Source organism: Candidatus Delongbacteria bacterium (assembly GCA_041675285.1).
Lineage (GTDB): Bacteria > CAIWAD01 > CAIWAD01 > CAIWAD01 > CAIWAD01 > CAIWAD01.
In genome coordinates this window covers 57,672-171,435 of the sequence record JBAYTZ010000005.1, presented here as the reverse complement: position 1 = coordinate 171,435, position 113,764 = coordinate 57,672, and the positions used below count along the sequence as shown (strand labels likewise).

The window sequence follows — 113,764 nt, the reverse complement described above, 5'->3', positions numbered from 1 at the left end:
GGCATTCCAGACCTTCGCGGCGCAGGAGGATCCCCTCCTCCACGAAGCCCACGGCCAGGCCGCCCGCCCCCGCCGCCAGGAAGGCCCGGGCCGCGGCCAGCATGCCGTGGCCGTAGCCGTTGGCCTTGACCACGGCCAGCACGCCAACCGGCCCCAGCCCGCAGCGAGCGCCCAGGGCGCGCAGGTTGTGCTCCAGCGCGGCGGGATCGGTCCAGACCTGGGTGGGCCGCAGGGGCAGGCAGGGTTGGGCGTGGTCGATGTGGTACTCGCTCAAGAAACTCATCGCGTCGTCTCCCCGCTCGCCAGCCCGTTTTCCGCCCCGCCTCCGTCCGCTGTGGCGGCCTGCCACCCGCGCAGCAGCTGCTCGCGCAGCTCGGCCTCCGGGCGCGTGGCGTCCAGCCGCAGGACGGGCTCGCGCTCGCCCAGGCCGCGCAGCCACGTGCGCTGCCGGCGGGCCAGCTGCCGGGTGCGCAAGGTCAGGCGCGCGGCGCAGCCCGCCAGATCCAGTTCGCCCGCCAGCAGCGCTTCCACCTCCTCCACGCCCACGCTGCGCAGGGCGTGGCCCGTGCGGGGCACGCCGGCGGCCAGGGCCGCGCGCAGCTCGTCCACCATGCCCGTCTCCAGCAGCTGGCGCGAACGGACGCGGATCCGCTCGTCCAGCCAGTCCACCGGCGCCTCCAGCACGGCGCAGAAGGCCTGCACGGGCCGCGGCAGGCGGCGCTCGCGCAGGACGCGGCTGGCCGGCTCGCCGGTGGCCAGGCAGAGTTCCAGATAGCGCAGTTGGCGCTGGCTGTCGGTCGGGGGGATCCACTCCGCTTCGGGGTCCCGGGCCAGCAGCTCGCGCCGCACGCCCTCCAGCCCGTGGGCCACGTGCAGGGCCAGCACGTGGGCGCGCAGCCCGTCGTCGGCCTGCAGGGAGGGATCCACCGGCTGCAGCAGCGCGTGCAGATAGAAACCGCTGCCGCCACAGAGCAGGAAGGGCAGGGGTCCCGTCCGCCCGCCCGCACCCGCGCGAACGTCCGCGGGCAGCCCGAGCACGGCCCGCGCCTCGCGCACAAAGCGCCCCGCGCTGGCGGCCTCGTCCAGCCGCATGTGGCCCACCAGGTGATGGGGCACGCGCGCCCGCTGGGCCGCGTCCGGCGCGGCAGTGGCCACTTCCAGCCCGGCATAGACCTGGCGACTGTCGGCGCCGATGATCTCCATCCCCAGCTCTTCGGCCACACCCAGGGCCAGGCTGGTCTTGCCCGCCGCTGTCGGTCCGGTCAGGATCAGCAGGCTGGGCAAAGCGCTCATCTGCCCGCTCCCTTTGAGGGAACTACCACAGAGGCACAGAGACACAGTTGAAACTTGTAGAACAGATCAAGCCAAGGTTGGTTGTCGGGCAGCATCAGCATGTTGAAATCCAAGTCACGCTCTGTGCCTCTGTGACTCTGTGGTATTGTGTCACGCCTTGAATTCCACCTTTCTGCTGGCGCCAGAAAGGTGGAGCCAAAGAGGCGCTCTTCTCAGCGGCCGTAACGAACCCGCCTCACGGCGGGCGTCGAACAGACGGCCGAGCCGTGTGATTCCTGGTCCGCTGGTAGGTAGTTCGCGCTTCGCGCTTCACCCATTTTCTGGTTCAGCCCTGCGGGCTTCACCTCACAACGCTCAAATCGCCGACTCGCCTTCGAGCCTTCGTGCTCAAACAGACACTCGAACGCACCATGCCCGACCCAGGCCAAGACGACTCAACACTCTGTGCCTCTGTGCCTCTGTGGTGATGGTTCACGTGCCTCTCAGGTCCGCGCGAAGCGCCGATTGAGCTCGCTCAAGCCCAGGGTCACCACCACCGGGCGGCCGTGGGGGCAGGTGTAGGGCTGCTCGCAAGCGAACAACTCGTCCAACAGGGAGCGCATCTCCACCTGGCTGAGCGGCTGCCCGGCCTTGACCGCGGCCTTGCAGGCCACCGAGGCCGCCAGGGCCTGGCCGGGCTCGGGCAACAGCGAGGCCTCCAGCCGGAACTGGTCCAGCACGTCCTGGATCAGGCCCTCGGGGTGCACCGAGCGCAGCTCCGCCGGCATGCCCGTCAGCAGCACGTCGCCGCCCTGCATCTCCATCGAGAAGCCCATCTGCAGGAACGGCTCGAGCAGCTCCTCGAAGACCAGCCGGTCCTCGTCGTCCAACTTCAGCGGCACGGGAAAGAGCAGGCGCTGGGAGCTGCCGCGCTGCTCGCGCAGGGAGGCCAGCCCGCGCTCGTAGAGGATGCGCTCGTGGGCCACGTGCTGGTCGACGATGATCAGGCCCTGGGGCACCTGGGCCAGGATGTAGGTGCGGTGCAGCTGGAACAGCCCGGGCTCGCCGTCGCGCCGGCGCTCGTCCTCCTCCTGGCGGGCGGAATCGTCCCCGGTCTCCAGCCCGAAGCGCTCGCGCGCCAGGGCCGCGGAATCCAGGTACTCGCGCACGCCGCTCCAGGCCAGGGCCTCGCCCGGCGCCCGCCGTTCGCCGGGAAAGAGCGGGGCCTGTCCCATGGCGAAGGCCGGGCCGGACTCCGCCGCCGGCAGCGGCGCGCCGCCACCCAGCGCGAAGACCTGCGCCGCCCCCGGCCCAAATTCCGCCGGACCCAGCGGCAGCCGGTCGCGCTCCCGCGGTCCCGGATCGTCCGGCCCCAGCTGGGCCACCGGCGCGCCGGCCAGGGCGCGGGCGACCGCCTCGTGCACCACGCCGTGCACCTGGCGCTCGTCCTCGAAGCGCACCTCGCGCTTGGCCGGGTGCACGTTCACGTCCACGCGCTTAGGATCCGTCTCCAGGAAGAGCAGGAAAAAAGGCAACTGGTCGCGCTGCAGGGTGTGGCCGTAGGCCGAGTAGACCGCGTGGGCCAGCACGCGGCTGACGATGGGCCGGCCGTTGATGAACAGGTACTGGTCGCCCTGGCTGCGCCGGAAGGTGTTCACCTGGCCGGCGTGGCCGCGCACGCGCAGGCCGGCGGCCTGGTGGTCCACGGGCAGCAGCAGGCCCGCCAGCTCCGGCCCGAAGACCTGCTCCAGCCGGTCCGCCTCGGCCCCCGCGGGCCAGTCGGCCAGGGTCTGGCCGTCGGCCACCAGCTTGAAGCCCGTCGCCGGGTGGGCCAGGGCGATGCGCCGCAGCACCTGGAGGATCTGGCGCAATTCGGCGCGGTGGCTGCTCAGGAATTTGCGCCGCGCGGGCGTCGAGAAGAACAGGTTGCGCACCAGGATCCGCGTGCCCGGCGCGCCGCGCCAAGGCGCCTCGTCCAGCAGCGTGCCGTCGGCGATCCAGAGCTGCAGGCCCTCGCCCTCCGCCGGGCAGGTGCGCAGCTCGAAGCGCGAGACCGCGGCGATGGTGGCCAGGGCCTCGCCCCGGAAGCCCAGGGTGCCGACGGATTCCAGCTCTTCCAGGCTGGCCAATTTGCTGGTGGCGTGGGCCTCCACGGCCAGGCGGGCGTCCTCGGGCCCCATCCCGGCGCCGTCGTCCTCCACCTGGATGAAGTTCTTGCCGCCGGCCTCCACCACGATGGCCACCCGGCGCGCGCCGGCGTCCAGGCTGTTCTCCACCAGTTCCTTGACCACGGAGGCCGGGCGCTCCACCACCTCGCCGGCGGCGATCTTGTGCACCAGGGCCTCGGGCAGGCGGCGCACCGGCCGGCGGAGGGGCGGAAGGGAGGAGTTCACGGCCGCACCCGGGCGGAGTCCGCCGGTGCGTTCAACTCGTCCTCAAGGCCCACCACGGTACGCGGCTGAAGCCAACGGGCCAGGGGATCCCCGTGCAGGTATTCGTAAATGGCCAGGGCCAGGGCCAACAGCAGGCCCCACTTGACCACGGCCGTGCCCCGGGAACGCGGGGTGACGAGCGGGCGGATCTGCAGCCGCTGACGCAGATCGCTCCCGCCCTCCGGGGAACTCAGGGGCGTGTAGCGGAACTCGCGCCGCGGCAGCTTGGGAAACAGGGGCATGGCCTCTCCGCCGGACTCAGGACACCATCAAGCCGCCCACCGTGCTCAGGAACCAGCTCAGGTAGCCGGTGAGCGGGCCGCGGAAGAAGAAGAGCACGATCAGCAGCAGCACCATGCCGTAGCGGTCCAGTTCCCGGTAGCGGTCGCCCAGCTCGCGGGGCAGGAAGTGCGCCACCACCCGGCTGCCGTCCAGCGGCGGAATGGGCAGCAGGTTGAAGGCGGCCAGCACCAGGTTGACCTGGAACAGGGCCCCCAGCACGTCGCTCAGCCCGCCGGCCAGGAAGCCGCGCGTGGCCAGGGCCTGGAAGATCAGGGCCGCGGCGAAGGCCAGCAGCAGGTTGGAGAGCGGGCCAGCAGCGGCCACCAAGGCCATGTCCCGGCTGGGCCGGCGGAAGTTCCAGGGATTCACCGGCACGGGCTTGGCCCCGCCGAAGACCGGCGCGCCGCTCAGCAGGCAGAGGGCCGGCACCAGGATCGACATGAAGGGATCGATGTGCGGACGCGGATCCAGGGTCAGGCGGCCTTCGCGCCAGGCCGTCCGGTCGCCCAATTTGAGGGCCGACCAGCCGTGGGCCACCTCGTGGACGATCACCGAGAAGATCAGCACCGGCAGGAAGATCAACAGGTCATGCATGGGGCCTCACTGCAGGGGGAAGGGCAGCACGCCCAGTTCCAGGGCCCGCCGGTAGAGGCTGAGGGCCACGAAGACCACGGGGAACCAGAGGGCGTCGCGCCAGGCGGAATCGTAGCCCTTCAGGCGCACGTCCCAGCTCTCCGGCCGTTGGAAGCCCTGAAAGCGCGGCCAGATCCGCGGCACGCGGCGGCAGTAGTCCTCGTAGGCGGAGCCCAGCCGCGCCCGCAGCCCCGCCTCCTCGGAGAGGATCACGAAGGGGTAGTAGGCCAGGAAACCGCCCAACAGGAGCAGGGTGAACCAGAAGTGGTTGGTGACCAGGGCGCCTCCCGCGGCCCCCAGGAAGGAGAAGCCGTAGAGCGGATTGCGCACCACGCTGAAGGGACCGGCGTCCACCACTTGGCGGGTCTTGTAGCCCGAGAGGTAGAGCAGGCTCCAAAGTCGGCCCAGCATGCCGGCCATCAGCAGCAGGAAACCGGCCCAGTAGGCCGGTCCTCCCGTCTGCGCCCCGGGTAGCAGCGGCCGGCCGCTCAGCAGCAGCAGAGCCAGCAGCCCGAGCGCGAAGAGCCGCGTGAAGGCGATGCGGTGCCGTGGGAAGCGCCCCAGCCAGGCCATGGGCCTACTTGCCCTTCGTCGAGGCTTCCACCTTCACCGTGGCGTTTTCCAGCAGCACGGGGAAGAAGTAGCCCGACCCCAGGTCGCGGTCGGTGCCCAGCTTGCCCTTGGCCGTGATGCGGTCGCCGACCTTGACCTTCTGGGAGGTGGTCACCACCAGATCGTCCTTGCCGGACTGGCCCGAGCCGTCCATCAGGTGGATCCAGTTGGAACCCATGATGCCTTCGTTGTACTTGGTCACCACGCCGCGCACCTCGACGGTCTTCCCGGCCAGCAGCTTGGGCTGGAAGAAGCAGTCGGCCACGGTGTGGGTGGCCTTCTTGATGCTGCCCGCCTTGGGCTTGGCCACGCTGGCGCCCGGCGCCTTCTGGCCGGCCAGCGGCATGCCCGCGTGGGGGTTGGCCGCCATGCCCTTGCCCGCCGGCGCCTTGCCCATGGCCGCACCGCCGCCCGCCGCCGCGCCCAGCGAATTGACGAAATAGATCTGGTCGAAGGTGCGGTTCAGCGCCTTGCTCTGGAAGCCGGACATCAGCATGCCGTCCCCCGTGCTCAGCTTCTGGCCCTTCTTCACCGCCGTCTGGGGCCCGGCCAGCCAGATGTCGCCCTTGCCCGTGGTCAGCAGCACGTAGGTGTAGCCGCCGCCGTCCATGGTCTGCTTGACGGTTCCGGAGAACCCCGCCGCGCCGGCCTGGAGCACCAGGAGCAGCAGGGCCATCGTGGTCAGAATCTTCATGCCATCCCTTCTTTCTGTAGAATTCAGCGCCGCGGGCTGTCTCACGCGACGGCCGCACATGATAGCAAAGCCCTTTTCCTCTCCCACCCCCGTCCGGCCGCCGCGGTTGGCGGCCGCCCGGGCCGGCTACAGGTTCAGGGCCTGTAGCACGCGGACCACCAGCGGGGCGTCCTGGGTGACGAAGAAGTGCAGGCCCGGCGCGCCCGCCTCCAGCAGGGCCCGGCCCAGGCGGGTGGCGTGCCGGACCCCGGCCTCCTCGCGCTCCGCCGGCCCGCGGGCCTGCAGCAGGTCGTGGACCAGCTCCTCGGGCAGATCCACGTGGAAGTGCCGGGGCAGGCTGTTCACCTGGTGCAGGCGGCTGACCACCTTCAGCCCGGGCAGGATGGGCGCGTGGATCCCGGCGGCCCGGCAGCGCGCCACGTAGTCGGCCCAGCGGCCGGCGTCGAAGCCCATCTGGCTGACCACCCACTCGGCGCCCGCGTCCTGCTTCTCCTTCAACTTCTCCAGGTCGAAGCTCAGGTTGGGGGACTCCACGTGTTTCTCGGGATAGCCCGCCACGCCCACGGCGAAGCGGCCCGGCTGGCGCTCGGCCAACTCGTGCAGGTAGCGGCCGGCGTTGACCTCCCGCACCTGGCGCACCAGATCCACGGCGTAGGCGTTGCGCGGCCCGGGCCGCACCTGGTGCCAGTCCGGCACGTCGCCGCGGATGGCCAGCACGTTGTGGATGTCCAGGTAGGAGAGCTCGATCAGCGCGTCCTCGGTCTCCTCCCGCGTGAAGCCCACGCAGAGCAGGTGCGGCACGGTCTCCACGCCGTAGCGGTAGCGCAGCGCCGCGCAGAGGCCCAGCGTGCCCGGCCGCTTGCGGTAGATGTGCCGGCGCCAGGCGCCGTCCTCGCCCTCCTCGAACCAGGAGTCCGCGGCGTGGTTGGTGACGTCCACCCAGGCCGGGTGGAAGGGCATCAGCGCCTCCAGCACCTCGTGCACCTGGGCCATCCCGCCGCCACGGATGGGCGGGATCAATTCAAAGCTGAAGAAGGGCTGGCGCCGCAGGGCCAGAAACTCGGGGATGCGCATGGCCTCGCTTTCCATTAGGTTGCACACGCGGGCCAATATGGTTCACGGCGCCCGACAGAAAGGACCCCCCAATGCCTCATGCCGACCTGGAATCCCGCCTGGGGCGGGAGCTGCTGCTGTTCGACGGTGCCATGGGCACGAGCATCCAGTTCGCCGCGCCGCCCCTCGAGGCCTTCGAGGGCCACGAGGGCCTGAACGAGTGGCTCGTGCTCAGCCGCCCGGCCCTGATCGAGGAGATCCACGCCGGCTTCCTGGAGGCGGGCAGCGACATCGTGGAGACCGACAGTTTCGGCTCCTTCTCCGTGGTGCTGGACGAATACGGCCTGGGCGGCGCCGCCCGGGAACTGGGCCAGGCCGCGGCGGCCCTGGCGCGACGCACGGCGGACCGCTTCGCCACGCCCGCGCGTCCACGCTGGGTGGCCGGCTCCATCGGGCCGGGCACGCGCCTGCCCAGCCTGGGGCAGATCCGCTGGGCCGCGCTGGTGGACTCCTATTCGCCCCTGGTGGAAGGGCTGCTGGACGGCGGCGTGGACCTGCTGTTGGTGGAGACCGTCCAGGACCCCCTCCAGGCCAAGGCCGCCCTCGAGGCCTGCGAGCGCGCCTTCCGGCGCCGCGGCCGGCGCTGGCCCGTGGGCGTGCAGATCACGGTGGAAACCACGGGCACGCTGCTCCTGGGCACCGAGCCCGGCGCGGCCCTCTGCGCCCTGGGACCCTGGCGGCCGGCCTTCTTCGGCCTGAACTGCGCCACCGGGCCGGCCTCCATGCGGCCCCAGGTGCTGCAGTTGGCTGCCGCCTCGCCCTTTCCGCTTAGCGTCCAGCCCAACGCCGGCCTGCCCCGGGCCGAGGGTGGGCGGATGATCTACGACTTGGCCCCGGAGGACTTCGCCCGGCAGATGCGCGACTTCGTCCTCCAGCAGGGCGTGTTGCTGGCGGGCGGCTGCTGCGGCACCACCTCCGCGCACCTGGCCGCGCTGGCCCGCGAGCTGCGCGGCGCACAACCCGGTCGGCGCTCGCCCCAGCCCGTGGAGGCGCTGGCCAGCCTCTACTCCACGATGGCCCTCACCCAGCAGCCCGGTCCGCTGCTCATCGGCGAGCGCACCAACGCCAACGGCTCGCGCCTCTTCCGCAAGCGCCTGGAGGCCGACGACTGGGAGGGACTGGTGGAGATGGCGCGCGAGCAGGCCGCCGAGGGCGCCCACGTGCTCGACCTCTGCACGGCCTGCGTGGGCCGCGACGAGCGCGCCGACATGGACGAGCTCTGCCGCCGGCTGGCCACGGCGCTCTCCATCCCGCTGATGATCGACTCCACCGAGCCCCCGGTGATCGAGGCCGCGCTGGAGCGGCTGGGCGGCCGGGCCATCGTCAACTCCATCAACCTGGAGGACGGCGAGACCCGCGCCCGGCAGATCCTGCAGCTCTGCCGCCGGCACGGGGCGGCCGTGGTGGCGCTCTGCATCGACGAAGAGGGAATGGCCCGCACGCCGGAGCGCAAGCTCCAGGTGGCCCGACGCCTGCTCCACGTGGCCCTGGACGAGGGGCTCAGCCCCGGCGACCTGCTGGTGGATCCCCTGACCTTCACCCTGGCCTCCGGCGATCCCGACTACCGGCTAAGCGCGCGCGAGACCCTGGAGGCCCTGCGGCTGATCAAGGCCGAGCTGCCCGGCGTGCGCACCAGCCTGGGCCTGAGCAACGTCAGCTTCGGCCTGAAGCCCGCCCTGCGCCAGGCGCTCAACAGCGTGTTCCTGGAGCTGGCCCTGGCGGCCGGGCTGGACGCGGCCATCCTGCACGCCGGGCGGATCACGCCCACGCACCAGCTGCCCGCCGAGCTGCGCGAACAGTGCCGGCGCCTGCTGGAAGGCGATCACAGCGCGGGTGATCCCCTGGCCGCCCTGCTGGCCCTGGGAGAGGAAGCAGGCCTGTCCTCGTCCGGCGCCGCCGTGGACGAGCTGGCCGCCCTGCCCGTGGAGGAGCGGCTCAAGGCGCGGATCGTCAACGGGCGCGGCGAAGGTCTGGAGGCGGACCTGGAGCTGGCCCTCTTGGAGCGCGATCCCTGGAGCCTGGTGAACGACGTGCTGCTGGCGGGCATGCAGACCGTGGGCGAGCTGTTCGGCGCCGGCCGCCTGCAGCTGCCTTTCGTGCTGCAGAGCGCCGAGACCATGAAGCGCGCCGTGCGCCACCTGGAGCCCCGGATGGGCGTGGCGGGCGCCGCCGGCCAGCCCCGCGGCCGCCTGCTCCTGGCCACCGTGCGCGGCGACGTCCACGACATCGGCAAGAACCTGGTGGACATCATCGTGCGCAACAATGGCTGGGAGGTGGAGAACCTGGGCATCAAGGTGCCCGTGGAGCAGCTGCTGGAGGCCATCCGGCGCCACCCGCCCGACGCCGTGGGCCTGAGCGGCCTGTTGGTGCGCTCGGTCTTCGTGATGCGCGAGAACCTGGAGGTCTTCGCCCGGGAGGGGCTGACGCTGCCCGTGATCCTGGGCGGCGCGGCGCTCAACCGGCGCCACGTGGACGAGGAGCTGCGCCCGCTCTACCCGGGTCCGCTCTACTACGCGCGCGACGCCTTCGAAGGATTGGCCATCCTGGAGGCCCTGCGGGCGGGTCGCGACCCGGCGGCGGCGAAGGCGACGGCGGAGACCGCGCCAGCGGAGCCCGGGGGCGAGGAGGCCCCGGCGGCCACCTTCCAGGAAGCCGCCCCGGCCCTGGATCCCTGCCTGGACGTGGCGCCGGCGGCACGGCCCGCGCGGCTGGAGGCACTACCCGAGCCGCCCTTCTGGGGCGCCCGGGTGGAGACGGAGCTGGACCTGGACGAGGTCTGGCCCTGGCTGAACCTGAACACGCTGACCAAGGGCGAGTGGGGCTTCAAGCGCGGCCGACTGGACGAGGAGGCCTGGCAGCGCCTGGAGCGCGAGACCATCCAGCCGCTGCTGGAGCGCCTCAAACTCGACGCCCGCCAGCGCGGCTGGCTGCGCCCGGCCGTAGCCTGGGGCTGGTTCCCGGTCCAGGCGGAGGGCCGGCGGCTCTGGATCTGGCGCCACCCGGACGATCCCAATCCGCTGCACCTGGACTTTCCGCGCCAAACCGAGGCGCCCTGGCACTGCATCAGTGACTACTTCTCCTCCGCCCAGGACGGGCGCCGGGACGTGCTGGGCCTGCAGTGGGTGACCGTGGGTGCCGAGGCCACGGCCGAGGCCCTGCGCCACCTGGAGGCGGACCGTTACAGCGAGTATCTCTACGTGCACGGCCTGTCGGTGGAGGCCGCCGAGGCGCTGGCTGAGGGCTGGCACGCCCGGATGCGCCGGGAGCTGGGCATCGCCGGCGACGACGCGCCACACGTGAAGCAGATCTTCCGCCAGGGCTACCGCGGCAGCCGCTACAGCTTCGGCTATCCGGCCTGCCCGCGGCTGGAGGACCAGCAGCTGCTGGCCGAGCTGCTGGGCGTGGAGCGCATCGGCTGCCGCCTCACCGAGGAATGGCAGATCGTGCCCGAGCAGAGCACGTCGGCGCTGATCGTGCACCACCCGGAGGCCAAGTATTTCAGCGTGTAGCGGGGCCGTGATCCCAGCGCCGGGTCACACCGGCTTTCTTCTGCCCACTCGCGTGTGGGGGGTCGTGCGCTGACGCGCCGTGTTTCCCGCTTTCTTTTCGCGGAAAAGAAAGCGGGACCAAAGAAAAGGCTCCGGCAAAGCAGGCGCGAGGGCGCGCCTATCACCTCTCCGATCAGTTCCACCTCTTCGGCCTCAGCGCGCGCGTACTGACCATCGGCGCATGGGAATGCGCCGACGGTCAGTGGCGACGCGCTATTGAGGCCGAAAACAGGAACTCGATTCATCGATGGTTCGCGTCGCCTGTGCTGGGTCCTGCTGGCACTGAGCGAAGTCGAGTGCCGTCCTTTGAACTCCAAAAAAAACGGCTCTGTGGATCTGTGGTGTGCGCAATGAAGAAAGGCGCGTCGACAAATCGCCGTCTTTGGAAATCCAAAAACGACTCTGTGCCTCTGTGCCTCTGTGGTGAAAACTGCGGCCGACCAGCTCAGCTCAGGAAATTCAGCAGGCTCGTGCTCATCACCTGGGAGATGGACTTCAGCGCGGCCTGGTAGCCCGTCTGCTCCAGCGTGTAGCGCATCATCGTGTCGGCCAGGTTGGCGTCCTCGTCGTCGGAGATGTTGTCGGTCAGCAGTTCCTGCCGGCTGAAGAGCTGGTTCTCGGTGGCGTCCAGGCGCTGCACGCGCGTGCCCAGCGAGGCCCGGGTGCCGTTGATGGTGGAGATCACCGCGTCGATGCGCTCCAGGGCGGGCCCCGAGGCGTCCTCGTCCCCGGCCAGCAGGCCGTCGCGCAGCTCGATCAGCGTGTCAAAGATGTCCGCCTGCCCGCCCGGCGTGCCGCCCATGAACACGTCCACGCCGCGAAAATTGACCTGCAGCTGTTCGTTCTCGGAGAGCTGGACCATCACCCGGCCCTCCTGGCCGCTGGGCGTGGCCGTCACCAGCTGGATGCGCCCGGCCGCGTCGCGCACGGCCTCGAAAACCGGCTGATCCACCTGGCTGCCCGCGTAGAGGCTGTGCCCCAGGAAGCGCCGGTTGCCCTCGGCCAGCAGGCTCTCCAGCAGCTGGTCCACCTCCTGGCCCAGCACGGTGCGATCCTCGTCGCTCCAGGTGCCCGTGGAGGCCTGCACGGCGAAGCTGCGCACCTCGTCCAGCTGGTCGGTGGCACGCTGCAGGCTGAGCTCGGCGTGTCCGAGCCGCATGCGGGCCGTGTCCAGGTTGCGTTGGAATTGCAGGTTGCGGGCCAGGCCGCTGCGCAGTTTGAGGATCCGCGCGCTGGCGGCGGGATCGTCCCCGGCCTTGTCCACGCGCTTGCCGCTGGTGGCTTCGCGCTGCACGGCCTCGAAGCGCGCGCCGCGCTGTTCGATGGTCAGCAGGCTGTCCTGCACGCGCATTCGATTGGTGACTCGCATCCGCGTTCCCCCTCGTTGCCCCACCCCACGACCCTCGTGTCCCGTCGCCTGATCACACCAGCTGCAGCAGTTCCTGAATCATCGAATCCGCCGTGCTGATCACGCGCGCCGCGGCGGAGTAGGCCTGCTCCTGCTGGAGCATCAGCGTCAACTCCTCGTCCAGGTTCACGCCGGAGATGGATTGCCGGCGGTTGTCCAGCTCGCTGACGAAGGCCTGCTGGGCCGTGTAGTCGGCCTCCGCGCGCTGGGCCTCGGCGCCCACCCGGCTGACCAGCGTGCCCCAGGCTTCGCCCAGGGAGAGGCCGGCCAGCGCGGCGAGGCGCGTCTCCGCCAGCTGGGCGATGGCCGTGGCCTGCTCGCCGTTGCCCTGGCCGCCGTCGGCGCTGGCCACCACGCGGCCGGGCTCGTCGCGCACCCAGTTGCTGAGAGCCAGGCCGGAGGCCCCCTGGCCCGCCGGATCGAAGAACTCGCGTCCGGCGCGGCCGCCCAGGTCCGTCCCCGCCCGATGCAGGCGGTTGACCTCCGCCACCAGCGTGTCCGCCAACTGGTCCAGCTCCAAGAGGCGCGCGGGCAGCACGCGGTCGCGCACGTCCAGCAGGCCGCCCAGCTCGCCCGAGGCCACCTCGAACTCGTGGCCCGAATCGCTCCAGTGCAGGCGCGTAAGCACGGTGCCGTCCTCCGCCGCCTGCTGGCTGGTGGTCAGCTGGGAAGCCACGGTGCCGTCCACCAGGGCCCGGCCGCCCACCCAGACGCGGAACACGCCCTGCTCGTCCTCGGCGGCGCGCATGTCCACCAGCCCGGCCAGGTCGTCCAGCAACAGGTCGCGCCGGTCGCGCAGGTCCGAGGCCACCTGGCCGTTCAATTCGGCCGCGCGAATGGAGCCGTTCAGCTCGGCCAGATCCACGGCCAGGTTGTTCAACTCGCCGCCCACTCGGGCCACCTCGGTGTTCAAATCCTCGCGCTGGGCCTTGAACTGGCCGGCCAGCTGGTTGAAGCGTGCGGACACCCGGTGGCCGGCCTCCAGCACGGTGCGCCGGTAGCTCTCCTCCGCCGGCTCGTTGCCCAGGTCGGACCAGGCGCTCCAGAACTTGTCCAGCGCGTCGGAGATGCCCGGATCGCCGGGCTCGGCCACCAAGGACTCCACCGCCCCCAGCTGTGCCGAACGCTGCCCGCTCTCCCCCAGCCCGCCGGCCTCGCGCCGGTAGGCACGGTCGAAACTCTCCATCCGCAGGCGCTGCAGGCCGATGGGCTCCACGCCGGCGCCGATGCCCGTCGGGCGCTGCTCGGAACCCAGCCGCGCCCCCAGCTCCAGGCGCTGGCGCGTGTAGCCCGGGGTGTCCACGTTGGCCACGTTGTGGCCCGTGACGTTTAGCGCCAGCTGGTGCGTGATCAGCGCGCTGCGGGCCGTGTCCAGCAGTCCGAAGAGCGAGGCCATCAGACCCTCCGGTCGATGAGGCGGCTGGCCGCCCCGTCCGTGCGGGGGCGGGCGTCGGGCCCGTAGGTGGCGGATTCGCGCGTGGCGTCCAGCAGCCATTCCAGCCGCCGGCGGTTGAAACGCCGCTCCTTCTCCACCACGCGGCCCGTCAGGGATTTCAGCTCGTGGACCCGGTGCAGGTGCGTGCGCAGCCGGCGCCCCAGCAGGTGCAGGCGCGACGAGAGGGCGGGCGGGCAGCACTCGGCCACCTGGCGCAGGGTCAGCGGCGCCCGGGCGCTGGGGAACTCGCGCTGCAGGGCCTCCAGCAGCAGGCGCCGTCGCCGCTCCTGGCCGCGCAACAGGTGGTGGCAGCGCTCGACAGACTCGGAGAGCTCCAGCACGCGCTCTGGCTGACCGCTCTGCAGGGCCTCCAGCTGCTGGTTCAGCTCCTGCTCCAGCTCGTGGTAGAGCCCCAGCTCCTCATCCAGGCGCGCGGCCAGCCGTTCGGCCAGTTCGTGCAGGGCGCCGTTCATCGATCCTCCTGCAGCAGCTTCTCGATGCGGGCCACGTAGGCCCGGGTCTCGCGGTAGGGCGGCACGCCGTCGTGGCGGTCCACGGCTCCGGGCCCGGCGTTGTAGGCCGCCAGGGCCAGGCGCCGGTCCTGGTAGCGCTCCAGCATGTTCTTCAGGTAGGTCAGCCCGCCCTTGACGTTCTGGCGCGGGTCGAAGGGATCGCGCACGCCCAGGCCGCGAGCCGTGTCGGGCATCAGCTGGGTCAGACCCATGGCGCCCTTGGGGCTGCGCGCCCGGCTGTTGAAGCCGCTCTCCGTCTGCACCAGGGCCAGGGCCAGGTTCTCGTCCACGCCCACCTCAGCCGCCACGTCCCTGACCAGGGCGCGCAGCTCGGCGGACCCGACCTGCCGCACGCGAGTGGATTCCGCCGGCGCCGCGCCTTGCAGAGCCCGATAGACCTCGGCCTGCCGAGCCAGCGGGTTGAGGGGATCCGCCGCCGCGGCCTCGCGCTCCCGACGCCGAAGTTCGAAGGCGCGGTCCAGGCTGGCCAGACCCACGCCGTTGCCCGCGCCGCGAATGGCGTCCAGACCCGCTTCCAGGTTCTCGCCCGACTCGCCGCCGGCGCGCAGCTGGCGCAAGAGCGAGCTGGCCACGCCCAGGCCCGGTCCGGCGGTCAATTCCTTCGACAGCTCCTGGTTGAACTGGGACGTGTACCAGTCGCTGCCCACGCCCTGCTGCGCGAACAGGCCCTCGTCCAGGGTCTCTTGCATGGCGGTCAACATTTGCTCCACCAGCAGGCGCTCGAATTCGCGGCCGGCGCTCTCCAGCGTGGCGGCCCGGCTGCCCGGAGTCTCAGCGCCGGCGGTGGCGCGCGTGCCGGCCAGGCTGGTGCCTTGCAGCGGGCGGCTTTCCATCAGATGATCACCAGCTCGGCCTGGAGGGCGCCGGCTTCCTTGAGCAGCTGGAAAATCGAGATCATGTCCCGCGGGCTGACGCCCAGCGTGTTGAGGGCGCGGGCCACGCTGCGCACGTCGGCCATGTCCTCCAGCACGATCAGGTGCGCCTCGTCGCTGGAGACGGTGATCTCGTTCTTCTGCTCCTGGCTGGAGAACCCCGTGTAGGGGTCGGCGCTGGAGTTCTGCTGGCTTTTGATGATCACCGACAAGTTGCCGTGGGCCACGGCCACGGGGGAGAGCCGCACCTGATGGCCCACCACCACGGTGCCCGTGCGCTCGTTGATGACCACCTTGGCCGCCAGGTCGGGCTCCACCTCGATGTTCTCGATCAGGCTGGCCATCTCCACCAGGCGCGTGCCCTGGCGGGATTCCTCGGGTACCTCCACGCGGATCTGGGTGGAACTCTGGGCCGTGGCCAGCGGCTCGCCCAGCGCCGAATTGATCGCCTTGGCCGCGCGCAGGGCCGTGGTGAAGTCGGGGTTCTGCAGGGTCAGCACCAGGCCGCCATCCACCAGCAGGCTGCCCGGCGAGTCCGTCTCCACCGTGCCGCCCTGGGGCACGCGGCCCACCAGCGTGTAGTTCTGGCGGATGCTCGAACCGCCGGAGGCGAAGTTGAACCCGCCGATGGAAATCGGGCCCTGGGCCCGCACCAGCACGTCCTCGCCGCCCTGGTTGGTCAGCGGCGTCATCAGCAGCACGCCGCCCATCAGGCTGCTGGCGTCGCCCAGCGAACTGACGGTGACGTCCAGCCGGTCGCCGGCCTGGGCGAAGGAGCCCAATTTGGCCGTCACCATCACGGCCGCCACGTTCTTGGGCTTGATGGTGCCCGGGTCGAGTTTGATCCCGAAGCGGCGCAGCATGTTCTCCACGCTGCGCAGGGTGAAGGCGCTGCGGTTGCCGTCCCCCGTGCCGTCCAGGCCCACCACCAGTCCGTAGCCGATCAGGTCGCTCTGACCCGCCCCCTGGAAGACGGCGATCTCCTTCAGCCGGGCCGCGGCCGCGCCGCGCTCCGGCAGTCCCAGCAGGCAGAGGAGCGCGAGCAGGGCCAGCCACGCGAAATCGTGACCGGCCCGGTTCCACACGGAGGGGAGGCCGCGGGAACCGGGCGGCCACCCGGCTCTCTTCCAAAGTTGGGACTGTAGGAGATGAGCGTTCGAAAATTTCATGTCACAACAACCAGCCGAAGACGAAGCCCAGCACGCCCCGGCGCTGGGCCTTGCGCACCAGGCCGTCCCCCGTGTAGCGGATCACGGCCTCCGCCACGAGGTAGCTGAACACCGTGTTGTCCGCGTTGACATCCTCGGGCCGCACCCGGCCGGAGAGTTCGGTGATCTGCTGCTCGCCGTCGATTTCCATCACCCGGCTGCCCTGCAGCACCAGCGTGCCGTCGGGGTCGATGGCCACCACTTCGGCCATCAGGCGGGTCTGCAGGCTGCCCGAGCGCGAGTTGCCGCCCTTGACCTTGTGCTCGTTCTTGGAGTCGGCGCTGCCCGTGATCTCGGGCACGAAGGCCAGCGGTCCGCCGCCGCCCTGCACGCCCACTTCCAGCCCGTCCTCGCGCTTGGTGTTGGTGGAGGCGTTGGTCGAGCCCGAGCCCGACTCGACGATCAGCACGGTGACCAGATCGCCCACCCGGAAGGCCCGCTGGTCCGTCAGCCAGGAATCCCGGCTGACCTGGGCCCGCGCCGCCGCTCCCGCCAGCAGCAGGGCGAGCAGCAGGGGGCCGAGCAGGGAAAAGCGCCTCATCCCGCCACCTCCACTTCCGCCTGGCCCTTGGCCACCAGTTTGACGGACAGGCGCCGGCCGGTCTCCGTCAGGCGCACGTCCAGCGGCTGGCCGATCCGTCCATCCTCCAGGGCCTCGGCCGCGGCGCGGACGGTCACGCCGCCGGAGCGCACGCAGAGGGTCAGATTCTCGCCGCGCAGCACGTCGGGCAGGGTCTCCAGCATGCGCCGGGGCACGGGCCGCCCGGCCAGCAGGTAGCGCGAGACCCGGCAGCCCAGGGCCTCGGCCAGCGGAATCAGATCGCCGTCGGCCAGTTGCGTGCTCTCCAGCCAGCGCTCCTCCAGATCCTCGGGGCCCAGCACGCGGCCGCGGGGCAGCTCGCGCCGTGCCACGGGCAGCAGGTCCCAGCGCCGCACGCGCACGGGCACGGTCAGCCGGCGCTGGACGCGCCCCTTCTCCAGCAGGCGCAGGGCCACCGTGCAGGTGCCGCGCGGCCGCAGTTGCAGGGCCTGGGCTTCCACAGTGGCCGAATCCGACAAGCGCGGCAGCACGGGCAGGATCCAGTCGAAGCGGACGCTGTCCCGCGCACTCCACGGGCCGGTCGCCAGCACGCCGCGCAGGGCCTCGTCGCAGGCTGATTTGAGCCGCCCGTTCTCCTCCGGCGCACGCGCCGCGCCGGCCCGGGCCGGGTCGGGCAGCAGGGCCAGCAGGAGCAGGAGCCAGAGGGCGGCCTTCATCCCTTATCTCCTCAGACTGGAGGCGATGCCCAGCATGTCGTCCGAGGCGCGGATGGCCTTGGAGCTCACTTCATAGGCGCGCTGGGCGCTGATCATCGCCACCATCTCCTCCACCACCTTGACGTTGGAGCTCTCGAGATAGCCCTGGGCGATCTGGCCGAACTGCTCGGCGGCGGGCGTGCCCAGCTGGGGCGCCCCGGAGGCCGCCGTCTCCTCGTAGAGGTTCTGGCCCAGGGCCCGCAGGCCGGCGGGGTTGGTGAACACGGCCACCTCCAGCGTGCCGATCTGCACGGCCGCCGCGTCCCCGGCCACCAGCACGCTGAGCACGCCGTCCCGGCTCACCTGGATATCCACGGCCCCCTGGGGCACGGTGGTCTCGGGCTCCAGGGTCAGGCCGTCGGAGGTCACCAGCACGCCGTCGCTGGAGAGCTTGAAGGAGCCGTCCCGCGTGTAAGCCAGGCTGCCATCCAACTGGCGCACCTGGAAGAAGCCCTCGCCCTCGATGGCCAGGTCCAGGCGCCCGCCGGTCTGCACCACGTCGCCCTGGCCCATGTCCCGGGTGACGCTGATGGTCTTGACGCCCGTGCCCACCTGCAGGTCGGTGGGGACCACGTTGCCCAGGGAGTTCTCCACCCCGCTGGTGCGCAGGTTCTGGTAGAGCAGGTCCTGGAATTCGGCGTGGCTCTTCTTGTAGCCCGTGGTGTTCACGTTGGCCAGGTTGTTGGCGATGCTGTCGATGTGCAGCTCCTGGGCGTACATGCCCGAGGCGGAACTGTGCAGGGCACGAATCATGGTGTGGTCCTCGCTCAAGCGCGTCCGGTGGCGCGCCGCTCAGGGACTCCGCGTTGCTAGCGGAGTCGACCCAGCTCGTTGACGGTCTTGCCCAGGTTGTCGTCCTGGATCTGCAGGGCCTTGTGGGCGAAGGAATAGCTGCGCTCGTGCTCGATCAGGCGCACCATCTGCTCCACCACGCGGATGTTGGAATGCTCCAGCGCGCCCTGGACGGGCTGGCTGGCCTGGGCCGGCGCGGGCTGCTGGTCTTCGTCCCGCGGCACCCAGAGGTTGCGGCCCAGCTTGTTCAGCCGCTCGGGCTGCTCGAATTCCTCCAGCCGCAGGGAGCCCACGGCCGTGCCGTTCTGGGAGAGCTGGCCGTCGCCGTTCAGCTCCACGGGGCCCGGTCCCAGCCTTAAGGGGCCGGCCTCGCCCAGCACGGGAAAGCCATCCATGGTCACCAGCTGGCCCTCGGGCGAGAGGGCGAAGTGGCCGTCCCGCGTGTGCCGCTCGCCGTCGGGCGTCTCCACCACGAAGAAGCCGGGTCCGTTCACGGCGAAGTCCAGCGGCGCGCCCGTGCTCTCCAGCGCCCCGGCGCGCATGCGGGTCTCGAAGCCGGCGCGCAGGCGGTTCTCGGGGCTGGGCACGCCGCGTCCGCGGTCCAGCAGCAGGCGGCCGTCGATCAGCTCGCGGAAGTTGAGGCGATCCTCCTTGAAGGCCGTGGTGGTGGAGTTCGCCAGGTTGTTGCCCGTGACATCCGTCTGGATGCCCCGCGCGATCATCCCGGCTCCCGAATCCCACAAACCCTTGATCATCTCGACCCCGCTTGAGGATTGCGCCGCGACGGATGCGCTCCGCCGCCGGGCTCGGCAAGGGCAATCCCCGTGCCAGCCCGAGAACGAACTCAGGCCGGGTCGTGGTTGGGGCGAAGTGGTTGCGGGTGGTTCAGATCACGACTTCAGGACTTCGGAAGTTCGGGACTTTTCAACTCCGGTGGATCCGGCTGAAGAGCGCGCTTTTTTCCCCTCGCCGGGCCGGATGTGCCCAGCGCTCCAGGATTGTGGCGGGTGGGAAGGGTCAGGCCTCCAGCCCGGGCAGCTCAATCAGGCAGCGCGGCTCGGGACCCGTGCCCCGGCCGTTCAGCACCACGCGCAGGCCCTCCCGCGCCGCCAGGCTGCGGGGGAACTCGCGGCAGGCCAGCTCCTCGATCTCCAGCAGCTGGTCGTCGCTGTGGTCCTGGTCGTGGTGGAAGAGGATCAGCCGGTCCACGCCCGCGGCCCGTGCGTTGATCACGGCCTGCAGCCAGGTGCTGTGGCCCCAGCCCTGGCGGCCCGCCGCGTATTCCTCGGGCGTGTAATTGGTGTCGAAGATGAACAGGTCGGCCCCGCGGGCCAGCTCCACCACGGCCTCTTCGGGGCCCGGGCCGGTGTGCTCGTTGTCCGTGGCGTAGACCACCGCGGCACCGTCGGCCTCCAGGCGCCAGCCCAGGCAGCCGCCCGGATGGTTCAGGCGTCGGCAGCTGACCGTGAGCGTGCCCAGCTGGAAGCTCTCGTCGGCGACTTCGCGGAAGGACTTGGCGGCCGACATGTGGCTCATGTCCACGGGGAAGTAGGCGTAGTTCTGCTGGCCCTCCAGCTGGCTGCGCAGGGAGGTGCCCTCGGGCCTGAGGCCGATGAACTCGAAACGGTTGCCGGGATGGAAGAGCGGCTTGAAGAACGGGATGCCCTGGATGTGGTCCCAGTGCAGGTGACTGAGCAGGACCACGCCCTCGATGCCGCCGGCGGGGTGCTGGCGGACCAGCTCGTTGCCCAGGATCCGGATGCCCGTGCCGGCGTCCAAAATCACCAGGGGCGCGCCCTCGGCCCGCACCGTGATACAGCTGGTATTGCCGCCGAACCGCAGTTTGCCGGCTTCGGGAGTGGGAACCCCGCCCCGGACGCCAAAAAAGCGCACCTCCATCGCACCCTCACGCTCTGGTTGATCGCACCGGCCAAGATAGAAAGGCTCGGGCGCTTGCACGTGACGGAGTTCACGCCTCCCGCGGTCGCCGGACACGCCGCAGCCACCCCGCGACATTGCGCCTGACCCGCTCGTGCCCTACCTTGTGACACGTCAGGAAACCGGCACCCGCCGCTTCCTGGACACCCGCTCCCGTAGCTCAGTGGATAGAGCGTCGGTCTCCGGAACCGAGTGCGTAGGTTCGATTCCTACCGGGAGCATTTCCGAGCCACTTTCCCAGAAACACAGCAACTTCGCGACTTCTTCAGCACCTGGGCCCCCTTCTCAACCGTCCGAATTGGCAAGTCTGCCGCGGCTGCTCGAACTTCGGGCATGCGTGATTCCTTTCGATCATCCGGGCTGAGCTGGGGCGCCTTGCTGTTGCTGGTGGCGCTGACCGGCTGGTGGAGCTGGACGCGCCAGGCGCCCATCTCCCTTCACGGCGGATTGGGCTGGGACGGCGTGGACTACGCGGCCATGGCGGAACAGCTCGGCCGGGGCGAGGCGCCGCGGACGGCGGCGCCTTTCGTCTACCGGATCGGCGCGCCGGCCCTGGCGGACTGGCTCGCACCCGGCGACGCGCTGACGGGCTTCCGCTGGTTGAACGGCGGGCTCGCGCTGCTGCTGCCCTGTCTGCTTTTCGCTTGGCTGCGCCGGGTGGGTCTGCGGCCGGGAACCGCCCTGTTGCTCAGCGCCCTCTTCGCCACCCAGTGGCACGCGCCGCTGCGGCTGACGCCCTTCTACCCCGTGCACGTGGATCCGCTGCTCTGGGCGTTCTGGCTGCTGGCCCTGCTGGGGCTGGAGGGAAGCCGCGGAGCGCGCGAATCCCGGCGCCTACTGGGCTGGAGCGTCTTCGCGCTAGTGGCCGTGCCCGTGCGCGAGGTGCTGCTGCTCCCCGTGCTGGCCCAGTCCGTGCAGGGGTTGACTCTGCCGCAGCCCGGGGAATCCGCGGGTGCATGGTTGCGCCGGCTGGGCGCTGAGTTCCGCTGGCGGCGCCTGCTGCCGCTGGCGCTGGGGCTGGCCGTCTTCCTGCTGATCCAGCTCTGGGCTCAGCCCGTGGGCAGTTACGGCTTCCTCAAGACGGCCGTGCTCTGGCTGTGGCTGAAGAGTGTGCCGCACTACCTGCACGGGTTCTGCCAGGCGCTGGGGCCGGGCGTGCTGGTGCTGCTGGGGCTGGGGTGGCGGACCGCCAGGCTCGGCCTGGCGCGGCGGCCGGAGTTGCTGGTCTGGCTGGCGGGCGTATTGGCCCTGGGCTGGCTGGGCGGCAGCGATACGGAGCGCCTGCTCTACTGGGGCGCGCCGCTCTTCCTTTGGCTGGCGGGCTTGGCCTTCGAGGAGTTCCGGGGGGGCCTGCGCCGCCGGCCCGCTGCCGCTGCGGCCTGGCTGGGCTTCCTGGGCCTGGGCCAGTTGCTCAGCCAGCGCCTGTTCTGGCTGATCCCCGACTCTCCGGGCAGCGAGCGCCTGGTCTGGCCCCTCCTGACGCCCCTCTCCTCCACGGGCCGCTACCTGGATCTCTGGAGCCAGCACGCCGTGCCCGAAGTCGCCGTGCTCAGTCTGGCTCAGTATCTGGTGTGGATCGCAGTGGGCTGGTGGTGGGGTTTGCGTCTGCTGGGAAACTCAACACAGAGACACGGAGGCACAGAGCAGAAAACTTGATGGACTCGATCCGAAGCACAAGCCGCGGTTCGCGTCTGCTTCGTCCTTCTTTGTCACTGTGCCTCTGGGCCTCTGTGTTGAATGTTCGCCGCGCGCAAACACACCTTCGAGTCTTGGTGCCTTCGTGCTCAAATGGACACTCGAACGAGCCATGCCCAACCCAGCCCAAGACCAATCCAACCTCTGTGCCTCTGTGCCTCTGTGTTGAGATGCTCCGTGAGTGTGAACACACTCAAGCCGCTCAGCCATCCTGCCCCAGGTCCTTCATCCAGCGGTGCAGCACCTCGCGGCTGATCCCGATCTGCTCGGCGGCGTCCTTGACGCTCACACCGCCGGTCACGAAGCGCTCGACGTAAGCGCGCCGCAGTTGGTCCAGCAGCACGTCCCGCGCCTCGGCGAAGGGCCGGTCCGTCAGCAGGCTGTAGTCCGCCTCCTGGGCCGGCGTGCGCACGGCCTGCCCGCCCAGGTTGAAGTGCGCGGCGCTGAGCGGGCCCTCGCCGCAGCGCACCACGGCCAGCTGGACGGCGCTCTCGAACTCGCGCACGTTGCCCGGCCAGGCCTGGTCGGCCAGCAGATCCAGGGTCCCCGGCGCCAGTTCCAGGCCGGTGCGGCCGGGAAAATGCTTGTGCAGGAAGTAGCGCAGCAGGGCGGGCAGATCCTCCGCGCGCTCGCGCAGCGGCGGGATGCGGATGCGCTGCTGGTTGATCCGGTAGAACAGATCCTGGCGCATCAGACCCTGCCGGATGCGCTCCTCCAGCGCCTGATGCGTGGCGGCCACCAGGCGAAAGTCCACCTGGATGTCCTTCAGCGAACCCACCCGCCGGATCAGCCCGCTCTCGATGGCGGTGAGCAGCTTGATCTGGGCCTGGGGATCCATGTCGCCGATCTCGTCCAGGAAGAGCGTGCCGCGGTGGGCCAGCTCCGTCAGTCCGCGCTTGGTGCCCACGGCTCCGGTGAATGAGCCCTTTTCGTGCCCGAAGACCTCGCTGTTGAAGAGCTCGCGCTCGATAGCCGAGACGTTGACCTCCACGAAGGCCTGCTGGCGCCGCCCGCTGGCCTCGTGGATCATCCGCGCGATCATGGTCTTGCCCGTGCCCGTCTCCCCGGTGATCAGCACCGAGAGGTCCGTGGCCGCCGCCTCGCGGATCTCCTGTTTGACCCGGCGGATGGCCGGCGAGTCGCCGATCATCTGTCCCAGCGACTCCTGCAGGCGCCGACGCAGCCAGACGTTCTCCTGCTTGACCTGGCGCAGGGCCAGACCCTTGCGGATCACGTCCAGGAAGTCCTCGCGCGAGGTGTTCTTCACCACGTAGTCGAAGGCGCCCTGTTTCATGGCCCGCACGATGGTCCGCACGCCGCTTTCCTTGGTCACCATGATCACCGGCACGTCCGGGTGCTCGCTCACCAGCCGGCCCAGGATGTCCAGCCCGCTGGCGCCCTCGCCCAGGTCGTAGTCCAGCAGCACCAGGTCGGGCTCGACGGAGCCCATCCGCTCCAGCCCGGCCTCGCCGGTCTCGGCCCAGTGACACTCGTAGTGGCGGCGCAGCCCCAGCAGGGTGTCCTCGACGAATTCCTCGTTGTCGTCCACGATCAGGATGCGTTCCATCACTTCTGCCGTCCTTCGGGTTCGACCTTTTTCACTTCCAGCAGGAAGGTGCTGCCCTGGCCGGGCGCGCTGCGCTCCACCACCAGCCGGCCGCCGAAGCGTGCCAGGATCTCCCGCGAGCGGTAGAGCCCGTAGCCGCCCGTGCGATCCTGCTGCGCGCCCTCCTTGCCGCTCACCCCCGCCTCGAAGATCCGCTCGTGGCGCTCCGCCGGAATGCCCGGGCCGTTGTCCGTCACCCGCAGCTGCAGCGTGGATGGGCGCTCGCGCACCTCGATGGACAGTCGCTGGACGGGTTGGCCGCGCATCCAGTGCAGGGCGTTGTCCACCAGGTTGTCCAAGATGAACTGCAGCCGGTCCACGGGCAGACGCACCAGCACCTGGCGCAGCTCGCGCTCGCAGTGCAGCTCCAGTTCCACGCCCGCCAGGTCCGCCGAGCGGTCCTCCAGCACGCGGTCCAGCACCTTCAGCGGCGGCGAGGAGATCCGCAGGTCCACCCGGTGCTGGGTGTCCACCAGCGCGCGCTCCAGCCGGTCCAGCACAAAGGCCAGGGCCTGCAGCTCGTCCTCCGCCGGCGGATGTCCGCAGGCCTCCAGCCGTCGACAGCTCTCGGCCACCGTCTCGCCCAGGCGGGCCAGCTCCTCCTCCGCCAGCGGCCACTCCGCCGGGTTCAGGCGGCGCAGGGCCCCCAGCAGCTGCTCCAGGCTGGGCACGGTCAGGTCCAGGAAGACGCCGCGCACGCTCTGGAACAGCGCCAGCACGTCAGGATCGGGCTTGCCCTCCAGGTAGAGGTTGCGCGCCGAGCGCAGCAGGCGGTCCAGGTTGCGCGTGGCCGAGCCCGAGTGGCCGAACTCGCGCAACAGGTCCACCACGTCCAGGATGCCCGGCTCGGGCACGGCCGTCTCCTTGGCCCGCCGGCTGCGCAGCTGGTCGCTGGTGAGCTTGCTGCTCAGGCCCAGGATGATGGGCAGCGCCCACCACAGGTGGGGCTCCGTGGTGAAGAAGAACACCCAGGCGCCCACCGCCAGTCCCAGGCCCACGCTGAGCGCCAGACCCGGCCGGCCCGGATAGAACGTGGTGCTCAGGACCACCAGCCCCACCATGGCCAGCAGCAGGAAGAGGCGCTTGGCGAAGGGCAGGCGTCCCTGATCCTCGGGCACCACCAGCGGCAGCACCAGGGTGTGGCGGCTCAGGTTGCCCCAGGCGTCCATGGCCTGCAGCTGCAGGCGGAAGGTGCCGCCGCCCCGCTCGGGCAGCAGGTCGGTCAATGCGATGGCGCCCGCCGCGCGCCAGGGGCCCCAGCCCTGGTCGTCCAACCGCAGGCGCACCAGCGGCGGCGGCCCCAGGCTCAACGGGTCGGCCGTGCCCACCTGGAGGACCAGCCGGCGGTCCGCCTGCTCCAGCTCGCGCGGATCCTGCAGCAGCACGACCACGGGCGGCGTGCGGTCGGGCACCAGCCAGCCCGTGCCCTCGCGGGTGGAGAGCCAGAGTCGGCCGGCCGCGTCCACGGCCAGCGAGAGGATGCCCTCGCTGCCGCCGGCCCCCGCCAGCGGGCGCGTCCAGGGCGCGCCGTCCCGCGCCCGCAGGTAGAGGTCCTGCTCGTCCAGCAGCCAGATCCGCCCGCCGGAATCCGCCAGCATCTGCCGCACCGCGCGGCCCGGCGCGGCGCCCCGGCCCAGGCTGTCCGGATAGGCCAGGGTGTCCAGCTCGTTCAATTCGTTCAGGCGCAGCAGGTAGGTGTCGCAGGCGGCCAGGATGCCGTGGAAGCCGTCGGGCACGGCGCGATGGACGGGTTCCGAGACCCGCAGGCGCTGCAGGTCGCCCTCTTCCAGCAGGGCCAGCCCCTGGGGGCCGGCCACCAGCACGGCGCTGTCCGAGAACTGGGTCAGCCAGTGCGCGCCCAGTCCGCCGGGCACGACCTCGAAGCCCTCGTCCCGCACCCGATAGAGGCGCTCGCGCGTGCCCAGCAGCAACCCGTCCCCACCCGGTTCGGGGCAGATGGTGGCCGCCACGGCGGACTGCCCGGCCTCCCGCGGCAACCCGCCCAACTCCAGCGTGCGCGAGCCCCGCGGGCCCGTGCGCAGCAGGCGCCGCTCCTCGCCCGAGGCCAGCAGGACCCATTGCTCGCCTTGCACGTCCCAGACCTGGACCGGCCGCCAGCCGCCGCTGCCCGCCGGACTCTCCCAGGCCAGGGCCACGCCCTCGCCCCGGACACTCAGCACGCCGGACACCCGGCTCTGCAGCTCCAGCCGGCCCTCGGGCTTGAAGGCCGCCAGGTGCGGCAGCTCCCCCAGCACGAAAGCGCCGGGCAGGGGCAGACGCGGCGCGGCCAGCCGGGTCTCGCGCAGGGCCTGGCCCGTCCAGCGGAACCAGCGCGACCCGGCGCGCAGCAGCAGGCCCTCGCCATCCCGACCGAGGCGCAGAGACTCGCCGGCGGGAGGCTGGGGCAGGGTGAGGGGCAGGGCGGCCAGGGCGCCACTGGCGGCCTGCAGGCGGGCCAACTGGGGCGTGCGGGTCTCGCTGCGGCCCAGCACCAGCAGGCTGCCGTCGCCCTCCACCGCCAGTCCCAGCACTTCGGGCAGCACCTGGCGGTAGCTTTCGCGCATGGCAGCGGGATTGCCCTCCGGGTCGAAGCGGAACAGGCCGCGATCCCGCGTGCCGCAGACCAGGTGGCCGTCGGGCAGGCGCCCCAGGCAGGTGACGGAGATCCCGGAGAGCAGCACGCGCTCGCCCTGGCGCTCCTGCCAGCGCAACAGCCCGCGTTCCGTGCCCAGCCAGACCGTGTCGCCTTCCACCAGCAGGGCCTGGCCGCGTCCCAGGGCCACGGGGGAGTGCAGCTCCACGCGCCGGAAGGCGTCGTCCCGCCGCACCAGGCCGGAGTCCGCCGCGGCCCAGAGCACGCCCTGGCGGTCGACGGCCAGGGCGGAGACGCCGCCGGCCTCCCAGCCGTCGCGCGCGGCCTGGCGCAGCAGGTGGCGCCCGTCCCAGCTGTAGAGGCCGTCCCGGGCCCCGAACCAGAGCAGGCCCAAACTGTCTTGGGCCGCCGTGCGCAGGCTGGCGGGGGTGAGCAGCGCGCTGTCCGGGGGTCCGCCCCGGGCGGACCACAATCCGCCCAGCAGGAGTAGCAGAAGGAAGACGGTGCGGCGTGTCATGGGAAAAAGGTAGGGTTTGGGGCCCGTCCCGTCCGGCCGGCCGCGGGCGGCACTCATCGCAGGCCGCGCAGGTTGCGCCGGTACATCACGGGGGTCATCCGGCGCAGGGCCTTGCCGCGGGTGAGCTCGTCCCAGGCGGAGTCGTCGTCCGGCCAGGGGCCGTGGCGCAGGCGCTCCAGCAGGGCCGGGTCCGCCGCCAGCGCGGGCGAGCCCTCCCCGGCGCGGCGGTTCCAGGGACAGACCGTCTGGCAGTCGTCGCAGCCGAAGAGCCAACGGCCGGGCATGGGGCGCATGAAGTCCGGCAGCTCGGCGTGGCGGTTCTCGATGGTCTGGGCGCTGATGCAGCGCGCGGCGTCCAGTCGGCCGGGGCCGCGAAAGGCCTGCACGGGACAGGACTCCAGGCAGGCCGTGCAGCGCCCGCAGCGCTCCGGGTGGGGCTGGTCGGCGGGCAGCTCCAGCTCCAACAGCAGTCCGCCCAGGAAGAGCCACGAGCCGTGGCGCGGGTGGATCAGCAGGCAGTTCTTCCCGATCCAGCCCAGCCCGGCCTGCCAGGCCCAGTAGCGCTCCAGCAGCGGGGCCGTGTCCACGCAGGCCCGCCAGGCCACCTGCCCCAGCCGCTCCTCCACCCGCTGCATCACGCGGCGCAGCAGGCCCTTGAGCACGCGGTGGTAATCGCGGCCCAGCGCGTAGCGGCTGATCCGCACGGCGGGCGGCTCGGGCAGTTCGAGTCCGCCGTCGTAGGCCACGCCGATCATCAGCAGGCTGCGCGCGCCGGGCAGCAGGCGGCGGGGATCCAGCCGCTGCTCGTCCCCGCGCGGCCACCAGGCCATGGGGCCGTGGAGACCCTCCCGGCTCCAGCTGGCCACCTGGGCCGCCTGCAGGATGGGCGCACGCGGGTCCGCCAGGCCGGCCAGCGTGGCTCCCTCGGCCAGGGCCTGGGCCTTCAGCCAGCCGGCGAGTTCGGCGGGTGCCGCCCTGGTGGCCGGGGAACTCATGGCGCCGCCCGCGGCGGTGGGGGATCCAGGACCACGACGACGGGATGGTGGTCGCTGGGCTGCCGGCCCTCCACCCGTTCCCGGTCGATCCAGGCACGCCGCGGCCGGAACTCCGGCGAGGCCAGGATCCAGTCGATGCGCGCCGGCTGGTCCGTTGACTGGAAGCCGTGGAACGTGCCCTCGGGCAGTTCGCCCGGCGCGTGCAGGGTGCGGAAGCAGTCGTTCAGCGGCCGGGGCGCCGCCGGATCCGTCAGGATCTCCCAGGGCTCCGAGCCTGGCCCGGCGTCGGCGTTGAAATCCCCGGCCAGCAGCACGGGCGTGTCCGGAAAGCGCTGACCCAGCCACTCGCGCAGCCGCCGGGCGGCCCGCTGGCGCGCCTGGACGCCCACGTGGTCCAGGTGTGTGGAGACGAACAGCAGCCGGCGGTCCGGCTCGGCGCGCTCCGCCAGCAGCACCCAGCTGAACATCCGGACGCAGGCGGCGTCGGCGTCCAGCCGGCCCGGACGATCGCCGGGCTCGGCATGCCAGCGATGCCCCTCCTCCAGCTTGAAGAAGCGCTCACGCCGCCAAAGCAGGGCGCACATCTCGCCGGCCAAGTCGCCGTCGTCGCGGCCCGCGCCAGCCAGGCCGAACTCCGGCAGCAGGTGGCGCAGGTCGTCGGCCTGCCCGGCCAGGCACTCCTGGGTGGCCAATAGATCAGCCCCAGCGGCCCGCACCCGCTCCACCACCGCCGCGCGCCGGGCTTCCCAGGCGTGCTCGCCGCCATCGCCGCCGGCGTAGCGCAGGTTGAAGCTCATCACGGTCCACAGGCTGTCGGCCCCGCCCGCGTGGACGACCGGAGGACCCAGCACGGCCAGCAGCAGGAGGAGCGGCAGCAGGAAGCGCCCGCGCCGACTCGCATCGCCGTTCAGGGGCGGCGTCCACTGCTTGGGGGTGAGGCTAGGTTCAACCGACACGCTGGGCCTCCGCCAGGCTGTCGACATTCAGCAGGGCCACGCGGTAGGGGAAGAGTCGGGCGGCGAACACGCCGCCGGCCACGGCGGGATCGCCCTCCATCAGGGCCCGGGCCTCCGGCTCGCCCGGCGCGGAAAAGATCACGAGGCCCATTCCCTCCTCCTCGGTCGTGGTGGTCCGCCCGGCCAGGTGGACGATTCCCCGCTGGGTCAGCTCCTGCAGGTAGGCGAAATGCCGGCCGATCAGGGCCTGCTCCGCGGGCGTTGGGCCTGTGCTCAGCAAGGCCGGACGGGTGGGCCGGATGCGATAGAGCCACGTGCTCATGGGTTCCTTTCCCGCCGGCGGACGCCCTGCGCCACGGCGGAGTTCAGGCCGGGCGGCGGGCCCGGAGGGAGAACATCAACGGCAGCCCGCCCGGATGGGTGGCGTGCACCCAGCGCCCGTCGCGCTCCACCAGGAAGGCGTGGCTGCGGTAACTGCAGTAGGGGTACTCGCGCAGCTTCTCCAGCACCAGCCCGGCGTCCAGCAGGGACTGCACGGTCTCGGCCAGGGAGTGGGCCCACTCCACCGACTCACCCACGGGCCCGTTCTCGGCCGCGTAGGTCAGGCCGTCGGGCCAGCGGACAGCTCCGGCCGCGCGGAAATAGGGCGCTTCCAGCCGCAGCCAGTTCTCCTCGCGGGCCTCCGGGGCGAACATGCCCAAGGCGGGGTGGAAGTCGCGCACGAACACACTCCCGCCGGGTCGCAGCAGGCCGGCCACCGCGCGGCCCCAGCCGGCCAGATCCGGCAGCCAGCAGAGCGCGCCGCCGCCGGTGAATACGAGATCGAAGCGCCCCGCCAGCTCCGCGGGCAGCCGGCCGATCTCGGCCTCGACGAAGTCCGCCGCCAGTCCGGCCTGCGCGGCCACGCGGCGCGCCGCGGCGATCGCCCGCGGGCTGAAGTCCACGCCCGTCACCCGCGCGCCCAGCCGGGCCAGGCTCAAGGTGTCGAGTCCGAAGTGGCACTGCAGGTGGATCAGATCCAGGCCCGCCACCGGGCCCAGCTCTTCCAGCAGCTCGGGCTCCAACGTGCCGCGGCCGGCCAGGAAACCGGCCACGTCGTAGAACTCACTGGCCACGTGGGGCTCCACGGCGGCGTCCCAGAGGGCGCGATTCTGCTCGATGGCAGCCTGATCGTTCATCCCGGGTTCCGTCTCCCGCTGGTTGTCAGCTGACTCAGGGTCTCAGCGCGAAGGTCACGGTCACCACCGCCTTGACCACCTTCTCGATGGTCTCGGTGGAGTACATGCCGTAGTCCTCCACTTCCACCGAATTGGGCTGGGTGACCTGCAGGATGCCCTGGCGCGCGCTCACCAGCCCGCCCAGGCGCTTGCCGCCACCCAGCAGGACCTCGGCGCGCCGGCGCGCGTCGGTGGCGGCCCGGCCCAGCAGCTCGAGCTTGACCTTCTCCAGGTCGCCCAGATAGAATTCGGGCGGCGCGCCGCTCCAGGTGACGCCTTCGCGCAACAGGCCCTCGGTCTCCCGGGCCAGGCGCGCGATCTCCTTCACCCGGCTGGACTGCAGCTTGAGCGGCCGTTCCAGCTGGTAGGCCTCCACCTCGGAGGTGGCGTTCCCGCCGGCCGTGGTCCGGTAGATCACGTAGGACTGCAGGGGCAGCCACTCCCACTCGGCGGGCTTGACGCCCTGGCTCTCCAGCCAGGTGGCCACCCGCTGGGCCTGCTGCTCCAGTTCGCGCGTGGCGCCCGCCGGGTCCGCGGAGCGGGCGCTGACGCTGCCGCGCCAAACCGCCAGGGTGGAGGTGGCCTTGGCCTCCGCCGTGCCCTTGACCGTGAGGCCGTCGCCGGCCATGCGCGCCGCCAGGAAGGCCCGCCCGCCGATCCAGGCCGCGGCCATCAGGCAGAGACCCAGGATCAGGGCCGCCGGCAGCAGGCCGCGCCGGCTGTCGCCGTTGACGATGTTCATGTGAGGGTCCTTTGGAGGGCCACGGCCTGGCGCTCGCTCTTCTTCAGGCGGGCCGTCACCAGCTCGTGGCTGTGCAGGATGAGTTCGTCCACCAGGGCCGCCGGCAGTCCGCCGGGCAGCTCCAGGGTGTTCCAGTGTTCCTTGTTCAGGTGGTAGCCGGGCGTGATGGCGGCGAAGGCCCCGCGCAGCTCCAGGGCCCGCACGGGGTCGCACTTGAGGCTGAGCCGAACGGGGCCGTCCTGGGTGAGCAATGCGAAGACCTTGCCGCAGACCTTGTAGACCCAGACGCCCGGCCCGAAGGGCTCCTCCTCCGTGCTGGCGGGCTGAGCGGACAGCTGCTGGCGCACCTCGCCTCTGGTTTTGTCCGACTCGCTCAAGGGTTGACCTCCTTCACCACAGGGACACAGAGACGCAGCAGACAAGTGGGACCGACAAATCGCTTCGTCTGAACCAACGCGTCGATTCCGCCACCTTCATCCGATCCGACTGTGCCTCCGTGTCTCTGTGGTGAGAGCCCGGAGCCAGGAGGCCGGGGATCAGGACTTCTGCGCTTCCTTGGCCCAGGTGTCGCGCAGGGTGACCGTGCGGTTGAACACCAGACCGGTTGCGCGGCTGTCGCGCACGAAGTAGCCCAGGCGCTCGAACTGCACGGGCACGTCCGGAACAGCCTCCGCCAGCGCGGGTTCGAGCTTGCAGCAGGTCACGCTGCGCAGCGAACTCGGGTTGATGTCCAGCAGGAAGTCCCGCTCCGCGCCGGGCTTCTCCACGGCGAACAGGTGCTCGTAGAGCCGCACCTCGGCCTCCACGGCGTGGGCCGCGCTCACCCAGTGGATGGTTCCCTTGACCTTGCGACCGTCGGGTGCGTTGCCGCCCCGGCTCGCCGGGTCGATCCGTCCGATCAGGCGCTCCACGCGGCCGGCGGAATCCTTGATCACCTCGGTGCAGGTGAACAGGTAGCCCCAGCGCAGGCGCACCTCGGCCCCCGGCGAGAGGCGGAACCACTTCTTGGGCGGATCCTCCACGAAGTCCTCGCGCTCGATGAACAGCTCACCGGAGAACGGCACCTGGCGCGTGCCGGCGGATTCGTCCTCGGGGTTGTTGACGGCCTCCAGCCAGTCCACCCGGCCCGCCTCCCAGTTCTCGATGGTGACGGGCAGCGGATCCAGCACGGCCATCCGGCGCGGGGCGTTGCGGTTCAGGTCCTCGCGCAGGCAGTGCTCCAACAGTTGCACGTCCACCACGCTGTCGCGCTTGGCCACGCCGATGCGCTCGCAGAAGTCGCGGATGGCCCCGGGCGTGTAGCCCCGGCGGCGCAAACCTGAAAGGGTGGGCATGCGCGGATCGTCCCAGCCGTCCACGTGGCCCTCCTTCACCAGGAAGAGCAGCTTGCGCTTGCTCATCACCGTGTAGGTCAGGTTGAGCCGCGCGAACTCGATCTGGCGCGGCTTGCAGTCCACGCTGACGTTGTCCACGGCCCAGTCGTAGAGCGGGCGGTGGTTTTCGAACTCCAGCGTGCAGATGGAGTGCGTGATGGACTCCAGCGCGTCGCTGAGCGGGTGCGTGTAGTCGTACATGGGGTAGATCAGCCAGGCCTCGCCCGTGCGCGGGTGCGGGGCCCGGCGGATCCGCCAGAGGGCCGGGTCGCGCAGGTTGAGGTTGGGGCTGGCCATGTCGATCCGCGCGCGCAGCACGCGGCTGCCGTCGGCGAACTCGCCCGCGCGCATGCGGCGGAACAGGTCGAGGTTCTCCTCGACGGAGCGCCCGCGCCAGGGGCTGTCGACGCCGGGCTCGGTCAGCGAGCCGCGCGTGGCCCGGATCTCCTCGGCGCTCTGGTCGTCCACGTAGGCCAGGCCCTTGCCGATCAGCTCCTCCGAGAAGTCGTAGAGCTGCTGGAAGTAGTCCGAGGCGTGGTAGAGGTGTGCGCCCCAGTCGAAGCCCAGCCAGCGCACGTCGGCCTCGATGGCGTCGATGTACTCCTGCTCCTCTTTCTCCGGGTTGGTGTCGTCGAAGCGCAGGTGGCAGCGCGCCGGGACCTTAAGCCCGTACTCGGCGGCCAGGCCGAAGTTCAGGCAGATGGCCTTGGCGTGGCCGATGTGCAGGTAGCCGTTGGGTTCGGGCGGAAAGCGCGTGACGACGTTCACGTGCTTGCCCGAGGCCAGGTCGGCGTCGATGATCTGCCGGATGAAGTCGCGGCCGGAAGTCAGCGGGGTCGGTTCCATCAGCGGGTCTCCACGTAGCGGCGCCGGTAGTCCTCCTCCAGCGCCTTGAGGGTCTTGCCTTTGAGTTCGTGCCCGGCGGCGGCCAGCCGCTCCAGGCCTTCCTGCAGCCGGCGGCGCGTCAAGTCCGCGCCCAGCAGCTCGCAGCTATCGAAGAGCGGCAGGCTGACCTTGGCCCCGGTGACAGCCAGGAAGAAGGGCGCCAGCAGCTCGCGCAGGTTCGCCCCTTCGCGTTCCACCATGTCCTCGAAGAGCGCGCGGACGCTGGCGGCCGTGAAGGGGCGGAGCTGCTCCATCTGCCAAAGCGCGATGCGCAGCCAGCGCGCCGTGCGCGCGCCGTCGGCGCCGACCAGCTCGGCGCTGTCGTAGTCCAGCGCCCCGCGCAGCAGGAAGGCCGTCATGGGGACGAAATCCGCCAGCGTGGTCAGGCGCTTCTGAGTCAACGGCAGGGCCTTGAGCAGCAGCTCGTCGTTCAGGCGCCAGCCGTGCAGGCGCTCGAGGATCTGCGCCGGGGTCAGACGCTCGCGCAGGTAACGCCCGTTGAGCCAGTTGAGCTTGGCCAGGTCGAAGACCGGGCCGCCCAGCACCACGCGGTCGATCTCGAAGGATTCGATGAACTCGTCCAGCGTGAACATCTCCCGGCCGTCGGGCAGCGTGTAGCCCATCATGCCCAGGTAGTTGAGCACGGCCTCGGGCAGATAGCCGGCCTCGCGGTACCAGGTGACGCTGGTGGGATTCTTGCGCTTGCTGAGCTTGCTCTTGTCCGGGTTGCGCAAGAGCGGCATGTGGATGAACTCCGGCAGCTCCCAGCCGAAGCCCTCGTAGAGCAGGACGTGCTTGGGCAGGCTGGAGATCCACTCCTCGCCGCGGATCACGTGGGTGACGCCCATCAGGCGGTCGTCCACCACGTTGGCCAGGTGGTAGGTGGGGAAGCCGTCGGTCTTGCGCAGAATCTGGTGGTCCACCGTGCTCCAGGCGATGCGGATCTCGCCACGCAGGCGGTCGGGCACCACGCACTCGCCCTCGTCGGGCACGGCCAGGCGGATTACGTGCGCTTCGCCCGTCAGGACACGATGCATCGTGTCCCTACGATCCAGGTGCTGACAGTGGCCGTCGTAGCGCGGATCCTGCTTGCGGGCCAGCTGCTCCTCGCGCAGGGCCTTCAGCCGCGCCGCGTCGCAGAAGCAGGGATAGGCCTTGCCCGCCTCCACCAACCGCGCCACGTGTTCCTCATAGATGGGCAGGCGCTCGCTCTGCCGGTAAGGGCCGTTGGGCCCGCCCTTGTCCGGACCCTCGTCCCACGGAATCCCGGCCCAGCGCAGGGCGGCGAAGATCGCCTCCTCGCTCTCGCGCGTGGAACGGCCCTGGTCCGTGTCCTCGATGCGCAAGATGAATCTCCCGCCATGGCGGCGGGCGAAGGCCAGGTTGAACAGGGCCATGAAGACCGTCCCGATGTGGGGGTCTCCGGTGGGCGAGGGGGCGATGCGGGTGACGACGGGACCGGGCCTCATCGGGCGGGCTCTCCTGCTGGTGTTGAAAAAGGCCCGGCGGGCCTGGTCGGCCGGCGGCGTGCGGCCGGCGTTCCGGCCCGGGCCTCACACAAATCCGGCAGGGGCAAGGTAGGGCTTGGGCACTGGCCGGGAAAGCCGGAACGGGGCGCGGGGGGGCTTCAGCAGGCGAACGCCAGCACGTGGCCCCAGGGGTCCAGCACGTAGCCGGCCCGCTCGCCCCAGTCCCGCGGCCGCAGGGGATCCAGCAGGCGGGCGCCCAGGCCCAGGGCGCGCTCCAGCCAGGCCGCCGGGTCCTCCACCCGCAGGTAGAGTTCGGCACGGGCCGGGCCGGCGGGCGCGGGCGCCAGCTTGGCCAGCGCGGGGAGCAGGCGGCGGATCCCCGCCTCGGGCATCAGGCCCAGCGTCAGGCCGCCGGGCAGCGCGAACTCGCTCATGCCCGGCACGTGCAGGTCGGGCTCCCGCTCCAGCAGGGCGCCGTAGAAGCGGCGCGCCGCCTCCTGGTCGGGCACGTAGAAGATCACCAGCGCGGCGCTCACGCGACCAGCCCCCGGTAGATCTCCAGCGTCCGGCGGGCCATGGCCGCCGGGCTGAAACCCGCCTCCACCCAGGCCGGACCCGCGGCGCCCCAGGCCCGCAACCGGGCGGGATCCGCCAGCGCGTGACACAGTCCGGCGCCCAGCGCGGGCGCGCTCTCCGCCTCCACCAGCCAGCCCGTTTTGTCGTGGGCCACGCCCTCGGGCAGGCCGCCGCAGCGCGTGCCCAGCACGGGCACGCCCAGGGCCTGGGCCTGCAGGGCCACGCTGCCCAGACCCTCCTCCCGGGAGGGCAGGATGAACAGATCCAGGGCCGCCAGCCAGGGGCCGGGCTGGTCCTGGAAAGGATGGAAACTCACGCAGCTCTCCAGTCCCAGCCGCCGGACCTGCTCGCGCAGCGCCGGCTCCTCGTCGCCCGACCCCACCAGATGCAGGTGCAAATCCGGGTGAGACACGCGCACGGCGGGCAGCGCGTCCAGCAACAGATCCAGGCCCTTGTGGCGGCGGAACCAGCCCAGGTAGCCCAAGACGGGCCGCCCCGGCAGGCTGAGCCGCTCTGCCGGCAGGCTCAAGACCTCGGCGCTGCTGTGCACGGTCTCCAGCCGGGGGCGGCCGCCGACCCCCAGGCCGCTGGCGGCCAGGCGGCGGCGGATCTCCTCCGAGACGCAGAGCACGGCGTCCGCCCGGGCCAACCGTTGCCGGCCGCCGGCGGACGGGGCGTCGGGAATGCGCCGGTGGGCGACCTTGGCCACGGCCGCCGCCGGCAGCGCCTGGAAGGCCTGGGTGGCCCGGCCGGTGTGGGCGTGGAGGACGGTGCAGGAGCGCAGGCCCTGGGTGCTGAGCACCAGGGGCAGCAGGGCCCAGAGCGGTCGCGCCAGCCGGTGCAGGCGCCCGGCGGGCAGGATCCCGGCCAGCCGCGTGGCCAGTGCTCCGCCCGAGCAGACCAGCGCGTGGTTCTCGATGCCCAGCCGCTCCAGCTCGCGGATCAGCAGCCAGGTCTGGGCTTCGCCGCCTCCCCAGCGGAACTGGTCGTTGACGTGGAGGATGCGCGGCTCAGCCACGGGGCCGCCCGCCGGCCTCCCGCCAGGCCTCCCAGAGCTTGGCCTGTTTGAGGAAGACATAGAAAGCCGCCACGACGCAGAGCACGAAGCCGCGCCGACCCAGCAACAGGCCGCCTTCCAGCAGCCACATGCGCAGGAATTTCCAGGGGGGATCCAGCACCAGCTTGAGCAGCGAGGGCCGGCGGCCCAGGTCGCGCTGCTCGGCGGCGAGCTGGCTCGTGTAGCGATTGACCTTCTCCACGTGGTGGGCCAGGTCGCGGTAGGGCCAGTGCAGCAGGCGCGTGCGCAGCGGCTGGACCACGAGGCCCGCGCCAGCCACCCGGTCGTGCACCCAGGAGCCCTCGAAGCGCGCCCGGCCGCGGTGGAACAGGCGCGTGGCGCCGTCCTTGCGCCAGCCCGTCCAGTCCACCCAGCCACCCAGGTGCCAGTTGCGGCGCCGGAAGCGGCCCGCCCGGCCGGGATCCCAGTCGAAGTCGGCCAATTCGGCCTCCAGCCCCTCCGCCAGCGCCTCGTCGGCGTCCAGCGCGAGCAGCCAGTCATGGGTCGCGGCGTCCACGGCCACGTTCTTCTGCCGCACGTGGGAGGCGAACTCGTGCACCAGCACGCGCGCCCCCGCCGCCTCGGCCACGCTCCGGGTCGCCGGCGTGTGACGCGCGTCCAGCACCACCAGCAGTTCGGCGCAGAGCGGGCGCAGGCTGGCCAGGCAGGCGGCCAGGCGCTCCTCCTCGTCGCGGGCGATGACGATCCCGCTTATGGGGGGACGCTGGGCGGGGCGGCCCGGCTGGGTCATCTCAGGCCTCGCTGGCCTTCAAGCTCTGGCGCAGGGCCTTGCGGCGCTCATTCTCGTCCAACAGGGACTTGCGGATCCGCAGGCTCTCCGGCGTCACTTCCAGGAACTCGTCAGAGGCCAGGAACTCCAGGTTCTCTTCCAAGCTGAAGATGATGGGCGGCGCGATGCGCATGTTGCGGTCCGTGCCCGAGGCGCGCATGTTGGTGAGCTTCTTGCCCTTTTGCACGTTCACGACGATGTCGTCCTCGCGGCAGTGCTCGCCCACCACCTGGCCCGTGTAGATCCGGTCGCCTGGGGCGATGAAAAAGCGGCCGCGATCCTGCAAGGCGTCCAGCGAGTAAGCCACAGCCTCGCCCTCGCCCATGCTGACGATGCTGCCCGACTGGCGGCCGGGGATGCTGCCCTTGAAGAACTCGTACTGCAGGAAGCGGTGGTAGAGGACGATCTCGCCGCCCGTGGCGCGCAGCATGCGGCTGCGGAAGCCGATCAGGCCGCGGCTGGGCATGTGGAACTCGAGCTTGGTGCGCGACTCCCCCGGGTCCATCTTCAGCATTTCGCCGCGGCGCTGGGCCACGGTCTCGATCACCACGCCCACGAAGGGGTTGGCCACGTCGATGGTGAGGACCTCGACGGGCTCGGCCTTCTTGCCGCCGATCTCCTTGTAGATCACCTTGGGCTGGCCCACCATGAACTCGTAGCCTTCCCGGCGCATGTTCTCCATCAGGATGGAGAGGTGCAGGATCCCGCGCCCGCTGACCTTGAAAGCGTCGGCCGAGGCCGTGTCCTCCACGCGCAGGGCCATGTCGCGCTCGCATTCCTTGCGCAGGCGCTCGCGCACCTGGCGGCTGGTGACCAGCCGGCCCTCCTGGCCGTAGAACGGACTGGTGTTCACCATGAAGGTCATGGAGAGGGTGGGCTCGTCCATGGCGATGATCGGCAGGGGCTCGGGGTTCTGCAGGTCGCAGATCGTATCGCCGATGTCCACGCCCTCCAGGCCGATGAGCGCGCAGATCTCGCCGCAGCCCACCAGGTCCTTCTCCCGGCGGCCCAGGTTGTCGAAGACCAGCAATTGCTTGACCGTCCGCGTGACCTGGCTGCCGTCGCGCTTGACCATGGCCACGGTCTCGCCGGCTTTGAGACTGCCGCGGAACAGCCGGCCGATGCCGATGCGCCCCACGTAGTCGCTGTAGTCCAGGGCCGTGATCAGCAGCTGCAGCGGGCCCTCGACGATCTCCGGGGCCGGGATCTCGGCGCGGATGCAGTCCAGCAGGGGATCCAGATTCTCCTGGGGATCTCCCAGATGCCGCACGGCCCAGCCGGCCCGGCCCGAGGCGAAGACCACGGGGAACTCGAGCTGCTTGTCGTTGGCGCCCAGGTCCATGAAGAGTTCGAAGACCTCGTCCACCACCTCCAGCGGCCGGGCGTTGTCGCGGTCCATCTTGTTGATGACCACCACGGGCTTGAGGTGCAGCTGCAGGGCCTTCTGGAGCACGAAGCGGGTCTGGGGCATGGGGCCTTCGAAGGCGTCCACCAGCAGCAGCACGCCGTCGGCCATCTTGAGCACGCGTTCCACCTCGCCGCCGAAGTCCGAGTGGCCCGGCGTGTCGATCAGGTTGATGCGCACGTCCTGCCATTCCACGGAGAGGTTTTTGGACGTGATCGTGATGCCCCGCTCCCGCTCCAGGTCGTTGGAGTCCATCACCCGTTCGCGCACGTGCTGGTTCTCACGGAAGACGTGGCAGTGCTTGAGGATCTCGTCCACGAGAGTGGTTTTCCCGTGGTCGACGTGGGCGATGATGGCCACGTTGCGCAGCGACATGGAACTTCCTTCCAGAAAAGCGCCCGGAGGCGGACCTGCCGGGCGGACAATGACGTGAGACTGCACTCGCAGCCGTCCACAAGGTAGGAAAACGCACCGCCGGAGTCCCCGCGGCCCCGGACTTTCCTTGGCGCAGCTTCAACCCTACCTTGAATCAATGAAAAACAAGCCGTTGAGAGACCCCATGGCCCCTGCCACCCTGGTCGAGGTGCTGGCCCACAGCTGCACGTGTTTTCCGGATCGCCCCGCGCTGCGCGTCAAACGCGACGGCCAGTGGCGGACCTGGACCTACGCCCAGGTGGCGGAGAGCGTGCGAGTGCTGGCCGCGCGCTTCTGGCAACTGGGCCTGCGCGCCGGCGACCGGGTGGGGCTGTGGAGCCCCAACTGCCCCGAGTGGACCCTCTGCGACCTGGCGCTGACGCGCCTGCGCGCCCTGCCCGTGCCGCTCTATGCCTCCAGCGGGTCGGCCCCGGCGGCGGAGATCCTCCGGGACGCGGGCGTGGTCTGCCTGCTGGTGGGCGGCGCCCGGCAGGTGGAACTGGCCCGCAGCCTGCCGGGCGAGTTGGCCGGACTGCGGCGCGTGCGGCTGGACACCGGCCCCGCGGGCCCGGGGGAGACGGCGCTGGCCGAGCTGCTGACGGCTCCCCGGGACCCCGGCGAACTGGCCGCGGCCCTGGCCGCCGTGGAGGCCGGGCTGGCGGACCTGGGTCCGGATGACCTCTGCACGCTGATCTACACCTCGGGCACCTCGGGCGAACCCAAGGGCGTGATGCTTAGCCACGACAACCTGATCCATCAGTTCGAGACGGTGAACCACTTCTATTCCATCGATGAGACCGACCGCTCGCTCTGCTTCCTGCCGCTCAGCCACGTCTTCGAGCGCGCCTGGAGCGGCTACATCCTCTCCCGCGGCGCGGAGAACGTCTACGTGGAGGATCCGCTCCAGGTGGCCGAACTGCTCAAGGAGGTCCGGCCCACCACGCTCTGCAGCGTGCCCCGGCTCTATGAGAAGATCCGCCAAGCCGTCCTGGACAAGGCCGCCCACGCCCCGCGCCACAAGTGCGCCCTGTTCCAGTGGTCCATGCGGGTGGGACTGGCGGCCGGACGGCTGGAGTTGACGGGCCGGCCCCTGCCGCTGGGCCTGGCCTGGCGCCGCCGACTGGCCGACCGGCTGGTGCTGGGCAAACTGCGGGACGCCGTGGGCGGGCCGAAGAAGCTGCTGGTCTCCGGCGGCGCGGCGCTGGATTCCGAGGTCGAGGGCTTCTTCCTGGCCGCGGGCCTGCCCATCTCCCAAGGCTACGGCCTGACGGAGACCAGCCCCATCGTCACCTGCAACCGGCCGGGCGAGATGCGCCCGGGCAGCGTGGGCCGGCCGGTGCCGGGCTGCGAGATCCGCCTGGACCCGGCCAGCGGCGAGATCCTGGTGCGCGGCCGCAACGTCTGCCACGGCTATTGGAACCGGCCCGGGGCCACGGCCCTGGCCTTCGACGAGGGGTGGTTCCGCACCGGGGACGTGGGCGGCCTGGACCCGGACGGCTACCTGAGCATCACCGACCGGATCAAGGACCTGATCATCACCAGCCAGGGCAAGAACATCGCCCCCCAGCGCATCGAGGGCCTGCTGGCCCGGGACGCCTACATCGAGCAGGCCGCCGCCGTGGGCGACGGGCGCAAGTGCGTCACGGCCCTGGTGGTGCCGGTCTTCGAGCGGCTGGAGGCCTTCGCCCGGGAGCACGGCCTGCGCTGGGAGACGCGCGAGCACCTGCTCAAGCTGCCGGAGGTGCTGGACCTGCTGCGCCGGCGCATCGAGGAGCAGACCCGCGAACTCAGCCGCCACGAGATGGTCAAGCGCTTCGCCCTGCTGCCCGAGCTGTTCAGCGAGGCGGCGGGCGAGATCACGCCCACCCTGAAACTGCGCCGCCAGGTGATCCAGACCCGCTACCGCGAGCTTATCGACTCCATGTATCAGGCCCTGGACGACGCGGTGGAGAGCTGCACCGTCGGTTCCCAGCGCCAGAAGAGCTGAAAATCTCACCACAGAGACACAGAGACACAGAGTTCTACTTGTTGGAATTACGCAAGCGGGAGGCCTTAACCTCCCGTTTTTTGATTTCGATGTCGCTGAGTCTCTGTGTCTCTGTGACTCTGTGTTGACTTTCCGCTACCCACGAGCTTCTGAGTCTTCGAGCCTTAGGGTCTTCGTGCTCACGCAGACTCCGGGATGTGTCACACCCGACCCAGGCCGAGACCCATCTACCATCTGTGCCTCTGTGTCTCTGTGGTGAATCTTCCGGGATCAGGTCTTGCGGCGGGCGCGGGGCGCGGGGGACTCGGCCAGGCGCCGCTCCTCGGCGCGGACGGTCTCCAGCAGCTCCGGCAGGTCCAGGGCGGCGGGCTCGCGGCGGGCCAGCTCCTCCAGCACGCGGGCGGCCAATCCCGGATAGCCTTGTTCCAGGTAGATGCGCGCCAGGCGGCGGGTCATCATGCTGCGGGCGTCGAACAGATCCTTGGCCCGGCCGGTCACGCGCCGGTTGGCGTCCTCGGGCAGGCCGTGGGGCAGGTGCAGGGGCCGGGTGAGGCCCTCCAGCCGCTCGGCCTGTTCCAGCAGCTCCTGTTCACGCCCCGCCCGGGGCGGCGGGAGCTCGCCCGGCTCGGACCCATCGGCCTCGTCTTCCTCCTCCAGGATCGCGTCGACAATTTCCTCCGGCCGCTCAGGCTCAGGCAAACCGGACTCCGGCGGAGCGGACTCCACCGGTTCGGGCTCTGATGGAACAGGCGCCTGTGGCGCAGGCTCCAGCAGGTCGGGCGCGGGTACCTCGGCGGATCCGTCCCCGGCGGGCTTGACGTGCTGCTCCAGCAGCCGGCGGAACTGCTCCTCCCGGCGGGCGGCCTCCGCCGCCGTGGGCCGCAGGGCCTGCTCGTACTCGGAGGGACGGCGCAGGCCGGCCTGCTCCATCTCCTGGTTGCGCTGGGGGCTGAACTGGTCCAGATCCCAGACGCGCCGCAGCAGCTCCAAGTGGCGCTCGGGATCCGGACGGGCGGCCTGAAGACGCTGCAGCCAGGCGGCGTGGATTCCCGGCACCTGCCGGCAGATGCGCTCGCGGATCCCCGCCGCCTCGCGCTCCTCGCCCTCCTGGTCCAGGGCCTCGGCCAGCACGAGCCAGCCGCTCAGGTAGTCCTCGTGCTCGCGCGTGCCCTTGCGCAGCAGGGCCAGGGCCTCCCGGCGCCGGCCTCCCGCCAGCAGCAGGCCGGCCAGCCGGGCGAAGAGCCAGGGCCGGGCGGGCAGTTCGCGTTTCAGCTGGCGCATCTGGGCATCCAGCTGGCGGCGGCGCTCCATCACCAGTCCGCCACCAGTTGCTGGTTGATGGCCTCCACCAGCCGGCCCGCCGCCTCGGCGATGGCGTCGCTGCGGGTGGGCGTGCCGTTGGGATCGAAGGTCCCCCACTCGGAGAAGGTGCGGGTCCAGAGGGCCTTCTCCTCCACCTTGTCCCAGAACTCGGCCTTCAGATTGATGGTCAGCCGGACCTGGGTGGTGCGCTCGTCGCTGCCGTAGGCGAAGGGCGCCTCGCTGATCTGGGTGAAGATCAGGCTCAGGCGGCTGTCCGCCGCGGCTTCGTCGGAGACCTTGAGCAGGCCGTCGCGGAGGAAGCGCGCCAGCACCAGGTCGGTGAGTTCCTCGGCCACGCCGAACTCCGCCGTCTGGTTGACGATGGGCGGGATGGAGACGGTCTTCAGGTGGGGCGGCAGCGAACCCTTGAAGGAGTAGGAGCAGCCCGCCAGGAGCAGCAGACCGCCCAGCAGGAGCGGGACAAACGCTTGGAAACGCCGGCGCGGGCCCTGTCTCACAGCTGGTGCCTCCGGATCTTGCGGTAGAGCGTGCGCTCGCTGATGCCCAGGCTGCGCGCCGCCCGGGCCCGGTTGCCGCCGTGGTCGGCCAGCACTTCCCGGATGTGGTCGCGCTCCAACTCATCGACACTCAAGGCCGCCAGATTGATCTGTTCGCCCACCTGGCGCTGCGCCTCGATCTGCTCGCGCACCAGGCCCTTGATCTCGGCCAGTTCGCGCTGCAGGAAGAAGAACATCTGCTGGAGCATCTCCAGGCTCAGCTGGGGCCGGTCCTCCTCCGGCGGCCGCAGGGCCGGCAGGTGGCGCGAGGTGCCCTCCTCCAGCAGCCGCTCGCGCAGCAGGCCGGCGCTGACCGGACCGCCGCCAGCCAGGATCACCAGGGATTCCACCAGGTTTTTCAGCTCGCGCACGTTGCCCTGCCAGTAGTGGGCGGAGAGCAGGTCCAGCGCCTCGGGCTCGAACTCGGCCCGGCGCAGGCGGTTGGCCTCGCAGAAGCGGGCCACGAAGTGTCGCGCCAGTTCGGGGATGTCCTCCCGGCGCTCGCGCAGCGGCGGCAGTTGCACGGCCACGGCCTTGAGCCGGAAGAACAGGTCCTGGCGGAAGCGTCCCCGGGCGGATTCCTGGGCCAGGTCGCGGTTGGTGGCGGCCACCACGCGCACGTTGACCTTGACGGAGGCCTGGCCGCCCACGCGCATGAACTCGCCGGTCTCCAGCACGCGCAGGATCTTGACCTGGGTGAAGAGCGGCATCTCACCGATCTCGTCCAGGAAGATGGTGCCGCCGTCGGCCAGTTCGAACATGCCTTTGCGCTGGCGCTCGGCCCCGGTAAAGGAGCCGCGCTCGTGGCCGAAGATCTCGGATTCGAAGATGCCTTCGGGGATGGCGCCGCAGTTGACCGTGATCAGCGGCCCGGCGGCCCGGCGGCTGTTCTCGTGGATGGCCCGGGCCACCAGCTCCTTGCCCGTGCCGGACTCGCCCATGATCAGGACGGAGAGATCCGTGGGCGCCACCTGCCGGATCAGCGCCGCCACCTGCTGCATGGCCGGGCCGCTGCCCGCCATGCCCACGCTTTCCAGGCCCTCTAGCATCCTCGGGACTCCCAGGACTCAATCCAAAGACCAGGACTCACCACGAAGCACGGGAAGAGAAACGAAGATCACGAAGACCAGAACGGATGAGGATGAACTGCGATGTGCCTGCCGCAGGGCGGGTTCAACGGGTCCAACCCACTCAGATCCCGCGCTTCCCGCCCTTCATCCTCTCTTCGTGTCCTTCGTGGTGAACCGTGCATCTACGCGGCAATCCAGCCCGCGTCAGGAGCCGAAGCGCGAGCGGAACCACTCCGCCGTGCGCACGATCCCCTCCTCGAAGGGGACCCGCGGCTCCCAGCCCAGCAGCTCGCGCGTGGCCTCCCAGGCCAGGCAGCTGGTGCGCTGCTCGCCGGCCAGGGCCGGGCCGTGGGGGGCGGGCCGCGTGCTGCCCAGCGCGCCGGCCAGCAGTTCGTAGAGGCGGTTGACGTCCGTCTCCACGCCCGTGCCCACGTTGGCCGCGCCGCCGCAGTCGGCGGCCAGGGCCAGGCAATTGGCCCGGGCCACGTCCTCTACGTACACGTAGTCGCGGGACTGGGTGCCGTCGCCGTTGATCTGCAGGGGCAGGTTCTCCAGCAGGCGCCGGGCGAAGATCGCCACCACGCCGGCCTCGCCGTGGGGGTTCTGGCGCGGTCCGTAGACGTTGCCGTAGCGCACGGCGAAGGTGGAGAGACCCTGGATCTCGCGGTAGTAGTAGAGGTATTTCTCCACGGAGAACTTGGTGATCCCGTAAGGGCTGATGGGCTGGCAGTCCGCGCCCACCGGCGTGGGCCGCTGCTCGGTGTCGCCGTAGATCGCGCCCCCGGTGGAGCTGAACACGAAGCGCTTCACGCCCGTCCGCCGGCAGGCCTCGAGCAGGTTCAGCGTCCCCAGGATGTTCACGCCCGCGTCGAAGACCGGGTTTTCCACGCTTTTGCGCACGTCGATCTGCGCCGCGCAGTGCATGACCGCGTCGAAGCGCCACTCGGCGAAAAGCTGGGGGATGGTCTCGTCGGCGATGCTCAGGCGCAGCACCTCCGCCTCGGGATTGAGGTTCTCCTCGCGGCCCGTGCTGAAGTCGTCCAGCACCACCACGCGGTGGCCGTCTTTGACCAGGAGGTCCACTGTGGTGGAGCCGATGAAGCCGGCCCCGCCCGTCACAAGAACTTTCATGCGCCAATGTCCTTTCGATAGTGCACGCCCTTGAAGGCCACGCGCTCCGCGGCCGCCAGGGCCCGGGCCCGCGCCTCCGCCGCCGTCGCTCCCAGGGCCGTCAGCCCCAGCACGCGGCCGCCCGCGCTGCAGAGCCGGCCCGCCGCATCCCGGGCCACGCCGGCGGGAAAGGCCAGCAGGCCGGGTTCCGTCAGGCCGTCCAGGCCCTCCAGCCGCTCGCCGCCGCGCACGGGACCCGGATAGCCCGCCGCCGCCAGCACCACGCAGACGGCGCAGCCGGGCTTGAGCGGCGGATCCGCCGCCGCGGGCAAGTGCCCACCGCGCGCGATGCGCTCGGCCCACTCCAGCAGGTCCAGCTCCAACAGGGGCAGCAGGGCCTGGGTCTCGGGATCCCCCAGCCGGCAGTTGAATTCGATCACCCGCGGACCCGCCGACGTCAGCATCAGGCCCAGATAGAGAATGCCGCGATAGGGCCGGCCCTCGGCGGCCATCCCGGCCAGCACGGGCTCGAGGATCTCGCGCCGCACCTGCTTGAGCAGGGCGGGCGTCGCCAGTGGACTGGGAGCCAGCGCGCCCATGCCGCCCGTGTTGGGCCCCGTGTCGCCCTCGCCCACCCGCTTGTGGTCCCGCGCGCTGCCCAGGATCCAGCCGCGCGCGCCGTCGCAGAGCGCGAACACGCTCAGCTCCGGCCCGTTCATCCGCTCCTCGATCACCACGGTGGCTCCGGCCGCCCCGAAGGCGCTGCCGTCGAGCATGGACTCCAGCGCCGCCCGGGCCTCGGGCGCGCTCGCTGGCAGGACCACGCCCTTGCCGGCGGCCAGGCCGCTGGCCTTGAGCACCACGGGCCAGGGGGCCGCGGCCAGGAAGTCCAGCGCCTCGTCCAGCCGGGAAAAAGTGCGATGGGCCGCGGTGGGAATGGCGTGCCTCTCCATGAAGGCCTTGGCCCAGGCCTTGGAACCCTCGAGCTCGGCGGCCAGCCGGGAAGGCCCGAAGGCCGGGATGCCCCGCGCCGCCAGCTCGTCCACCAAGCCGGCCACCAGCGGCTGCTCGGGCCCCACGAAGACCAGATCCACCGCCTCGGCCCGGCAGAACTCCGCCACAGCCAGGCCGTCCAGCGGATCCAGCCCGGGTCGGCAGTCTCCGTCCGTCAGGCCGGGGTTGCCCGGGGCCACGAACAGCTGCCGGCAGAGCGGGCTGCGCGCGAGGGACCAGGCCAGCGCGGCCTCGCGGCCGCCCCCGCCCAGCAACAGGACCCGCATGGCTAGAGCTCCCAGCCCTGCTTCTTGAGGTACTTGGCCGGCGAGGCCAGGAAGCTCTCCCAGTCCTCGTGCAGGCGCAGTTGGGGATAGAGGTCCTTGCCCGCCAGGATCTCCACTCCCTCGTCCAGCCAGGCCTTGGCCTTGCGGTTCTTCTGCAGGGCGCGCGCCAGGCACAGGTAGGCTTCGCGGTTCTCCTCCAGGGCGGCGTGGATCATCCCGCGCTCGAAGGCCAGCACGTGCGGCTCCAGGCTGTAGCGGCGGTCCATGAAGTCGAGGATCCGCTTGGCCTCGTTGGTGGCCGTGCGCTTGAGCAGCAATTGCAGGTAGAGCACGGTGGTGTGCTTCATGGTGCGCCAGTCGCGCCGCGTGCGGGTGGAGTCGTCCACCTTGAAGGGGCGGAAGAAGGCCTCGCGGGCGGCCTCGTACATGCCCTTGCGCTCGGAAAGGATCAGCTCGATCAGGCAGACCTGCCAGTGATCCTTCAGCTCCTTGTAGGGCTCCAGGTCCTTCTGCACGGCGGACGGCTTGTCCTTGAGCGCGCGCGCCTCCAGCTCCGGTCCCGCCTGTTTCTCCCAGACCGCCAGCAGCTTCTTCATCTCGGCCACGTCAGGGTGTTCCGGCTTGCCGTGCTTGAGCGCCCAGGTCCACCAGCCCTTCTGGGCGGCATCCGTCGCGGTCAGCATCATCTGGATCTTCCTCCCGTTACAGTCGCTTCTTCAGCTTTGGCGAGTGGGGCTGCGCCGAGCCTGCAGTTTCTTCATCGCCCGGGACGCGTCGTCCTTGCCCCGGCGTTTGGCCTGCAGGCGACTCTCGGCCTGTCGACCGGTCTGGCGCAGGGGGTCGGGCGCCGGATCCGGGTCCGCCTCCCCGCCGTCCAGGGCGCGCAGGCGATCGCGCAGGCGCGCGGCCCGCTCGAAATCCAGCCGGGCTGCGGCCTCCTCCATCAGGGTGCGCAGCAGCTCGGGATCGCAGCTCTCCTCCACGCCGGCGTAGAGGGCGCCGTCTTCGGCCACCCGGCGCGCCGCGCCCTTGCCCTTGGTGTAGTCCTCGATCTTGCGGGCCTCGTCCAGCACCGTGGTGGTGGCGCGGATCTCATCCTCGCTCTTGCGCACGCTGTGCGGCGTCACGCCGTGGCGCGTGTTCCAGTCCGCCTGGAGCGCCCGGCGCCGCACGGTCTCGGCCAGCACCTGCTCCATGGCCGCGCTGACCCGGTCGGCGTAGAAAATCACCCGGCCCTGTTCGTGGCGCGCCGCCCGCCCGACGATCTGGAACAGGCTGCGCGCGCTGCGCAGGAAGCCTTCCTTGTCGGCGTCCAGCACCACCACCAGAGCCACCTCGGGCAGGTCCAGGCCCTCGCGCAGCAGGTTCACGCCCACCAGCACGTCAAAGACGCCCAGCCGCAGGTCGCGCACCAGTTCCACGCGCTTCAGGCTCTCGATGTCCGAGTGCAGGTAGCGGACGCGGATGCCGCGCCGGCCCAGGAAGGTGGCCAGGTCCTCGGCCATGCGCTTGGTGAGCGTGGTCACCAGCACGCGGTCGCCAGCCTCCGTGCAGCGGCCGATCTCCTCGGCCAGGTCCTCGATCTGGCCCTCGCTGGGCCGCACGTCGATGGCGGGGTCCAGCAGGCCCGTGGGGCGGATCAGCTGCTCGACGTAGACGCCGCCCGTCCGGGCCAGCTCGTAGTCGCCGGGCGTGGCGCTCACGTAGAGCAGGTCCGGCGCCAGCGACTCGAACTCGTCGAAGGTCAGCGGCCGGTTGTCCAGGGCGCAGGGCAGGCGGAAGCCGTAGTCCACCAGGGTCTCCTTGCGCACCCGGTCGCCGCGGTACATGGCCCGCAGCTGGGGCAGGGTGACGTGGCTTTCGTCCACCACCACCAGCAGGTCGTCGGGAAAGTAGTCCAGCAGGCAGGCGGGCCGCGAGCCGGGCTCCCGGCCGTCCAGGTGGCGGCTGTAGTTCTCGATTCCCGAGCAGTAGCCGATCTCGAGCATCATCTCCAGGTCGAAACGCGTGCGCTGCCGCAGGCGGTGGGCCTCCAGGACCTTGCCTTTGGCCTCCAGCTCCGCCAATCGCTCCTCCAGCTCCAGTTCGATCCGCTCCACGGCCCGCTCCAGCGAGGGCCGGTCGGTGACGAAGTGCTTGGCCGGGTAGATGGCCGCCGCGGGCTTCTCCCCCAGCACCTTGCCGGTCAGCGGATCGATGATCTGGATGCGCTGCAGCTCGTCGCCGAAGGTGTCCAGCCGCAGGGCGGTCTCCTCGTAAGCGGGCTGGATCTCCAGCACGTCGCCGTTCACGCGGAAGGTGCCGCGCTCCAGGGCGGCCCCGGCGCGCGTGTAGTGGACGTCCACCAGCCGGCGCAGCAGCTCGCGCCGGTCCAGCTGCTCGCCCTGGCGCACCAGCACAAGTCCCTTGCGGTACTCCTCCGGGTTGCCCAGGCCGTAGATGGCGGACACGCTGGCCACGATCAGGACGTCGCGCCGCTCCAGCAGCGAGCTGGTGGCCTTGAGGCGCAGGCGGTCAATCTCGGCGTTGATGGCCGAGTCCTTCTCGATGTAGGTGTCGCTGCTCGGGAGATAGGCCTCGGGCTGGTAGTAGTCGTAGTAGCTGATGAAGAATTCCACGGCGTTCTGGGGGAAGAAGCCCTTGAGTTCGCCGTAGAGCTGGGCGGCCAGGGTCTTGTTGTGCGAGAGCACCAGGGTGGGCCGGTTCAGGCGGGCCACCAGCTGGGCCACCGTGTAGGTCTTGCCCGAGCCGGTCACGCCCAGCAGCACCTGGGACCGGGCCCGCGCTCCCGGCGGACCGGCGAAGCCTTCCGCCAGTTGCCGGATCGCATCCCCCTGATCGCCGCAGGGCTCGAACTCGCTGATCAGGGTGAAGCCGCCGCTCATCCGCCCTTCCCGACCCGTGCCCGCGCCTGCTGATCAGGCTGGATCGGGCCGTCCGTCAACCACTTCTGTCTCACGCCCAAGATAACAGAATCCCCCCGGCCCACCAAGCGGACCGACCCGGCTCCTGCCAGCTCTGTCAGCTTTGTCAGGGCGTCTCCGGCTGGCGTGACAGGCGATCCCAGTTGTCGGGTGGACAGGGTTCCCCCTGCCCCTTGTGCAGGCAGAGCCCGGCGTTCCAGAGCCAGTCGCTCCAGCGCACCTGCAGGCCGTCGGAGAGCAGGCCGCTCCGGCTGAACAGCTCCACGCTGAACAGGTCGTCGCGCCCCTGGAGCAGCAGTTGCAGCGAACTGAAGGGCGGATCGGCGTCCGGGCAGGTCCAGAGCACCAGGCGCCGGCGCACGTCGGTCGTGTCCTGGCGCAGCAGCGTGGCGCGCACGCCCGGGCAGTCCGTGGAGAGCTGGCGGCCGAACAGGTGCTGGGTGCGGGCCAGGTCGGCGTTCCAGAGGTCGTGCAGGACGGTCACCGTGGCCAGGTCCACGGGCGGTTCGCCCAGCGGCCGGGCGGGCACGAAACTGCGGGTTTCCACGCCCGGGTCGGCCTGGGTCTCCACCAGACTCCAGGCCTCGGCGGCGGGGAACTGCAGCCGCGGCCGCTCCTCGCGGCCGGGCACCCGGCGGACGTCCCGGGCTTCCTGGGGCGTGGGCGTGAGCGGGGCGGCCAGCGCGGAGGCCGACAGGGCGGCCAGCGCTAGAAGCAGCGTCAGCCGGCGGATGGGGGAAAGACGCATGGAGTCTCCTTTCGCCCCAATGTACCAACCGGCTGCCCGTCCGGGGCGCTTCCCCGCTGGCCCGGCTTTGTTATCCTCAGCCGTCGCCCGCGAAGCAGGGATCGCTCCGCGGGCGCTTTCATCCTCAGCCAAGGGGACTCCATGTCCGGCACCCTCCGCCTCCGGCCCGTCCGCCAGCGCCTGATTCGTCTGTCCGCCCTCGTGGCGGGGTGGTCCCGCGGCTGGGCGCTGCTGCCCGCACTCCTGCTGCTCTCTCCGGCCGTCCGCGGCGAAGGGCCGCACCCTGTGTCCGGGCCGGCGCCCGCCCAGGCGGCGGTGGTGGCGGCCCATCCCCTGGCCGCGGAGGCCGGAGCGGCCGTGCTGCGCGAAGGCGGCACGGCGGCGGACGCCACCGTGGCGGCGGCCCTGGTGCTGGCCGTGGTGGAGCCCCAGGCCAGCGGACTGGGCGGCGGCGGCTTCGCGCTGGTGCTCGCCCCGGACGGCACCGCCGAGACCCTCGACTTCCGCGAGCAGGCGCCCCGGGGCCTGCAGGCCGCGGCCTTCTTCGATCCGGCCGACTCCCTCCATGCGGCGCGCTCCCACGGCGGGACGGCCGTGGCCGTGCCCGGAACCGCCGCCGGCCTGGCCCTGCTCCACGAACGCCACGGCCGTCTGCCCCTGGCGCGCTTGGTGGAACCGGCCCTGCGCCTGGCCCACGGCTACCCGGTGAGCCGCTCGCTGGCCGCACTGGTGGCCGAGCGCGCCGGGCTCTTCCTGACGGACTCCACCTTCGCCGGACTCTACCTCAAGGACGGCCTGCCGCCCATGGAGGGCGACACGCTGGCCAACCCCGGCCTGGCCCGGGTGCTGGAGGAAATCGCCCGCGAGGGCTTCTCGGCCTTTCCCGCCCGCCACGCCGAGGCCCTCAGCCGGGCCGTGAAAGAGGCTGGCGGCTGGCTGGAATCCGACGAGCTGACGGGTTACCAGGCCATCCTGCGCGGCACCATCTCCAGCGACTGGCGCGGCTACCGGCTGGTGGGGCCGCCGCCGCCGGCCACGGGCGCCCTGGCCGTGATGCAGACCCTGGAGATCCTCGAGCCGCTGGATCTGGCGGCCCTGGACGAGCCCACCCGCCTGCACGTGCTGAGCGAGGCCCTGCGCAAGGCCCTGCGTGACCGGGCCGCCCGCAGCGCCGATCCCGCCTTCCACGATACCCCGCTGGACAGCCTGCTCAGCCCCGCGCTGGCCCGGGAGGTCCTGGCCCAGATCCACCCCGACGGCATCCACGCCGTCTGGCCCGCGCTGGGCTCCCGCGCGCTCTGGAGCGAAGAACCCGTCGCGCGTCCCGGCCAGTCGCCCCGGGACAAGGGCAACACCACGCACATCTCGGTCTGGGACGCGGAGGGCCGCCTGGTCAGCCTCACCCAGAGCCTCAACTACTTCTTCGGCGCCGGCGTGGCCGCGGACGGCATCCTGCTCAACAACCAGATCGACGACTTCAGCTGGGAGCCGGACAGCCCCAACGCGCCGGAGCCGGGCAAGCGGCCGCGCAGCAGCATGGCGCCGCTCATCGTGTTGAAGGACGGGGCCCCCGTGCTCTGCCTGGGCACGCCGGGCGGCCTGCGCATCCCGTCCAGCATGAGCGAGATCCTGGTCAACCACCTGCAACTGGGCCAGCCCCTCCAGGCGGCCATCGAGGCTCCGCGCTGGTATCCGGCGGGCACCACGCTGGTCTGGGAACCGCGCTTCGCGCCGGAGACCGGCCCCGCCCTGGAGCGCATCGGCTACCGGCTCTATCCGATGGGTCCCATGGACGCCTTCTTCGGCGGCGCCCACGGCATCGCCCGGGTGGCGGACGCCCAGGGCCGGAGCGGGCTGGAGGGCGCGGCGGATCCGCGCCGGGACGGTCAGGCCGTGCTGGTGCGGCCCTGATGTCCGCCCGGGGGAGCCGCTGGATGCCCGGCAAGACGGCGAGCCTGCTGGCAGGTCTGCTACTGCTCGTGGCGCTCGGTCCGACCACGGCCCAGGCGGCCATCAGCGAGGCCCAGCTCCGGCGCGCCGAGCGCTCCTGGCTCGAGGCCAGCGGCTGGGTGCTGGCCCGGCGCCGGGCCGCGGGCTGTTGGGACGCCGGACTCGATCCGGCCCTGAGCGGCCTGATCGGCGGCGCGGACGGCATCTTCACTACCTCGCTGGGCCAGAAGGAGGCCAAGCAGACCGCCGCCCAGAGCGGCTGGTGCCGCGTGGTGGCCTGCCTGCTGGACAGCCTGCGCATCGGTCCCCGGGACACCGTCGCCGTCACCATGACCGGCTCCTTTCCCGGCCTGAACCTGGCCGTCCTGCTGACCCTGGAGGCGGGCGGAATCCCCTACCGCAGCGTGGCCAGCCTCGGTGCCTCCACCTACGGCGCCAACGACTCCACCTTCAACTGGCCCCTCGTGGAAGGCTGGCTGCGCCAGCGCGGCCTGCTGCGCCAGGGATCGTGCGTCGTCACTCCCGGCGGCAGCGGCGACCGCTTGAACGGCCTGCCCCTGGAGACCCAGCGCGCCGCCGAGGCCGTGCTGCGCGCCACGCCCGCCAGCCTGCACCCCAGCAACCTGCCCCAGGCCGTGGAGCTGCGCCGGGAGGCCCTGGGCCCGCGCGAGCACCTGGCCCTGTTGATCAACGTGGGCGGCGGGCATCCCGTGATGGGCGGCAACGACTACGGCCGCACCGTGCCCGGCGGCCTGCTGGGCGACGCGGACGGCCCGGGCGACCCGGGTGAATCGGGCAGCGAGGGCGAGGTCGGCACCAAAGGCGTGCTCCAGCTCTTCCACGAAGAGGGGCTGCCCGTGCTGCACTTCATCGACATCGTCCGGCTGGCCCGCCGCTGGGGCTTGCCCAGCCCGCCCCAGAGCGCGCAGACGCCCCCCGAGGTGGCCCGGGGCTGCCGGCCCGCGCCCGCCACCACGCGCCGGGGAGAGCGGCGATGAACCTCTGGCCGCTGGGGCTGATGGTCCTGCTCTTCATCCTGCTCTTCGCGCGTCTGCGCTGGCCGCTGGGGCTGGCCCTGGCCGCCGCCGCGCTGGCGGGCGGACTGCTGCAGGGCGTGCCGCTCACGACGGTGGAGCAGGGCGGCCTGCCCATCCCGGGCTCCTCCATCTGGCGGCACCTGGTGGAGGGCGGCTTCGTCTACATCGATCCGATCCTGATCATGGTGACGGCCTTTTTCTTCATGAAAGTGATCGAGGAGAACGGCCTGCTCTCCGCCCTGACCTGGTGGATCCTCAAGGGACTGGGGCGCCGGCCCGCCCTGCTGGCCACGGCCCTGGGCCTGTTCGTGGCCTTCCCCGGCATGCTGACGGGCCTCAGCACGGCCTCCGTGCTCACCACCGGGGCCATCGCCGCGCCGCCGCTCTTGCGGATGGGCCTGGACCGCCGCCGGGCCGGGGCCTTCGTGGCCGTGGCCTCGATCCTCGGCGTGGTGGCGCCGCCGGTCAACCTGCCCGCCATGATCATCTGCGCCGGGGTGGACATGCCCTACCTGGGTTTCATGCTGCCCCTGCTGGTACTCGCGCTGCCCCTCTTGGTGGTCTGCTCTCTCTGGCTGGCCTGGAAGCCCCTGCGGAGCGGGGATCCCGCCGCCGCCCTGGAGGCCGTGGAGCGCGGCCCGCTGGACCGCCACGGACCGCGCCTGCTGCTGCCCCTGCTGCTCATCGCCCTGCTGATGGGCGGACCGCGCCTCTTCCCGGCCTGGTGGGCCTCACCGGGCATGCCCGTCGTGCTGCTGGCCGGCTCGCTGCTGGGGCTGGTGACCGGCGATCGCGTGCGGGTGGGGGCCGCGGCCTGGGCCGCCCTGCGTCAGGCCCTGCCCGTGATGGGCATCCTGGTGGGCGTGGGCTGCTTCATCCAGATCCTGACCCTGACCGGCCAGCGCGGCGAGCTGGTCCTGACGGTGCTGCAATTGCCGGCCTGGGCCGCCTGGCTGGGCATCGCCGTCTCGCTGCCGGCCTTCGGGGCCGTCTCGGCCCTGGGCAGCGCCAGCGTGCTGGGCGTGCCCTTCCTGCTGGCCCTGCTGGGGCGGCCGGAGATCTGGGTCTGCGCCGGGCTCTCGCTGTTGGCCGCGCTGGGCGACCTGATGCCCCCGGCCTCGCTGGCCTGCAATTTCTCCGCCCAGGTCACGGGCGAACCCGACTATTTCCGCGTGCTGCGGCGCTGCCTGGCCCCGGCCCTGCTCTGCGCGCTCTGGGCCCTGGCCGTGATGGCCGCCAGCCCCTGGCTGGTCCAACTGCTGCAGGGGAGCTGAGATGCTGTTCTGGCTCTACTGGGGAATGACCGCGCTGGTGGCCGCCGGCCTGCTGCGCCTGCTCTGGCGCAGCCCCGACTGGCGTGAACAGGCGTTGGCCGCGCTGGTGCTGGTGCCGCTCTTGTTGCGCGTGTGGCTGCTCAAATGATGAAGCTCCCCGCCATCCCGCCGCGCGCCCGCGCGTGGCTCTTGCTGATCGGTGTAGCGCTGCTGGCCGCGCTTGCCGGGCGGGACTTCCTGGCCCAGCGCCAGCCGGAAGTCCTCCGGCCCTCCGGCGGCCTGGGTGAAGTGCGTCGGCTCTCCGAGTGGCACGCGCCCCTGGCGGGCAGCCGGGGCGACACGGAACTCTACCGCTTCGTGGGCGCCGAGCCCGGCGGACGCGTGCTGGTGCTGGGCGGCACGCACCCCAACGAGCCGGCGGGCTTCTTGGCCGCCGTCCTGCTGGTGGAAAACCTCCAGGTCGAGCGGGGGGAGATCTGGGTGCTGCCCCGGGCCAATGCCTCGGCCTTCACGGCCACGGATCCCCAGGAGGGCACGCCCCAGCGGCTCGTGCTGCCCGCCGCCGACGGCCGGCCGCGCTGGTTCCGGGTGGGCGGCCGGGCCACCAACCCGCTGGACCAGTGGCCGGACCCGGAGATCACCGTGCACCGGCCCAGCCTGCAGGCCCTCTCGGGCATCGAGACCCGCAACCTGAACCGCAGCTACCCGGGCCGGGCGGACGGCAGCTTCACCGAGCAGGTGGCCTTCACCATCCGCAGCCTGCTGGAGCGCGAGCACTTCGATCTGGTGGTGGACTTCCACGAGGCGGCCATCGAATATCCCGTGGTCAACGCCATCGTGGCCCACGAGCGTGCGGGCGACCTGGCGGCCATGGCCGTGCTGGGGCTGGAGATGAACGGCGTGGACATCGCCCTGGAACCCAGTCCGCTCAACCTGCACGGGCTCAGCCACCGCGAGCTGGGCGACCACGTGCCCGGCCTGCGCGCCGTGCTCTACGAGAGCGCCAACCCGGGCCAGGGCCGCCTGCGCGGCCGGACGGACGCGGCGCAGATCCTCGAGGGCCGCGATCCCTGCTACCTGGCCGCCCAGGACATTCCCGGGATGAACAAGGTCCCGGTGGACTCGACGGGCCTGCCGCTCTGGCTGCGGGTGGGCCGGCACCTGGACGCGCTGCGCGAGACCCTGCTGGCGCTGGAGCTGGTGGATCCCGAGCGCCCCGTCAGCGCCACGGGCCTGCCCAGCCTGGACGACCTGCGCACCCGCGGCCTCTCGCCCTGGCTCGCCCCGGCACCCTGATTTTTGTCAGACGGACACGAAGAGCACGAAGCTTCACGAAGAGCGGGAAGACAATTAAGAAAGAGGGAGACGCCAATCTCCCTCTTCTAAAAATGCTCCGTGCTCTTCGTGCTTCTCCGTGCCCTTCGTGTCCGTTCCCGTGTCCGTCCCCGAGGATTAGCCACGCAGAGCCGCGTAGCGGCCGTTCACCAGGCCCGCCGGGCGCACGCGGAAGGACTTGCCTTCCCAGGGGCTGTTGACGCCCAGGGTCAGGGCCTCGGCGCCGCGATAGGTCCAGGCGCAGTCCAAGTCCAGGATGGTCAGCTCCGCCGGGGCCCCCGCCTCGAAGGAGGCCGGCGGCAGGCCCAGCACGCGCCGGGGACCCGCGCTGAACAGCTCCAGCAGCCGCTCCAGCGAGCAGATCCCGCTCTCCACCAGGGCCTGGTGGGCCACGGCGAAGGCCGTCTCCAGGCTGGCGCAGCCGAAGGGGCAGAGGGGGTACTCGCGGTCCAGTTCGTCGAACTCGGCGGGCCGGTGATCGCTGCAGATGGCGTCCAGCACGCCGCCGGCCACGGCCTCCAGCAGGGCCTGGCGGTCCTCCTCCGGCCGGAGCGGGGGCACCAGCCGCGCGCTGGGATCGAAGTCCAGGCAGCGTTCGTGGGTCAGGGCCAGGTGCTGCGGGCTGCAGTCCGCACTGACCCGCACGCCGCGGGAGCGGGCCTGGCGCAGCAGCTCCACGCTCTCGCGCGTGCTGATCAACTGCAGGTGCAGGGCGGCCTGCTCGAACTCGGCCAAGCGGATGCCCAGCTGCACGCCCAGGTCCTCGGCCAGCCGCGGCTCGCCTTTCAGGCCCATTCGCAGGGCCACCGGGCCCTCGTGCACGTCACCGCCCGCCAGGCTGCGCTCGCGCGCCAGCTCGAACAGGGGCAGGCCGAACATCCGGCTGTAGCTGAGCGCGCCACGCAGCGCGGCGCCGCCTTGCAGGCCGCGGTTGCCCTCGCAGAAGCCCGCCACGCCCGCCCGGGCCAGCTCGCCCATGTCCGCCAGCCGCTCGCCCTTCAGGCCGGCCGTCACCGCGCCCAGGGGCAGCAGGGTCACCGCGTGCTCCTCGGCGCGGGCCAGCAGGGCCGTCACGGCCCCGGCGTGGTCGCAGACCGGCGTGGCCTCCGGCGTCACGCAGATGGCCACGTAGCCGCCCGCCGCCGCGGCGTCCAGGCCGCTCTCCACGGTCTCGCGATCCTCGCGGCCGGGCTCGCCCAACCGGACGCGCAGATCCACGAAGCCGGCCACCACGGTCAGGCCCTCCAGCTCCAGGACCTCGGCCTCCGCCGCCTCCAGGGCCGGGCCGCGCCGGACGATCATCCCGTCCTCGATCAGCAGGTCCGCGCGCTCGTCCAGGCCACTGGCGTGGTCCAGCAGGCGCGCGCCCTTCAGCAGCAGGCGCTCGGCCTCGAATTGATGCAGCTCAGTGCTCACGCGTCTTGCCTCCCAGCAGCAGATAGAGTACCGCCATGCGCACGGCCACGCCGTTGGTGACCTGCTCGAGAATGATGCTGCGGCCGCTGTCGGCCACCTCGCTGGAGATCTCCACCCCGCGGTTGATCGGCCCGGGGTGCAGAATCACCAGTTCGTCGGAGGCGTGGCGGTCCAGCCGGTCCATGGTCACGCCGAACTCCTCGTGGTATTCGCGCAGGCTGGGGAAGTGGTGCGCGTTGTGGCGCTCCAGCTGGATGCGCAGGACGTTGAGCACGTCGCTGTTCTCCAGCGCCTCCTCCACGTTCCAGAACACCTCCACGCCCAGCTCCTCGATGTGGCGCGGGATCAGCGGCGCCGGTCCGCAGACCTGGACGTGGGCGCCCAGCTTCTGCAGGCCGTAGATGTTGCTCAGGGCCACGCGGCTGTGCAGGATGTCCCCCACCAGCGTGACGCGCTTGCCGCGCAGGTCGCCCAGCCGGCGCCGCAGGCTCAGGAGGTCCAGCAGCGCCTGGGTGGGATGCTCGTGGGCGCCGTCGCCGGCGTTGATGATCACGCTCTCCAGGCAGCGGCTCAGGAAGAGGCAGGATCCCGGCGCGCTGTGGCGCATCACCACCGCGTCGATCTTCATGGCTTCGATGTTGGCCGCCGTGTCGCGCAGGGTCTCGCCCTTCTGCGTGCTGCTGGAGCTGGCCGAGAAGTTTACCGTGTCCGCGGACAGCCGCTTCTCGGCCATCTCGAAGGAAATCCGCGTGCGGGTGGAGTTCTCGAAGAACAGGTTGACCACCGTGATGCCGCGCAGGGTGGGCACCTTCTTGATGGGCCGCTCCAGCACTTCCAGGAAGCTCTCCGCCGTGTCGAGGATCAGCGTGATCTCGTCGGCGCCGTAGTCCTCCAGCCCCAGCAGGTGCTTGTGCCGCAGACCCACGGCGGCCGTCTCGGGCTCCAGGGCGGCCCGCCCGGTCTCGTTCCCGATACTGCTCATGCCTCCTCCTCCACGCGCTCCACCAGCCAGACGGCGTCCTCGCCGTCCACCTCGCTCATCTTCACGCGCACCTCCTCGCCGATGGAGGTGGGCACGTTCTTGCCCACGAAATCCGGCCGGATGGGCAGCTCGCGGTGCCCGCGGTCCACCAGCACGGCCAGCTGGATGCGCGCCGGCCGGCCCAGGTCCATCAAGGCATCCAGGGCCGCGCGCACGGTGCGCCCGGTGTAGAGCACGTCGTCCACCAGCACCAGGTTGACCCCGTGGATGTCGAAGTCGATGTCCGTGGCCTGCACCTCGGGCTGCTTGAGCTTGAGCCGCCAATCGTCCCGGTAGAAGGTGACGTCCAGGCTGCCCAGCGGCGGCGCGCTGCCCTCGATCTCGCGAATGCGCTCGCGCAGCCGCTTGGCCAGGTGCACGCCGCGGGTCTGCATGCCCACCAGGGCCAGGCCCTCCAGCCCGCGGTTCTTCTCGATGATCTCGTGGGCCAGCCGCGTGATGGTGCGGGCCAGGCCCGCCTCATCCACCAGCTGGGCCTTGCGACGGAAGGTCATGCCGCCTCCTTTCGCCGGATGTCCGGCCACAAAAAAGCCGGCGCCGCGCTGGGCGGTCCGGCTGGAATCGGGCGTGCTAAGGTCGTCATCTGGGCTCCCTTGCGGCCTCGCGGGACCGGCATTTAAGGGTGGGGGCGCGGTATCCTCCAGCGCCGGGACTAAGATGCCAGAGCCGGGCGGTACGTGCAAGAACGGGCGCGGCCTAATGGCTGGCGGTCACCCGGTACCAGACGCGCGGCACGGGCACGTAGCTCGAGTCCACGAAGGCCCTTTGGTTCGTGGTGCCCAGCAGCGTGGCCTGGGACAGGTCCAGGTAGGGGTTTGTCAGGCGATAGACCTTGTAGACGCAGTCGTCGCAGAGGGACTCCCATTCGACGCGCAAGGTGGAGCCGGGAATCGCCCGCAGGTGGGGAGCCCCCAGGGGGAGGATCTCATTCACCAACAGGTAGAGTTGGCTGGCCGTGCAGAAGGCCAGGTCCGAATCCCCGTCCCCTTCCAGATCCCCAAAGGCATGGGTCTCGACAATGCCCGGGTCCTCCGTCACGTGCAGGTTGTAGGTCTGGAAGGTGCCCTGTCCACTCGTGTTGCAGAGCCACTTGAAGCGGCTGCCGGTCGAGTTTTGCAGGAACAGGTCGGTATCGCCATCCACATCTACGTCCAGCGCGTCCACCAGGGCCACTGCAGCTTGTGTCTGGCTGATCAGCACCTGTGCCGGCCACCAGCTGCACGTCGCATTGTCGAAGTACACCAATTCGCGGTCGTATTCCGAAAAGGACAACAGGTCCGGGATGGCATCCGCGTTGACGCGTGCGACCTGCACCCAGTTCGCGCCGTCTCCTGCCGTGGAGATGGAGATGCGACGGCCGAAGCTCCCATCCCCATCCGTGTTGCGGAACCAGGCGACCAGATCCTCAAATTGACTGGCCATGACAATGTCGTCATCGTTGTCGCAGTCGAAGTTCCCAGCGGCAAGACAAGTGGCAAAGTTACCAGCCCGGATCAGCTCCTCGCTTCCAAAGGTCCCGGCGAGATTTCGGATGAAGCAGAGATCTCCATCATCGAAGACGATGTCCCCATCTTCGTCATTGTCGAAGTCAGCGATCGCGAGAGAGTTGATCGGCAACTCGTTGTAGTGAGAATCGCTGAGCTCGAAGGATCCATGGCCATCGAGATTGTCCAACAACAGCAGTTCGTTGTGGAAATCCGGGTTTCCACCGCCCAGGTCATTGACCCAATAATGCGACAGGACAAGATCCGGATCTCCGTCGCCATCGAAATCCACCGCCTTCAACTCGGCGATTTCATCCACGCCCGCATTCGAGTCCTCAATGGAAAAAACGAGGGCCAGCGGCGCGATGTGCGGCTGGTTGCGCCAGAGAAGGACTTCACCGTTCGAGGTCCCGATCAGCACATCGCCATCCCCGTCCTGATCGACGTCCGCCAGGGCCATGCAGTGCGCATCCTGCACGTCATCGATGGAAATGGGGCCGGAAAAGGTCAGGCACCACCCAGGCCGGCCCGGCACCAGCACCACCACTAGGGCCCCGAGGAGCCCGCCGACCCACATGGGTCTCTTCCAGGGCCCAGATCCAATTTGCCACGCTTTCATGATCCTTCCCCCAAGTTGGCCTGCCTGCAGCGGCCCGCATGGACCCGCCGCGCCTCGGGTCGACCGCTGGACCGGAGCCGCGATACCCCGAGCCGTTTTCCCTTACGAGGGAGAACGAACTAGCAACATCGATTCAGATGGTTCAGTTGCGCAGGATCATTGGGGAGCAGGTTGACCCTGCGGAGCTGTGTGGTGTCGGATTCTTAACAGATCCAGGCCGCAATGTGCCGTCGACAAAAGAAAGGTGCAAGAAAAATCCAGGGCAAGGAATTCCAAGGCGTGAGGAGCCCGCTCCGGGCACCTCACGCCTACATGGGTAAACACGGTCCGCCTGTGCGAAGGGAACCTGGCTAGCAGGAGAAGGCCAGCCGCTCCTCCACCACGGCCAGCAGCGCCGAGCGCTGCGCGTGGAGGGCCTGCTGTAGCGCCGCCGTGCGCGCGTCCATCTCTGCCGCCCAGGCCTTGTCCGTGATTCCGGCCAGGTTGATGCGCACGTTGAAGGCCGCGCCGTCGCAGGCCGTGCCCAGGCAGAGGGCCGCCACGCCGGCGTCGGACAGGCTGTTGGGATTGCCGCGCTCCACCACGGCGCGCACCAGCTCCAGCACAGGCACGCAGGCCTCCACCACCTGGAAGGGGATGAGCGTGGCCCGGCGATTGGCCTCCTCCAGCGCGGCGGCACGCGCGGCCCTTTCCTCCTCCGTGGCCTTGGGCAGCTTCAGGGCGGCCATCACCGCGGCAAAGGCGTCGGTGTCGGCGTCGATCAGGCCCAGGAAGCGGGTCTTCAGCTCCTGGCCGCGCAGGGCGACGGACTCCATCTCGGCATCGTGCTGGCTCAGCCCCTTCTTCCCGTGGGTGAGGTTGGCCACCATGGCCGCCAGGGCCGCGCCCAGCGCGCCGCAGAGGGCCGCCGTGGAGCCGCCGCCCGGTGCCGGGGCCTCAGAGGCCAGCAGGTCGGCGAAGCCCGTCAGAGTCAGATCCACCAGCCGGCCGCTGCGCCGTGTGACGCGGTAGTCGATGACCTTCTCCTCCGGCCGGAAGGGCGCGAGCTCCGAGAGGCCCATGCTCTGCACGGCGCACTCCAACAGATCCGCCTCGCTGGCGCCCGGGCAACGCCCCTGCTTGCGCAGGAAGTGCCGGCCCGCTTCCAGCAGAGCGTCCAGCGGCACCAGGCCCACCAGCTCGCCGCCGGTCACGCGCAGGCCCGCCCGCCGGGCCTCCTCCTCCACCACGTCGAAGGCCAAACCCATCGGTGTGATGGTGTGGTCGGTGAGGTTCATGCTGATTTGCGCGCGTCGGTATTCGGGAATGGTCCAACCCACGCACTTGGTGGCCTTGAGGCGGCCCGGCTGGCGTACTTTCTGGCCTGCCACATCCTTGAGCAGCCGGCCCTGCTCGTCCTTGGCCCAGCGGCCCTTCTCGCGCACGGTGATGGCCACGTCGTGGGCCCGGGCGGCGTCCTGGGTGTTCAGGTTGAAGTTCCAGGCGATCAGGAAGGGCCGGGCGCCGATCACCGTGGCGCCCGTGCGCTGCTGGCGCTCGCCGAAGGCGGCGGGGCCGAAGTCGGGCTGCCAGGCCGGATCCGCCAGTTTCTGGGCCAGGGCCTCGTACTCGCCCTGGCGCACGTCGGCCAGGTTGCGACGCTCGGGCCGGCGGGCGGCGTGCTCGTAGAGGTAGACGGGGATCTCCAGCTCGCGGCCCACCCGCTCCCCCAGCCGCTCGGCCAGCCGCGCGCACTCCTCCATCGTGATCCCCGAGACCGGCACGAAGGGACAGACGTCGGTGGCGCCCATCCGCGCGTGCTCGCCGTGGTGGCCGCGCATGTCGATCAGCTCGGCCGCCGTGCGGATGGCCTGGAAGGCGGCCTCCAGCGCGGCCTCGGGCTCGCCCGTGAAGGTGACCACCGTGCGGTTCGTCGCCGCGCCGGGGTCCACGTCCAGCAGGGTGACGCCGGGCACAGCAGCGATGGCGGCGGTGATCTGGCCCAGCTTGGCGCGGTCGCGGCCTTCGGAGAAGTTGGGGACGCATTCGACGAGGGCGGACATGGAGGGTCTCCTGGCTATTTGGATGCGCTTGGTTGCGGGGCCAAGGTACCGACTGGCGGGGCGCGCGGAAAGTCTGTGGCTTCCCGCCCGACTCACCACAGAGACACGGAGACACAGAGAAGCCTGTTTGAGCCCTACGGGACAAGAGACCACACGTCAACCTCCATCAAGAAGCCGCTGTGCCTCTGTGTCCCTGTGGTAAATCAGAGTCCGCCCCGGAGCGGGTTGCTACGTTCTGCCAAACGGAGGCTTCCATGACCGGACACCAAGTCGCGCGGATGGGCAGCTGGATCCTGCGGTTCGGGGCGCTCTCCCTGGCCTGGCGGACCTGGCAGCTGCTCAGCCAGTCCCTGCGCCTGGGACTGCGGCCCCTCCACCTGCTCTGGCTGCTGCCCGTGGCCGTGCTGGCGGGCTGGCTGAAGGCCCGGCTGGTGATGCGGCCGCGCATGCTGCAGAACGCCCGGCGTCTGCTCGACCATCCGGGGCGGCTGCGGCCCTGGCAGCTCTATCCGCCCCAGCTCTTCGCCTTCATCCTGAGCATGGTGCTGCTGATGGCCTGGCTGCGGAGCGTGGTCCTCGGCCTGCCGCTGCCCACGGCCCTGCTGGGCGGCGTGGACCTGCTGGTGGCCGCGGCGCTGCTGACCTCCTCCGGCGTCTACGCCCAGGTGGAGCGCGAGCGGCGTGACACGCCGGCTGCGAACCGATGACGCTGCCCGGGACCACGCTGATCCTGGCGGGCGGCTGGATCCTGCGCCTGGCCGGCCTGATGCTCCTGCTGGCGGCCTGGCGCCTGGCCCGGCGCGCCCACGAACTGGGGCTTGAGCCCGGGCAGCTGGCCTGGCTGCTGCCGCTGGCGCTGGGGGTGGGGTGGGTCAAGTCGCGGCGAGCCATCCGCCCGGTGCTGGCGGCCAACGCCCGCTGGCTGCGCGGCCGGGAGCGCGTCCCGGCCTGGCGCGTGTTCCAGCCGCGCCTGCTGCTCTTCATCGGGCTGATGATCACGCTCTCGGCCGGGCTCAAGCGCCTGGCGGCGGAGAGCGCCTGGGGCCTGGCAAGCCTGGGCGCCCTGGACCTGGCCGTGGCCACAGCCCTGCTGCTGGCGGCGGCCACCACCCGGCGCCGCGAGCCCCTGCCCGACTAATCCGATTCACCACAGAGATACAGAGACACAGCCAATACAATCTGTGTCTCTGTGCCTCTGTGTCTCTGTGTTGAAAGCGAATGCTCCGCTAAATGCGATAGCCCGAGGGGATCATGGTCTCGCGCGGCACGCAGATGATCCCTTCGTGGATGTGCACGTAGGCGTCCTCGTACTCCTCGAGGTTCTTCTCGTTCACCAGGTGCACGTCCGCGCCGATGCGCGCGCCCTTGTCGATGATCGCCCGGCGGATCACCACGTCCTGCCCGATGGCCTGGGGCAAGAGGCCTGGCGGCGGGTTGCGGAAGTCGTACTCGTCGGCGCCCATCACGATGGAATCCGTGATCTCCGAGCCGTTGCCGATCACGCTGCGGATGCCGATGATCGAGCGCTTGATGTGCGCGCCGTTGATGTAGCAGCCATCGCAGATCAGGCTCTCCTCCACCTGGCAGCCCGAGAGCCGCGAGGGCGGCAGGAAGCGCGCGTTGGTGTAGATCGGCCGGTCCGGACTGTAGAGCTCCACCTCGGGCACGCGCCGGGTGAGCATCAGGTTGGCCTCGTAGAAGGAGCGGATGGTCCCGATGTCCTCCCAGTAGCCCTCGTGGCGGAAGGCGCGGACGGGCTCTTCCTTCAGCGCGGCGGGGATGATCTCGCGGCCGAAGTCCGTGCAGGTGGCGTGGGTGTTGAGCAGGCGGTCCAGGGTGTCGAAGCAGAACACATAGATGCCCATGGAGGCCAGGTAGCGCTTGTCGGGCTGGGCCAGGCTGTCCAGCAGGGCCTCGTCCCGGGGCTTCTCCACGAACTCGGTGATCCGGCCGTTTTCCGTGCGCATGATCCCGAAGCCGCGCGCGCTTTCGCGCTCCACGGCCGTGGTGGCCACCGTGATGCTCTCGGAGCTGTCCATGTGCGAGAGCACGAATTCGCGCAGGTCCATGGTGTAGAGCTGGTCGCCGGAGAGGATCAGCACGTGGGTGGGATTGTAGGCCCGCAGGTGCGACATCACCTGGCGCACGGCGTCCGCCGTGCCCTGGAACCACTCCTGGTTGTCGGGGGTCTGCTCCGCCGCGAACACCTCCACGAAACTGCCGCGGAAGTCCTTCATCACGTAGCTCGAATGCACGTGGCGGTTGAGCGAATAGCTGTTGAACTGGGTCAGCACGAAGACCTTGGTCAGGCCGGCGTGCAGGCAGTTGCTGATGGGGATGTCCACCAGCCGGTACTTGCCGCCGAAGGAGACGGCGGGCTTGGAACGCTTGAGGGTCAGGGGCATCAGACGCGTGCCGCGTCCGCCGCCCAGGATGATGGTGATCACGCGATTCAATCGATCCATGTCTCGCTCCGCTTTCCCGCTCGTCACGCTGTCTCGTCTACGTCCGCTTGCTAGATCAGCTTGGCCAGCTGTTCGGCCAGTTTGTCGATGCCCGCCGCCACCTGCACCAGGGAGCGGGCGTTGTTCCAGGCCGGCGTGCTCAGCAGCCGGTTCTCCGTGTCCAGGCAGACCTGGTTGGCCGCGCAGGGTTGGTGCACGCCGCCCCAGGACTGGATGGCCAGGGCCGTCTCCCGGTGGGAGCCGATGGTCACCTTGGGCCGGTGCCCGGCCCCGCCCAGCACGCGCGCGGCGATCACCGGGGCGATGCACAGGAAGGCCATGGGCCGGCGCAGGGCGTGGCCGTTCAGCACGTGGGCCGCCAGCTCGGGCAGCACGCTCATCTCCGCGCCCTGGAAGGCGAAACTGCAGAGATTCTTGGCCGCGCCGAATCCGCCGGGCAGGATCAGCGCCCGGAAGGCCGCCAGATCCAGGTCGGACAGGGGATGGATCTCGCCGCGCACGATGCGCGCGCTCTCCACCAGCACGCTGCGGCTCTCGCCCTCCACGGGCTGGCCGCTGACGTGGTTGACCACGTGGGCCTGGGGAATCGCCGGGGCGAACCAGTGGATGGTCATGCCGCGGCGCTCGCAGGACAATTGGGTCAGCACGGCTTCCTGGATCTCGGCGCCGTCGAGATAGCCGGCTCCGGACAGCACTCCCGCGATCTTCTTCACGCCGTACCCCCCGTGCCGCATTGCGAGCCGCCTGGATCGTCATCCCCCGGCTTGACTTGCGCTCAGGCGACCCCTTCCCCCTGCAGGGGGAAGGCCGGGATGGGGGTTCTCCGCATCCCTGTCACCTGCCGGGAGCCCTTGTTTTCCACCTTTCTGCTGGCGCCAGAAAGGTGGAGCCAAAGAGGCGCTTGTTCTCAGCGGCCAGAGTCAGGCCACCTCGCGGTGGCCTTCCGCTGGCCGGCAGTTGGGCTTCCTGCAACCGCGTAGTTGGTTCCGGCTGACGCCGTCACCACCTGGTTCTGGTTCAGCCCTGCGGGCTTCACCTCACTAGATCGAGGTTGAACGGTCGTGCTGAACTCCTTCCCCCGTGCAACGGGGGAAGGTCGGGATGGGGGCGTGCCAGCACGCAGCCTGTTCAAGCGCATGGCGCTTCACCCATTTTCAAGTTCAGCCCTGACGGGCTTCACCTGGCTCATCCCTGTCAACTTCCGCGTGTGCGACCCCTTCCCCCGCGAAGTGGGGGAAGGTCGGGATGGGGGTGAGACCTCAATGGTCCAGCATAGGTCCAGTCATCTTCGAGACTTCGAGTCTTCGTGACACAAGGCCAATACTGACCGCGCCTCTCACCCGCAAGGCTCCTGCCGTTCCGCTCTGTGCCTCTGCGCCTCTGTGGTGAAAGATCTCGAAGGACAGAGAAGCCCGGTCCACCCCTAGAGGCAGACCGGGCGCGGAATCTATCTAGGCCATGGAGGCCAGCAGGGCCTCGGCCTCCGCCACGTTCTTGCGGCAGGCCACCAGGCTGGCGTTGAACAGCGCGCGCTCGGACTCGTTCAGCGGCATCTCGAGGATCCGCGCCACGCCCGTGCGGTCGATCATGGTGGGCACGCCCATGTAGACATCCTTCTCCCCGAACTCGCCGGTCAGCCACGAGGCGCAGGGCAGGATGCGATTGCGGTTGTGCATCACGCTGTCGGCCATCTCCACGGCCGCCGCGCTGGGCGCGTAGTAGGCGCTGCCGGTCTTGAGGTACTTGACGATCTCGGCGCCGCCGTCGCGCGTGCGCTGGACGATGGCCTCGATCTGGGCGGCGGGCATCAGCTCGGGCAGCGGAATCCCGCCCACCGTCGTGTAGCGGGGCAGCGGCACCATGGTGTCGCCGTGGCCGCCCAGCACCATGGCCTGCACGTCCTTGACGCTGACGTTGAGGGCCAGGGCGATGAAGCTGCGATAGCGGGCCGTGTCCAGGATGCCCGCCATGCCGAAGACGCGCTTGTGCGGGAACTGGGAGGCCTTGAGGGCCACGTAGGTCATGGCGTCCAGCGGATTGGAGACCACGATCAGCACGGCGTCGGGGCTCAGGGGCGCGGCCTGCCGGATGCAGCCCCAGACGATCTCGGTGTTCATCTTGAGCAGGTCGTCGCGGCTCATGCCCGGCTTGCGGGCCAGGCCGGCGGTCATGATGATCACGTCGCTGCCGGCGGTCTCGGCGTAGCCGTTGGTGCCGATCATCCGCGTGTCGTAACCCTCGATGGGAGCCGTCTCCCACATGTCCAGGGCCTTGCCCTGCGGGGTGCCTTCCACGATGTCCACCAGGACCACCGTCTCCGCGATCTGCTTCTCCGCCAAGCGCTGGGCGCAGGTCGCCCCCACGTTGCCGGCGCCGATCACCGTGATCTTGCTCATGCTCGTCTCCTTGACTGGCGTTGGTCCCCCGGAAGCGTCCGCCCTTCCCAAACCCGGGCCGGGCGCTGGGGTCACTTGTGGTTGATTTGACATTCCAGCCCGCGGGTCGGCGCCGCCGGGGCCCGCTGCCCGGCCGGACTAGTTCTCGATTTCCGGGTTCTGCTCCAGCTCCTCGTCGATCATCGCCTGCTGGCGCTCGCAGCGCTCCCAGCAGGTGCGGCAGAACCAGGTCTCTTCGTTGAAGGGATCCGGGAAATAGGCCAGCGCCGGACTCTCCGTCAGGCACATCCCGCAGGAAATCCCCTCACGCCAAGCCGTCGCATCCATGGCCTGCCCTCCATTCTTGGCGAACGTCATCCGCCGGCTCGACCGGCGGATCCCAGCGCACCTCGCCCACTCGCCGGGTTCCCCCGATCAAGTCGGGGGATGACGAAAACCCGCTGCTCAGACCGCGGTGGCCACGGCGCGACTCTCGCGGATCACCACGACCTTGATCTGGCCGGGGAACTGCATGTCCTGGCTGATCTTGTCGGCGATGTCGCTGGAGAGCTTCTCGCTCAGGCCGTCGTTCACTCGCGCGGACTCGGCCACCACGCGGATCTCGCGGCCGGCGTAGAGCGCGTAGACGCGGTGCACGCCCGGGAAGCTGCTGGCGATGTTCTCCAGCGTCTCCACCCGCTTGGTGTAGCTGTCCACGCTGTCCCGGCGCACGCCCGGACGCGCGCTGCTGATGATGTCCGCGGCGGTGACCAGCTCGCTGATCGGGTCGATGGGCGGCGCCTCGTTGTGGTGCGCCATCACCGAATTGATCACGATGGGGTGTTCGCGCACGCGCTTGCAGACCTCCACGCCGATGGCCACGTGGCTCTTGTCGCTGCCGTTGGAGTCGGCCTTGCCCACGTCGTGGAGCAGGCCCGCGCGCTTGGCCAGCATCACGTCCAGGCCCAGCTCGGCGGCCATGGCGCCGGCGATGCGCGCCACTTCCTTGCTGTGGTCCAGCACGTTCTGGCCGTAGCTGGTGCGGAAGCGCAGGCGGCCGAGCATGCGCTTCAGGTCCGGGTGGACGTTCAGGCGCAGTTCCTTCAGAACCTTGTTGGCCGCTTCGTTCATGGTGTTGTCCACGGCGCGGCTGGCGCGGGTGACCGCCTCCTGGATCGTGCGCGGGCTGAAGTTGCGGGTCTTGATCAGGGCGTCCAGGGCCAGCCGGGCGATCTCGCGCCGGACGGGATCGAAGCAGGAGATCACGATGGTGTCCGGGGTCTCGTCCACGATGATCTTGGTGCCCGTGATCGCCTCGAAGGACTTGATGTTGCGGCCCTCCCGCCCGATCACCATTCCCTTCAGCCGGTTGTTGGGGATCTCGACTTCCTTGATGGTGGCCTCGCTGGTGGCGTCGGCGGCCATCCGCTCGATGGTGGTGATGATCACCTCGCGAGCCTCGCGCGTGGCATTCTCCCGCGCCTGGCCTTTGATCTCGGCGGCCAGCTCGGCGGCCTCGCGCTCGTACTTCTGCTGGGCCTGGTCCAGCACCTGGCGGCGGGCCTCCTCCATGCTCAGGCCCGAGACGGACTCCAGCCGGTGCTGCACGTCTTCCAGGTGGGTCTTCAGCTCGTCCTTGAGGGTCTTCTGCTCCTCTTCCTTGTGCTCGAGCATCTTGCCCTTCAGGCCCAGTTCCATTTCCAGGTCCTGGACGGCCTTCTGGGAGCCGCGGATCTCCGCCTCGTGGCTCTTGAGCTGCTGCTCCTTCTGCTGCAGTTTCTTCTCGCGCTGCTTCAGGTCGGCCTTGCGGCGCGTCTCCTTGATCAGCCATTCCTCCCGGGCGTTGATCAGGGCCTGCTTGCGCAGGGTCTCCGCCTCCTGGCGGGCCAGATTGAGGATCTCGTCGCCGGCCTGCCGCCGTTGACGCTGCAACGTGAGAAAGACGACGACGGTGGCCCCCGCGCCGGCCAGCAGGGCCAGCAGGGCAAGCATCCAAGTGGGCATCAGGGTGGTCCTTTCGGGTATTGGAAGGGCCTTGCGGACAAGGCCGATCCGCGCCCGGGCCGGTTTCCCTTGACAATCGGGAAGCCCGCGGGCGGCGGATTCACGGCAAAAAGGTAGCAATCACAGGACTCGAATGAGGGCCGCACCGGGCCCTTTCGCCGGGTGCCGGAGGCCGGCGGGGCTTCAGTCCAGCGCATCCAGCAGGAGGCGCAGGCGTCCACCCACCTCCTCGCGCTGCCAGGCCGGACGGTGGTAACGTCCCAGGGCGGGATCGTGGAAGTCGCTGCCCGCCGAGGCGGAGAGGCCGTTGCGGCGGCAGAGTTGCTGTAGATCCTGGACCACGGCCGCGCGGTGGCTGGGATGCCGGGCCTCCAGCCCGTCCACGCCCAGGTCCACCAGCACGTGGGCCGCGCCGGCGGGCAGGACCTTGCCGGGATGCGCCGCCACGCCCACACCACCCAGCCCCTGGGCCAGCGCCAGGGCCTCGCGCAGCTCGGGCAGCCGCTTGGGCAGCCAGGCCGGCCGGCCCTCGGCCAGCCAGCTCTGGAAGGCCTCGTTCACGCTCTGGACGTGGCCGGCCTCCTGCAGCAGGCGGGCCAGGTGCGGGCGGCCCACGCTGCCGCTCTCCAGCCGGGCCGCCAGGGGCGACAGATCCAGCAGCAGGCCCAGCTCGGCCAGCCGGGCGGCCATCTGCGCCACACGCTCGCGGCGCATGGCCCGGATGCCCGCCAGGAAGTCCTCGAAAGCTGGTAGGCCGGGTTCGAGGCCGTAGACCAGCAGGTGCACCTCGACAGGATCTGTCGCGCGACGCGTGCTGCGGCGCGTGCCGCCCGCCCCGTCCTCCCGGGCCTCCTGGGCCTCCTGAGCCGCCGCGCGCAGGGGCAGCAGCTCGGCGCAGGCGCAGGTCACCTCCACGCCGGCCAGCACGCGCAGCCCGTGCAGCCGGCCCTCGCGACGGAACTCCGCCACGCCGGCCAGGGTGTCGTGATCGGTGAGGGCGGCCAGCCCCACGCCGGCGCGCACCAGGCGCCGGGCCAGCTCGGCCGGGGCCAGAGCCCCGTCGGAATGCCAGGAGTGACAATGGAGGTCCAGGCCCGTGGCCGGGGCGCTGCTGCCGCGGGTGTGCCGTTTGAGGGTGATCACACGGCCAGCATGCGTTCCAGGGCCTGCCGGGCGTCGACCACCCATTCCGGCTCCACCTCCACCACGTTCACCTCGCCCAGCCGGTCCAGCACCCAGAGCAGATCGTTCTGGCTGATCTTCCACATGTTCGGGCAGAGGCTGCGTTCCAGTGGCCGGACCTCGAGTTCCGGGTTCTCCAGCTGCAGGCGCTGCACCAAGTTGAGTTCCGTGCCCACGCGGATCCGGCTGCCCGGCGCCTGGGTTCTCACCCAATCAAGGATGTAGGCCGTCGAGCCCGACGCGTCCGCCGCGGCCACCACCTCGCGCGGACACTCCGGATGGACGATCACGCGCAGCCCGGGCGCCTGGGCGCGGGCCTGCTCGATCATCTCCACCGTGAAATGGGTGTGCACGTGGCAGAAGCCCTTCCAGAGCAGGACGCGCGCCCGGCGCAGCTCGGCGCCCGTCAGCCCGCCCAGGGGCAGGGCGGGATTCCAGAGCCGGACTTCGTCGCCGCGAAAACCCTTGTCGAAGGCCGTGTTGCGTCCCAGGTGCTCGTCGGGAAAGAAGAACAGCTTCTCCCCGCGGGCCAGGGCCCAGTCGAACACGCGCCCGGCGTTGGAGCTGGTGCAGACGGCGCCGCCCCGGGCGCCCGTGAAGGCCTTGGTCTCCACGTCGCTGTTGACATAGGTGACGGGGATGATCCCCTCCGTGGCGCCCAGCTCGGCCTGCAGTTCGTCCCAGGTGCGCCGCGTGCCGCGCTGGTCGGCCATGTCGGCCATCGGGCAGCCGGCGCTGGTGTCCGGGTGGATCACCACTTGCTCCGGCCGGGCCAGCAGGCGCGCGCTGTCGGCCATGAATTCCACGCCGCAGAAGACGATCCAGCGGGCCTCCAGCCCGGCGGCCGCCTTGGCCAGGCCGTAGCTGTCGCCGCGCAGATCGGCGTGCTGGATCACTTCCTGCTTCTGGTAGTGGTGGCCCAGGATGCAGAGCTCGGAGCCCAGCCGGGTCTTGTGCGCGCGGATGCGCTCGGCCATCTCCCCGCCGTCCAGGCCCATCCACTCGTCAGGCAGGGTCTGTCGTTGCCGCGCCATGGCGGCCTCCTCTCTCAATAGTCAACACGTTCACCACGAAGCACACAAAGGTGTCAGAAGCGCTGGAAGTTGGCAGCGGCCGGGTGCCCAATTGTCAGCCCACTGTGTTCCGGCCTTGGAAGACCGCGACCCCAGCCCACGGACAACTCGAACCCGCTCTCGCCCGTTCTTCGTGCCCTTCGACGACCTTCCCGCCCTTCGTGGTGAACGTGTTTTCCTCGCAGCACGCAATGGCAACTAGTGCGCGAAGGTCTCCAGCAGGTCCACCAGCAGGTGGACGCCCACGCCCGTGGGGCCGGGCGCGTAGCCGGCCTTCTTGGGCACCCAGGCCGTGCCGGCGATGTCCAGGTGCGCCCAGGGCGTCTCCTCGGAGACGGCCTCGTTCAGGAAGCAGGCCGCCGTGATGGTGCCCGCCTCGCGCGTGTTCGTCGAGTTGCGGATGTCCGCCACCGTGGACTTGACCATCGCCTTGTAGTCCTCGGCCAGCGGCAGGGGCCAGCAGACGTCGCCCGAGCGGCTGCCCGCGTCCACCACCGCCTCCACCATGGCCGGGTCGTTGCCCAGCACGGCGCTCATCTCGTGGCCCAGACAGATCAGCACGGCGCCGGTCAGCGTGGCCAGGTTCACCATGGCGTCGGGCTGGAAAGTGCGCTCGGCCCAGGTCAGGGCGTCACAGAGCAGCAGCCGGCCCTCGGCGTCGGTGTTGACAATTTCCACGGTCTTGCCGCAGAGCAGGCGGATGATGTCCCCCGGCTTGTAGGCCGCGCCGTCGGGCAGGTTCTCGGCGCTGGGGATCACGCCCAGCACGTCCACGTCGGGCTTCAGCCGGGCCAGCACGCGGAACAGCCCCAGCACGGCCGCGCCGCCGCACATGTCGTACTTCATTTCCTCCATGCCCGCGCCGGGCTTGAGGCTGATGCCGCCGGCGTCGAAGGTCAGGCCCTTGCCGATGAAGGCCAGCCGGCGGGCGTTCTTCTTTCCGCAGCGGTACTCCAGCGCGATCAGCCGGCTCTCCTCGCGGCTGCCCTGGCCCACCGCCAGGATGCCGCCGGCGCCCAGCTTCTGCAGCTGCGCCTCGCCCAGCACCTTGACCTTGACCAGGCCGCCGGAGGCCTTGGCGATCTCCTGCGCCTCCAGGCCCAGCCGGGTGGGCGTGACGCTGTTGCCCGGCTCCTGGGCCAGGTCCCGGGCGTAGTTGACGCCCTCGCCGATCAGCCAGCCCTTGGCCCAGGCCGCCGCCAGCTCCTTGGTGGCGGACTCGCCCGCCCGCAGGCTGACGGTCTTCAGCGCGCAGGTCTTGGGCTGGCTCTTGTAGGTCTCGAAGCTCCAGAGGCCCACGCGCAGCGCGCGGCCCAGGGTCAGGGCCAGATCCGCCGGGCCGGGGCCGTGCTCGTCCAGCAGGGGCAGTTCCACGCTCAGCTCGGTGTAGGATTTCTCCTTGAGGCCCAGCATCAGGCCGCCGTAGACCTCGGTCAGGATCTTCAGCGAGAACTTCGCCCGCTCGCCCAGGCCCAGCAGCAGCACGCGCCGCAGCGGACCCGCCGTGGCGGGCAGCAACAGCAGGGTCTCGCCCTTGCCAGCCTTGAAGTCGCCCTTCAGCGCCGCCTGCAGGGGAAAGGCCCCCTCCAGGGCGCGGGCCTCCTCGGGCAGGGCCTCGTCCTTGAACAGGCCCAGGACGTACAACTCGGTCTTCTGGGTCGCCAGCGAACCTTTACGCGTGCGGATCTCCACGGGAGCCCCCTTCGGTTATGGCCGCCAGAGCCAGGTCGGGCCGGATCCGGCCCAGGTCCTGTCCCGGCAGCGGCGACAGCGTGCCGCCCAGCGCTTCCAGGCGGGCGATCACGCCCCGGATCAATTTATCGGGGGTCGACGCACCCGCGGAGACCCCCACCACGGCCCGTCCCGCCACCCAGGCGGGCTCCAGGCCCCGTTCGTCCTCGATCAGCCAGGCCGGCCGCCCCATCTCCGCGGCGATGTCGCGCAGGCGGCGGGCGTTGGCGCTGTTCCCCGAGCCCACCACGATCACGGCCTCCGCCACGCCGGCCAGCTCGGTGATGGCCTCCTGGCGCTGCTCGGTGGCGTGGCAGATGGTATTGTGCACCTCCAGGTGCGGGAAGCGCACCTTCAGCGCGCGCTCCATCTGGTCGAACTCGGCCATGCCCTGGGTGGTCTGGGAGACCAGCGCCACCTGGCCCCACTCGGGCAACCCGGCGGCCTCCTCGGGCTGGCGGATGCGGTGGATGTGCGCGGGCGCCACGCCCAGCACGCCCTCCACCTCGTCGTGGCCCTCGTCGCCCAGTAGCAGCACCTCGTAGCCGCGCTTGACCAGCCGGTCCGCCGTGCGGTGGATCTTGGTCACCAGCGGGCAGGTCACGTCCAGGACCTCCAGGTTGCGCGCCTTGGCCTGGGCGACGATCTCCGGGCTGACGCCGTGGGCGCTGATCACGAAGATCCCGTCCCGGGCCTCGGCCACGGAGTGCACGCTCTGCACGTCCTGGCGGGCGAAGTCGTCGATCACGTGGCGATTGTGCACGATCTCGTTCAAGATGTCGATGGAGCGCCCGGGCTGTTCGTCGCGCGCCGCCTGCACCAGGTCGATGGCCCGTTCCACGCCGAAGCAGAACCCCGCCTCGCGGGCCAGATGGATGATCATGCCTCCCTGCTTTCTCCCCTGTGGGGCCTGTCCTCGATCCTTGTGTTGTTCGTTCCGTCCGCACGCCGCCTCAGCGCGTGCCCAGATCCTGTTCCACCCGCCGGGCCAGGTCCACGCCCGTCAGGCCCACGGTGTGCAGCAGGATGCGCCGCTCGCCGTGCTCGACCCAGTCGTCGGGCAGGCCCAGCAGGGTCAGCGGACCGGCGTGCCCGCGCGCGGCCAGGGCCTCGCGCAGCATCACGCCGAAGCCGTTCACGACGGTGCCCTCCTCCAGCGAGTAGATCGGCCCCGGGTGGCAGGCCAGCTCGTCCAGCAGCTCGGGATCCAGCGGCTTCAGGAAGCGCGCGTTGACCACGGCCGTGGAGATGCCCCGGGCTTCCAGGAGGTCGGCGGCCTCGAGGGCCTCCTGCACCAGCGCGCCGCAGGCCACCAGCACGGGTCCCCGCGCGCGCCGCAGCCACTCCCACGAGCCCAGCGGCAGGACGCGCGGCTCGCGCCCGGGCGTCCAGTGGAAACTGTTGTCCTTGGGGTAGCGGATGGCGAAGGGCCCCGTTTCGTGGTCCATGGCCGTGGCCACCAGGTCGGCCAGCTCGTCGCCGTCCTTGGGCGCCGCCAGCACCAGCTCGGGGATCATCGCCAGGTAGGCGATGTCCAGGGTGCCGTGGTGCGTGGGCCCGTCCGCCCCCACCAGCCCGGCGCGGTCCAGCAGGAAGAGCACGGGCAAATGCTGCAGGGCCACATCGTGGACGATGCTGTCCACCGCGCGCTGCAGGAACGTCGAGTAGATGCAGACCACGGGCCGCATGCCCGCCGCCGCCAGTCCGGCGGAGAAGGTCACGGCGTGGCCCTCGGCGATGCCCACGTCGTAGACCCGGCCGGGATGCGCGGCGGCGAAACCCGCCAGGCCCGTGCCCTCGGCCATGGCGGCCGTGACCGCCACCACGCGCGGATCCCGCTGCACGTAGGGCTCGAGGATCCCGGCCAGCAGCGAATTGTAACTGGGCGCGCTGGGGCGCTCCAGCGGCGGCGGCGGGGCGGGCAGGTCGCCCGAATCCACCAGCTTGCCGCCCACGCCGTGATACTTCACCGGGTTCTTCTCCGCCACCTCCAGGCCCTTGCCCTTGACGCTCAGCACGTGCAGCAGGCGCGGGCCGCGGATCTGCTTGATGCGCTCCAGGATGCGGATCAGCCCCGGCAGGTCGTGGCCGTCCACGGGTCCGAAGTAGCGGAAGCCCAGCTCGTCGAAGAGCAGGCCCGGCGTGACCATGCTGTGCAGGCTCTCCTCCACCCGGTGGCCCAGCTCCCGGGCCAGCTTGCTGGTGCCGCCCGGCAGGCGGCCCAGCGCCTCCCAGAGCTGGTCGCGCAGGCGGTTGAGCTTGGGGCTGGTGGTCATCTCGGTGAAAGTGCGCGAGAGGGCGCCCACGTTGGGGCTGATGGACATGGCGTTGTCGTTCAGGATGACCAGCAGGTCGCGCCCGCTGCTCCCCGCGTTGTTCAGGGCCTCCATGGCCATGCCGCCGGTCATGGCGCCGTCGCCGATGATCGCCGTCACGTGGCGCGGCTGGCGCAGATGGTGGGCGGCTTCGGCGAAGCCCAGCGCGGCGGAGATGGAGGTGGAGGCGTGGCCCGCCCCGAAGGAGTCGTGCTCGGACTCCGCGCGCTTCAGGAAACCCGAGAGCCCCTTGTACTGGCGGATGGTGGAGAAGCGCTCGCGCCGGCCCGTGAGCAGCTTGTGGATGTAGGCCTGGTGCCCCACGTCCCAGATCAGCGCGTCCCGCGGGGTCTCGAAGACCCGGTGCAGGGCCACGGTCAGTTCCACCACGCCCAAACTGGCTCCCAGATGGCCGCCCACCTGGGTGATCACGTCGATGACGTGGTCGCGCAGCTCGCGGCAGACGTCCGGCAGCTGCGGCTCCGGCAGGGCCCGCAAGTCCGCGGGGCTGTTGATGCTCTCGATCAAGCGCGCCATCGGCGATCCTTCCTTCCGTCCACGCCGCGGGTCCCGGCGGCCCGCCGCGCCCTCATCGCTCCCTCAGCTGGGCCAGGGCCAGCTCCAGCACCCGGGGCCGCAACTCCGCCAGGGGAGCCGCCACCGTGGCCCCGGCCGCCAGCCGGTGGCCGCCGCCGCCCAGTTCCCGGGCCAGGGCGCAGACGTCGTACGGTTCCACGCAGCGGAAGTTGACTTTGGTCCGCCCGTCCTCCAGCTCGCAGAAGAGCAGGCTCAGGCAGCAGCCGCGGATGGACAGCCCCAGGTTGACGAAGCCCTCGCTGTCCTCCCGGGCCGCGCCGGTCTCGCGCAGCATGGCCAGGGAGAGTTCGAATTCCGCCAGGCGCCCCTCCGCGTGGGAGCGGCGCGTGGCCAGAAAGCGGGCCAGCAGGTCGAAGCGGGCCGCCGGATAGTTCTGGTTCAGCTGGTCGTGGATGCGCGCCGGCTGCGCGCCCGCCCGCACCAGCGCGGCCGCCAGTTCCAGGGTGTCCCCTGTGGTGCAGGCGAAGGCGAAGCCGCCGGTGTCCGAGGTCAGGGCGGCGTAGAGCGAGCGGGCCACGGCGGGCGTGGGCGGCGCGCCCCAGGCGCCCAGCAGGGCCCCCAGCAGCTCGCCCGTACTGCTCAGGCCGGGAAAAACCACCTGGAAAGGATCGACGGCCTCGTTGGAGAGGTGGTGGTCCAGCACCAGGCAGGGCAGGCCGCCGGAGTCCAGCAGCCCGGCCACCGCGCCGATGCGCTCGCGGCCGGAGACGTCCAGGATCACGGCCCGGTCCAGGCCAGCCAGCTCCTCCGCCGGCACGCGGGACGGATCCTCGTGCACGGGGGCGTCCAGTTCCGCCAGCAGGAAGCGGCAGAACTCGGGCATGGGACTTGGCAGCACGACCAGCACGCGCCGGCCGCGCTCGCGCAGGCTGTGGGCCAGCGCCGCCAGCGATCCCAGCCCGTCGGCGTCGGGATTGACGTGGGTGGTCAGCAGGAAGCCGTGCCCCTCCTCCAGCCAGCGCAGCACGGCGCTCCAGTCGTGGGCGCGCGGATCCCCCGTTTCCCCGCCGGGCCGGGGGGGCGGAAACAGGGCGGGGGACGGGGCGGCGGATGCCGTGGGCATGGGTTCCCTTCTGAAGCCGTGGGCTTCCAAAATAGGGCGGTAAACGTACCAAATGGGGTCAGCGGGGACAAGCTGCGTGGGAGGGGAAGTCCCTGGCCCGACAGGCTGCTAGGCGTGGCGGAAGAGCTGGCGCATGCCTTCCATGTCCAGCCCGGATTGCACCAGCCGCTCCAAGCCGTGGTGGAAGAAGGCCGGGTCCGCCGGCCGAAGCAGGCGCAGTTGCTGGGTGACCTCCAGCACGGCGCCCCGGCTGGGTTTCTCGCGCTCGGTCAGCTTCAGCCAGCGCAGGCGGTCGAGGATCGCCTGATCCAGCGGCAGGAAGAGCTGGTCCGGCCGGGGCAGGCTCCAGAGGCCGAGGTCCGCGCCGTCGTCGGGCCGGCAGACGGCCCGCAGGAAGAGGTGCAGGCGCGCCGTGGACGAGCCCTTGGCCGGGCGGGGCAGCAGGTGGCCCAGCCGCTGTTCGCGGCACTCCTCGTCGCTCAGCCCGTAGCCCAGCTCCACCACGAAGCGATCCAGGGCCACCAGGGGCGGACGGTTGCCCGCCGGGCCCAGGCAGGTGGTGTAGAGGTCGGCCAGGCTGCGGTGCCGGCGCAGGGCGTTGCGCAGCGCGGCCAGCCAGAGGGCCAGGCCCAGCGGCCCGATGAAGCCCAGCTGCAGATCCTGGCAGAGGTCCTGCAGCATCTGGCGGTTGGCCTTCACCAGGGTCAAGGCGGGCTGGGGGCCCAGGCGGTTGAGCAGCAGGCCGCTGGTCCGCCGGCTCTCCTCCGCGTCCCCGGCCTGCAGGAGGCAGATCAGGAAGGCGGCGAATTCCTTGTCCCGGGGATGGGCCAGCAGGCGGGCCGGGTGCAGGGCCTGGCTGGACGGGGGCTGCCGAAGCTGTTCCTCGGACAGCCCCCCCAGGAATCGTCGCAGCCGCAGAAGCCGGGCAGGTTTCACGGCTGGTCCTGCAGGACCTTTTGGATGACGTCGTACTTGACGGCGGCGGCGAAGCTCTTCAGCTCGTCGACGCTCACGCCGTTGCCCTGCACGCTCACCAGGACTTTCTGTCCCACCACGATCTGGATCGTGCCGGACTTGTCTTCTTCGTCATAATCCAGCGAGGCCTTGTTCTCCCCGACCTTGATCAGCTTCTGCCCGGAGGCCGAGAGCATCATGGGCGAAGCGAAGGAGGCCAGCAGCATGCCCATCATGGGATTGTCCGTGGCGATGGAGATGCTGCAGCTGCTGTATTCGTCGCCCACCTGGCGCTCGTAGGAGGCGTTGGCCCCGGTGGCGCCGCCGAAGAAGGCCGCGCCCGCCGCGGACGAGCCGCTGTCGGTCTTCTTCCAGCCGTCCAGGGGCTGGGGCAGCGCCAGTTCCAACCGCTCGCCCTTCTGCTGGCGGATCAGCTGCGAGGCGTAGTCCAGGTTCTGCACGGCCTCGTCGGCCTTGCCGGCCAGCCAGGCCTTGCGGGCCTCGTCGATCCAGTCCGTCACGTCGTCGGCCATCAGGGGTTTCCACAACAGAATCACGAGCAGGGCAAGCGTGCGCATGGGTGTCTCCTTGTCTGGGGCCGGATCCATCCCCGGCCGTTGGGTGCGGCCCAAGATACCACGCCGACCCATGCCATGCGCGAACCGATCCTGCCGGGCGGCTGAATCCAGCCCGGCGCGCGCGGCGGCCGGCCGTCAAGTGGAACCACCCAGGGGATCATCCCGGCAGCCGTTCCTCAGCGCCGCGCCTGCACCTGGTAGAAGTGCCGCTCGCCCGGGAGCGGGGCGCTCCAACTGGCGCCGGCGAAGGAGCCGGTGCCGTCGGGCGCGAAGCCCGTGTAGCCGACGACGGACGACCGCACCTCGTAGCCGATGGCTCCCGCGACGGCGGTCCAGGTCAGCTGCAGCAGGTCCACGCCCACTGTAAGGACGAGATCCGTGGGCGCGGGCAGCCAGCCGGGGCCGCCCTGCAGGTAGCCGGGCGTGCCGCGGAAGCGCGCGCCCGCCACCCGTGGCCCGGACGGACCCTCCAGCGCCAGCTCGTCCATTCGGTAGTGGCCGGACGAAGGGGCGGCCGCGGCGTCGGCCCCCGCGCCCAGGCAGTGCCGTGGCAGGCGGTACCGCGCGCTGCCCGGCTCGGCGGCCGCCGCGCCGCCCATCCCCAGCAGCAGCGCCAGGGAGATCAGGTGTCGCATGGCCGCCTCCTAGAGCTTCATGATAAAGGCCAGCGTGTAGTAGGGCGGCAGGGTGGGGACGGCCTGGCCCGCTCCAGCCGGGTTGGTTGTCCCCGAATGCCCATGGAGTCCGCTGAATTCCGTCTGGTGGTTGGTGTTCGCCCACTCATAACTGAAGAGCAGGTAGTTCGGCGACAGGCCCCCAATCCAAAAGGTCGTGCCGCTCGGAATTGTCAGGCCGTCGAGGAACACATGCTGGTGCGAGCCTTGTTCGTCAGTCTGAAAGGCGTGGGCGTGGGCCGGCAGCTGGGAGGCGCTCAGGGAGACTTGGGCGCTGCCTCCTGTTCCTCCCGGCTGCTGGTCCGCTGCCACGCCCAGGACGAAGCGGTCGCGCAAATCCGGCGTGCCGTTGCTGCCGTCGCAGAGCTGCCAGCCGGCGGGGATCTCCGTCAGCGCGCCGCTCCACATGATGATGCCACCCTTGGGCACGCCGTCGTCGGCCTTGACGGCGTAGGGCACGCTGCCGATCCGCGTGCGCGGCGCCATCTCGCTGTCGCCGTCCACCCTCATCCCCAGCCAGACCTCGCTGTGCTTCTGGAAGAGGTCGGCGAGGTTGGCCTCCGTGCCCGGCGTGATCGTGCCGGAACCGATGAGCACGGCGAAGCGCCCGCCCGCCGTGACGACGTCCTCCTGGAAGACGCTCAGGTAGGGCGTGCCGCCGCCCTCCTCCCCATAGAAGGCGAACAAAAGGTCGACGACGGCGCCGTCGGGCAGGGGCTGGCCCAGGCTGTCGGACAGAAGGCCCTGGAAATTGATCAAGTGGGGCGCGGTCTGGGCGCGGGCCGCCCCCGCCAGCAGGGCCAGGGACAGGACCACTCCCAGGGAAACGATGCGCAACAGGTTCATGGATCCTCCTCGTCCAAGGCTCGGACCCAGGGCCACCCGGCGCGCACCGGCAATGGGCGCCGGCGCGTCCGGTGGTGAGTGCCTGCTGGGTAGGGCTTGTCTGTGGTGCTGGTGAAGATGTGTCCATTGGTAGCAAAGCGGATCTGAGGACACAATGAAAATCGCGCAGTTGCCCGCTGGCCCCGTACCCTTGCCGGCCAGCCAGGCCTTGCGGCCGCCATCGGTCAAGATGGCCTCCGTTCCAGCCGATGGACCTCGCAAACAGAGTGGGGAAAGGAGGGATCCATGTCGTTGCGCAACCAAGTCCTGGGCCTGATCGCCCTGTTGGCGGCGCTGGTCATTGTGGCCATCGGGGTGGCCATGCGGTTCACCGCTGTGATCAGCGCTCGGACGGCGGACATCTATTCCGTGCGGTTGGTGTCGGTGGACAAGCTCATCGAGGCGGACCGCGACGCCTACCAATCCCATCTCGCGCTCATGGAACTCCTCTGGGTTGACAGCCAGGACCCAGACGTCGACGCCGAGGCCTTGCGGACGGGTGTCGAGGAGAACCGGCTCCAAGTGGAGGAGCGCTACCGGGTCTTCGCCGGTTTGATGACCGGCGCCGAGAGCCAGATGAAGGACGAGATCCAAGCGTTCTTCCCCCGCCATGCCACGTGGTCCGCCAGCAGCCGCACGATCCTCGACCTGGCCGCGGCCGGATCCCGCGACCAGGCCGCGGCGGAGTACCGCGGCACCTACCTGGCTGCCTTCGAGGCCATGCGGGACGGCCTGGACAAGCTGACGGAGTACAGCCTGGACCGGGCGGACAAGGCTCATGCGGAGATTGTCTCCCTGCGGCGCATCATGACCCGCACGTACGTGATCCTGGTGGTGGTCGGCATGGCCCTCTGCCTGGCCGCCGTGTGGGTGGTGCGGCGCCGCGTCACCCAGCCCATCGCCCTGCTGGCCGCCACCGCCCGGGACGTGGGCGAGGGGCGGCGCGACACGGACTGGGACCACTTGGAACGGCAGGTCTCCGCCAGCCCCGAGACCGCTGTCCTGGGCCGCTCCCTGCGCGAGATGGTGCGGGCCCTGGGCGACGCCCTGGACGAGGCCGAGCGGCGCCGGGCCCACTTGTCCGGACAGGTGGACCAGGCCCTGGTCCAGGTGGAGCGGTTGGCCGGCGGCGACCTGGGGGCGCGCATGGCCATCCCCGAAAGCGACGAGCTGGGCCGCCTGGCCGCCGGGTTCAACCGCGCGCTCTCCTCCCTCTGTGAGCTGATGGCGGCCCTGCGCCAGGAGGCCGGCGCCGTGGAGCAGTCCAGCCAGGCCCTCACCGGTATCGCTCAACAACTGGAGCGTCAGGCGGACCAGACGGCGGAGCGCGCCGAGGCCGCCCGGACGGGCGTGCAGCAGGTGGACAACCAGGTGCAGGGCGTGGCCGGCGCCGGCGAGGAGATGGACGCCACCATCCAGGACATCGCCGGAAGGATGGCCCAGGGCGCGGCCATGGCCGCCCAGGCCAGCCGCCAGGCCGAGGGCTTCCGAGCCACCGTGGACGACCTTCTTGGAGCTTCCGGGGACATCGACCGGGTGGTGCAGGTCATCCAGACCATCGCCGGGCAAACCCACCTGCTGGCCCTCAACGCCACCATCGAGGCGGCCCGGGCCGGCGAGGCGGGGCGCGGTTTCGCCGTGGTGGCCGGCGAGGTCAAGGACCTGGCCGACGCCACCCACAAGGCGGCCTCGGAGATCGCGGTGATGATCGGCCGGGTGCAAAACGGCACGCGGGAGACGGGCGAGTCCATCCAGGGGGTGGTGAAAGCCATCCAGGCCATCACGGAGCAGGAGGCCGCCGTGGCCGCCGCCGTGGAGGAACAGGCCGCCACCACCCGGGAGATCGGCCATTCCATGCAGGAGGCCGCCCGGGCCACGGGCGACACCGTGGCCAACATGGAACAAGTGGCCGGCCTGGCCCGGGAGAGCCGTCAGGCCGGGGCGCAGACCTTGGCCGCGGCCGGCGAGCTGGGCCATTTGTCCGCCCGCATGCGGGAACGGCTGGGCACCTTCCGCCTGGACCGCTGAGACGGGCGCACCCAAGGAAAAGGCCGGATCCCGCGGGGGATCCGGCCTTTTGATTGGCTGAAAACCGGCTACTCGAAGGAGATCATTTCCACTTCGAAGATCAGCACGGCGTTGGGCGGGATCACGTTGCCCGCGCCCCGGGCGCCGTAGCCCAGCGCCGGCGGGATGAAGAAGCGGTACTTGCTGCCCGCGCTCATCAGCTGCAAGCCTTCCGTCCAGCCCGGGATCACGCCCTTGAGCGGGAAGGTGGCGGGCTGGCCGCGGTCCACGGAGCTGTCGAACTTGGTGGAGTCGATCAGCGTGCCCGTGTAGTGCACGGTGGCCGTGCTCTCGCTGGTGGGCTTGGGGCCTTCGGCGGCCTGCAACACTTCGTACTGCAGCCCGCTGGCCGTCACCGTGATGCCGGGCTTCTTGGCGTTGGTCTCCAGGAACACCTTGCTCTTCTCCTCGTTCGACTTGGCCTGCTCTTCCGCCCGCCGCTGGCCCTCGGCCATCTTGACGTTCTGGGCCTCTTCCTCGCTGAGTAGCACCTGGCCGCCCGTGCGGGCGTCCTCGAGACCCTGCTGGAAGGCCAGCATGTCCATCTCGCCGGGCTGGTTCTTCAGATAGCCGCCCACGTCCATGCCCATGGCGTAGCTGAACTTCTGCAGATCGGTGTCCAGCTTGGTCAGACGATCGGGGGCCTTCTTGCAGCCACCGGTGGCGGCCATCATCAGGGTCAGGACCGGCACCAGGAGACCCAGGCGTCCGGCGGTCAACATCTTCATGGTTTCCTCGACTTGGTGCCGACCGGACTGGCGGACGGCGGGTTGAACTGCTTTGGATCCAAGTAAGCAAACAGCAAGCGGGCTTGCGCGGCCGCCCAAGCCGCCGGCCAAAGCCGTCGAACAAAGCTGCCGGCCCTTGCCACTTCCGCCCCGCTTCCCGAAGCTTCCGCCTGTCCCGATCCACCGGCGACAACCGGCCACGGGGGCCGGCCCCCGGGGAACGGAACGCCGGAGTCCCCCATGTCCATCGTGTCCCGCTCTCGCTTCGCCCTGCTTGTGAGCCTGCCGCTGCTCTGCTGCGTTCAGCCGGCCCTGGGCGGTTGGCCCCGCACGCCGGACGAGTTGGCCGAGCGCACGCGGGTCTGGAACGCCCGGCACCCGGAGTCCCTGCCCCACTGGCTGACGCCCGAGGAGGCCGCCCGCCGCGACGAGATCGGACGCACCTTCACGGAGACCGCGCCCCCCGCCCAAGCTGTGCGGGAAGTGGCCGAGTTCGAGCGGATGGCCGCCGTGCTGGTACGCTACCCCTTCGGCCTGCCCCTGGCGCTGATCGCCGCCTTCGCCCAGGAGACGCCCGTGGTGACCCTGGTGGCCACCGCCGCCCAGGAGGCCACGGTGCGCGCCCAGTACGCCTCCGCCGGCGTGAACCTGGCCGCCTGCAGTTTCCTGCGCGCCGGCACCAATTCGTACTGGACGCGGGATTACGGCCCCTGGTACGTGCAGACCGGCGGCGAAGTGGCGGTGGTGGACTTCCCCTACAACCGGCCGCGGCCGCTGGACGACGAGGTGCCTGTGGTGGTGGCGGCCAGCCAGGGCCTGGATCTCTACGGGATGGAGCTGATTCAGACCGGCGGCAACTGGATGGGCGACGGCTACGGCACGGCGGCCTCCAGCGATCTGGTGGTGGAGGAGAATCCCGGCCTGTCCGAGGCCCAGATCGGCCAACTCGTGGAGGACTACCTGGGCGTCGAGCGCTACTTCACTCTGCCCGACCCCAACAACACCTACATCGACCACATCGACTGCTGGGGCAAGTTCCTGGACGTGGACAAGGTGCTGGTGCGCGAGGTGCCCGCCAGCCACGCCCAGTACGACGAGATCGAGGCCACGGCGGCCTGGTTCGCCCAGACCCTGAGCGGCTGGGGCACGCCCTATCAGGTCTTCCGGGTCTGGACGCCCAACGACCAGCCCTACACCAACTCGCTGCTGCTGAACGGCCGGGTCTTCGTGCCGCAGACGGGCTCCAGCTGGGACGACGAGGCTCTGGCGGTCTACCAGCAGGCTCTGCCGGGCTACGAGGTGCTGGGCTTCACGGGCAGTTGGGAATCCACCGACGCCCTGCACTGCCGGGCCAAGGGCCTGGCGGATCCCGGCCTGCTGCACATCCACCACGTGCCGGCGCCGGCGGAGGTGGCCGCCTGGGAACCGCTGGAACTGCTGGCCACGCTCACCGCCAGCAGCGGCCAGCCGCTGATCGCCGATTCGCTGGCCTGCTGGTTCCGCGTGGACGCAGGTCCGTGGCAGTCCGCGCCCCTGGAGCCCGCCGGAGCCCAGTGGCGAGCCCTGCTGCCCGTGCTGGCGCCCGGCCAGCTGCTGGACTACTGCCTGCAAGCCGCCGATCAGAGCGGGCGCTTCGAGCAACACCCCTTCACCGGCCGCGCCGATCCGCATCGCGTGCGGGCCGTGGGACCGCCGCTGGCCGCCCCGCTGCCGGAGATCCGCCTGCAGGAGGGCGCCATCGTGCTGGAGTGGGAATCGGTACCGGGAGCCGCGCGCTACCGGGTGGAGGCCCGGCTGGACGGCGCCGCGCCCTGGCAGACCGTGCAGGAGGGCCCCGCGACCCAGTGGACGGAAGCCGCCGCGGGCCGGCGCCAGTACCGCGTCACGGCGCTGCAGCCCTGAGCCGGAGCCGGCTCAGCCCGCCAGGGCCTTGCCGTACTGCTGGTCTTCCTGCATGATGTGCTTGGACAACCAGCTCTTCAGGAAATCCGCCAGCTCGAGGGTGGAGATCCGCTGGTTCTGCTGGAAGGCGCTCACGTAGCCGTTCAACTGCTTGAGCAGGTCCGCGTGCAGGATCAGGTGGCGGTTGAGACCGATCCAGCCTTTCTGGCGCAGCAGGGTTTCCTCGGCCTGGAAGTGCGTGTTGGTGTAGGCCACCAGTCCGCTCAGGATGGTCTGCACCTGTTCGGCGCCGCGCCCGGCCTTCATGGCGGCGTGCAGCTGATTGAGCAGGTCCACCAGCCGCCGGTGCTGGCGGTCCATCTCCGGCACGCCCGTCTCCAGGCTCGCGTTCCAGTCCAGAAAGGCCATTTCCACCCCGCAATGTTGGCATGAGTCCGGCCCCGCTTCCGGCGCCTTGGAGTGATTCATCGACCAACAAGAGGTGGAACTTCAGGCTCCGGCACGGCCGGGTCGGCGCGCCGCTTCAGGCTGTCAGGTCGGGCGTTTGTGCTTGAGAAAGGCCTCGAAGCGCTGGTCCTGACGATCCATGTGGTCGTGGATCCAGACCTGGATCAACTCGCGCAGCTCGGCCAGCGGGCGGCGCGTGCCCAGTTCCAGTTCCCCCAGAACACCCCGCACCTGCTGCAGGCAGGCCTGGTGCAGCAGGCTGTGGGCGTGCTGTTCCGGGAAGCCCGCCCGGCCCATCAGCAGCTCCTCCGTGTGGAAATGCAGCTCCAGCAGGGCCACCAGCTCCGCCAGGGCCCGGGTCGCCTCCGCCTGGGGACGGCTCTCCTCCAGCAGGGCCAGGAACTGTTTCGTACCGGCCTGCAGGACCTGGTGCTGTCCGTCGATCCGGGCCAGATCCTCATGCCATTGCCCGCGCGGGGCCCCCGCCTGCTCGTCCACGTCACCCCCGACCTGTGCTTCGGCTGCCCCTGTCGCCCAGGCCCCCGACCGCCGGGTCCGGCGGGCCTGCCAAGCGCCCAAGGAATGGAATGTCCCGGGCCTATTCCGTGACGGCCGTCACGCGGTAGCTGCGGGTGGCAGGCACCTGACAGGGCAGGACGCACTCGGTGGCGGGGCTTTCCAGCACCAGGGTCCAGCCCGGCAGGGCGCCGCGCTGCCAGACCCGGTAGCTCCGGGCGCCGGCCACCGGACTCCAGGCCAGGTGCACGCGTCCATCCCCGGGCAGCTCGATGCCCAGGTCGCCTACGGGGCTCAGGCCGCCCACCAGCAGGGAGAGGGGCAGCTCCCGCAGGGGTTGGTCGGGATCGTTGCTGGCCAGCGTCAGGCGGCCCAGCTGCAGGCCCTCGGGCAGGCCCGCGCTGTCCGCGCGCAGCAGGACGGCCACTTGCTCTCCCGGCGCCAGACGGCCGCTGGCCGGCGTGGTCGTCAGCCAGGCCAGCTCGCGTTCGCCCGTGTCCAGCGTGAACTGCAGTTCCGCGTCGCCCGAGTTGCCCAGTTCGAGGTACAGGCTGTCCGCCGCGCCGGGTGCCGTCGCGAAGGCCAGCTCCGTGCCCGGGCAGTCCAGGCGCGGATCCACCTGGGCGGTCAGCCAGAGTTCGGACGTGAACTCCAGGCCGCCCGCGCACTGGATCTGCAGCAGCAGGGGCAGGGCCTCGCCGTCCAGCAGCGAGTCGCCGAACTGCAGGTGGAAGGCCTGGGCCAGTTCCACCTGTCCGCCGGCTTCCAGCAGGGCCACCTGCGGCTGGCCCTCCAGCACGCTCACGGCCGGATGCGGGCTGGCCAGGCTCAAGGACAAGTCCTGGGCCGCCAGTCCGCCCAGATTGTGCACGCTCAGTCCCAGCCAGCCGCTGCCGCCGGGCCGGGCGGCGGCGTCGCCATCCAGCCGGGCGTCCGAGCCGCTCAGCCAGGGCGCGTCGGCGGGAACCGCCAGCAGGGAAGCCTGGCGGGTCAGGCCGTTGTGGGCTGTCAGGGTCAGCGTGACCCAGCTGCCCGCGGCGGGCGCGACGTCCACCGGCACCAGGGCCAGGCCGCTCTCGTCGGCCAGGGCCGTGCCCAGCAGCTGGCCGTCCGCGTAGAGGGCCGCGCGGGCGCCGGGCCGGTCGGTCTGCACGGCGAAGTCCGGCTGGCCGACGGGCAGCACGGCGGGATGGCTGAGGGCCAGGGGCTGGGGCGTGCGCGTGCGCACCTGCAGCGAGGGATCGGTGAAGATCGTCCAGGTCCGGGTCATGGCGTAGTCGGCGTACTCGTCGTTCATGCGCATGGCGCCGTTGTAGCACAGTCCGCCGAAGCTCAGCTTGGACTCCGCCACCAGCAGGTCCACCATCTCGTCCTGGGCGGCCATGGGCGGGGCCCAGGACTGGTTGATGGTGCTGGCATAGATGCCCACCGCGCCGCTAGGCTGGCCGTTGTGCGTGGCCCGCATCCAGGCCTCGGCGAAGCACGTGGTGCCGCTGAACTGGCCGTTGACGCAGGCCACGTCGAAGATGAAGGGCAGGCGGTTCTCGTTGGCCAGGGCGTTCACGTGGCTGTTGGCGAAGCCCGTGGTCACCCAGCTGGTGGTGGCGCCGTGGCCCACGTAGTTGATGATCGAGCGCCCGGAGTTGAGCCCCGTGGTGACGGCGGCGGCGGTGGCGCCCGGATCGTAGATCCCGTCCACCAGGTCGTAGCCGTAGCCCAGCAGGTCCGTGCGGATGTTGGCGATGTGCTGGCGATCCGACTCGCCGTCGTCGCCGATGCCCGCGCCCTCGGCCGAGCCGATGCCCATGCCGCGGTGGTACCAGTCCGCCCCGGGCTGGGGATCGCGCTCGTACTCCACGCAGCGCTCCACCATGGTCGCCACCTGGGCCTCGGTGGACGCACTGAAGCGGCCCACCAGGATGTCCGGGTAGGAGTCGGTGCCCGCCACCATGGCGTAGGTGGGATCCGAGGCGCCGCCGGAGTGCGAGGGGCTGGGCAGCTGCTCGGCGTCGCCCACCAGCAGCAGGTAGGCCAGGCCGGGGTCCGTGTAGTAGGCGCTGACGAAGTTGCGGATCGCCGTGGACGTGGTCCCCACCTGGGACTTGGGCAGCAGCACCACCTCCTGGCCGCGCTGCAGCTTCCACTCCACGAAGGGGGCCATCTCCTCCAGGAAGGTGTCGTGGCAGATGATCAGCAGGCGGCCCTCTTCGCCCACCGGGATGTAGCGCTCGCCCGTCCCGGCGTTGAGGAAGCGCTCCTGGTAGATCTGGGCGAAGTTGGCGTCGGGGCCGGGTTGGCGCGCGCCGCTCGGCAACTCGTTCAGGCCGGCGCCAGGGGCGGCGGCGACTTCCACTTCCAGCCGCGTGAAGACGCGCAGCAGGCCCAGGCTGGGCAGCACCTGGAAGGGCTGGAAGACCAGGGACTGGCCGCGGACGTCGCGCAGGATGTAGGGCTCGCGCAGGAAGGCGGACTCCGCCGGCCAGGCCGCCAATTGATAGGCGGGGCCGAAGCGGTGGGGAACGCGGGCGGGATTCACGTCGCGGGTCAGGTTGCCCTTGGAGGGCAGGACCTCCAGCGCCAGGTCCACGTGCTCCTCGGAGAGGACCCGCAACCGCGTGGCGCCCTGGTCGGCGATGCGCAGGCTGGTGGCCAGGACGGGCAGCTCGGGCGCGCCCGCCTCCAGGGTCAGGGCGGCCCCGGGCACCCGCAGGCGCTGGTAGACGCGCCCCTCGAGCGCCACGGGCTCGGCGTCGAAACCGGCCAGCTCGCAGACCACGCGCTGCACGCCCGCTTGATCGTCTAGCAGCGTGATGCCCGTCGTCCGCTGCGCCGCCACCTCGATCCACTCGGCGCGAACGCCCAGGGCGAGCCCCATCACCAGTCCGGTCAGCCAGATCCCCTGCCGCATGCCGCCTCCTTGCCTGCCGTGCTCCGCTTCTGCGGGTGCGTGTCGGATTCTTGACACTGCGGGTGCTTTCCCAGCCGGCGGCCGGGACCCTGCCCACAAGTTCCCACCAATCATCCTGAACAAATCAGGATTCAGATTCAAACAAGAGAGAGAAAAACCGGGCCGATCCCGTGGGCTTTTCCCAACCGGATCCAATCCTGAAATGGCAGCAAACTCCAAGCCAGCCAGCGCGGCTCAGCGCATGACAACGGGTGGGGGACCAAAGAGGGAGCGCAGCACGCGTTCCCGGTGGGCGAAGATGCCGGCCACTTCCCGGGCCAGCAGCGGCCAGAGCAGGCGGCCCAGCAGGCCGAAGGGCGGCCGCAGGCGCAGCCGGTCGGTCATGAGCGTGCCGCCGCCGGGCAGCGGGGTGAAGTCGTGGGTGTGCTCCCAGAGCGCCCAGGGACCCCGCTCCTGGAGGTCCTGGAAGAGCCGGGGCGGTTCCCAGCGCGTGATCCGCGTCCGCCAGCGGAAGGACAGACCGTGCAGGCGCAGGCGATAGTCGATGCGCAGGTCCGGCCGCATCACCAGGGGCGGCGGCGTCAGGATGCGGAAACGCAGGGCGTCCGGCGTCAGGCGTTCCAGGTTGGCCGCCTCCGCGAAGAAGGGGAAGAGCTCCTCCGGCGACTGGCGGAAGCGGGTCTCGAAACTCAGCTCGCGGATCATCGGGCCACCAGGTCCTGCAGGGCCTCCGCCAGGTCGGGGTGGTGGAAGCGAAAGCCGCTCTCCAGCAGGCGGGGCGGCCGCACGGCGGGGGCGCTCAGCAGCAGTTCACGGGCCATCCGCCCGCCCGCCAGGCCCAGCAACCAGTCCGGCGGCCCGGGCAGCAGGCGCCGGCCCGCCAGTCCGGCCAACAGGGCCAGGGCTTCCTCTTGCCGCGCGGGCTGCGGCGCGCAGAGGTTGAGCGGGCCGCTCAGGCGCGCGTCCAGCGCCCAGCAGACGGCGTCTGTCCAGTCCGCGGCGTGGATCCAGCTCCAGGGCAGCTCGGCGGCCCCCAGCCGCGCCCCCAGGCCGCGGCGGATCAAGGGCCAGAGCCGGCCCAGCAGGCCGCCGGCGGGGTCCAGCACCAGACCCGTGCGCAGATAGCCCAGCGGCAGGCCGGCGGCCTGGGCGGGCAGCGCGGCGGCCTCCCACTCACGGCAGACCTGGCCCAGGAAGCTGTTGGCGTCCCCCGGCGCCGTCTCGTCCACGGCCGGCCAGCCCGGCCGGTACAGGCCCACGGCGGAGCCGGAGAGCAGCAGGGGGCGTTCGTCCAAGCGCGCCGCGCGCCGGGCCAGGACCTCGGCCAGCCGCCGGGTGGGCACCGTGCGCGACTGGAGGATCCGCGCCCGGGCGGCCCGGTTCCAGGGCCAGACGGCAATGGGCGAGCCGGCCAGATGTACCACGGCCTCCAGGCCCGCAGGCAACAGCGGCTCCAGTTCCGCGGCCGTGGCCGGCCAGACCAGGCTGCGCGCGCCGCCCGGCCGCCGATCCAGCCGCCAGACCTCGTCGCCGCGCTCCTCCAGCCGCCGGACCAGCCGGGCACCCAGCAGACCGCTGGAACCGGTGATCAGCACGCGCATGGCCGCCTCCCCTGTTGACGACGACGCCCCCGGGAGTGGATCCCGAGGGCGTCGATCCGCGCTCGCGCCGCGGCTTACTTCTTGTCGTCCACCACTTCGAAGTCGGCGTCCACGGCGCCACCTTCCGTCGCCGAGGAGGCCTGGCCGGCGCCGGCGCCCGGACCGGATTCCGCCCCTCCCGCGCCCGAACCGCCAGCCGCGCCAGGGCCGCCCGCGGAGGCGTTCTTGTAGAGTTCCTCGCTGACGGACTGCCAGGTCTTGTCCAGGGCCTCGGTGGCGCTGCGGATGCTTGCGCTGTCCCCGCCCTTGAGCGCCTCCTCCAGCGTCGCGGCGGCCTGCTCCAACTTGGCCTTCTCCGCCTCGCCCAGCTGCTCCTTCAACTCCTCGATCTGCTTGCGCGTCTGGAAGACCTTCTGGTCCCCCGTGTTGCGCAGCTCCACCTCTTCCTTGCGCTGGGCGTCCTCCGCCGCGTGCTCCTCGGCCTCACGCTTCATGCGCTGGATCTCGCTCTCCGAGAGGCCGCTGGAGGCCGTGATCTTGATGGACTGCTCCTTGTTGGTGGCCTTGTCCTTGGCCTTGACGCTGAGGATGCCGTTGGCGTCGATGTCGAAGGCGACCTCGATCTGCGGCACGCCCCGGGGCGCGGGCGGGATGCCGTCCAACTGGAAGCGGCCGATGGTCTTGTTGTCCACGGCCATGGGGCGCTCGCCCTGCAGCACGTGGATGTCCACGGTGGGCTGGCTGTCCGAAGCCGTCGAGAAGACCTGGCTCTTGCTGGTGGGGATGGTCGTGTTGCGCTCGATCAGGACGGTCATCACGCCGCCCAGGGTCTCGATGCCCAGCGAGAGCGGTGAGACGTCCAGCAGGACCATGTCCTTGTCGCCCATCTCGCCGCCCATGATTCCGCCCTGGATGGCCGCGCCCAGCGCCACCACCTCGTCCGGGTTGACGCCCTTGTGCGGCTCCTTGCCGAAGAACTTGCGCACGGCCTCCACCACCGCCGGGATGCGCGTGGAGCCGCCCACCAGAATCACCTCGTTGATGTCCGCGTTGCTCTTGCCCGCGTCTTTCATGGCCTTGCGGCAGGGCTCGATGGAGCTCTGGATCAGGTCGTCGACGAGCTGCTCGAACTTGGCCCGCGTGATGGTCATGTCCAGGTGCTTGGGGCCGTCCTGGGTGGCCGTGATGAAGGGCAGGTTGATCTGGGCCTGCTGGCTGCTGGAGAGTTCCATCTTGGCCTTCTCCGCGGCCTCCTTCAGCCGCTGCAGGGCCATGGGATCCTTGCGCAGGTCGATGCCCTCGTTCTTCTGGAACTCGCTGGCCAAGTGGTCGATCAGCCGCTGGTCGAAGTCGTCGCCGCCCAGATGCGTGTCGCCGTTGGTGGAGAGCACCTCGAAGGTTCCGTCGGCGATGTCCAGGATGGAGATGTCGAAGGTGCCGCCGCCCAGGTCGTAGACGGCCACGCACTCTTCACCCTTCTTGTCCAGGCCGTAGGCCATCGCCGCGGCGGTGGGCTCGTTGACGATGCGCTTGACGGTGAAGCCGGCGATCTCGCCCGCCTCCTTGGTGGCCTGGCGCTGGGCATCGTTGAAGTAGGCCGGCACCGTGATCACGGCGTCCGTCACCTTCTCGCCCAGGAATTCCTCGGCGGCCTGCTTGAGCTTCTGCAGCACCATGGCGCTGATCTGCGGTGGCGCGTAGTCCTGGCCGTCGATCTCGATCCGCGCCACGCCCCCCTGGCCCTTGATCACCTTGTAGGGGACTTCCTTCATCTCCTGGGAGACTTCGTCGTATTTGCGCCCCATGAAGCGCTTGATGGAAAAGACGGTGTTGACGGGGTTGGTGACCGCCTGGCGTTTGGCCGGGGCGCCCACCAGGCGCTCGCCGGATTTGGTGAAGGCTACCACGCTGGGCGTGGTGCGTCCGCCTTCGGCGTTTGTGATGACGACGGGCTCGCCGCCCTCGATGACGGCCACGCAGCTGTTGGTGGTGCCCAGGTCGATGCCGATGATTTTGGCCATCTCGTTCTCCTTGTCTGGCTGATTCAGATTAACACGGAGAGCTAGGCAAGCCGCGTGCCAGCCGGAATTCGTCGCGCCCGCTGCCAGACGCCGTGATTCGGATAGGTCTGTGGATGAATCTGATTAGACTTCCGCCGGGATCCGCCACGAATCTGCCAAGCTGGCAGAGATCGACTGCCATCTGACTTGCGGGCGCCGGAAGGAGGGGCGACCGGTCGGGCATCGCGCGGTTACCCATTTCGGCAGACCGGACCGGGTCGCCGGTCCAATGAAGCTCCCGCTCTTGCCCAGGAAACTGGAAGGTGGGGCTGGCTTGGGCGTCGCCACCTCGCGGCTGTCCAGTCCGCCGGGTGGGTCGAGAGAGAGTCGACTGGAATCGGTCGGAATGCCGGGAACCTGCTCTTCAGGAATCCCGTTTGGCCGCCCGCACCCCGGAACCTCCCTTCTAGGGGTGGGCGGAGGGGAGGAGGGAGGGCGCGTCTCTTCAGAAATCTGGCTACCGACTGCCTACCTGGGCCGCTCGACGGAAACCGCGTCCAGCTGAATTCAGATCATCAAACCCAAGCTGTTCGAATCTGCCAACCCGAACGGGAAAGAGCGACAGAACCCCGTTCCACAGGGCGGTCAACGTGGGCCATCAGCGCCCGGCATCCGGCAACCCGACGGCCCGGGCCAGCTTCAGCACCGTCCGGGCGTAGACGTCGCTGTGGTTGTAGCGCCGGATGGCCTTGAAGCGCTTGTCCGCCGTCATCCGGCCGCGCCAGCCGTTCTCTTTCAAATAGCGACCCACGCTGTAGACGGCGTCGTCCAGCTTGATCAACTCCACCCGGCCGTTGCCGTCTCCGTCGTCGCCGTAGGCCGCCAGGCTGGTGGGCATGAATTGCGGCAGGCCGATGGCGCCCGCGTAGGAGCAGGGCAGGGTGTCCCAGTCCTGGAGGGGAATCAGCTGAGAGATGGACCGGATCTCCTTGGTGGCCCAACGCGCCCGCTCCACGGCCTTGCCGCGGATGATCTCCGCCAGTTCGGCCCGGCCGCGCGATCCGCCGAAGCGGGACTCCCGCGCCACGGCGGAATCCAGCGCCGCGTCCTGAGTAGCGCCCTCGTGCAGCATCAGCGTGAGAAACAGATCCGGCGCGCGAAACTGGCCCGTGTTGTCTCCCAGCCGGGTCTCCACCATCAGGATCGAGCCCAGCACCTCCGCCGGCACGCCGTGCTTCTCCTCCGCGGCGCGGAACAGCTCGCGTTCCCGGTGGATGAAGTCCTTGAGGCGCTGGACCGTGGCCGGCTCCATGTATTGGGCGTAGGAGCCCTGCTTCACGTTGTAGTCCAGATTGAGCCGCAGCCGGCCCGGATAGCAGCGCAGGGTGTCCAGCCGCAGCCCGGCCACCAGCCCGCCGTCCACTCCCGCCTCCAAGAGCCGGGAGCGCAGCAGGGCCTGCTCCTGGGGCGTGAAATTCCGGTGCGGCGCGCCCGTTGCCCGCGGGGCGGCGGCCACCTGGGCCAGACCCAACAGACCCACCACCGTCATCCACATCAGCTGCCGATTCATCCCCGCCTCCCGTTGCCCTCGACCTGATCCCAAGTTCGTGCCGCGACGGGCAAGTTCAAAGCTGATGCCGATTCCTACTGGCTGATCACCCGGAACAGGCTGGTGGCGGGCCAGCCCTCGCCCTCCAGCAGTTGGGATTCGACCACCGTGCTGAGCGGGCTCCAGGGGCCGTCCAGCGCCGGAGCCGTCTCCACCCGGTAGCTGAGCGCGCCGGGGACGTCCTCCCAGTCCAGCAGGTGGCTGGCGCCCACCCGGCTGATCGACACCACGGGCGCGGCCAGCGGCGTGGCGCTGGCCCAGCTCCAGAACAGGGGGATGCTCCGCGTGCCCGCGCTGCTCACCAGGGTCAGCGCGCTCTGGCCGTCGCATGGGCCGCTCAGGGTCACGGGTACCAGCGCGCCGGCCCCCGGAGCCAGACTGGCGGGCCAGGTGCCCACGCTGATGCAGGCCGGGTCGCTGCTGCTCAGGCTGCTCAGGCTCAAGGGGCTGCCGCCCGGGTTGCCCAGCCAGAGCTGGACCGTGAGCGGGCTGCCCGCACAGGCCACCTCGAGGGTGTCGGGAAAGGCGCGGAATTCGGCCGGCGTCGGCGGGAGGTCGGCACCCCCCGCCAGGGAGTTCAGCCGCAGCAGCAGGCCGGGCTGTTCGATGAAGGGGTTGCGGTTGTGCTGCAGGACTTCGATGTCCTGGTTGCGCATGATTTCCTTGTTGGAGACCGGGTCGCTCTGGTGCCAGGCGCGCAGCACGCTCTCCTGGCCGGCCATCCCCAGGAAATCGCTCAAGTTGCCGTAGCGCAGCGCGAAGTACATCACGGCGCGGGCACAGTCGCCCTTGTGCAGGTCCCGCGGTTCGAAGACAGTCTGGCCCGTGGCGTTGGTGCCGCGGTCGGCTCCGCCGATGGGATAGCCGGACGAGGAGACCAGCACCTCGCCGAAGGGCAGGTTGCCCCGGCTGCTGTTGATCCAGCTGTCCGTGGGAAAGAGGTGGTGCAGGTCGCTGCGCGCCACGCCCTCGGCGCCGTAGGACTGGGGCCAGGTGTGCTCCGTGTTCATCACCGCGTTGTCCGGGATCCCCGTGGTCTGCACGTCCAGGCCCGTGTAGACGCACTCCACCCAACCGTTCACGTTGTCGAGGTCGCTGAACATCTCCAGCCGCGCCGCGTCGTAGGAAAGGGCGGTGTGGCCGCTCACCAGATCGTTCAATTCCACTTTCAAGGCGCTGCCGCTCAGGTTGAACGTGCTGTCCCACGTGCTGCCTGGATAGTCGCCGGCCGCGCTGAGTGGCAGGGCCGTGGCGCCCCAGTCGCCCTCCGCCACCAGCCAGCCCGTGTACTGCAGGTTGTGGGGTGGCTGCACGCTCACGGTGACCGTCACCGTCTGGCCCGGGCCGATGAGCACGCTGGCCGGCGCGCAGCTGAAGGGCAGGCCCAGGCAGGAGAGGGTCTCCACCCAGACGGGCACGCTGCCCGGGTTGCTCAAGTGGGCGTAGGCCGTCCCTGTGGCCGTGGTCAGGACGGTGCCCAGTGCCAGGCTGCCCTCCGTGAACACGGGCGCCGTGACCTGGGGCGCGGGCGGGGCGTCGTCCACCGTGTACGAGACCGGCGCGCTGGCGGCCATCAGCCCCTCGTCGTCCACAGCCTCCAACTGGAACTCCACCACGGCGCCGTCGGGCTGGGCCGGCAACACGGCGCTCCAGAGGGCGGGCGGACCGGCGCTCAGACTCAAGGCCTGCGGGCTGCCCGCGTCGACGGTGTAGTGAAGCGTGGCCGCCACCACGACGCCGTCGTCCGTGATCTGCGCGCTGACCGTGACGGTCTGGCTGTGGGTGGGCACCAGCGGGCTGTGGGCCAGTTCGCTGATCACAGGCGGGCTCTGGACGGGCAGCGTGTAGCTCGCCAGCGCGCTGCTGGACGAGAGGCCCAGCTCATCCACGGCCGTGATCTGGTAGCCCACCGTGACTCCCCCCGCCTGGCCGGGGATCTGGCCCGACCAGCTGGGCGGCGCTCCGGCGCTCAGGGGCGTCACGATCCAGCTGCCGCCGTTCAGTTGGTAGCGCAGGTCCGCGCTGGCCACGCTGCCGTCGTCGCTCAGGTTGGCGCTGATGGTGACGCTCTGTCCGGCGGCGGGATTGGCCGGCGTGCGGCTCAGGTCGGCGATCACGGGCGGCGTGTTGCCCCCCGTGGAGTGACTGCCCAGGTCGTCCCAGGTGTCCACGGCGCTCACGATCCACTCGGAGCCGGCGGCGTCGCTTCCTGCGGAAGCGCTCCAGATAGTGTTGCCTTGGCTGACGGTGGATTTGCGCACCAGGGTGTGATTCACCGTGCCGTCCGTCACGCCGGCCACGGCCCAGGCCGAGCCGGGATCCGTCCCCAGCACGCCGATGGCGTCGATGAGCACGTTGTTGCCGGCGATGACCTGATAGAGGCCCACGAAATCGTCGCCGTTCCAATTGGCGAAGCCGCTGCTGGTGACGTCGGCCAGCGCCAGGATTCCTGCGGCGGCGGAGGCGTGGCTGACCACGAAGACCTCGCCTGCGGCCAGCGTGCCGCTGAACGTGTAATACGTGGGCGTGGCCCCGCCGTTGGAGGCCAGGGCGAAGCGGTAATCCGCCAGATTGAGGGCCGCGCCGCTGCCGTTGTAGATCTCCAGCGCCTTGTTGTAACTGCTGCCCTCGATGTACTCACTGATGAAGACCTGGGCCGCCCGGGCCGGAAAGGTCAGCAGGAGCAGGGAGAGGGAAAGGATCAGGCGACGCATGGCGGTCTCTCCTAGTGCGGTCCCCACGGGACGGATGGATGCTCAAAACGTTGGGCGTTGGGCAGCCTATCTACCAATTTGGACCGGCTTTCCAAAGCTGGGAACAAGGACTTCTCCTCCAAACCCGTTTGCCGCAAGCCGCCCGCCCACAAGCCCAAGCTCAGTGCTCCAGATGCAGGAGGGATGAGAAACGGCGGCCCCGCAGGGCCGCCGTTCATGAGGTGTCTGTAGCCGCGGGAAACAGGATCAGTTGGTCGCCACCACCTTGAAGAAGGCGCGACCCGTCACCGTGGCCGTATGGCTGGTGGCGCCCGCCGTGGCGACGCCGGCATCCCACCCGCTGTACCCGTCCGTGGACGTGTACACGACGTAGTCTGTGGCACCCGCCACCGGGGCCCAGCTCAGGGTCGCCGTGGCGCCGGAGACGGCGATGGTCACCGCCGGCGCGGCCAGGGCGGTGAGGATGTCCGCCTGGAAGCGCGGCAGCAGCTGATAACCGGAATCAAAGGGCGTGGCCGTGTCGAACTGACCCACCAGCGCGCGCAGGGTGAACTCGCCCGCGGGGGCCATGCCCTCGTCCAGATCCGTGTCCTTGTCGATCTGCAGCGCATAGCTGTCCGTGCCCTGCCACACCGTCAGGGTGGCGTTGGCGCCCGGAGCCGGCCAGACCGCGCCGGGATCCAGGGTCAGGCCCGTTACTTCCACCAGCCGGGCCTCGTAGGCTTCCGGGGTGGCGATGAGCTGCGCCAGCGTCACGGCCAAGGGGGCCACCAGGCCGGAATGGCCGGTGATCTCGGAATACTCGCTGGGATCCAGCTCGATCAGACCGTTGTAGTTCTTCACGATGCCGATGGCCTGGTAGTCGTCGCCCAGCTGCAGGCCGGCCGGCAGGGCCGCCGTGCCGTAAACGGCCATGCTGCCCGTGGGGCCCGTGATGTAGACCGGGCCGCGGGTGGCGTCAAACTGGTTGGTGGCCGTCACGGTGCCGCAGACGAACACGCGCTGGTTGACCATCAGCGGCACGCCATTGGCGTCCAACACGCGGATGTCGGCGATATTCGCACAGGGGAACACGTCGTAGACGGTGTAGGAATAGGTGGCGCCCGTGGAGGTCTCCGCCTGGTCGTCCGTGGCGGTCACGTAATAGTCCACCACGGCCAGGTCGGCCTGGGCGGGCAGGCTGGCGCCGTACAGGTCGCCCGACACCACGCTCATGGGCACCGACAGGTAGCCGCCGCCGTTGACCTGGTAGAACAGGCTGACGCTGGTCACAGTCACGTCGTCCACCACCGTGGCGGTGACGGTGACGGGCTCGGTGGAGGTGGGCACGTGGGGAGCGTGGGCCACGCCGCCGATGCTCGGGGGCTGATTGCCCGTGAAGATGAAGTCCGCCAGGCTGCGCGGAATCAGCTGGTAGCTCTCGAAGTAGGGGGTGACGGCATCAAACTGGCCGATGATCGCCCGCACCGTGAACTCGCCCGCGGGGGCCACGCTGCCGTCGATGTCCGTGTCACGGTCGATGAACAACGCGAACTCCACGCTGCCGTCGGTGACGTTCACCGTGCCGTTGCTGCCCGCGTTGGGCCAGACCGAGCCCACCACCAGGGACAGGCCCGACACTTCCACGAACTGGGCCTCGAAGCTCTCGCCGTCCGCCGCCAAGGCCAGCAGGGTCGTGCTCACCGGAGTGGGCTCACCCGGATGGCCGACGACGTTCAGGAAGGTGGGAGTGACCATCTCCGTCAGGCCGTTGTAGAAGCCCACCGTGCCCGTGGCCTGGACCTCGTCGCCGATGGTCACGCCCGTCACGAAGCCGGCGCCGTAGAGGGCCATGCTGCCCGTGTCGCCCGTGATGTAGATCGGGCCGGCGGCGCCCAGCTGGTTGCTCATGGTCACCACGCCGCACAGGCTGCGCACGGCGCCCAGCAGCAGGGGCGAGCCGTTGGCGTCATTGGCCCGGATGGTGGAGATGTCGGCGCAGGGGAAGCTGTCCATCACCGTGTAGGACAAGGTGCCGGAGACGGTGGTGTTGGACTCGTTGTCCGTGGCCTCCACGTGGAAGTCCACCTCGGCCAGGTCGGCCTGGGCCGGAATCACGGCGCTGTACGCCGGCGCCACGCCCAGGGTCATGGCCACGGTCTGGGCCGCGCCGCCGTCCACCGAGTAGACCAGGTTGACGCTGGTCAGGGAGACGTTGTCCGTGGCGTTGACGCTCACCGTCACCGCCTCGGAGCTGGTGGGGAACTCGGGCAGGAAGGCCAGGCCGCCCAGGATGGGCATGCCCGTGTCCACGAAATGCGTGCCCAGGTCCGTGAAGGTGTCCACCGGGTTGATGATCCACTCCGAGTCGCCGGCGTTGGTGCCGGCGGACAGGGCCCAGTTGCTGTTGGGCTGGGAAACCGTGGGCTTGCGGTTCATGGTGTGGTTCAGCGAACCCGCGACGTCGCCCGCCACGGTCCAGCTGGTGCCCGGATCGGTGCCCAGCACGCCGATGACGTCGACCAGCACGGGGGTGCCGGCCACCATCTGGTACAGGCCGACGAAGTCGTCGCCGTTCCAGTTGGCGAAGCCGTTGCTCAGGGTGTCGGCCACGGCCAGGATGGCCGCGTTGGAAGCGGAATTGGCGACCACAAAGACGTCGCCCGGGGCGACGTTCTTGTTGAATTGGTAGATGGTGGCCGTGGCGCCGCCGTTGGAGGCCAGGCCCAGCCGGTAGTCGTCCATCATGTTGATGCTGGCGGCCGTGCCGTTGTAGATCTCGATGGCCTTGTTGGTGGCCGTGCCTTCGATGTATTCGCTGATGAAGACGCCGGCAAAGGACCGTGCGGCCAGGATCAGCATCAGGCCGCCCCAGAGTGCTTTTTTCATGGATTCACCTCAGTTTGAAAACGCTTTCGCCGTTGCTTTCTGTTGGCCGGGGTCTCCCTCCCGGGGCTTCCCCGCGACGCCAGGATGCCGCCTGTTCGTGAGTCCGGCGTGAGCGGGCTCGACGGCGCGGCAGGCGGTCCGGCGCGAACCGGGACTTCCAGCAAGAATCATGCCTTGCCCCAGCTTGCCAAAGCTGCCGACCTGCATTGAGCAACTCCCTGCGCGTCAAGGCTTTCGTACAGTCCCGGCGGAGACGAATCCCGGTGCTGCGGAGCCCGGGTGCCCGATTCGGGCGGGGTCCGGCGGTGAATCCGGGCTTAGCCTTGAAGCTCTTGGGTTTCGGCTTGTTCAAGTTCCGACAGGCAGAGTGCGGAATCAGGCGGGGAAGGTCCGCAAGAACAGCGGGTTGGGAGGGAGCGGTGGCGAAGCGGGGATCAGGCCAGCGGAGGCGGGCCGGGGAGCCGGGCGGCCGGCTCGGCGCAAAACACTTCGCTCAGCACGCGGTGCACCAGACGGGCGGCCAGGAAGTCCGGCGCACCGTTGCCCGGCATGGGTTTCAGCTCCACGACGTCCAGACCCACCACTTGGCTGTGCTGGCAGACGCGGCGGATCAGATCCATCAGCTGGATCCACGTCAGACCGCCGGGCTCGGGCGTGCCCGTGGCCGGCATCTGGCTGCTGTCCAGCCCGTCCAGGTCGATGGTCAGCCAGGTGCGGGCGCTGAGCTGCGCGGCCACCGGCTCCAGCCAGCGCGGATCGCGGTGGATGCGGTGGGCGGGATGCACCCGGGCGGGGTCCAGTCCGGGCAGTTCGCTGGCGTCCAGGCTGCGGATCCCCACCTGGATCACCGGTCCGCCCTCCCGGGCGCGGGCCATCACGCAGGCGTGGTTGCAGGGCGAGCCGTGGTACTCCTCGCGCGTGTCGGCGTGGGCGTCCACCTGCAGGATGGTCAGCTCCACCAGCCGGGCCTGCGCGGCGCGAATGGCCCCGATGCTGACGCTGTGCTCGCCGCCCAGCACGACGGGAAAGCGGCCCGCGTCCAGCAGTCCGCCCACCACTTCGGCCACGCGCAGCGCCAGCCCGGCCGGATCCTCGTCCGGGGTGAGCGGCAGCGCGGGCAGCGTGCAGATGCCCAGCCCGTGCACCTGGCAGTGGGTCTCCATGTCGTAGAGCTCCACCTGGGCGGAGGCCTCCAACAGGGCGGCGGGACCGGCGTCCGCCCCTTTCTGGTACGTGGAGGTGCCGTCGTAGGGCACGGGAAGCACGACGATGCGCGCCTGCCCGTAGGCGGAGTCTTCCGGCTCCAGGCCGAGAAAAGCCCCGCCGGAGCCGGCGATCAGCCGTTCCAGCAACATCTGGGATTCCTGCTTTGGGGACCGGCGGCGCCGGGCCCGGGATCAGCGCATCGGTTCCAACCGATCGGCGCAAACGTCGGCCGGTTCCACCAGCATGCCGCGGGGGAACTCGCTGCCACGTTGCACCAGGTGCACCTCGGGTCGGCGACTGCCGAAAGCCTCGATCAAGCGTTCGCGCGCGCGCTCCACGTCGAAGGTCTTGCACGAGAACAGGTCCACGAAGCAGTACTTCTTGCGGGGGAAGGTGTGGACCGAAATGTGGCTTTCCGCGATGATGACCGTGCCCGTGATTCCCTCGTCGTCGGGCACAAGCCCTTCATAGGGAAACACATACGGTTGGGTGATCTTGGTCATCCCAATCTCGTCGGGCAGGGTGTTGAGGAGGTTGAAGATGTAGGGGAGGTCATTCAGACGGGAGACGTCACAATCTCCCAGATCGAGCATCAGGTGAGGGCCGAAGCCGGCGTCAACCATGGTCATGTCGCATAAAACCCCCTGTTCGGCGCGCGCTCACTGCCGCTACGCCATGAACCGGGTCCGCCTCGCCGCTTCTGCGGACGACCTTGGACGGCCCGGCAAGGCCCGACAAAAAAGGAAGCCCAATGTTATGGTCTCACGCGGGGATTGTCAACTCACCGCGGATAAAAGCCCCGGTTTTCCTGTCAGACCTGGGCGGGATCCCGGCCCTTGGCCGGACTAGCCTCCCGCACGCCCGCGCCCGGGCCCCGGAACCCGGCCGGGAGAGTCCCGACCGGGTCCTGGAGCAGCGGTTCACGGTTCGCTAGAGCAGCTTCTTCAGCGCGTCCACCAGCGTGGGACGGCCGATCTCCTGCAATTCGTAGTAGACGCGCGTGGACGGCTTGTTGATCTTCAGGATGCGCCGCAGGTCGATGGGCGTGCCGATGATCACCGAGTCGCAATCCGTGGCGTTGATGGTCGTCTCCAGGTCCTTCACCTGCTGGTCGCCGTAGCCCATGGCCGGCAGCAGCGTGCCGATCTCCGGGTACTTCTCGTAGGTGAAGGCGATGGTGCCCACCGCCCAGGGCCGCGGGTCCACGGCCTCGGCGGCGCCGAACCGCTCGGCGGCCACCATGCCCGCGCCGTAGGCCATCTCGCCGTGGGTCAGGGTGGGGCCGTCCTCCACCACCAGCACGCGCTGACCGAGGATCAGCTCCGGCTCGTCCACCTGGATCGGGCTGGCGGCGTCGATGATCAGCGCCTCTGGATTGGTGCGCCGGCAGTTGGCGCGCACTTCCTCCACGTCCTCGGGTTGGGCGGTTTCGATCTTGTTGATGACGATGACGTCCGCCTTGCGCAGGTTGGTCTCGCCGGGATAGTAGCTGACTTCGTGACCCGGACGGTGCGGATCCACCACCACGATCTCGATGTCGGCCTTGTAGAAGGGCGTGTCGTTGTTGCCGCCGTCCCAGAGGATGATGTCCGCTTCCTTCTCCGCCTCGCGCAGGATGGCCTCGTAGTCCACGCCGGCGTAGATCACGCCGCCCATGGCGATGTGCGGCTCGTACTCTTCCATCTCCTCGATGGTGCACTTGTGCTTGGCCAGGTCCTCCACCACGGCGAAGCGCTGCACCTTCTGGGCAGCCAGGTCGCCGTAGGGCATGGGATGACGCACGCTCACCACCTTCTTGCCGGCGGCGCGCAGGATCTCGATCACCCGGCGCGTGGTCTGGCTCTTGCCCGAGCCCGTCCGGCTGGCGCAGATGGAGACCACGGGCTTGGAGCTCTTCAGCTCCGTCAGGCGGCCGCCCAGCATGCGGAAGTCGGCGCCACAGGCGTTCACCAGGGACGCCTTGTGCATGACCACCTCGTGGGGCAGGTCGCTGTAGCTGAAAACCACCTCTTGGATGCCGTGGGTGGCGATCAGCGCAGCGAGTTCGCTCTCGTCGTGGATGGGAATCCCCTGCGGATAGAGGGACCCGGCCAGCTCGGCGGGATAGCGCCGGCCGTCGATGTCCGGGATCTGGGCCGCCGTGAAGCAGACGACCTCATATCGGCTGTCCTGGCGAAACACGCAGTTGAAATTGTGGAAGTCGCGCCCGGCGGCGCCCATGATCAGAGTCTTGATGCGTTCCATCTGGCTCTTCTCTATTTGGAAGTGTTTCCGGCCGGCCCATCCGTCCGGATTGACAACTGTTCGCTTTCAAGTTAGAAAACCGACAGGCTTCTGGCGACTCGGGGGGAGTCCTCGATCACCACAGAGACACAGAGGCACAGAGATTTCAATTGGAATGTCGAGGAGGGATGGGGCCGCCTGCCACAATCCATCTAAAAACTGTGCCTCCGTGTCTCTGTGGTAGGATCCCCGCCGGCTACGTGAGGGAGTCCCGCCGATGCCAGGAGAAGCTGAGCAGCAGGCCCATGATCACCATGCAGGTCCAAAGGAAGCTGCCGCCGTGGGTCAGGAAGGGCAGCGGCAGGCCTGTGACGGGCATGATCCCGATGGTCATCCCCACGTTCACCACCACGTGGAAGAGCAGCAGGGCCGCGAAGCCGGTCATCACCAGCCCGCAGAAACCGTTGCGATGTTTGAGCGCGATCACCAGCGTGCGGGTCAGCAGCAGGGCGAACAAGCTGAGCACGATCAGTGCCCCGGCGAAGCCCCACTCCTCCCCCACCACGCTGAAGATGAAGTCCGTGTGCCGCTCGGGCAGGAAGCTCAGCTGGGTCTGCCCGCCCTCCATGTAGCCCTTGCCCCAGACCCCGCCCGAGCCGATGGCCACCTTGGACTGGATGATCTGATAGCCCGCCCCCAGCGGATCGGACTCCGGATCCAGGAAGACCAGGATGCGCTTCTGCTGATACTCGTGCAGGAAGCCCCAGAGGCTGGGCAGGGCGAAGCCGATCCCGGCGCTGATGGAGAGCGTGGCCGCCATCACCCAGATCCCCACCTCGCTCAAGTAGAGCAGGGTGGCCAGCAGCAGGATGAAGACCAGCAGCACGAAGAGGTTCAGGCTGCAGAGCGCGGCCGCCAGCGGCGAGAGCAGGATGGCCACCCAGCTCCAGGGCAGGCCGGCGCGGATCAGCATGGGGATGGTGACGAAGGAGTACACCAGGGCCGTACCCAGGTCGGGCTGGCTGATCACCAGCAGCAGGGGCACGCCGGCCAGGGCCAGGGCGCCCAGCACCCATTTCAATTGGGTCAGGTCGGCACGGTTGTCCGAGAGCAGGCGTGCCAGGGCCAGCACCAGGCCCAGTTTGCCCACCTCCGAGGGCTGGAAGCGGAAATCCCCGATGCCCAGCCAGCGTTCAGCGCCCATGCCCACGATGCCCATCAGGTCCACCAAGAGCAGCAGGGCCACGCCGATCCCGTAGGCCACCCAGCTGATGGCGAACCAGAAACTGGGCGGGGTCAGCGCCGCGAACAGCAGGATGGGCAGGCCCATCAGGAACCAGAGCAGCTGGCGCAGGCCGTAGTCCGTTTCCCCGGTCCCGCTGGCGCTGTGCAGCACGGTCAGCCCGATGGCCATCAGGGCCAGGAAGGCCAACAGCAGGCTCCAATCCAGCTTGCGGCGCAGCTCGTCCAGCCAGCTCATCGCCCGCCTCCCGCTCCGGATCCCGGCAGGGGATCCAGGCCCCGCAGCCGCGGCAGTTCCGCCGCCGGCAGCGGTTTGGGCGGGGCGGCCAGGGAGTCGGCCGGCTGGGGGGCCGCGGCGGCCGGGGGCCAGCGGCCCTCCTTCTGGTCCAGCCAAGCCTCGAACAGGGCCGTGGCCAGCGGGGCGGCGGCCGTGCTGCCGTGGCCGGCGTTCTCCACCAGCACCACGGCGGCCAGCTCCGGGTCGGGCTCGGGCATCCAGCCCATGTACCAGGCGTGGGCCTCGCCGTGGGGATTCTCCGCCGTGCCCGTCTTGCCCGCCGCCTGGAAGCGCGCCCGTTTCTGCCCGTGGGCCGTGCCGCCGGGCTCCTCCACCACCGCCCGGCAGGCGTCGCTGATCAAGGCCCAGGTGCGCGCCGAGAGCTTCACTTCCTTGCGCGGATAGGAGAGCAGCCGCTCCTCGTTCAGGGCGTGATCGATCAGGCGCACGCCGAAGTGCGGCGTGGGGCCGTTGCCCCGCGAGGCCAGCAGCCCGGCGTAGCGCAGCATTTGCATCGGCGTGACCAGGATCTCCCCCTGTCCGATGGCCAGGTTGAGCATGACGCCGCGACTCCAGCCACGCTTGCCGAAGCGCTTGTCGAACCAGGCCACGTCGGGCAGCAGGCCCTCGCGCTCGCCGTCCAGGTCGCAGCCGGTGGCCTCCCCCAGCCCGAACCACGCGGCCGCCTCGCGGATGTGGTCCGGGTTGAGCCGCAGGCCCAGTTGGTAGAAGTACACGTCGCAGCTCTGTTGGATTGCCTTGCGCAGGTTCACGCGGCCGTGTCCGCCCAGGTTCCAGCAGTGGGCCGTCCGGCGTCCCAACTGCAGGGCGCCCGTGCAGGTGACGCTCCAGTTCTCGTCGATGATGCCCTTCTCCAGGGCCCAGGCGGCCAGCGCCGGCTTGAACAGGGAGCCCGGCGGATAGAGGCCCTGGATGGTGCGATTGAGCAGCGGGCGCGCGTCGGCGTCGTTGAGCGTGGCCCAGACCTCCGGCGGCATCCGGCCGCTGAAGTGCTCCAGCTGAAAGTCGGGCGCCGAGACCGCCGCCAGGATCCGCCCGCTTTTGACCTCCATCAGCAGGATGGCGCCGCGCCGGTTGGCCAGCAGGCTCTCCGCCAATTGCTGCAGGTCGCGGTCCAGCCCCAGCTCCAGGTCCAATCCGTTGCGCGGCGTCTGGGGCGGCAGCAGATAGGTGGGCCCCAGCACGCGACCCAGCACGTCCACGCGCAGATACTCCACGCCCTTGCGGCCGCGCAGGTCGGCGTCGTAGAAGCGCTCCACGCCGCGCCGGCCCAGCAGGTCGCCCGGGGTCCCGTCGGGCAAGAGGCCCTTCTCCAGCTCCTCCTCGTCCACTTCCCCCAGGTGGCCCAGCACGTGGGGCGCCAGTGGCTCGGGGTAGTGCCGGCGCGGCTCCACCAGCACCTGCAGGCCGGGAAAGTCCAGCCGATGCTCGGCCAGCACCACGCGCTGATCGAAGGTGATGTCGCCCACCAGTTTAACCGACTTGAGACTGTGGCGTCCACCCTGCTTCAGCCGGCGCAGCAGAAAGGCCGGATCCCAGCCGAAGGCCGCCGCCAGCCGCGGCACGGCGCTGGAGTCCTTGAGCAGCGTGGCGGGAATGCCGTAGAGCGTGTAGGAGGGCCGGTTGTCCGCCAGGATCCGCCCCTGGCGGTCCAGCAGCAGGCCGCGGTGCGGGGCGATCTCCTGGGTGCGGACCTGGTTGCGCTTGCTGCGGTCGTCCCAGTCCGCCGCGCCGATGATCTGCATCTGGACCAGGCGGCCCAGCAGCAGCAGCAGCAGGACCAGCTGGGCCAGTACCAGCACGGTGCCGCGCAGCTGGATGTCGGCCGGTTGTCTCACCGCAGGCTGCCCCGGCTGCGCGCGCCCGTGCCGGGCAGCCAGTTCAACAGCTGGAAGAGCACGAGCGTGTAGGCCCAGACCGGCAGCGCCAGCCAGAGGCTCACCTGGCCGGGATGATAGTCCATGCCCCGGTAGCGCAGGTTGGCCAGGAAGAGCTCAAGCGGCGCCAGCAGGAGGGCGCAGCGTCCGAGGAGCAGGATGGGGTGCAGGCGGCGCCCCGTTCCCAGGAAGCGCGCGGCGAAGAAGCCCGCGCTCACCGCCGCCAGGGCCCCGGCGCCCAGGGGATCCAGCGCACCCACGGCGTCGAGGCCCAGGCCCGCCAAGAAGCCCAGTAGAGCGCCCTGCCAGGGGGCCAGGGACATGGAGACCCAGATCACGCCCAGCAGCAGCAGGTCCGGCGCGCGTCCCTGGATGGCCAGCAGGTCACTCCAGGCCAGCTGTAGCAGCAGGCAGAGAATCAGCACGAGCCAGCGCATCAGCGGCCTCCCGGCTGGCTGGGCGGCGTGGACGAGCCCGTCACGATCTGAGTGGAGGCACTGGAGTCCGGCCGCAATGGGGCGGTCGACAGCAGATCGCGGCGCAGGGAGTCGCCCGCGCCGCGCCGCACGATGTAGACCTCCTCCAGGCTGCCCAGCCGGCGGATGGGCTCCACGCGCACCTCGCGGAACAGGCCGCCCGACTCCAGCACCCGGGAGACCACGCCCACGGGCAGGCCGCCCGGGAAGCGGCTGCCCGCCCAGGCGCTGAGCACCGTGTCGCCCACGGCCACGGGGCTGGAGAACGGGATGTCCTGCAGGATCAGCTCGTCGGCGCCGCCCGCCAGCAGGCCCTCCTCCCGCGTGCGCTGCAGCAGTGCGCGCAGGCGGAAGTCGCGGTGCCCCAGCAGCAGGGCGCGGCTCTCGGCGGGGCCGGGTTCCACCAGCAGGCCCACCAGGCCCCAGGGGGTGACCAGAGCCTCACCGCCGCTCAGATCGTCGCGCGTGCCGCGGTCCAGCACCACGCTCTGGGGGCCGAAGGAACTGCCGCGGGCCAAGATACGGGTGGGCAGGTAGGACAGGCCGGGCCGGGGCTCCAGCGCCAGCAGCTCGGCCAGCCGCTCGGCCTCGCGGGCCAGCTCCTGCAGGCGCGAGTTCTCCACGAAAAGCACGGTGGCCCGCTGGCGCAGCTCATGGTTCTCCCGCGCCAGGTCCACCCGGCGGGGCAGCCAGGAGAGGACCTGCAGGGGACCCGCGGCCAAGTGTAGCAGGGAGGAGCGGAAGACGCGGGCCGGATAGGTGGAGCCCGCCAGGAGGATCAGTCCGGCCAGCAGGCTGAGTCCGGCCCAGACCGCCCAGTCCAGCCAGCCGTGGTGGGATGCACGTGGGGACAGGAGGCCTCCCGCCTACTTGCGCAGGAGCACCTTGTGGTAGCGCTCCATGTCGTCCAGCACGATGCCCGTGCCCCGCACCACGCAGGTCAGGGGATCGTCCGCCAGGTTGACGGGCAGGCTGGTCTCGTCCCGCAGCTTGTTGGCCAGGCCCTTGAGCATGGCGCCGCCCCCCGTCAGCATGATGCCGTGGTCGCGGATGTCCGCCGCCAGCTCCGGCGGCGTCTTCTCCAGGCTGAGCTTCACCGCGTCCACGATCTGGCGCACGGGCTCCGTCAGGGCCTCGCGCACCTCCTCGCTGGAGATCTCCACGGCCTTGGGAATGCCCGCGATCAGGTCGCGCCCCTTGGCCGTCATCTTCAGCTCCTCCTTGAGCGGGTTGGCGCTGCCGATGCGGCACTTGATCTCCTCGGCCGTGCGCTCGCCGATGAGCAGGTTGTAGTTGCTCCGCATGTACTGGATGATCTTCTCGTCCATTTCGTCGCCACCCGTGCGGATGGACGTGTCACAGACGATGCCCGAGAGGCTGATCACCGCGATCTCCGTGGTGCCGCCGCCGATGTCGATCACCATGCTGCCGATGGGCTGGTCCACGGGCAGGCCCACGCCCAGGGCCGCGGCCATGGGCTCGGCGATCAGGTAGACCTCGCGCGCGCCGGCGTGCTCGGCCGAGTCGTTGATGATGCGCTTTTCGCTCTTGGTCACGCCGCTGGGCACGCAGACGATCACCCGGGGCCGGGTGAGGCGGTTCTTGGTCACCTTGCGGATGAAGGCGCGGATCATCTCCTCGGCCACCTCGTCGTCGTCGATGACGCCGTCCCGCATGGGGCGGATCACCTCCACGTCGGCGTGGGTCTTGCCCATCATCTCGCGGGCCTCGTAGCCGATGGCCAGCACCTTGCGGTCGCTTTTGGACATGGCCACCACGCTGGGCTCGCGCACCAGGATGCCCTTGCCCTTGACGTAGACCAGCGTGTTGGCCGTGCCCAGGTCGATGGCGATCTCGTTGGAGAACATGCCTCCGAAGAGGCTCAGGAAAGAGAAGCCCATGTCGGTTCCAATTTGGGAGCCCGGCTCCGCGGCCACCCCGCGGCCCCGCGCCCAAGCCCCATGATTCGCTTCATCCCCGCCCGCTCCGCGGCCCGGCTCCGCCCGTGTCACACGGCGGGGCCCGGGGGGCGGACTCCGGCGCGGAGTCGCCGCTGCTAATGGCGGAAGTGCCGCCGGTCCGTGAAGAGCATGGTCATCCCGGCCTCGTCGGCGGCGCGGATGACCTCCTCGTCGCGCACGCTGCCGCCCGGTTGGATCACGGCCGTGACGCCCGCCGCCGCCGCGGCCTCCACGCCGTCCGGGAAGGGGAAGAAGGCGTCGGAGCCCAGGGCGCTGCCCGCCAGATCGTGTCCTTCGCGCCGCGCCTTGAGCACGGCCAGTTCGCTGGAGTCCACGCGGCTCATCTGTCCGGCGCCGATGCCCAGTGTGCGGCCGTCCCGGGTCAGCACGATGGCGTTGGACTTCACGTGCCGCACCACCTTCCAGGCGAAGAGCAGGTTGGTCCGCTCCCCGGGCGTGGGCTGGCGCCGGGTCACGCAGCGGTACCCGGCCGGATCCTCCAACCGCAGGTGGTCGCGCCCCTGCACGAGCAGGCCCCCGAAGAAGTGGCGGACCTGGAAGCCGGGGCCGGCCAGCGGCCCGCAGGCCAGCAGGCGGCGGTCCTTCTTCTTGCGCAGGATGGCCAGGGCCTCGTCGCTGAACCCGGGGGCGATGAGGATCTCCATGAACAGGCCGTGCACGCGGGCCGCGGTCTCCGCGTCCACGGGCCGGTTCCAGACCACGATCCCGCCGAAGGGGCTGACGCTGTCCGTGGAGAGCGCACGCTGGAAGGCTTCACCCGCGTCGGCCCCCAGGGCCGCCCCGCAGGGATTGGTGTGCTTGAGGATGGCGCAGGCGGCGCCTTCGGCCGCGGGGAAGTCGCCGATCAGCTCCAGCGCCGCGTCCACGTCCAGCAGGTTGTTGTAGGACAGGGCCTTGCCGTGCAGGATGTGCAGGCCGTCCAGGTCGCCGTAGACGGCCGCGCGCTGGTGCGGGTTTTCGCCGTAGCGCAGCTCCTGGACCCGGGGCAATGTCAGGGAGACCACGGGCGGCATCTCCGGGGCCGTCCCGCCCATCGCCTGCGCGCCCTCCTCTTCGAAACGCGCGCCCAGCTCCCGGGCGATCAGTCCGTCGTAGGCCGCCGTGCGGGCGAAGACCTTGGCCGCCAGGCTGCGCCGGAAAGCCACGGTGGTTCCGCCCTGCCCCACCTCGGCCAGCAGGGCCGGGTAGTCGGCCGTGTCACAGACGACGCTGACGAAGGCGTGGTTCTTGGCCGCGCTGCGCAGCATGGCCGGCCCGCCGATGTCGATGTTCTCCACAAGGTCGGCCAGGCTGACCCCCGGACGGCGGCTCACCTCCTCGAAGGGATAGAGCGTCACCACCACCAGGTCGATCAGGCCGATGCCGTTCTCGGCGGCCAGGGCCAGATCCTCCTCGTGATCCCGGCGGGCCAGCAGGCCGCCGTGCACGCGGGGATGCAGGGTCTTAACCCGGCCGTCCATCATTTCCGGGAAGCCCGTCAGCTCGCTCACTTCGCGCACGGGCAGGCCGTTCTCCCGCAGCAGGCGCGCCGTGCCGCCGGTGGAGACGAGTTCGCAGCCCGCGCCGGCCAGCCGGCGGGCCAGTTCCACGATGCCCGTCTTGTCGTGGACGGACAGCAGGGCGCGTTTCAGCGGGATGCGCGACATGGGATGGCCCGTCCTTCCTCGATGGTGATGCCCCGGTCCGCCAGCAGCGCCAGGGCCTCGGGATACAACTCATGCTCCACCTGCAACACGCGGCCGGCGATCTCCGCCGGCCCGTCGGCGACGTCCAGGGCCACGGCCCGCTGGAGCAGGATGGGGCCGCGGTCGTAGGCCTCGTCCACCAGGTGCACCGTGGCGCCGCTCACGCGGCAGCCCGTCCGCCAGACGGCCTCGTGCACGAAGTGGCCGTACATGCCCGCGCCGCCGAAGGCGGGCAGCAGGGCCGGGTGGATGTTGAGCATCCGGCCGCGAAAGGCCGCCACCAGGTCCGGCGGCACGCGCCGCAGGAAACCCGCCAGCGCCACCACGTCCACGGAGCGCTCCCGCAGCCAGTCCAGCACTTCGCCCACCCGGGGCGCGTCCTCGCTCCAGCAGCCCTTGCCGAAGACCGCCGTGTCCAGTCCGGCTGCGCGGGCCTTGTCCAGGGCCGGCGCTCCCGGCCGGTCGGCCAGCAGGGCGACGGGCTCCAGCGGATGGCCGCCGGCCTTCCAGCTCGCCAGGATGGACTGGAAGTTGCTCCCTCCGCCCGAGGCGAAGACCGCCAAGCGCCGGAGCTCCATGGTGCAAGTCCTTGATGTTTGGGCTTTTCCACCCGATGCAATCCCGGGCAGAAAGGTAGCGATGGAAGCAGGGCTTTTCAATGCCGCCCGCTTGGGAAGGCCCGGGACCGCCACTCAACCCGACGGGTCGGTGCGGGAGGGGCGGATCAGCCCGGCCCGCCGCCGGGCATGTCGAAGAATTGCAGCTCGCCGGCCTCGCCCGGCAGGTCTTCCAGGGCCGGCCGCCGGGCCGCGCAGTCGTCCGCGCGCCGCTCGGCCTCTTGCAGGTAGTCGCGGTAGAGACTCAGGCGCAACTCGGGGTCCAGCCCGCGGCAGGGCGGACACCCGCAGTTCAGCGCCTGCTCCAGGCCGAAGCCCTCCAGCACGGGCGGGCCGGCGTGGTGGTTCCAGGCCGCCGTGTGCGGGTCGAAGTCGTAGTCGGCCAGGAAGTCCGCGCCCCGCCGGGCCACGAAGTCCACGGCGTCCACCAGGAACTCGGCCTCGGGGTCGTCCATGGCGTAGTGGAAGCCCACCCGGCACCAGCCGGGCTTGATGCCCTGCCAGCCGTCCAGGATGCACTGGCGGTAGCGCTCGGAGGTCGTCTCGTCGATGCCCAGCAGGCTGTGGCCGTACGGGCCGGCGCACGAGCAGCCCGCCCGGGACTGGATGCCGAACAGGTCGTTGAGCAGCACGGTCACCAGCCGCGGATGCAGGTAGCGGCCGCCCGGCCGGCGCAGGTTGAAACTCACGATGCCGATCTGCCGGGCGGGATCGGGCCGGCCGAGGATCTCGATGGCCGGATTGCGCGTCCAGCGCTCCAGCGCGCGCTCCAGCAGGGCGCGCTCCCGCGCTTCGATCTGCGTCAGGCCGATGGCCTCCTTGACCTGGAAGGCCAGCGCGGCCTTGAAGAGCTGCAGCACGCCGGGCGTGCCGGCGCGCTCGCGCTCCTCGATGTCCGTCACGAAGTCGTGGGCCCGCGGGCTGACGTAGCTCACGGTGCCGCCGCCCGCCACACTGGGCGGCAGGTCGCGCCGATAGATGCGCTCGTTGAACACCAAGAGGCCGCAGGAGCCCGGCCCGCCCAGGAACTTGTGCGGCGAGAGGAAGATCGCGTCCAGGCTGGGGTCGCCGCCGCCCGCAGCGGCGGGCGGATTCATGTCGATGGCCACGTAGGGCGCGCTGGCCGCGTAGTCGAAACAGGCCAGGGCGCCGTGGGCGTGCAGGCGGGCCGCGATTTCCGGCACGCGGCTGATCCGGCCGGTGACGTTGGAGGCCGCCGAGAAGCTGCCGATGAGCAGGCGGCCCTGCAGCCCGGGCTGGCGCAGCAGGAACTCCAGGTGCTCCAGATCGATATCACCCCGCTCGTCCAGCCCCACCTCCAGCACCGTGGCCAGACCCTGGCGCCAGCTGACCTCGTTGGAGTGGTGCTCGTAAGGGCCCACCAGCACGACGGGCTGGCGCCGGGCGAGCTCCTCGTGCATGCGCGCGTCGCCGCCCTCGCCGAACAGGCCCTGCAGCAGCCCGCTGAGCAGGTCCCGGGTGGCCGGCGGAATCATCACGCCCACCAGCTGCTGGAACTTGTCGATGGCCGCCGTGGAACCCGCGCCGGCGCAGATCAGCCGGCCGTGGGGCCCGGCGTTCACGGCCCGCTTGATCACCTGCTCGGCCTCGTGGAGCAGGAAGGTCATGGAGCGGCCGGTGATGTCGTCCTCGGTGTGGGTGTTGGCGTAGTTTCGCTGCAGGTGCATCAGGTAGTGTTCGACGAAGTCCAGGCAGCGTCCGCTGGCCGTGTAGTCGCAGTAGACCATCAGCCGCCGACCGTAGGGGGTCTGCAACAGGGAGTCCACTCCGACGATGCGGCGGCGCAGGTCCGCGGGTTCCAGGTGGGGCACGGGAATCATGCGCAGGCCTCGAGCTGTTCCGTGGCATGGTCCATCCGGCCGGGGCGGATGGGCCGAACATGAAAACGGCGTGGCCGCGCCACGCCGACGGTAGGAGGACGAAAACTGACCCCAAGGGGAATCGAACCCCTGTTACCAGAATGAAAGCCTGGAGTCCTGACCGCTAGACGATGGGGCCGAACGAAGAACTAGGGTGGAAGATGGGACTTGAACCCACGACCTCCTGGGCCACAACCAGGCGCTCTAACCGACTGAGCTACATCCACCGTGACAAGAACCGACCGCGCCCGGAAGGAATCGAACCTTCAACCTACGGCTTAGAAGGCCGGTGCTCTTTCCATTGAGCTACGAGCGCAAGCCCGCGCCGCGGAGTCGGGGCGACTGGATTCGAACCAGCGACCTCCTGCTCCCAAAGCAGGCGCGCTACCAGGCTGCGCAACGCCCCGCTGCAATGAACAGGCCGCAAGTTTAGCATGACCCCGAGGATGATGCAAGTTCGGGGCCGTTCGGCAGGCCCGCGGAGGCTCCGGCAAAGAAAAGCCCCGCCAGGGAGCGGGGCCGATCCGTCAGGAAAAAACCCGCGTGTCAGACGCTGGTCTTGAAGGCCTGGCCGGGACGGAACTTGACCGTCTTGGAGGGCTTGATGTCCATCTTCTGACCGGTCTTGGGATTGAAGCCCTTCCGCGCCTTGCGCTTGACCACGGAGAACGAACCGAAGCCCACCAGACGCACGTCCCGCTTGGCGTTCTTCTTGATGCCGTCCAGCACGGCTTCCACGGCCGTCTTGGCCTGGGTCTTGGGAAGGTTGGTCTGCTTGGCAACAAATTCGATCAGGTCGCCCTTGTTGAACGGAGGCTTGGTCTCCTTCGTCGCGGGCTTCACTTCCTTCGTCGTCTTGGCCATCGGATCCTCCATGAACAGGTTGTGTGACAAACAGCCGAAACGCTGTTGCGGCCCTCTGGTGGGGGCAAGGTAGAAAGGGCGTTTTCAGGCAGTCAAGGGAAAAATGCGAAATCTTCGCTTCCACTCTCGTCGCGAAGCCGCCCAGCAAGCGGGTTCGGCGACCCCGAGGCGAGCGGAGGCCAGTCAGGAAGGGGCCTCAGAAGTCGCGCCGGTCATCGCCGCGGCGGCGGTCGCCGTCACCCTGGCGGCGATCCTGGCCGGAGCGGATGCGCTGCAGGGCCTCGCGGTCCACCAGATCCCAGACGCCGTCCTTGAGCACGCCCACCTTCCCGACGAAGTTGCCGTTTCCATAGACCTGCTCGCCGCAGCGCAGGTGAAAGCGACGGTCCATGGATTCACAATCCTTGGTCACGGTGTAGTTGTACATGCGTGCTCCTGGAGCTGGGTGGGTTCGTCATGGGCCGAGCGGCCCATCCTTGGGTGCACGGGCAAGCTAGTCATGCGGGAGCGCAGGTTCAAGCCGTGAATGGCCCGGCGTGAACCTGACTCAGCGGGCCCGGCCCTCGTCCGTAGTCCGCCGCTCGTCGGCCTTCACCGCCTCCCAGAGCGTGTCCAGCGTGGCC

The 113,764-nt window shown here is 70.2% G+C and carries 96 protein-coding genes and 5 tRNA genes (2 of these 101 only partly in view); 13 read left to right on the top strand and 88 right to left on the bottom strand.

What is annotated here, in order from left to right; translation table 11 throughout:
- The 8 genes from alr to WC326_06795 all read right to left on the bottom strand — a co-directional run.
- Nucleotides 1–283: the 5' end (the start) of an alanine racemase gene (gene alr / locus WC326_06830; GenBank protein ID MFA7330773.1), read on the bottom strand. Its footprint begins 899 nt before the window's first position; 283 of the gene's 1,182 nt are visible here — the first part of the coding sequence; its start codon is at nt 281–283; its stop codon lies beyond the left edge, outside the window.
- Nucleotides 280–1,293: a tRNA (adenosine(37)-N6)-dimethylallyltransferase MiaA gene (gene miaA / locus WC326_06825; GenBank protein ID MFA7330772.1), complete on the bottom strand. Its 1,014-nt coding sequence runs from the start codon at nt 1,291–1,293 to the stop codon at nt 280–282. The genes alr and miaA overlap by 4 nt, the downstream gene beginning before the upstream one ends.
- A 482-nt stretch (nt 1,294–1,775) precedes the next feature.
- Complete coding sequence (mutL, locus tag WC326_06820; GenBank protein ID MFA7330771.1) at nt 1,776–3,665, bottom strand: DNA mismatch repair endonuclease MutL; 1,890 nt, start codon at nt 3,663–3,665, stop codon at nt 1,776–1,778.
- Nucleotides 3,662–3,946, bottom strand: a complete 285-nt coding sequence (locus tag WC326_06815; GenBank protein ID MFA7330770.1) for a hypothetical protein — start codon at nt 3,944–3,946, stop codon at nt 3,662–3,664. Before WC326_06815 ends, mutL begins: the two co-directional genes overlap by 4 nt.
- 16 nt (nt 3,947–3,962) lie before the next feature.
- A complete protein-coding gene (locus tag WC326_06810) occupies nt 3,963–4,580 on the bottom strand; it encodes a site-2 protease family protein (GenBank protein MFA7330769.1) in 618 nt (205 codons plus the stop codon).
- A 6-nt stretch (nt 4,581–4,586) separates the two neighbouring features.
- Nucleotides 4,587–5,192 (bottom strand): isoprenylcysteine carboxylmethyltransferase family protein, encoded by a 606-nt coding sequence (locus WC326_06805; GenBank protein MFA7330768.1) that lies wholly within the window; start codon nt 5,190–5,192, stop codon nt 4,587–4,589.
- Between the two features lie 4 nt (nt 5,193–5,196).
- Nucleotides 5,197–5,925 (bottom strand): hypothetical protein, encoded by a 729-nt coding sequence (locus WC326_06800; GenBank protein MFA7330767.1) that lies wholly within the window; start codon nt 5,923–5,925, stop codon nt 5,197–5,199.
- Between the two features lie 126 nt (nt 5,926–6,051).
- On the bottom strand, nt 6,052–6,999 hold the full coding sequence (locus tag WC326_06795) for a methylenetetrahydrofolate reductase (protein MFA7330766.1): 948 nt from the start codon (nt 6,997–6,999) through the stop codon (nt 6,052–6,054).
- Between the two features lie 71 nt (nt 7,000–7,070).
- On the opposite strand from WC326_06795, the gene metH reads away from it, so the two are divergent.
- Nucleotides 7,071–10,547, top strand: coding sequence for a methionine synthase (gene metH, locus WC326_06790; GenBank protein ID MFA7330765.1), 3,477 nt, complete (start codon nt 7,071–7,073; stop codon nt 10,545–10,547).
- Nucleotides 10,548–11,031: 484 nt separating this feature from the next.
- On the opposite strand, the gene flgL is transcribed toward metH, so the two are convergent.
- The 10 genes from flgL to WC326_06740 form a co-directional block, all read right to left on the bottom strand.
- On the bottom strand, nt 11,032–11,955 hold the full coding sequence (flgL, locus tag WC326_06785; protein ID MFA7330764.1) for a flagellar hook-associated protein FlgL: 924 nt from the start codon (nt 11,953–11,955) through the stop codon (nt 11,032–11,034).
- 52 nt (nt 11,956–12,007) lie between these two features.
- Nucleotides 12,008–13,390 (bottom strand): flagellar hook-associated protein FlgK, encoded by a 1,383-nt coding sequence (flgK, locus tag WC326_06780; protein ID MFA7330763.1) that lies wholly within the window; start codon nt 13,388–13,390, stop codon nt 12,008–12,010.
- Nucleotides 13,390–13,902: a flagellar export chaperone FlgN gene (gene flgN / locus WC326_06775; GenBank protein MFA7330762.1), complete on the bottom strand. Its 513-nt coding sequence runs from the start codon at nt 13,900–13,902 to the stop codon at nt 13,390–13,392. The genes flgK and flgN overlap by 1 nt, the downstream gene beginning before the upstream one ends.
- Nucleotides 13,899–14,795 carry a transglycosylase SLT domain-containing protein gene (locus tag WC326_06770; protein ID MFA7330761.1) on the bottom strand — a complete coding sequence of 299 codons (897 nt, stop codon included), beginning with the start codon at nt 14,793–14,795 and terminating at the stop codon, nt 13,899–13,901. Before WC326_06770 ends, flgN begins: the two co-directional genes overlap by 4 nt.
- Nucleotides 14,795–15,919, bottom strand: a complete 1,125-nt coding sequence (locus tag WC326_06765; protein ID MFA7330760.1) for a flagellar basal body P-ring protein FlgI — start codon at nt 15,917–15,919, stop codon at nt 14,795–14,797. Before WC326_06765 ends, WC326_06770 begins: the two co-directional genes overlap by 1 nt.
- Nucleotides 15,920–16,004: 85 nt before the next feature.
- A complete protein-coding gene (locus tag WC326_06760) occupies nt 16,005–16,583 on the bottom strand; it encodes a flagellar basal body L-ring protein FlgH (protein MFA7330759.1) in 579 nt (192 codons plus the stop codon).
- The gene (gene flgA, locus WC326_06755) at nt 16,580–17,299 is read right to left on the bottom strand and encodes a flagellar basal body P-ring formation chaperone FlgA (protein ID MFA7330758.1); all 720 of its coding nucleotides are present in this window, start codon (nt 17,297–17,299) and stop codon (nt 16,580–16,582) included. Before flgA ends, WC326_06760 begins: the two co-directional genes overlap by 4 nt.
- Nucleotides 17,300–17,302: 3 nt before the next feature.
- Nucleotides 17,303–18,091 carry a flagellar basal-body rod protein FlgG gene (gene flgG, locus WC326_06750; protein MFA7330757.1) on the bottom strand — a complete coding sequence of 263 codons (789 nt, stop codon included), beginning with the start codon at nt 18,089–18,091 and terminating at the stop codon, nt 17,303–17,305.
- A gap of 56 nt (nt 18,092–18,147) precedes the next feature.
- Nucleotides 18,148–18,885 carry a flagellar hook-basal body protein gene (locus WC326_06745; GenBank protein ID MFA7330756.1) on the bottom strand — a complete coding sequence of 246 codons (738 nt, stop codon included), beginning with the start codon at nt 18,883–18,885 and terminating at the stop codon, nt 18,148–18,150.
- Between the two features lie 262 nt (nt 18,886–19,147).
- Nucleotides 19,148–20,029, bottom strand: a complete 882-nt coding sequence (locus tag WC326_06740; GenBank protein MFA7330755.1) for an MBL fold metallo-hydrolase — start codon at nt 20,027–20,029, stop codon at nt 19,148–19,150.
- 188 nt (nt 20,030–20,217) lie between these two features.
- Here WC326_06740 and WC326_06735 point away from each other — a divergent pair.
- Nucleotides 20,218–20,289: transfer RNA gene (locus WC326_06735), tRNA-Arg, on the top strand.
- A gap of 112 nt (nt 20,290–20,401) precedes the next feature.
- The gene (locus tag WC326_06730; protein ID MFA7330754.1) at nt 20,402–21,724 is read left to right on the top strand and encodes a hypothetical protein; all 1,323 of its coding nucleotides are present in this window, start codon (nt 20,402–20,404) and stop codon (nt 21,722–21,724) included.
- Between the two features lie 241 nt (nt 21,725–21,965).
- On the opposite strand, the gene WC326_06725 is transcribed toward WC326_06730, so the two are convergent.
- The 14 genes from WC326_06725 to typA all read right to left on the bottom strand — a co-directional run bounded on the left by WC326_06725 (nt 21,966) and on the right by typA (nt 38,319).
- Nucleotides 21,966–23,330, bottom strand: coding sequence for a sigma-54 dependent transcriptional regulator (locus WC326_06725; GenBank protein ID MFA7330753.1), 1,365 nt, complete (start codon nt 23,328–23,330; stop codon nt 21,966–21,968).
- Nucleotides 23,330–26,479 (bottom strand): sensor histidine kinase, encoded by a 3,150-nt coding sequence (locus WC326_06720; protein MFA7330752.1) that lies wholly within the window; start codon nt 26,477–26,479, stop codon nt 23,330–23,332. The genes WC326_06725 and WC326_06720 overlap by 1 nt, the downstream gene beginning before the upstream one ends.
- Before the next feature lie 53 nt (nt 26,480–26,532).
- Nucleotides 26,533–27,474, bottom strand: a complete 942-nt coding sequence (gene queG / locus WC326_06715) for a tRNA epoxyqueuosine(34) reductase QueG (GenBank protein ID MFA7330751.1) — start codon at nt 27,472–27,474, stop codon at nt 26,533–26,535.
- Nucleotides 27,471–28,430, bottom strand: coding sequence for an endonuclease/exonuclease/phosphatase family protein (locus WC326_06710; GenBank protein ID MFA7330750.1), 960 nt, complete (start codon nt 28,428–28,430; stop codon nt 27,471–27,473). The genes queG and WC326_06710 overlap by 4 nt, the downstream gene beginning before the upstream one ends.
- Complete coding sequence (locus WC326_06705) at nt 28,420–28,752, bottom strand: YciI family protein (protein MFA7330749.1); 333 nt, start codon at nt 28,750–28,752, stop codon at nt 28,420–28,422. Before WC326_06705 ends, WC326_06710 begins: the two co-directional genes overlap by 11 nt.
- A 43-nt stretch (nt 28,753–28,795) precedes the next feature.
- Nucleotides 28,796–29,608, bottom strand: coding sequence for a class I SAM-dependent methyltransferase (locus WC326_06700; protein MFA7330748.1), 813 nt, complete (start codon nt 29,606–29,608; stop codon nt 28,796–28,798).
- A 34-nt stretch (nt 29,609–29,642) separates the two neighbouring features.
- A complete protein-coding gene (locus WC326_06695) occupies nt 29,643–30,389 on the bottom strand; it encodes an SIMPL domain-containing protein (GenBank protein ID MFA7330747.1) in 747 nt (248 codons plus the stop codon).
- Nucleotides 30,386–30,766, bottom strand: a complete 381-nt coding sequence (locus WC326_06690) for an MmcQ/YjbR family DNA-binding protein (GenBank protein MFA7330746.1) — start codon at nt 30,764–30,766, stop codon at nt 30,386–30,388. The genes WC326_06695 and WC326_06690 overlap by 4 nt, the downstream gene beginning before the upstream one ends.
- A gap of 159 nt (nt 30,767–30,925) precedes the next feature.
- Nucleotides 30,926–32,608, bottom strand: a complete 1,683-nt coding sequence (locus tag WC326_06685) for a glutamine--tRNA ligase/YqeY domain fusion protein (GenBank protein MFA7330745.1) — start codon at nt 32,606–32,608, stop codon at nt 30,926–30,928.
- On the bottom strand, nt 32,608–34,116 hold the full coding sequence (gene gltX, locus WC326_06680) for a glutamate--tRNA ligase (GenBank protein MFA7330744.1): 1,509 nt from the start codon (nt 34,114–34,116) through the stop codon (nt 32,608–32,610). Before gltX ends, WC326_06685 begins: the two co-directional genes overlap by 1 nt.
- A 158-nt stretch (nt 34,117–34,274) precedes the next feature.
- Nucleotides 34,275–34,652, bottom strand: coding sequence for a VOC family protein (locus WC326_06675; protein ID MFA7330743.1), 378 nt, complete (start codon nt 34,650–34,652; stop codon nt 34,275–34,277).
- On the bottom strand, nt 34,649–35,710 hold the full coding sequence (locus WC326_06670; GenBank protein MFA7330742.1) for a glycosyltransferase family 4 protein: 1,062 nt from the start codon (nt 35,708–35,710) through the stop codon (nt 34,649–34,651). The genes WC326_06675 and WC326_06670 overlap by 4 nt, the downstream gene beginning before the upstream one ends.
- The gene (locus WC326_06665; GenBank protein ID MFA7330741.1) at nt 35,703–36,500 is read right to left on the bottom strand and encodes a glycosyltransferase family 2 protein; all 798 of its coding nucleotides are present in this window, start codon (nt 36,498–36,500) and stop codon (nt 35,703–35,705) included. Before WC326_06665 ends, WC326_06670 begins: the two co-directional genes overlap by 8 nt.
- A gap of 1 nt (nt 36,501) precedes the next feature.
- Nucleotides 36,502–38,319 (bottom strand): translational GTPase TypA, encoded by a 1,818-nt coding sequence (gene typA, locus WC326_06660; GenBank protein ID MFA7330740.1) that lies wholly within the window; start codon nt 38,317–38,319, stop codon nt 36,502–36,504.
- Between the two features lie 184 nt (nt 38,320–38,503).
- On the opposite strand from typA, the gene WC326_06655 reads away from it, so the two are divergent.
- On the top strand, nt 38,504–40,345 hold the full coding sequence (locus WC326_06655; GenBank protein MFA7330739.1) for a long-chain fatty acid--CoA ligase: 1,842 nt from the start codon (nt 38,504–38,506) through the stop codon (nt 40,343–40,345).
- A gap of 270 nt (nt 40,346–40,615) precedes the next feature.
- On the opposite strand, the gene WC326_06650 is transcribed toward WC326_06655, so the two are convergent.
- The 8 genes from WC326_06650 to WC326_06615 form a co-directional block, all read right to left on the bottom strand.
- The gene (locus WC326_06650) at nt 40,616–41,656 is read right to left on the bottom strand and encodes a hypothetical protein (GenBank protein ID MFA7330738.1); all 1,041 of its coding nucleotides are present in this window, start codon (nt 41,654–41,656) and stop codon (nt 40,616–40,618) included.
- Nucleotides 41,656–42,165, bottom strand: coding sequence for an LptE family protein (locus WC326_06645; GenBank protein MFA7330737.1), 510 nt, complete (start codon nt 42,163–42,165; stop codon nt 41,656–41,658). Before WC326_06645 ends, WC326_06650 begins: the two co-directional genes overlap by 1 nt.
- On the bottom strand, nt 42,162–43,253 hold the full coding sequence (locus WC326_06640; GenBank protein ID MFA7330736.1) for a sigma-54 dependent transcriptional regulator: 1,092 nt from the start codon (nt 43,251–43,253) through the stop codon (nt 42,162–42,164). Before WC326_06640 ends, WC326_06645 begins: the two co-directional genes overlap by 4 nt.
- 225 nt (nt 43,254–43,478) lie before the next feature.
- Nucleotides 43,479–44,405, bottom strand: coding sequence for an NAD-dependent epimerase/dehydratase family protein (locus WC326_06635; protein MFA7330735.1), 927 nt, complete (start codon nt 44,403–44,405; stop codon nt 43,479–43,481).
- The gene (gene purD / locus WC326_06630; protein MFA7330734.1) at nt 44,402–45,664 is read right to left on the bottom strand and encodes a phosphoribosylamine--glycine ligase; all 1,263 of its coding nucleotides are present in this window, start codon (nt 45,662–45,664) and stop codon (nt 44,402–44,404) included. The genes WC326_06635 and purD overlap by 4 nt, the downstream gene beginning before the upstream one ends.
- A gap of 2 nt (nt 45,665–45,666) precedes the next feature.
- Complete coding sequence (locus WC326_06625) at nt 45,667–46,350, bottom strand: hypothetical protein (protein MFA7330733.1); 684 nt, start codon at nt 46,348–46,350, stop codon at nt 45,667–45,669.
- A 30-nt stretch (nt 46,351–46,380) separates the two neighbouring features.
- A complete protein-coding gene (gene uvrB, locus WC326_06620; GenBank protein MFA7330732.1) occupies nt 46,381–48,549 on the bottom strand; it encodes an excinuclease ABC subunit UvrB in 2,169 nt (722 codons plus the stop codon).
- Between the two features lie 145 nt (nt 48,550–48,694).
- Nucleotides 48,695–49,336 (bottom strand): hypothetical protein, encoded by a 642-nt coding sequence (locus tag WC326_06615; GenBank protein ID MFA7330731.1) that lies wholly within the window; start codon nt 49,334–49,336, stop codon nt 48,695–48,697.
- Between the two features lie 141 nt (nt 49,337–49,477).
- Here WC326_06615 and ggt point away from each other — a divergent pair, with 141 nt between their 5' ends.
- The 5 genes from ggt to WC326_06590 are packed head-to-tail and all read left to right on the top strand — an operon-like array spanning nt 49,478 to nt 54,893.
- Nucleotides 49,478–51,247: a gamma-glutamyltransferase gene (ggt, locus tag WC326_06610; GenBank protein MFA7330730.1), complete on the top strand. Its 1,770-nt coding sequence runs from the start codon at nt 49,478–49,480 to the stop codon at nt 51,245–51,247.
- A gap of 23 nt (nt 51,248–51,270) precedes the next feature.
- Nucleotides 51,271–52,284, top strand: a complete 1,014-nt coding sequence (gene pgsW, locus WC326_06605) for a poly-gamma-glutamate system protein (GenBank protein MFA7330729.1) — start codon at nt 51,271–51,273, stop codon at nt 52,282–52,284.
- Nucleotides 52,281–53,597 (top strand): TRAP transporter large permease subunit, encoded by a 1,317-nt coding sequence (locus WC326_06600; protein MFA7330728.1) that lies wholly within the window; start codon nt 52,281–52,283, stop codon nt 53,595–53,597. Before pgsW ends, WC326_06600 begins: the two co-directional genes overlap by 4 nt.
- Before the next feature lies 1 nt (nt 53,598).
- Nucleotides 53,599–53,745 carry a hypothetical protein gene (locus WC326_06595; protein ID MFA7330727.1) on the top strand — a complete coding sequence of 49 codons (147 nt, stop codon included), beginning with the start codon at nt 53,599–53,601 and terminating at the stop codon, nt 53,743–53,745.
- Complete coding sequence (locus WC326_06590; protein MFA7330726.1) at nt 53,742–54,893, top strand: succinylglutamate desuccinylase/aspartoacylase family protein; 1,152 nt, start codon at nt 53,742–53,744, stop codon at nt 54,891–54,893. Before WC326_06595 ends, WC326_06590 begins: the two co-directional genes overlap by 4 nt.
- Before the next feature lie 156 nt (nt 54,894–55,049).
- Here WC326_06590 and WC326_06585 read toward each other — a convergent pair whose 3' ends face one another.
- The 5 genes from WC326_06585 to ftcD all read right to left on the bottom strand — a co-directional run bounded on the left by WC326_06585 (nt 55,050) and on the right by ftcD (nt 61,535).
- A complete protein-coding gene (locus tag WC326_06585; protein ID MFA7330725.1) occupies nt 55,050–56,348 on the bottom strand; it encodes a dihydroorotase in 1,299 nt (432 codons plus the stop codon).
- The gene (locus WC326_06580; GenBank protein ID MFA7330724.1) at nt 56,338–57,330 is read right to left on the bottom strand and encodes an aspartate carbamoyltransferase catalytic subunit; all 993 of its coding nucleotides are present in this window, start codon (nt 57,328–57,330) and stop codon (nt 56,338–56,340) included. Before WC326_06580 ends, WC326_06585 begins: the two co-directional genes overlap by 11 nt.
- Nucleotides 57,327–57,884 (bottom strand): bifunctional pyr operon transcriptional regulator/uracil phosphoribosyltransferase PyrR, encoded by a 558-nt coding sequence (gene pyrR, locus WC326_06575; GenBank protein ID MFA7330723.1) that lies wholly within the window; start codon nt 57,882–57,884, stop codon nt 57,327–57,329. Before pyrR ends, WC326_06580 begins: the two co-directional genes overlap by 4 nt.
- A 202-nt stretch (nt 57,885–58,086) precedes the next feature.
- Nucleotides 58,087–59,451: a VCBS repeat-containing protein gene (locus WC326_06570; protein MFA7330722.1), complete on the bottom strand. Its 1,365-nt coding sequence runs from the start codon at nt 59,449–59,451 to the stop codon at nt 58,087–58,089.
- Nucleotides 59,452–59,843: 392 nt separating this feature from the next.
- Complete coding sequence (gene ftcD, locus WC326_06565) at nt 59,844–61,535, bottom strand: glutamate formimidoyltransferase (GenBank protein ID MFA7330721.1); 1,692 nt, start codon at nt 61,533–61,535, stop codon at nt 59,844–59,846.
- 254 nt (nt 61,536–61,789) lie between these two features.
- On the opposite strand from ftcD, the gene WC326_06560 reads away from it, so the two are divergent.
- Together WC326_06560 and WC326_06555 are read left to right on the top strand one after the other, a co-directional pair.
- Nucleotides 61,790–62,242 (top strand): hypothetical protein, encoded by a 453-nt coding sequence (locus WC326_06560; GenBank protein MFA7330720.1) that lies wholly within the window; start codon nt 61,790–61,792, stop codon nt 62,240–62,242.
- Nucleotides 62,239–62,673: a hypothetical protein gene (locus tag WC326_06555; protein MFA7330719.1), complete on the top strand. Its 435-nt coding sequence runs from the start codon at nt 62,239–62,241 to the stop codon at nt 62,671–62,673. The genes WC326_06560 and WC326_06555 overlap by 4 nt, the downstream gene beginning before the upstream one ends.
- Before the next feature lie 88 nt (nt 62,674–62,761).
- Here the strand turns inward: WC326_06555 and WC326_06550 are convergent, their stop codons facing one another.
- From WC326_06550 to WC326_06480, 15 genes are all read right to left on the bottom strand, one after another.
- Nucleotides 62,762–64,000 (bottom strand): sugar phosphate nucleotidyltransferase, encoded by a 1,239-nt coding sequence (locus tag WC326_06550; protein MFA7330718.1) that lies wholly within the window; start codon nt 63,998–64,000, stop codon nt 62,762–62,764.
- Nucleotides 64,001–64,050: 50 nt separating this feature from the next.
- The gene (elbB, locus tag WC326_06545) at nt 64,051–64,713 is read right to left on the bottom strand and encodes an isoprenoid biosynthesis glyoxalase ElbB (protein ID MFA7330717.1); all 663 of its coding nucleotides are present in this window, start codon (nt 64,711–64,713) and stop codon (nt 64,051–64,053) included.
- Nucleotides 64,714–65,451: 738 nt separating this feature from the next.
- Nucleotides 65,452–66,396, bottom strand: coding sequence for a malate dehydrogenase (gene mdh, locus WC326_06540; protein ID MFA7330716.1), 945 nt, complete (start codon nt 66,394–66,396; stop codon nt 65,452–65,454).
- A gap of 138 nt (nt 66,397–66,534) precedes the next feature.
- A complete protein-coding gene (locus WC326_06535; protein MFA7330715.1) occupies nt 66,535–66,723 on the bottom strand; it encodes a hypothetical protein in 189 nt (62 codons plus the stop codon).
- A gap of 117 nt (nt 66,724–66,840) precedes the next feature.
- A complete protein-coding gene (rny, locus tag WC326_06530; GenBank protein ID MFA7330714.1) occupies nt 66,841–68,379 on the bottom strand; it encodes a ribonuclease Y in 1,539 nt (512 codons plus the stop codon).
- 183 nt (nt 68,380–68,562) lie between these two features.
- Nucleotides 68,563–69,522 carry a PHP domain-containing protein gene (locus tag WC326_06525; protein MFA7330713.1) on the bottom strand — a complete coding sequence of 320 codons (960 nt, stop codon included), beginning with the start codon at nt 69,520–69,522 and terminating at the stop codon, nt 68,563–68,565.
- Complete coding sequence (nadA, locus tag WC326_06520) at nt 69,519–70,595, bottom strand: quinolinate synthase NadA (GenBank protein MFA7330712.1); 1,077 nt, start codon at nt 70,593–70,595, stop codon at nt 69,519–69,521. Before nadA ends, WC326_06525 begins: the two co-directional genes overlap by 4 nt.
- A gap of 237 nt (nt 70,596–70,832) precedes the next feature.
- Nucleotides 70,833–72,326, bottom strand: coding sequence for a leucyl aminopeptidase (locus tag WC326_06515; GenBank protein MFA7330711.1), 1,494 nt, complete (start codon nt 72,324–72,326; stop codon nt 70,833–70,835).
- A complete protein-coding gene (gene ispH, locus WC326_06510) occupies nt 72,307–73,248 on the bottom strand; it encodes a 4-hydroxy-3-methylbut-2-enyl diphosphate reductase (GenBank protein ID MFA7330710.1) in 942 nt (313 codons plus the stop codon). The genes WC326_06515 and ispH overlap by 20 nt, the downstream gene beginning before the upstream one ends.
- Before the next feature lie 70 nt (nt 73,249–73,318).
- The gene (gene dxs, locus WC326_06505; GenBank protein MFA7330709.1) at nt 73,319–75,217 is read right to left on the bottom strand and encodes a 1-deoxy-D-xylulose-5-phosphate synthase; all 1,899 of its coding nucleotides are present in this window, start codon (nt 75,215–75,217) and stop codon (nt 73,319–73,321) included.
- Between the two features lie 52 nt (nt 75,218–75,269).
- Complete coding sequence (locus tag WC326_06500) at nt 75,270–76,340, bottom strand: bifunctional oligoribonuclease/PAP phosphatase NrnA (GenBank protein ID MFA7330708.1); 1,071 nt, start codon at nt 76,338–76,340, stop codon at nt 75,270–75,272.
- Nucleotides 76,341–76,448: 108 nt separating this feature from the next.
- Nucleotides 76,449–77,276, bottom strand: coding sequence for a DUF2400 family protein (locus tag WC326_06495; GenBank protein MFA7330707.1), 828 nt, complete (start codon nt 77,274–77,276; stop codon nt 76,449–76,451).
- Entirely contained in the window at nt 77,273–77,872 is a 600-nt protein-coding gene (locus WC326_06490; protein ID MFA7330706.1) for a hypothetical protein, read from the bottom strand. Before WC326_06490 ends, WC326_06495 begins: the two co-directional genes overlap by 4 nt.
- A gap of 176 nt (nt 77,873–78,048) precedes the next feature.
- Nucleotides 78,049–78,507: a hypothetical protein gene (locus WC326_06485; protein MFA7330705.1), complete on the bottom strand. Its 459-nt coding sequence runs from the start codon at nt 78,505–78,507 to the stop codon at nt 78,049–78,051.
- 9 nt (nt 78,508–78,516) lie between these two features.
- Nucleotides 78,517–79,392 (bottom strand): hypothetical protein, encoded by an 876-nt coding sequence (locus WC326_06480; protein ID MFA7330704.1) that lies wholly within the window; start codon nt 79,390–79,392, stop codon nt 78,517–78,519.
- 285 nt (nt 79,393–79,677) lie between these two features.
- On the opposite strand from WC326_06480, the gene WC326_06475 reads away from it, so the two are divergent.
- Nucleotides 79,678–81,459, top strand: coding sequence for a methyl-accepting chemotaxis protein (locus tag WC326_06475; protein ID MFA7330703.1), 1,782 nt, complete (start codon nt 79,678–79,680; stop codon nt 81,457–81,459).
- 68 nt (nt 81,460–81,527) lie between these two features.
- Here the strand turns inward: WC326_06475 and WC326_06470 are convergent, their stop codons facing one another.
- Nucleotides 81,528–82,226, bottom strand: a complete 699-nt coding sequence (locus WC326_06470; GenBank protein MFA7330702.1) for an FKBP-type peptidyl-prolyl cis-trans isomerase — start codon at nt 82,224–82,226, stop codon at nt 81,528–81,530.
- 240 nt (nt 82,227–82,466) lie between these two features.
- Between WC326_06470 and WC326_06465 the strand changes: the two genes are divergently transcribed.
- A complete protein-coding gene (locus WC326_06465; protein MFA7330701.1) occupies nt 82,467–84,128 on the top strand; it encodes an agmatine deiminase family protein in 1,662 nt (553 codons plus the stop codon).
- Between the two features lie 12 nt (nt 84,129–84,140).
- Here the strand turns inward: WC326_06465 and WC326_06460 are convergent, their stop codons facing one another.
- The 27 genes from WC326_06460 to mazG form a co-directional block, all read right to left on the bottom strand.
- On the bottom strand, nt 84,141–84,536 hold the full coding sequence (locus tag WC326_06460; protein MFA7330700.1) for a bacteriohemerythrin: 396 nt from the start codon (nt 84,534–84,536) through the stop codon (nt 84,141–84,143).
- Between the two features lie 123 nt (nt 84,537–84,659).
- Nucleotides 84,660–85,073: a hemerythrin family protein gene (locus WC326_06455; GenBank protein MFA7330699.1), complete on the bottom strand. Its 414-nt coding sequence runs from the start codon at nt 85,071–85,073 to the stop codon at nt 84,660–84,662.
- Between the two features lie 100 nt (nt 85,074–85,173).
- On the bottom strand, nt 85,174–87,999 hold the full coding sequence (locus WC326_06450; GenBank protein ID MFA7330698.1) for a C25 family cysteine peptidase: 2,826 nt from the start codon (nt 87,997–87,999) through the stop codon (nt 85,174–85,176).
- 234 nt (nt 88,000–88,233) lie between these two features.
- Nucleotides 88,234–88,704 carry an SRPBCC family protein gene (locus WC326_06445; GenBank protein MFA7330697.1) on the bottom strand — a complete coding sequence of 157 codons (471 nt, stop codon included), beginning with the start codon at nt 88,702–88,704 and terminating at the stop codon, nt 88,234–88,236.
- Nucleotides 88,701–89,600, bottom strand: a complete 900-nt coding sequence (locus WC326_06440; GenBank protein MFA7330696.1) for a TIGR01777 family oxidoreductase — start codon at nt 89,598–89,600, stop codon at nt 88,701–88,703. The genes WC326_06445 and WC326_06440 overlap by 4 nt, the downstream gene beginning before the upstream one ends.
- Nucleotides 89,601–89,674: 74 nt before the next feature.
- Nucleotides 89,675–91,621 carry a molecular chaperone DnaK gene (dnaK, locus tag WC326_06435; protein ID MFA7330695.1) on the bottom strand — a complete coding sequence of 649 codons (1,947 nt, stop codon included), beginning with the start codon at nt 91,619–91,621 and terminating at the stop codon, nt 89,675–89,677.
- Between the two features lie 637 nt (nt 91,622–92,258).
- The gene (locus tag WC326_06430) at nt 92,259–93,170 is read right to left on the bottom strand and encodes a lytic murein transglycosylase (protein ID MFA7330694.1); all 912 of its coding nucleotides are present in this window, start codon (nt 93,168–93,170) and stop codon (nt 92,259–92,261) included.
- Nucleotides 93,171–93,244: 74 nt separating this feature from the next.
- Complete coding sequence (locus tag WC326_06425) at nt 93,245–95,923, bottom strand: endonuclease (GenBank protein MFA7330693.1); 2,679 nt, start codon at nt 95,921–95,923, stop codon at nt 93,245–93,247.
- 246 nt (nt 95,924–96,169) lie between these two features.
- Entirely contained in the window at nt 96,170–98,791 is a 2,622-nt protein-coding gene (locus WC326_06420) for a lamin tail domain-containing protein (GenBank protein ID MFA7330692.1), read from the bottom strand.
- A gap of 434 nt (nt 98,792–99,225) precedes the next feature.
- Nucleotides 99,226–100,146 carry an agmatinase gene (gene speB, locus WC326_06415; GenBank protein MFA7330691.1) on the bottom strand — a complete coding sequence of 307 codons (921 nt, stop codon included), beginning with the start codon at nt 100,144–100,146 and terminating at the stop codon, nt 99,226–99,228.
- A gap of 42 nt (nt 100,147–100,188) precedes the next feature.
- On the bottom strand, nt 100,189–100,626 hold the full coding sequence (locus tag WC326_06410) for an S-adenosylmethionine decarboxylase (protein MFA7330690.1): 438 nt from the start codon (nt 100,624–100,626) through the stop codon (nt 100,189–100,191).
- A gap of 301 nt (nt 100,627–100,927) precedes the next feature.
- A complete protein-coding gene (locus WC326_06405; GenBank protein ID MFA7330689.1) occupies nt 100,928–102,241 on the bottom strand; it encodes a cyclic 2,3-diphosphoglycerate synthase in 1,314 nt (437 codons plus the stop codon).
- 235 nt (nt 102,242–102,476) lie between these two features.
- Complete coding sequence (gene rodA / locus WC326_06400; protein ID MFA7330688.1) at nt 102,477–103,700, bottom strand: rod shape-determining protein RodA; 1,224 nt, start codon at nt 103,698–103,700, stop codon at nt 102,477–102,479.
- On the bottom strand, nt 103,697–105,598 hold the full coding sequence (mrdA, locus tag WC326_06395) for a penicillin-binding protein 2 (protein ID MFA7330687.1): 1,902 nt from the start codon (nt 105,596–105,598) through the stop codon (nt 103,697–103,699). The genes rodA and mrdA overlap by 4 nt, the downstream gene beginning before the upstream one ends.
- Complete coding sequence (locus WC326_06390; protein MFA7330686.1) at nt 105,595–106,074, bottom strand: hypothetical protein; 480 nt, start codon at nt 106,072–106,074, stop codon at nt 105,595–105,597. The genes mrdA and WC326_06390 overlap by 4 nt, the downstream gene beginning before the upstream one ends.
- Nucleotides 106,074–106,835 (bottom strand): rod shape-determining protein MreC, encoded by a 762-nt coding sequence (gene mreC / locus WC326_06385; GenBank protein ID MFA7330685.1) that lies wholly within the window; start codon nt 106,833–106,835, stop codon nt 106,074–106,076. Before mreC ends, WC326_06390 begins: the two co-directional genes overlap by 1 nt.
- 144 nt (nt 106,836–106,979) lie before the next feature.
- Nucleotides 106,980–108,014, bottom strand: coding sequence for a rod shape-determining protein (locus WC326_06380; GenBank protein MFA7330684.1), 1,035 nt, complete (start codon nt 108,012–108,014; stop codon nt 106,980–106,982).
- A gap of 155 nt (nt 108,015–108,169) precedes the next feature.
- Complete coding sequence (purH, locus tag WC326_06375) at nt 108,170–109,741, bottom strand: bifunctional phosphoribosylaminoimidazolecarboxamide formyltransferase/IMP cyclohydrolase (GenBank protein MFA7330683.1); 1,572 nt, start codon at nt 109,739–109,741, stop codon at nt 108,170–108,172.
- Nucleotides 109,723–110,358 (bottom strand): phosphoribosylglycinamide formyltransferase, encoded by a 636-nt coding sequence (locus WC326_06370; GenBank protein MFA7330682.1) that lies wholly within the window; start codon nt 110,356–110,358, stop codon nt 109,723–109,725. The genes purH and WC326_06370 overlap by 19 nt, the downstream gene beginning before the upstream one ends.
- Before the next feature lie 146 nt (nt 110,359–110,504).
- Nucleotides 110,505–112,238 carry an aminotransferase class V-fold PLP-dependent enzyme gene (locus WC326_06365; GenBank protein MFA7330681.1) on the bottom strand — a complete coding sequence of 578 codons (1,734 nt, stop codon included), beginning with the start codon at nt 112,236–112,238 and terminating at the stop codon, nt 110,505–110,507.
- A gap of 106 nt (nt 112,239–112,344) precedes the next feature.
- Nucleotides 112,345–112,416, bottom strand: a tRNA-Glu gene (locus WC326_06360).
- Nucleotides 112,417–112,429: 13 nt separating this feature from the next.
- Nucleotides 112,430–112,505, bottom strand: a tRNA-His gene (locus tag WC326_06355).
- 15 nt (nt 112,506–112,520) lie between these two features.
- Nucleotides 112,521–112,593: transfer RNA gene (locus WC326_06350), tRNA-Arg, on the bottom strand.
- Between the two features lie 17 nt (nt 112,594–112,610).
- A tRNA-Pro gene (locus WC326_06345) sits at nt 112,611–112,684 on the bottom strand.
- Between the two features lie 139 nt (nt 112,685–112,823).
- Nucleotides 112,824–113,141 (bottom strand): HU family DNA-binding protein, encoded by a 318-nt coding sequence (locus tag WC326_06340; protein ID MFA7330680.1) that lies wholly within the window; start codon nt 113,139–113,141, stop codon nt 112,824–112,826.
- 196 nt (nt 113,142–113,337) lie between these two features.
- Nucleotides 113,338–113,568 carry a hypothetical protein gene (locus WC326_06335; protein MFA7330679.1) on the bottom strand — a complete coding sequence of 77 codons (231 nt, stop codon included), beginning with the start codon at nt 113,566–113,568 and terminating at the stop codon, nt 113,338–113,340.
- 120 nt (nt 113,569–113,688) lie between these two features.
- Nucleotides 113,689–113,764, bottom strand: partial view of a nucleoside triphosphate pyrophosphohydrolase gene (mazG, locus tag WC326_06330; GenBank protein ID MFA7330678.1) — the end only. 800 nt of this gene lie beyond the right edge of the window; only the last 76 of its 876 coding nucleotides appear in the window; the start codon falls outside the window, past its right edge; it ends in the stop codon at nt 113,689–113,691.

What these genes read in the sequence shown, in the direction of transcription:
- WC326_06450 (MFA7330698.1), bottom strand. Translation starts at nt 87,999, where the DNA reads ATGCGGCAGGGGATCTGGCTGACCGGACTGGTGATGGGGCTCGCCCTG.
- flgK (MFA7330763.1), bottom strand. Translation starts at nt 13,390, where the DNA reads ATGGCCTCGCTCTTCGGACTGCTGGACACGGCCCGCAGCGCGCTGATC.
- WC326_06365 (MFA7330681.1), bottom strand. Translation starts at nt 112,238, where the DNA reads ATGATTCCCGTGCCCCACCTGGAACCCGCGGACCTGCGCCGCCGCATC.
- WC326_06595 (MFA7330727.1), top strand. Translation starts at nt 53,599, where the DNA reads ATGCTGTTCTGGCTCTACTGGGGAATGACCGCGCTGGTGGCCGCCGGC.
- dxs (MFA7330709.1), bottom strand. Translation starts at nt 75,217, where the DNA reads ATGGCGCGCTTGATCGAGAGCATCAACAGCCCCGCGGACTTGCGGGCC.
- WC326_06740 (MFA7330755.1), bottom strand. Translation starts at nt 20,029, where the DNA reads ATGGAGGTGCGCTTTTTTGGCGTCCGGGGCGGGGTTCCCACTCCCGAA.
- WC326_06420 (MFA7330692.1), bottom strand. Translation starts at nt 98,791, where the DNA reads ATGAAAAAAGCACTCTGGGGCGGCCTGATGCTGATCCTGGCCGCACGG.
- flgA (MFA7330758.1), bottom strand. Translation starts at nt 17,299, where the DNA reads ATGAAGGCCGCCCTCTGGCTCCTGCTCCTGCTGGCCCTGCTGCCCGAC.
- WC326_06685 (MFA7330745.1), bottom strand. Translation starts at nt 32,608, where the DNA reads ATGGAACCGACCCCGCTGACTTCCGGCCGCGACTTCATCCGGCAGATC.
- WC326_06760 (MFA7330759.1), bottom strand. Translation starts at nt 16,583, where the DNA reads ATGAGGCGCTTTTCCCTGCTCGGCCCCCTGCTGCTCGCCCTGCTGCTG.
- WC326_06560 (MFA7330720.1), top strand. Translation starts at nt 61,790, where the DNA reads ATGACCGGACACCAAGTCGCGCGGATGGGCAGCTGGATCCTGCGGTTC.
- WC326_06335 (MFA7330679.1), bottom strand. Translation starts at nt 113,568, where the DNA reads ATGTACAACTACACCGTGACCAAGGATTGTGAATCCATGGACCGTCGC.
- dnaK (MFA7330695.1), bottom strand. Translation starts at nt 91,621, where the DNA reads ATGGCCAAAATCATCGGCATCGACCTGGGCACCACCAACAGCTGCGTG.
- WC326_06590 (MFA7330726.1), top strand. Translation starts at nt 53,742, where the DNA reads ATGATGAAGCTCCCCGCCATCCCGCCGCGCGCCCGCGCGTGGCTCTTG.
- WC326_06650 (MFA7330738.1), bottom strand. Translation starts at nt 41,656, where the DNA reads ATGGAGCGCCGCCGCCAGCTGGATGCCCAGATGCGCCAGCTGAAACGC.
- WC326_06635 (MFA7330735.1), bottom strand. Translation starts at nt 44,405, where the DNA reads ATGAAAGTTCTTGTGACGGGCGGGGCCGGCTTCATCGGCTCCACCACA.
- WC326_06700 (MFA7330748.1), bottom strand. Translation starts at nt 29,608, where the DNA reads ATGAACGATCAGGCTGCCATCGAGCAGAATCGCGCCCTCTGGGACGCC.
- purH (MFA7330683.1), bottom strand. Translation starts at nt 109,741, where the DNA reads ATGTCGCGCATCCCGCTGAAACGCGCCCTGCTGTCCGTCCACGACAAG.
- WC326_06480 (MFA7330704.1), bottom strand. Translation starts at nt 79,392, where the DNA reads ATGAACCTGTTGCGCATCGTTTCCCTGGGAGTGGTCCTGTCCCTGGCC.
- WC326_06535 (MFA7330715.1), bottom strand. Translation starts at nt 66,723, where the DNA reads ATGGATGCGACGGCTTGGCGTGAGGGGATTTCCTGCGGGATGTGCCTG.
- WC326_06440 (MFA7330696.1), bottom strand. Translation starts at nt 89,600, where the DNA reads ATGCGCGTGCTGATCACCGGTTCCAGCGGTCTGCTGGGTGCCCGGCTG.
- mdh (MFA7330716.1), bottom strand. Translation starts at nt 66,396, where the DNA reads ATGAGCAAGATCACGGTGATCGGCGCCGGCAACGTGGGGGCGACCTGC.
- pgsW (MFA7330729.1), top strand. Translation starts at nt 51,271, where the DNA reads ATGCCCGGCAAGACGGCGAGCCTGCTGGCAGGTCTGCTACTGCTCGTG.
- rny (MFA7330714.1), bottom strand. Translation starts at nt 68,379, where the DNA reads ATGCCCACTTGGATGCTTGCCCTGCTGGCCCTGCTGGCCGGCGCGGGG.
- WC326_06640 (MFA7330736.1), bottom strand. Translation starts at nt 43,253, where the DNA reads ATGCTAGAGGGCCTGGAAAGCGTGGGCATGGCGGGCAGCGGCCCGGCC.
- WC326_06500 (MFA7330708.1), bottom strand. Translation starts at nt 76,340, where the DNA reads ATGCCCACGGCATCCGCCGCCCCGTCCCCCGCCCTGTTTCCGCCCCCC.
- WC326_06695 (MFA7330747.1), bottom strand. Translation starts at nt 30,389, where the DNA reads ATGAACATCGTCAACGGCGACAGCCGGCGCGGCCTGCTGCCGGCGGCC.
- uvrB (MFA7330732.1), bottom strand. Translation starts at nt 48,549, where the DNA reads ATGAGCGGCGGCTTCACCCTGATCAGCGAGTTCGAGCCCTGCGGCGAT.
- WC326_06805 (MFA7330768.1), bottom strand. Translation starts at nt 5,192, where the DNA reads ATGGCCTGGCTGGGGCGCTTCCCACGGCACCGCATCGCCTTCACGCGG.
- ggt (MFA7330730.1), top strand. Translation starts at nt 49,478, where the DNA reads ATGTCCGGCACCCTCCGCCTCCGGCCCGTCCGCCAGCGCCTGATTCGT.
- WC326_06370 (MFA7330682.1), bottom strand. Translation starts at nt 110,358, where the DNA reads ATGGAGCTCCGGCGCTTGGCGGTCTTCGCCTCGGGCGGAGGGAGCAAC.
- WC326_06655 (MFA7330739.1), top strand. Translation starts at nt 38,504, where the DNA reads ATGGCCCCTGCCACCCTGGTCGAGGTGCTGGCCCACAGCTGCACGTGT.
- WC326_06405 (MFA7330689.1), bottom strand. Translation starts at nt 102,241, where the DNA reads ATGGAACGCATCAAGACTCTGATCATGGGCGCCGCCGGGCGCGACTTC.
- WC326_06380 (MFA7330684.1), bottom strand. Translation starts at nt 108,014, where the DNA reads ATGGGCTTCTCTTTCCTGAGCCTCTTCGGAGGCATGTTCTCCAACGAG.
- nadA (MFA7330712.1), bottom strand. Translation starts at nt 70,595, where the DNA reads ATGGCGCGGCAACGACAGACCCTGCCTGACGAGTGGATGGGCCTGGAC.
- WC326_06390 (MFA7330686.1), bottom strand. Translation starts at nt 106,074, where the DNA reads ATGCGCTGGCTCGTGCTGATTCTCTGCCTGCTGCTACAGCTGGCCTGG.
- WC326_06470 (MFA7330702.1), bottom strand. Translation starts at nt 82,226, where the DNA reads ATGAAGATGTTGACCGCCGGACGCCTGGGTCTCCTGGTGCCGGTCCTG.
- WC326_06430 (MFA7330694.1), bottom strand. Translation starts at nt 93,170, where the DNA reads ATGAATCGGCAGCTGATGTGGATGACGGTGGTGGGTCTGTTGGGTCTG.
- flgN (MFA7330762.1), bottom strand. Translation starts at nt 13,902, where the DNA reads ATGAACGGCGCCCTGCACGAACTGGCCGAACGGCTGGCCGCGCGCCTG.
- WC326_06795 (MFA7330766.1), bottom strand. Translation starts at nt 6,999, where the DNA reads ATGCGCATCCCCGAGTTTCTGGCCCTGCGGCGCCAGCCCTTCTTCAGC.
- WC326_06425 (MFA7330693.1), bottom strand. Translation starts at nt 95,923, where the DNA reads ATGCGTCGCCTGATCCTTTCCCTCTCCCTGCTCCTGCTGACCTTTCCG.
- rodA (MFA7330688.1), bottom strand. Translation starts at nt 103,700, where the DNA reads ATGAGCTGGCTGGACGAGCTGCGCCGCAAGCTGGATTGGAGCCTGCTG.
- WC326_06770 (MFA7330761.1), bottom strand. Translation starts at nt 14,795, where the DNA reads ATGGAAAGCCGCCCGCTGCAAGGCACCAGCCTGGCCGGCACGCGCGCC.
- WC326_06580 (MFA7330724.1), bottom strand. Translation starts at nt 57,330, where the DNA reads ATGAGCAGTATCGGGAACGAGACCGGGCGGGCCGCCCTGGAGCCCGAG.
- WC326_06810 (MFA7330769.1), bottom strand. Translation starts at nt 4,580, where the DNA reads ATGCATGACCTGTTGATCTTCCTGCCGGTGCTGATCTTCTCGGTGATC.
- WC326_06460 (MFA7330700.1), bottom strand. Translation starts at nt 84,536, where the DNA reads ATGGCCTTTCTGGACTGGAACGCGAGCCTGGAGACGGGCGTGCCGGAG.
- metH (MFA7330765.1), top strand. Translation starts at nt 7,071, where the DNA reads ATGCCTCATGCCGACCTGGAATCCCGCCTGGGGCGGGAGCTGCTGCTG.
- purD (MFA7330734.1), bottom strand. Translation starts at nt 45,664, where the DNA reads ATGCGGGTCCTGTTGCTGGGCGGGGGCGGCCGCGAGGCCGCGCTGGCC.
- gltX (MFA7330744.1), bottom strand. Translation starts at nt 34,116, where the DNA reads ATGAGGCCCGGTCCCGTCGTCACCCGCATCGCCCCCTCGCCCACCGGA.
- flgL (MFA7330764.1), bottom strand. Translation starts at nt 11,955, where the DNA reads ATGCGAGTCACCAATCGAATGCGCGTGCAGGACAGCCTGCTGACCATC.
- WC326_06410 (MFA7330690.1), bottom strand. Translation starts at nt 100,626, where the DNA reads ATGACCATGGTTGACGCCGGCTTCGGCCCTCACCTGATGCTCGATCTG.
- WC326_06730 (MFA7330754.1), top strand. Translation starts at nt 20,402, where the DNA reads ATGCGTGATTCCTTTCGATCATCCGGGCTGAGCTGGGGCGCCTTGCTG.
- WC326_06720 (MFA7330752.1), bottom strand. Translation starts at nt 26,479, where the DNA reads ATGACACGCCGCACCGTCTTCCTTCTGCTACTCCTGCTGGGCGGATTG.
- WC326_06625 (MFA7330733.1), bottom strand. Translation starts at nt 46,350, where the DNA reads ATGATGCTGACCGCGACGGATGCCGCCCAGAAGGGCTGGTGGACCTGG.
- WC326_06745 (MFA7330756.1), bottom strand. Translation starts at nt 18,885, where the DNA reads ATGATCAAGGGTTTGTGGGATTCGGGAGCCGGGATGATCGCGCGGGGC.
- WC326_06705 (MFA7330749.1), bottom strand. Translation starts at nt 28,752, where the DNA reads ATGAGCACGTGGCTCTATCGCATCCGGCCCACCCGTCCGGCCTTGCTG.
- WC326_06340 (MFA7330680.1), bottom strand. Translation starts at nt 113,141, where the DNA reads ATGGCCAAGACGACGAAGGAAGTGAAGCCCGCGACGAAGGAGACCAAG.
- WC326_06570 (MFA7330722.1), bottom strand. Translation starts at nt 59,451, where the DNA reads ATGTGGGTCGGCGGGCTCCTCGGGGCCCTAGTGGTGGTGCTGGTGCCG.
- queG (MFA7330751.1), bottom strand. Translation starts at nt 27,474, where the DNA reads ATGAGTTCCCCGGCCACCAGGGCGGCACCCGCCGAACTCGCCGGCTGG.
- WC326_06445 (MFA7330697.1), bottom strand. Translation starts at nt 88,704, where the DNA reads ATGATCCGCGAGCTGAGTTTCGAGACCCGCTTCCGCCAGTCGCCGGAG.
- WC326_06600 (MFA7330728.1), top strand. Translation starts at nt 52,281, where the DNA reads ATGAACCTCTGGCCGCTGGGGCTGATGGTCCTGCTCTTCATCCTGCTC.
- typA (MFA7330740.1), bottom strand. Translation starts at nt 38,319, where the DNA reads ATGTCGCTGCGCAACGTGGCCATCATCGCCCACGTCGACCACGGGAAA.
- WC326_06465 (MFA7330701.1), top strand. Translation starts at nt 82,467, where the DNA reads ATGTCCATCGTGTCCCGCTCTCGCTTCGCCCTGCTTGTGAGCCTGCCG.
- WC326_06800 (MFA7330767.1), bottom strand. Translation starts at nt 5,925, where the DNA reads ATGAAGATTCTGACCACGATGGCCCTGCTGCTCCTGGTGCTCCAGGCC.
- WC326_06815 (MFA7330770.1), bottom strand. Translation starts at nt 3,946, where the DNA reads ATGCCCCTGTTTCCCAAGCTGCCGCGGCGCGAGTTCCGCTACACGCCC.
- WC326_06475 (MFA7330703.1), top strand. Translation starts at nt 79,678, where the DNA reads ATGTCGTTGCGCAACCAAGTCCTGGGCCTGATCGCCCTGTTGGCGGCG.
- flgG (MFA7330757.1), bottom strand. Translation starts at nt 18,091, where the DNA reads ATGATTCGTGCCCTGCACAGTTCCGCCTCGGGCATGTACGCCCAGGAG.
- WC326_06485 (MFA7330705.1), bottom strand. Translation starts at nt 78,507, where the DNA reads ATGCGACACCTGATCTCCCTGGCGCTGCTGCTGGGGATGGGCGGCGCG.
- pyrR (MFA7330723.1), bottom strand. Translation starts at nt 57,884, where the DNA reads ATGACCTTCCGTCGCAAGGCCCAGCTGGTGGATGAGGCGGGCCTGGCC.
- speB (MFA7330691.1), bottom strand. Translation starts at nt 100,146, where the DNA reads ATGTTGCTGGAACGGCTGATCGCCGGCTCCGGCGGGGCTTTTCTCGGC.
- WC326_06555 (MFA7330719.1), top strand. Translation starts at nt 62,239, where the DNA reads ATGACGCTGCCCGGGACCACGCTGATCCTGGCGGGCGGCTGGATCCTG.
- ftcD (MFA7330721.1), bottom strand. Translation starts at nt 61,535, where the DNA reads ATGTCCGCCCTCGTCGAATGCGTCCCCAACTTCTCCGAAGGCCGCGAC.
- ispH (MFA7330710.1), bottom strand. Translation starts at nt 73,248, where the DNA reads ATGATCATCCATCTGGCCCGCGAGGCGGGGTTCTGCTTCGGCGTGGAA.
- miaA (MFA7330772.1), bottom strand. Translation starts at nt 1,293, where the DNA reads ATGAGCGCTTTGCCCAGCCTGCTGATCCTGACCGGACCGACAGCGGCG.
- WC326_06665 (MFA7330741.1), bottom strand. Translation starts at nt 36,500, where the DNA reads ATGACCCAGCCGGGCCGCCCCGCCCAGCGTCCCCCCATAAGCGGGATC.
- WC326_06615 (MFA7330731.1), bottom strand. Translation starts at nt 49,336, where the DNA reads ATGCGTCTTTCCCCCATCCGCCGGCTGACGCTGCTTCTAGCGCTGGCC.
- WC326_06550 (MFA7330718.1), bottom strand. Translation starts at nt 64,000, where the DNA reads ATGGATCGATTGAATCGCGTGATCACCATCATCCTGGGCGGCGGACGC.
- WC326_06725 (MFA7330753.1), bottom strand. Translation starts at nt 23,330, where the DNA reads ATGGAACGCATCCTGATCGTGGACGACAACGAGGAATTCGTCGAGGAC.
- WC326_06490 (MFA7330706.1), bottom strand. Translation starts at nt 77,872, where the DNA reads ATGCGCACGCTTGCCCTGCTCGTGATTCTGTTGTGGAAACCCCTGATG.